Source organism: Acinetobacter sp. V89_4, from assembly GCF_029967875.1.
In the GTDB taxonomy this organism is placed as follows: domain Bacteria; phylum Pseudomonadota; class Gammaproteobacteria; order Pseudomonadales; family Moraxellaceae; genus Acinetobacter; species Acinetobacter oleivorans.
The window spans coordinates 288,358-401,605 of record NZ_JASCAI010000001.1; the positions used below are offsets into that span (position 1 = coordinate 288,358).

Consider the following 113,248-nt stretch of genomic DNA (forward strand, 5'->3'; position numbering starts at 1 on the left):
GATGTCAATATCAAAAATATCACTGATTTCTTCAGCTAAAGCACTTTGTTCTTGCTGAGCGAGATTCATCATTTGATCTGGATCATCTAATAAAATTAAACTCATCGATTCAATCTGATATTTGTGAATACGAACCGCAGCCCAAGCAGACATTAAGCCTATGGTTAAGATTTTTACAATCCAGTTTGAAGCTACAATCCATGCAAAATGCCATTGATTACAGTCTGTTTTAAATTGACTGTTTCCAACTGTAGTATTGTTCCATGTCGTAATAAAAAGACGTGCAGCAATTAATGGATAAATAAATAATCCAATAAATGCATATACTATAAATATTCCGAAGATTAAGGCGTTCGGTGAGAACCCAGCAATTGTTCCGATAAGTGCAAAGTAAATGATTGAAAAAATAGCAATTATACCAATTGCAATAAAAACTGGTATATAAACTGCAGCCATATAGGCAGACCATTTCGCGTTTAATTTAAAATTTAATTGTCCAGCATATAAGTTGTTAAGATAATATTTTTTATATAGCCAAATAGCTACAGGTGTAAAGATTCCTAAAGTGAAAATATATACCAATATACTCAAAAGAAAGACTTTATAAGATTCTTTTATCGTTCCACCAAAATAAAAACGTGTGTTGCCGAACTTACTATTTCTTGCCGTAAAACGCAAAGTAGCGCGAATTAGCCAAGGTACTGCTGTATATAGTGCAACTAGTCCAACCACAGTCGCAATTATTGAATACTGTGATGAAATTGCAAATACTGCGTAAATTCCTAATGCAATTAAACGTCCAATCAAAATCTTGGTTGGAATGCCAGTAAAATCAAAGCGGCGTTCAAAAAATTCAGTATTGCCATAGAAATAGCGTAAGCGACGAACTTTAGCCCATGGTGCATATAAGCTTAAAGTAATAATAGTCAAAAGAATATTAACGATCCAGATTCCAAAATATTCTGAAGCTTTACCATGAAACTTAAAATGATAAATTCCTGATTGAGAAATTGGTGGTGACGTAATATTTTGATCCTCATTCAAATCTTGAGGAGATGAGGGTAAAGCTTGTTCTTGCATTTTATTCTCTTTATTGAAACTAAATGATCTTGATTGAAAGTAATAGATAATTAGAAAACTATTGAGAATATTATATATTTTTTATAAATTGAAAGAAATAGAATGAAAAGCAAACAACTATTTTTACCATTATATTCTTATTGAGTTGTTCTGAGTAAAAGCTTATCGCGTGAAGCATGCTTATCCGGTTTGAAGTGATATCGGTCCTTTATTGTGGTTTTAGGTTTTAAATTTAGTAGTAAATCTAATTTAAACTAAAATTTTTCTGAATCATTCATTTCATGCTATTCACTCTACTTAGTAGAATATACCTGATACAAACGGTCTTTCATAAATAGGCTATTAAAAAAAATTCTTAGCAAAAATTTATTGATTCCAATAAGTATTAAATGTTTCTTTAATGCCAATGTCATCCTCTATGTACTTATCAGGAGATATCTTTAATCCAACACCACTTAAATATATTACCGCTTTCCAAAGAAGCTCCTCTTTAATCGGAGGATCAAAAATTAAGTCTCGGTTATCCAGTGCATTCATTCTTATTCTTGCCCATTCTTCAGCATCCTCTCGGCTGATTTTATGATTTAATAGATCATTGAATACTTTTTGTACATCTAATAAAGATATTTTCATTTTATCATTTACCATTTTTTATATTCTAATTTTACCTGTTGAAACTAATATCTCTATATAAATTTCAATTTCGTTATAAATCCCAAATTAACAATAAATTTTAATTATTTATCCTTACTTTTTAATGGTCTATTTTAAAGCAAATGTCGTTTAGTGTGCTTGACTGCCAAAGGGTAGAGCACTATCCTTTGCCTGCTGGCCACATTGCCAGTCGGTTGTCGCAGACCGGGAAAACAAAGTCGATATGCAAAACTCTTGTTTTGTGTGTCGGGAACTCGTTCGCCCCCTTTTTCTCTACGGTAGGGCGGAAGGGGGACACCTTCGGGTGTGCTGGTTCCTTTGTTTCCAGTCTGCGAACCCCCTTTCGTTCTGCCACCATAATTTTAATGTTTTGGCAGAACTCCCAATAAAAAGGAGTTGGCTTTGCACATTCATTATTTCTTGGCAGCCTTTGCCAAAAGCTATAACGACACAACTTAAACTTTTAGAGCAGTTTGAAAGTCACTAGGCTTTTCGGACTTTAAATCTTTATCACTTAAAACTTAATCAACAATAAAACTTGAGATGTGCCAAGCACAGTCTTTATGGGCTTTACTATGCCTTTTTTCTCCCAAAAAGGCAGCGGCATTTTTATCTCATTTATATACAACAAGAATTTATTTTATAACGGTAAAACTATGCCACATTCAGATCTCCCATCTCGTGCTTTAAGTGTGCTTCACACTTCCAGATATCTGTTTAACAACTATGGCTTTCACAATGTCGGGGTTGACCGAATTATTGAGTCAGCAAAAGTTCCCAAAGCCACTTTTTATAATTACTTTCACTCAAAAGAAAGGCTAATTGAAATGAGCCTGACTTTCCAAAAAGATGGTCTTAAACAAGAAGTGCTTTCAATCATTCATGTTCAAAAAGACTTAACGCTGCTTGAGAAGCTTCGCAAAATTTACTTTTTACATGCCGATTTAGAAGGGCTTTATCATTTGCCATTTAAAGCTATTTTTGAGATTGCAAAAACACATCCCAAGGCATATCAGGTAGTCGTTGATTATCGAAACTGGTTCATTAATGAAATCTATAATTTGCTTTTAGCAACCCATGCAAATGCTTCAAAACCTGATGCCCATATGTTCTTGTTTGTGATTGATGGGGCAATGGTTCAGCTTTTAGATCCAAACAAGCCAGATGAAAGAGAGAAGTTGTTGGATTATTTTTTAAACTGTTTGCCTAGTATGAATGAATAACTTATATGGCAAAATGAATAGATTACTTGGATTAAGGATATTACCTATAAATCTTAAGCACAATATTAAAAGCCGAAGTTAAATTTTATTTAAATTTCTTAAGTTATTGATTTGTTGTGTGTTAACAGGTTGAAAGATTATAGAATTATATATGTTTATAGTGTTATTTAATCTTATAGTTAGTGAAAATATACAATCTCAATGATTTATTTTATGAGTTTTAATAACTATAATTTAAAAAATTTATTTAATAGCAATGATATCATTATGTCAAAATTAGAAGTAAAGGCTGAAAACCATAAAATTTTTGTTTTTAAAAAAATATTTGAGTTTGATTCAGCAAAGCAACAAGCTGAAAAGAAGAAGGTTAATGCTTTTGGAATGTTAGCAAAATTTAATTTTTTAAAACGTCCTACGGAAGAAACAGTACACTTAAAAAATCATATATTACGTTATGAACCATTTTGGTTTGTCTCAAGCGAACGTAACCTTAATTACGATTGTGTTGTGACTTATTCTATTCCTGTACATAATCCACATGCGAAGCAAATTCAGGTTTATGAAGACCCTGAACAAAAAAATTATCCTGTTACACGCCAGCAGGATAAAGGAAAAGTAGAATTACAAATGAAGGAAGTCTGTAGCCGAAAAATAGAGTTTTCAAATTATTTTGATGGTCTACAGCGTGAACTCAAATCATCTCATTTAGCTGAATATATTAAAAAATTTGAACTTTCCGAAGTAGATAAAGTCGAATTTGAGAATGTACTTCAACCATTACTTTCTCTTGATTCTATTACTAGCATTGTCAGATCGGAACTACAAAATCAAAAAGTTCATGCGACTAATATTATTGAAGATTCAGAGGAAATAACCCAACTGTACCTATATTTTCGTCCAGTTTATGCATTTGAATATATTTGGTCTAATGCAGATAAAATTGGTGTTATTGAAGTTGATGGGCTTACTGGAGAAGTTATTGAACAAGGAAGTTGGTTCCGGAATACTTTTGATCAAGCTTTTACTAAAGAAAATTTAGTAGAACTTTCGGCGGAGTTAGCTAGTACGGTTGTTCCTGGTGGAGGTACTTTGGTAAAAGTCGCTTCCAAGGCTATTCCTCTTTAATATAGTTTATAGCCGTCCGATTCTTCTAGCCAAACTTATAGTTTGGCTTTCTATTTTTAGAATTTAACTTCGATTTATTGGGATTCATCTAAATCGCGTTCGCGGCATGATAATTCATAGTAATTACCTTTGGGTAATAAAGTGATTTTAAATCCATAGTAAGTTCTATCTTGTTCTATAGGAGAGATTTTGCATTGATTGGTTTTTGCAAATTGTTTAATCAATTTCAAATTAGAGGTTTGTTTAAATACTGCTCCCCAACCTTCACTAACACAGCAGCCCACATATTCAGACATGTATTCATCTGAGATTAATACAACATTTTGCCCCATAAATTGATAAGGCTTTTTCAGTTTGTATATATCATTATAATCAGCTCTTGAAATATTTGCTTTTTTTGCTATAAAGCCTTGTTTTTTTAGTATTTCAAACTTTAAAAAGTCATTAGTGCCAGTGCCAAGTCCACGGTAAATTGAACTATTGTCTTCAGCAAAACTATATGAGCTAAGAATACTTACTAAACTTAAAAATAATATTTTTTTCATTTTAACTTTCAGATGTTATATGAGGTAGCAATTTTTTCATGTCCTCTTGATAATGTAAAGTAAGTTACTGTTTTTGAGTGCTTCTCTTCACTAAAGTTAGTTGTAAATATTTTGTTGTTAAAATTTAAGGTCAGTTTTAGATTTAAATAAAGCAAGTGAGAAGATACTAATATAAACAAAACATGAAATACCTTAAATTGAGACAGACTTGTCATTCTGTTAGACTTGTTTAATTAATAATAAGGTTTGCATCATAATGTTGAACAATATCTTTAGTATTTTGGAAAAAATAGGATTTGGCGCTCAAAAACGTGCGATTAGTATCCAGTTTTCAAATACTGAGCTTAATTCACAGATTATGTTGCAACGTATTGATGGTTATCATGGTATTAATGATGGACTATCGGCAGAGCTTATTTGCTTATCTACAAATCCATATATTGAATTAAAACAGTTTATTGGATGTCAGGTTGCAGTTGATCAAGTAACAGATTCAGGTCAGCTTTTTAGAACTACAGGTATTGTCACTGGTGCTAGCCAAGGTCAAAGCGATGGTGCTTTTAGTTTATATCGCTTGACTATGCAGGACGCTACTAGCTTATGGCATAAACGACGTAACAGTCGTGTGTTTATGAATAAAAGCGTTGTGGATATTATCGAAGTCATCTTTAAGGAATGGCAGAATAAAAGTCCGTTATTTGCGTCAAGTTTACAGTTAGATACGAGTGGTTTAACTAAAACGTATGATGTACGTCCATTTTCTATGCAGTCGAATGAAAGTGATTATGCATATTTAACTCGAATAATGCGTGAAGAATCGATTAATTGGCTTGTGGATGAGGCGAGTTATCTTGTAGCAAGTAATAGCCAGAGCATTGAGGCACAAAAACTACGTTTAATTGATGATAATGGTCAGTTTCAATCGCTCGAACGCAGATCCATTCGTTATCACCGTTCAAATGCGACTGAACAATATGACAGCATCACTAGTTTTATTGCTCAGCGACAGTTACAACCAACTGCTATCCATGTACAACGTTGGCAAGCTGATAGTCTAAGTCAAGAAGATGCTAGTGGTTCAGTGGTCAGCTCACATCAACACAGTGCTCAGCGAGAAAATGAAAGCTTAAGTTTAGAACAGGCGTGGAATATATCTCCTGCTTGGATAAGCGATCTTAAAGGAGAGGATCAAGCCACCGCTTCAAGTAATTCTCAGTTAGAAAAACTGAATATGCACTTAAACCAATATCAGGCATTACAAGCCAAGTATTTTACTGCGCATAGTAGTGTACGAGATACTCAAGTCGGTTATTGGTTCCAATTGATTGACTATCCAGAGTTAGAAAAAAATCATAGTCAGCAAGATAGGGAGTTTTTGATCCTTAATAAGTACTTTTATAATCAAAATAACCTACCTAAAGATATTCAAGACCAAGTAGAGAAACTATTGACCTTAAGTCACTGGCAAAACAGTAAAGACAGTGAACAAGAGCGTCAGGCCAATGAATTTGTAGTTGTTCGTAGAAATATTAACGTTGTCCCTGAATATGATCCATTGAAGCATCGCCCTGTTGCCTATGTCCAACGTGCCAAGGTAGTCAGTGATGGTGAAGAAATTCATGTGGATGAATGGGGGCGAATAAAAGTCAGATTCCTATTTACGCGTACAGATGACCATGCCCATGATGGTGGTGCGGGGGCTAATAATAGTGATACAGATTCGGCTTGGGTAGACGTCCTCACTCCTTGGGCTGGTGAAGGTTACGGAGCACGTTTTTTACCTCGTAAAGATGAAATCGTAGTAATTGATTTCTTTGATGGCAACATTGATCGACCATTTGTAACGGGACGCATCCATGAGGCGCAGCGTTCTCCAACGAAGTTCGATATTAAAGGACAATTACCTGACACAAAAAAACTGAGTGGTATTCGTTCGAAAGAAGTCGGAGGTATGGGCTATAACCAACTTCGCTTTGACGACACAACTGGCCAAATTAGTGCTCAGCTACATAGTAGTCATGGTACTACACAGCTTAACTTGGGAAATTTAAGTTATCCTAAAGAAACTGCGACGAGTGAGGGGCGTGGTGAAGGATTTGAATTAAGAACAGATCGTGCAGGTGCAATTCGAAGTAAAGGATTGTATATCTCAACATTTGTTCAGAGTAATGCAACGGATATACATTTAGAGGCAAAAGAAGCGGTTCAAAACTTCACGGAAAGTTTAGAAAGTATGAAAGCTTTATCTGAGTATGCCGTGAAACAGAAAGCAGAAGCTGCTGACATGCTTGAAAATATTGATCAGTATATTAAAACGATTGAATCTCAGTGGTCTGACCTAAAAGCGACTAAAGAAGCTTTGATGTTACTTGCCTCTCCAGATAGTATTTCTTTAGTTTCTGGAAAGAATATACATATTAATGCTCTGGATAGCGTAACAGTTGGCAGTGGGCAATCCATTAATGTCAGTACTGATGAACATCTAATTTTAAATGCTAAGAAAAAAGTAAGCCTGTTTGCAGGTGAGGAAGATTTAAAAATTTATGCAGCAAAAGGGAAGTTTGATCTGCAATCGCAAGATAATGTATTAGATGTTTCTGCAAGACTCGATGTAAAAATAACATCCTCTGAAGGTAAAGTAGAAATCCATAGTCCAACGGAAATTGTATTTAAAGCAAAAGATAGTGCTCTAAAAATTAATGGTGATGGCGTCACGGTCATTACACCAAATAAGTTTACTGCGAAAGCAGGTCAACATCTCTTTACAACAGGTGCAAGTGAAAGCCCAACGCTTCCGATCTTTCCAAATAATATTTGTTGGGAATGTCTTGCTCGACGCGCAGCACAACGTGGAGCTTTCATCAATAAAGGAGATGGAATGTAAATGATAGATAATCAAAGTCTCCAGTACTTATTTAAAACGTTTGAAAGATATCCGCTTGATCAAATTGGATTAAATATTTATGCAATCGCTGATGCAGCCCAAGATAAAAAGTTTTTAAAGGTTTTAGAGCATTTACGTCAAAAATGTCTACTTAAAGAAGCTAGTGGTGAAAAAGCTAAAGAGATTTCTCCACATTTAATTCAGCTACCTAAAAATTTTACATCACTTGAATGGGAGTGGATTGAAAGTAATATTGCTGGCACACCCAAAATGACAATTATTATTACGCCTTTAACTTTTGATTATCTATATAAGCACTTAAGAAATTTTTTAGATGTTGAATTTGACGGTGGTCTAGAAATGATGTTGGCATTTTGGGATCCCGCTATCTTAGCGACATTAGTTGGGCACAAAGCTGATAAAACTTTATATGTACAAGGCCCTGTATTTAATCCTCAGCAAATTGAAGCTTTACTAAAACCTATTCAAAGCTGGTGGTATTGGGATCGATTAAGCAATCTGCAAAGTATATTTGGATTAAATGAGCGTGTTGAAGTACTGCCATCAATCGAAAAGCCTTTACATTTCACGGTGGAACAAGAAGAAATGATGGTCGAGGCTACTTTTCCTGACAATCTAATTTATTACCTTAAACTCAATAACTCATTTTTGGTTGATAAAATTGATGATGAGTCATTATATGAATTTGTAATTGAAAGCATCCCTGAAGCAAGAGATCACTATTTATCTGGTACTCGCGATATTTTAAATTTTATCTGCCTAAAATTGATGTACGGAGTCCAGTTTGAGTCAGATGATAACCTACAGCATTTGTTAAATAATTTGAAAGATAGAAAGCTAACAATGGATCAGATTATGAATAGTTTGATGTCTAAAGCTGGGTAATCAATTTTTTTAATTATGATTAATATGGCTTTAGTGAGAGTAAGTCAATATGAATTTAAAATGGAGAGAAATAATGAAATATAAAATGCTATTTATTTTACTTGTTATACCAGTAATTTTAACAGGTTGTAATTGGATGTATGGACAAATTTAAGTGATGGGAGTGAGCTTATGAATATTCATTTGTATATTTGTAGCCTGTTTATACATTAGAAACTACCACATCTAATAATTGAGTAAGTTCAGCTATAAAAGGTCCAAGATAGCAAGGAGAAATGAGGAAATACCATGAGTCTTAAAAAGTTTTTACTCTTACCAATAAGTTTAGCATTTAGTGCTGCAGGTTGTGCTGGTATTGGCCCAAACGCAACATATTATATGGGCACCACATCATTCAACTATGATCCAACTTATTCTGATTATATGTTGAAATTGAATGGTCAGGAAATTGGAGGCGGTTTTGGAGGTGCTATGTCGACTAACTCAATTAAAACTGGTGCTCAAGTCATTACATGGAAAGATGCAAAAACTGGTGAACCTCACTCTGCAAAAAATCAAGTGATTATTACTAAAGAGCAATTAAAAGGTATGAAATATTTAGCTGCACATTTATATCCAGATGATACGGTAGAAATTACGACATCTAATAATTGGCCTGAACCAACTGAAAAAGGTATTAAATGGTTAAATCAACTAAAAAATAATAAAAAGTGAGATTAGTTCATGTTTAAAAAAACAATTATAAAACGGACTATAGAAACAAATAGTGATGTTTCTAATACTCCTCCATCTGCAAAACAGGATTGTTCAGATGTAGTCCATATTTCAGTTTTTTTTGACGGTACCGGTAACAATAAAGATGCTGATGAGGAGCAAAAGAAATGGTCGAATCCTGCCCGATTATGGCGGAATGCCAGAGCTCTTATTGATGATCATAAGAAAGAAGGAAAAGATAGCTCAAATTATGCGATCTATGTATCAGGTGTAGGAACGCGTTTTAATGGTCAGTTAAATATTTTCCAACGAGCACTTGCTATGATCCAAGATCATAGTGGTTTGGGACTTGGTGTAGGATCAGGCGGTACTCGGCGGCTCGATTATGGAGAAGATCAACTTAATGATGCATTAAAACAAGTCATGATTCTGAATGCGAAAAAAGCAGAAATAGATACAAGTAAATATGCAAACGAAAAAAAGGTTTATAGTTTTGCTGAAGTAGAGAAAAGTTTAAGTCAACATCGTCTCATCAAAAAAATTAATATTTCCACTTTTGGCTTTTCTCGGGGCGCTGCTTTAGCACGTGCTTTTAGCAATCAGTTTATGTGGCAATGCGAATCTGATTGTAATGGTTTAACTTATGGTACTGGAAAATATCCTATCGAATTTAAATTTATGGGGATATTCGATACTGTCGCCTCTTTTGGCTTACCTGCGACTAACTTAAATAATAATTTAACTTTTGAAGGCCGTGATATGGTCATTGATGAACGGGTCAAAATGTGTGTTCATCATATTGCAGGAAATGAACAGCGTTTTGCCTTTCCTGTTGATTTAATACATAAAGAAAATGGTGAAATTTCGAATCCTAACTGGAAGGAAATTGTTTACCCAGGTATGCATTCGGATGTTGGGGGAGGTTATACTCCGGGAAGTCAAAATGTAAATGATAACTATGCTCGTATTCCACTGAAGGATATGTTGGAGGAAGCGGTAAATGCAGGTGTGCGAATGTTTGACTATAATCAATTAAAAGAAAAATATGGGGTTCTATTTGCTGAGCAATTTGAAATACAGGATAAAACCCTACATTTATATAATGCTGTGAAAGCAGAAATGCAGTCTAGCGGTAAAATTCAAGATCAAATTATTGCCACAATGAAAGTCTATTATGCAGCTTACGGGGCTTTAGCTGAAAAGAAAATTCTCTCTGTAAGTCAGCAAGCGCGTAACGACAATAAAATTCGTGAGTATATTCCGATAGGTCCATCAGATATGGCAACCGAAATTAGTCGTTTAGAAAAATTGCAAAATCTCACTGCTCCAAATACAACAGGGGGAATTAATATTTTTAGATTATTATCACCTGTTTCGAAAGCTTATGAGTTTTACTTGGGTATTGATGATTGGGAGTTTGCAAGCTGGAGAAAAGGAGCAAGCCCAGAAATTATGGACTTTTATCAGAATTATATACATGACTCCAAATATGGTTTTATTAGTAATGCGGAACCATTTAGTTACTTCCGACAAAGAACAGTTTACGAATCCCGTCGTAGTGGAAAAGGGAAAGAGGTAGATCAAAAAGTCTCTGAAGATAAAGCTGTATGCAGTGTAGGTAGTCAAGATGTTAAGCAAGAACAGCTTTTTGATGAATACCAAAAAGCCCAGCAGGACTTTAAAGCAGCCAGTTAACTCAATAAGAGTCAGATTGCAGTCGAAAACTTTCTCATCCTTGAAAAATTAAGGCTTATATTTGTAGAGTCTTGATGATGTTTATGGTGGTAGGAGAGCTAGAGCAACTAGTTCTCCTACTTAATTGGTTTTACTTCTTTTGCTTAAAGCGATATTTACATTTTAGACAGCGATAATCCTGAAAAATATTTTTATCGATCATTACGCCTGCTTTTTTACCAAAAATATTGCCAACCACACCGCCAGTAATACCTGCGCTAATTGCACCGACAAAAGTCCCTACAGTTCCGCCAACAATCACACCTAAAGGGCCAGCAATCGTACCAATCGCTGCACCAACAGAAGCTCCAGTTGCAGCACCACCTACAGTGCCTGCCGTTGTACCAGCAGCTGTCAGTAAAACACCGCCAGTTGTTCTAAGTAATTTGTCATGGTCACGTGCTTCAATTTCTGTAGAACCACACTTAGGACATTGCAGAGCTTTTTCCATAAAATTTCCTGTCTTTCATCATTGAGTGACACAGTTGACGGCGCTAAATCAGTACAGTGGGTAAAGAGCCTGTCTTGCGATGGAGTATCTTTTGCCTATTGAGTGATCGTAACGATAACTGGTCTGCTTTGATTTTAGCTGAACATTGACACAAATATTTATAGATCATGTAAACACTTGTACTTTAATAATTATCTCATTAAATACCGATGTTTAGAATGACTAAGGCTTACATATCAATGTGTCTAGCAGCGAAAAATTTAATAATGATGAATAAAATGTGAATGGTTTTTTTGAGTAGATTTTTTGAAGTTATTTAAGAGGACAAGCTATTTAATGATAAAAGGCTTATCCTGTTTGAATAAGCCTTTTTTGAAGATTAGAGTGATTTTTTCCAACTCAAAAATTTATATAATCCAAACATGAATGCAATCCAAATAGGAATTAAAATAACTGATTTTTCAAAGCCTTGAGTCCACATGATATATAAAATCATGCCAATAAAAATCAAAACGATATAGTTACTTAAAGGTGAAAATAGTGCAGGGAATTTGACAACTTTACCTTCAAGTTTCATGGCACGTTTAAACTTCAAATGAGTAAAGCTAATGATTGCCCAGTTTAAAACTAAAGCTGCTACAGCCATGTACATGAGATAGCTTAAAGCTTCTTCTGGGATAAAATAGTTCAGTAACACGCAACCAAAAATCAGAATAGAAGAGAAAATAACAGCAGGTGTAGGAACCCCTTGTTTGCTGACTTTTGTAAAAACTTTAGATGCGTGGCCTTGTACTGCTAAGCCGTACAACATGCGACTGTTTGCGTACATACCGCTGTTATAAACAGACAGTGCAGCCGTTAAAATAATAAAGTTAAGCAAATGCGCTGCCCAGCCAATCCCAAGCTGACTAAAAATCATCACAAATGGACTTTTATCTAAACCACCAAGGTCAAGCTGATTCCACGGAATGAGCGACATGATGATGGCAAGCGAAGCTACATAGAAAACCAAGATTCGAAAGATGACTTGGTTAATGGCTTGTGGAATGCTTTTTTCTGGATTTTCGGCTTCAGCAGCAGTCATCCCAATCAGTTCAATACCGCCAAAAGCAAACATTAAGAAGGCAAGCATATAAAACAGGCCAGAGAATCCATGCGGGAAAAATCCGCCATGCTGCCATAGGTTTGAAAAGGTAGCGATAGAATCGCTACCTGCGGTGAGCAATAAATATAAGCCAAACACGATCATGGCAATGACTGCCGCGACTTTAATAATGGCTAACCAAAACTCAGATTCACCGTAAAATTTAACGTTGCCTAAGTTCAAACATGTAACCAAAACAAAGAAAAATAAGGCTGATATCCAAGCAGGAATATGAGGCCACCAGTAATGCACATATTTAGCAACTGCTGTCAGCTCGGTCATTGCGACCAGAATGTAAACCACCCAATAGTTCCAGCCCGATAAAAAACCAGGGAATCTTCCCCAGTATTTTTGTGCAAAGTAACTAAAGGAACCGACCACAGGTTCTTCTACGATCATTTCACCCATTTGGCGCATAATTAAAAATGCGACCAAACCGACAATGGCATAACCTAAAATAATAGAAGGGCCAGCAGACTGGATGACTTGTGCAGAGCCTAAAAATAAACCTGTCCCGACAGCACCACCCATAGCGATTAGCTGGATGTGGCGATTTTTAAGTCCGCGTTTTAATTGGGAAGATGAGTTGCTCAAAATATATGCGCTGAATAAAAAAGCTGATGCTATTGTAATGGATTGCGCATCATTAGCCTAATCAGAAAAATGGTGATGAATTGCAAATATAGGAAACTACGAATATTTGAAATGATTAAAGACAATTATTAGATATACAAATAAAATAGAAGTTGATGAGTGAAAAGACAAAGTTCTACTTAAGTCTTTTAAGAGAGTAACGGTGTAAAAATGAGTGTTAAAACTGAATATACTTTTATCTATGAAGTTTGGTGAGATAGTGTATTTCTAAAAGTATTAACAAGAGAAATTTATATTTCGTAAAAGAATAAAGTTGAATAAGGGAATAAAGGTTGTAGAAAATTAATTATAAAGAACTATATAAATATTAACACCTTATAAATTCTGATTGTACCAAACTCATAATTGGTGAAATTTTGGGTATTATATTCCTTTTATTTGGTATTTTTATATTGGGGCTGCTCCTTTTGAATCAGATAAGTGGGCAATAGATTTATTTGGTATTAATATGTCATTGTATTATTTATATCCTGTTTCTATAGGTGTGTTGGGACTATTTTATTTATTTGGAAAATTTTTTAAGTATTATCGTTATACTATTTTTAGATTCTATTTCAGAAAAGATTATTTGATATTGAAAGTTTGTGGGATAAAAACTGTTAAATTTAATAAGTTTAATATTATTGCTGATCAATATTGTATTGGTCACTGGAATGGTTTTAAAAAGGAGTATTTTAATTGTATAGGTATTGCTAGTGACAGAAAAGTATATCTCATTCCAGTAGCTGACGGTAAGCAAGATGAGCTTATAGAAGTATTAATGAATCATGTGGATAAACAAGTTGAACCCTAAATAAACCTATTCCTATTTAACTAAGCCTAATTAATACCTAAAAAGGATCCGTACAAAGCTATACGAATCCTTTTTTGAAAATTAGTGGTTCTATAAATTAGAAAGACACCATTTTGCCCGGGTTAATCATTGCGCCGATGCCATACATACTTTTTGCGAGTGGAATAACAACGGGAGCAAGGGTACGACCAAACATAATATTTTGATGGTCAATTTTAGATAACATTTCAAAGTCATTAGATTGCCCAATAAAGTCATTTGCAATCGCTTTACCAATGCGTACCGTCTGTGCAACGCCGTGACCACTCCAGCCGTGAACAGCATAAATCGGGAATTTATTGCCAAACTTACGGCTATCGACTGCACCATTTACAGTTAAATCAGTCGTTCCACTCCAGACAAAATCCATCTCTAGATTTTTAATTTGAGGGAAAACCGTATGAATTCGATGTTCTAGATAATTTAAAGTTTTCTCTGGTCCCCAACATGTTCCTGTGCCTTGGCCACCAAACAGTAAACGGTTGTTAAACACAGGACGGTAGTAATCAATTTGGAACTGAGTGTCATAAACGGGATGCCCAAATGGCAAAAGCTCTTTTGTATCAAGCTCTAGTGGGGCAGTCGTCGCAACATAGGTATAAAACGGAATAGTAGTATTGCTTTGCTCTGATAAAAGTTTAAATGAAGCATGGTGTACTGCTAACACCACAGACTTTTTAGCTTTTACGACAGCATTTGCTGTTTGAACATAAATACCATCTGCTTTTTCTTCTATTGAAATGACTTCTGTTTCTTCATAAACAGTACCGCCATTTTGGCAAAAGCCATAAATTAAGCCACGGTTTAAAGCTAAAGGATGAATTTGTCCCCCTAACTCATCAATTAAACCACCTGTATAGTAGTCCGACTTAATATAGTCCATGAGTTCGTGTTTACCTACAATGCGCGTATGGTCTTCACCTAAATATTTTCGGGCATCGGCGCCTTGTGTTAAACCAACTAAATGTCCTTCATGAACAGCGGCAGTAATGTGACCGTATTTTCGATCAAAGTTAAGTTGGTATTTTTCTGAGATGTCATCAATAAGTTGCATGGCTTCTGTAGAAGTAAAATGCCAGAGTTTTTTTGCATCTTCGTAGCTTAAGCGATCGGCCATTTCTTGAGCTTCCCAGCGAGCTAAACCAGGGGTAAGTTGTCCGCCATTTCTGCCGGAAGCTGCACTACCAATGCGATTTTTTTCTAATAAGACCGTATCTATGCCTTGTTCAGCTAAATGTAATGCACTTGATGAACCTAATAAACCACCGCCAATAACCACCACATCGCATTCAATATCAGCTTGTAAACTGTCAAATGTATGCCAATCAGAAAGCGAGCTTTCATAGTAGTTTGCTGGGTTATCTACCGATGTGCCTTCTACAGTGGTTGAGTCAAATTTTGCATGTTTTGGATTTAACCAGCTCCACTCTTTGCCCACTTGTAGAGATTTACTTGGTTTATATTGCACGTCTTTTAAAAGTTGAGGTTTAGAAATAATATTCATGACGAAGTTCCTTAAAAATTAATAAGCATTACTAATCGCAATACTTTGTTTTTTAATCGTTTTATAGATAAATAAAAGAATGCCTAACGATAACCAGAAACATCCGAAAGTGAGTGAAGATGAATCAAGGTTAAGCCACAGGCAAATAATGCTGATGACGGATAAAAGCGGTAAAAAGAGGTTTAGAAATTTATTTTTAAACCCTGAGCGCTGTTTATCTTTAATATAAAATTTCATAAAAACTGAGAAATTTACGGCTGTAAAAGCGACTAGCGCACCAAAGCTGATCAGGCTTACGACTTGTGCTAAATCTAGAAAAACCGCGGACATTGAAATAAGACCAACAAATAAAACCGAAAAAAATGGTGTACCTAAGGAGATGTGAATTGTCCCAAAATACTTTTTAGGGAAAATATTATCGGTGCCCATTATATACAGTAAACGCGAAGCGCTGGCATGAGAGGCAAGACCAGAGGCGACAGTGTTCATAATTTGTCCGCATAAGAATACGGATTGGAAGAATGCACCACCGACATAAAGCACAATTTCAGGTAGTGCTTCAGTAGGGTGCTGAAAGCGTAGATTATTTGGAAAATAAAGCTGAATAAACCAAGCGGCTGTAAAGAAAATAAGTCCGCCAGCGAGAGTTGTTAACATGACTGCTCGGGGAATATTTTTGGTGGGTTGTTTGGTTTCATTTGAGAGCGTGGTAACAGCATCAAAGCCTAAAAATGAAAAGCACAAAACTGAGGCACCCGCAACGAGTGGTAGTATAGATTGGTGCTCATGCCAGAGTGGGGCTAATGTAAGCACATGCTCATAACCTTGAGTAGAGCCAATACCCTGAATCACTAAATAAACAAAAATGACCATGAGAATGATGGGTGCAAATACAAACACGAGACTTAAATTAGCGAGTAACCGAATGCGGAAACAATTCACTAAAGTGACTAGACCTGCCGACACAAACACCCAAAACCAATAAGGCAAACTTGGAATAAGGGCTGTGAGATAAATTGCAGCTAGCAAAACATTAATGAGGGGTAATAACAGATAGTCGAGTAGGGAACACCAACCGACAAAAAAGCCACTTTTAGGACCTAAACTTTCAGCGGTATAGCTATAGGCCGAGCCTGATTTTTCTGAATTTTTGCTGAATCTTGCATAGCTCCAAGCGGTGAGTAACATGGCGCCAAGTGCGAGTAAATATGCGAGTGGCACATGTCCATTGGTAATGCCAGAGACAATACCGAAAGTATCAAACACCGTCATGGGAGTCATGTAGGCAATACCGATAATTGTGACTTGCCAAAGAGACAGTTTTTTTAAGGAAGACGTTTTATTTTCCATGTCATTTCAACCTCAAATTTCGTTGTTTTGCTTTTCATCCGGAAAAGCGATGCTATTTTTGAGCCAAAACTTCCCCTAGACCTGAATAAACACGTCTGTTTGAAGAAAGTTTGTACAAAAGCTAAGGGCTATTTCGCCTTGGTGATGCCCTAAAGCAAAGTCAAATATTTATATTTTTTGACTTCACTCTAGATCACGACCAGTTGAAAAGATTGACACGGTCGTGACAGAACCTGCTGTGGGCTTTGGCCTTTAAATAATGTGCCTGTTCTGATGGTGATGTCATTTGAAGTAATCACACGAGAGGAATCGTTGATCACGATTGCTTTTTGTTTGATATTTTTAAGTTTCGGCATCAGTAGTTTTTCGAGTGCTGAAACTAAAATGTCGGTGGCAATTACACCGATAAATTGATCACGAATCATGACCGGATGGGCAAGGGTGATGGTATATGCACCATTGCAGATATAGTCGACATATGGTCCATGGATGCACGGACTTTTATTTTGAGCAGGTTTATGGAACCATTCAAAAGAGCGAAAATCTAAAAAGCGCTGAGCATTTTGATAGTTTTCAAGTTTGGCTTGTTGTAACTGATCTTCTTTTTTATACCACCATTCGAGTGTCCAATAATCTTGTTCTTCTTGTGTTGCTGGGCTATAACTTGCAAAGCCGATACCTTGACTGTAATGGCTTTCCTGTAAGGCCTTTTTAATTTCCTTTTGCAAAGCTGAACGTTCTGAACCTGAAAGCTTAATGTCTTTTGTTTTTTCAGGTTCATGTTTGGATAGTATTTTGCTCGCTTTAGCTGCCAGTTTTTCTGTAATGGCTGTCGTTTCCTCAACCACCGTCTTTAACAAATTTTGAAGCTCTTCTATATCTAAATGTTGGGTCATTCCTATAACTCCTAAAATTCCGTATTTCTCACTCGATATTTGATAAGCGCTCTGTTTTATTATTTTTATTCGATAGATAACTTATATCGAAGCATTTGATCCGTTAGCATCGAAATAATTTTTCGTGCTTGAATAACAGCATCATCTTCATTGGCTTGAACAAAAGATGATAATAGTTGGTGGTATTGAGCGACGACCAGTTGATGAAATTGATCATCTTGGTAAAGCACAGCAATGAGCGGCGCCCATTCGGCTTGTATAGTCAACTCTTGATTTGCTAGACGAGCTGATTGAGCAAAAGAGGTGAGTGTTAACAAGCAACGTAAATCAAGTTGGGCACGTGTGTCTGCTTCAACGGCCTGTTCAAATTGTTCAATCAGCTCTTTGATTTTGTTCAGTTCATATTCAGTGGTTCTTTGTGCTGCCAAATATGCACCATGGCTTAAAATTGCACTATGAAACTCGCCTAAATCAGCTAGATATTCATTTGAAGCTTGACGTAGAGGATGCTTGTTTAAGAGTAAATCGGAAGGTAACTCACAAACAAAGCTTCCGCCGTTTCGTCCGCGTCGTGTATCAATCAGACCCTTTACGCGTAAAGTATTTAAAGCTTCACGAACGGTAATGGGTGACACTCCCATTAAGCGAGCTAGATCCGCCTCGTTAGGAAGTTGTTCATTGCTTTTGAGCAATCCAGAGATAATTGCATTTTCCAAGCGTTCAACAACTTGTTCCGAGCGAGTTGCCTGAGCGATAGGTGCAAAAATTATCGTATATGCTGACATGGCGAATTCTCTAAAAGCTAAGTCAGTGACTTAGCTTAATGAAACGGATAAATGATTAAAACACGCCATATTGATGGACGGCCTGTTCATCTTCAGGCACGGCTGGTATTGCATCCCAAAGTTCAACAATTTTGCCATTATCTACACGCCATAATTCAAAATAGGCATGTCGATTTCCGGCAATACTTCCTTCGGAATGTGTCAATACAAATTGACCATCAGCAATGGAGCGATGAGTTTTGGAGTATACCAAACCTTGTCCTTCATTACGGATATTGTTCAAAAAATCAATCACTGCCTTAACACCATCGCCAATGTCTGGGCTATGTTGAATGAACTGATCGTCGTGGGTGTATTCTTTAAATGCCTCGTAATTGCCATCAATTAATGACTTCTTAAAGAAAGAGGTCACAATCTCACGATTTTTCTCCGAATCATGGTGAGTCACGATTTCAGTTGGACCATCTAATTGGGTTCTACCACTCACATTTGGCGCTGCTTCAGTGACTAGCCCATCCCAATGTTCCACAATTTTGCCATCTTTCACTCGGTAAATATCAAAACCAACTAATGGGTTTTCATCTAATCCTTGAAAGCGGCCATGAATTGCAACCAAGTCACCATCTGCCAATACACGCACAGCTTCGTGTTGCATGTCAGGACAGTCTTCTACCAATTGGCGAAGGCCCGAAATGCCATTTGCAACGAGTGGTGAGTGCTCTATAAAGTCTTCAGAAAAATAACGATCCAGAGCAGTGGTGTCGTGCAAATTAAATAGCTCGTGATGGGCTTTAGTCACCAAGTCTTTCATTTCTTGTTTATTCATTTTGATCTCCTTTCAAAGTTCATTTTTATTATTCGTTTGAACTCATCACATGTTTAACGCGGGTATATTCTTCAAAACCGTAGCCAGATAAATCTTTACCATAACCTGACTTTTTGAAACCGCCGTGTGGCATTTCTGCGGTTAAAGGAATATGAGTGTTAATCCAAACTGTACCGAAATCGAGTTCACGTGACAGACGAGTTGCGCGGGCGTGATCTTTGGTCCAAACACTTGAAGCTAGGCCATATTCAACATCGTTGGCTTTTTCAATCGCATCATTTTCATCTGTAAATTTTTGAACGGTAATCACTGGTCCAAAAATTTCATTTTGAATGGCTTCATCGTGTTGTTTTAAACCACTAATAACAGTTGGTTCAAAATAGAAGCCTGGACGGTCTGCCTGTTTTCCGCCTGTTTCAACTTTGGCGTGAGCAGGTAAGTTGTCAATAAAGGCTTTAACATTCTTTAATTGATTAGAATTGTTGAGTGGACCATAAAGCGCATCTTGATCATCGGGTTCACCAAAACGGGTATTCTTTGCAGCTTCAACGAGTTTGCCTAAAAACTCATCATGAACAGCTTCAGACACAATCACACGTGTTGCCGCAGTACAGTCTTGGCCTGCGTTGAAATAGCCTGTTAAAGCAATCATTTCAACGGCTTTATCGATGTCGGCATCTTCAAAAACCACGACAGGTGCTTTACCACCAAGCTCAAGGTGAGCTTTTGCTAAATTTGCAGCGGCAGAAGCTGCAACCTGTAATCCAGCACGAACCGAACCTGTAATAGAAACAAGTGCTGGTGTTTTATGGGATACAACTTTTGAACCGACCTGCGCTTGGCCTAACACTACGTTAAATGCGCCTTTAGGGAAAAATGGTGCAGCAATTTCTGCCAGTAAAAGCGTACTTTCAGGAGTTGTATCACTTGGTTTAAGTACCACTGTGTTACCCGCAGCCAAAGCAGGAGCAATTTTCCAAACAGCCATCATGAGTGGATAGTTCCAAGGTGTAACTTGCCCAACTACACCGACAGGTTCGCGGCGAATAGAAGAGGTTAAACCTTCTAAATATTCACCTGAAGCAGTGCCATTGAGTAGGCGAGCAGCACCTGCAAAGAAACGAACCTGATCTGCTGATGCACCCACTTCTTCAGATGCAATTAAGTGTTTTAACTGACCCGTATTACGACTTTGTGCCTCAATTAAACGATCAGCATTTGCTTCAATAGCATCTGCCAAATTCAATAATGCTTTTTGACGAGTTGAAGGTGTGCTGCGTCCCCAAATTTTGAATGCTTCTTTTGCAGCAGCATAAGCTGCATCAACTTCGGCCTCGGTTGCATTCGGTGATTGTGCATAAACTTCACCAGTCACTGGGCTTACCAAGTCGAAATAATCATTTCCTTTGCTAGCAACATATTCGCCGTTAATAAAGTGTTGTAGTTGAGTTTTAGCCATTTTTTGTACCTTGTCCTTAGGTTTTAACATATAACATATAATACTATATGTATTATGTTTTAAATTTTCTGTCAAATGCTTTGATGAGGGGAGTGAGTGGAAAAAGTTGGAATTTACTTCAGATTGGATTTTAAGTTTTTGATTTGATTATTTAAAAAAAATTAAAAATTTGTGAAGATTTTTAGGAGAGGTTGATTATCGTCGTAGTTCAGTAGATTTGAGGAAAGATAAGAGCAGAATTTTTCTCATCGAGAGCAGCTTGATGAGCCAGACCTTGTGCTTAGCTCATCAATTTCGAGTTCTTATTTGTTGAAATTAAAGTGAATGATTAGGTCTTATGACTAGCAAGAAGAATGCTAGTTTCACTGTTATAAATACCTGAAATATTCCTGATTCTCTCTAAAACTTTGTCGAAGTTTTCTAAGGTGTCAGAGCGTAGCTCGACCAAAATATCCCATTTGCCATTGGTTTTATGCAAACATTCAACGGCACTTTCTAGGCGTAGTTCTTTAATCACAGATTGCGCTTTGGTCCCTTCAACCATAATGCTCATCCATGCACGGATGACGTTGCGTTCAGCATTGGGTTTAAACCGTACTGTATATCCAGTAATGATGCCCGAAGACTCCAAATATTCGATTCTCTTTTTTACCGTTGCTCTTGAAACGTGAACTTTTTCGGCTAACTCGGTAACAGACATCCGTGCGTTATCTTTAAGTAAACCTAAAATAATTTGATCAATGTTATCCATATTGTAATTGTCAATTATCAAATTGGTAAAAAATAATTCATTTTTTACTGAATTACAAATTTTGTGAATCAATTTGATTTTGAATAATAGGGTCATCAGCTAACCCTCATAATTTTAATTTAATGGACTAGATAAAATGAATAATTTTGCAGTTTCACGTAGTGACTTTAACGAGTGGATGGTTCCAGTTTTTGCACCGGCAAATTTCATTCCGGTACATGGCGAAGGTTCACGTATTTGGGATCAAGAAAATAAAGAATATATTGATTTTGCAGGCGGGATTGCAGTAAACGCATTAGGTCATGCGCATCGAGTGGCAGTAAATGCTTTAACAGAACAAGCAACAAAACTTTGGCATGTAGGTAACGGTTATACCAATGAACCCGTTCTACGCCTTGCAAAACAACTCACCGATAATACATTTGCAGACAAGGTTTTCTTCTGTAATTCAGGTGCTGAAGCGAACGAAGCTGCTTTAAAACTGGCTCGTAAAGTTGGTCTAGACAGCGGCGTTGCTGGCAAAAGTGGCATTGTGGCATTTAATAATGCTTTCCATGGCCGTACCTTATTTACCGTTTCAGCGGGTGGTCAACCTAAATATTCACAAGACTTTGCACCACTTCCAAACGGTATCAACCATGTTGCCTTTAATGATTTAGAAGCTGCAAAAGCGGTGATTAATGAGCAAACATGTGCAGTCATTGTTGAACCGATCCAAGGTGAAGGCGGCGTTATTCCTGCGGACATCGAATTTTTAAAAGGTTTACGTGCACTGTGTGATGAGTTTGGTGCCTTACTGATTTTTGATGAAGTACAAACTGGTGTAGGCCGTACAGGCGCACTGTATGCCTACATGAACTCTGGCGTTATTCCAGATGTGTTAACGACTGCAAAAGCGTTAGGCGGTGGTTTCCCTGTGGGTGCAATGCTAACAATTGATAAATTTGCTCCACATTTTTCAGTGGGTACACATGGTACGACTTATGGCGGTAACCCGTTAGCAAGTGCGGTTGCAGGTGCAGTATTTGAATTTATTAATACGCCTGAAGTGCTTGAAGGTGTGAAAGAACGTCATGATTACTATAAAAACGCTTTAAATCAATTAAATGAAAAATATGAAATCTTTGAAACGATTCGTGGTGAAGGGTTACTGATAGGTTGCGCGTTAAAAGAAGAGTTTGCTGGTAAAGCAAAAGACATTAATAACCTTGCAGGTGAAGAAGGTTTACTGAGTCTTATTGCAGGTCCGAATGTTGTACGTTTTACACCTTCTTTAATTATTCCATTTGCTGATATTGATGAAGGTCTAAAACGCTTTGAACGTGCGCTTGCTCGCTTTGTAGAAATTCAAAAGGATGTACAAGCAGCATGATGATTATCCGTTACATCGAACCTAAAGATGTTAATGACCTTTACCTGTTGGCGCAAAAAGCGGGTTTTGGTTTGACATCTTTGCAGCCCAATATGGAAAAACTTGCTGCTCGTATTGAGCGGGCGTGTAAGACAGTCGCAGGCGAACTTCCAAAGGCAGATCAGGTTTACTTATTTGTTCTAGAAGATACTGAACTCAATAAAGTTGTCGGCGTTTGCGGAATTGAAGTTGCACTTGGTTTAAAAGAGCCTTGGTACAACTTTCATGTAGGAACCCAAGTTCATGCATCTGAACCCTTAAGTGTTTATAACGCTTTACCTACTTTATATTTGAGTAATGACCATACTAACTGTAGTGAGCTTTGTACTTTATTTTTAGATCCTGACTATCGCTTAAATAAAAATGGCAAATTTTTATCTAAAGTTCGCTTCTTGTTTCTGTCAGCATTTCGCCAATATTTTGAAGAAACGATTGTTGCTGAAATGCGTGGATACTCTGATGCAAATGGACAATCACCATTTTGGAATGCGGTAGGTCATAAGTTTTTTAATATTGAATTTACCAAAGCCGATTATTTGAGTGGAGTCGGGCAAAAGGCTTTTATTGCTGAGCTAATGCCAAGACATCCACTCTATGTCGATATGTTACCTGATGATGCGAAAGCCGCGATTGGCATTGTTCACCCAAATACTCGACCAGCCTACAACCTCTTGCTTGAAGAGGGACTACGCTATAAAGGCTATGTCGATATTTTTGATGGTGGGGCGACATTGCAGGCCGATATCGAAAATTTACGGGCAATTAAAGAAAGTCAGTCTGTAGCGATCCAAATTGAACAACCTGAAAATATTGCGGTAGGTGATGACGCTTATATTGTGGCCAATGATGACTATGAAAATTATCGCTCGATTCTTGTCTATAGCAAACCGCATCAAAATATATTGCAGTTAACAAAAGAACAAGCAAAACAATTGAATGTTGAAAATGGCTCTTTAGTTCGGGTGCTAAGTGTTCAAGTTAAACAAGTTTCGAGTCCAGAAGTGGTCAATAAACTCAAAGCGACTGAAGATTTTCGAATGGCTGTTAATTAAACAGAAATTACTATACATTTCACCAAATTTAAGAAGGAATACTATATTATCGCTAGCGCAAGATGGGTATATGGATAAATACAATCTTGCTCACTGAGCTGGAATTAATTAGCCTGTTTTTCTATATAAAGAGTAAGTAAATAAAATATTTAATTAATTTATATATTTTAATTGTTTATTGAAATTATATTGAGAAAAGCAGGCTAATATAATAATGAAGGAAAGGATTGATGATTAATTTTTATTGTTATAGGTAATAGCTTTTAAAAAGGAATTTATAAGGTTTTAAGTGGTTTAATAATATTTTTAACATGATTTAATGGACTAAATTAATAATCATATAGTTTATTTATTATTAAAGCATTTACGACGGTTGCTATAAATTGGAGTAAATATTACATGAGTAAGAATAACGGAAAGCAGTTCCTGGAAGGAGATCTTCTTGGTAGTCAACATATGACTGAACAAGAAGAAGAGAAATTGCAGCGCTCATTAACCAATCGTCATATTCAGATGATCGCAATTGGTGGTGCAATTGGTACTGGATTATTTATGGGTTCCGGGAAAACATTAAGTGTTTCGGGTACTTCAATTGTTTTAACCTATTTAATCATTGGTTTCTTCTTTTTCTTCGTGATGCGGGCAATGGGTGAATTGTTGCTTGCGAACACTAATTTTAAAACATTCGCCGATTTTGCAACAGCTTATCTTGGTCCGTGGGCAGGGTTTTTCCTTGGTTGGTCCTACTGGTGTAACTGGATTATTACTGCGATTGCAGACGTGATTGTGATCGGAGGGTACATGCAGTTTTGGTATCCTGATTTACCCGTTTGGATTCCTGCATTTACTTCATTGGCCGTCTTAACCATACTCAACTTTGTGGCTGTGCGATTGTTCGGTGAACTTGAGTTTTGGTTCTCACTCATCAAAATTACTGCAATTATTCTGTTTATTTTGGCTGGTATTTATTTAATTAGTACCGGATTTACTTCACCAAATGGGGTTAAGGCCTCAATGAGCCATTTGTTTGAAACACAATCCATGTTTCCTTATGGTGTAACAGGTTTCTTAGCTGGTTTCCAAATTGCCATATTTGCGTTTGTTGGTATTGAGCTGGTTGGTACAACAGCTGCTGAAACCAAAGACCCGCATACCTCACTTCCAAAAGCAATTAACTCTATTCCTTTACGTATTTTATTATTTTATGTGGGCGCATTGGTTTGTATTATTGCGGTCACATCTTGGGCTAAGGTTTCACCAGAAAAAAGCCCATTTGTAGAAATGTTTACATTGGTAGGGTTACCAATTGCGGCAGGTTTAATCAACTTTGTTGTTGCGACTTCGGCGCTATCTTCTGCAAATAGTGGAATATTTGCGACCAGTCGTATGTTATATGGCTTAGCATTAGACAACGATGCGCCTAAAAGCTTTAGTAAGCTGTCTAAAAGAAAGGTTCCAATTAGAGGCCTCGTATTTTCAATGGCCTGTGTAACGCTTGGAACATCCATTTTGTTTATTGTTCCAAATGTTATGACGGCATTTACGATTATTTCAGCACTTACTTCAATTTTATGTATTTTTACATTCATGCTGATTGTGCTTTCGTATATTTATTATCGTAAGAAAAGTCCTGAATTACATATCCAGTCAAAATATAAAATGCCAGGTGGTTTATTCATGGCATGGATGACGATGTTGTTTTTAGTCTTCACTATTGTAATTTTAGCTTTAGATCATGATACGCTGATTGCTTTAGAGTTTTCACCAGTATGGTTTATAGGTTTATTTGTTGCCTATAAATATAAAAAGAAAAAGATGTTGCAGCTTGATATTTTAAAAGCACAAAAGGTTGATTATATTTAAGTCGAGTATAGTTATTTTTATATTAAAGCTAGGTGAGTGCCTAGCTTTTTTTATTCTCTTAAATATTGAGATATATATTGTGTTTATGTAAAATAGTGTGACTATACGTACAATTCTGTATATGAGATGTTAACTAGAAATTTTATAACTACTTCCCTTATTCTTTTTGCGGGTTTTCATCAATATGTCTATGCGATTGAAGATGTTTCTTTACCGAGTCAGGTGCTTCAAGATCAGCGTTTAAAAGAGCTTAACCAACAAATACAAGACCAGCTTGCTCAGCAAACTCCTTACCAAAACACCAAGCCATTACAGGATTTTAAGCATCTGGTTGTTGAAGAGAGTCCATGTATAACGGTTAAAAAAATTAGTCTTATTCCTTTAAATGACCAGTCAGAGTCTGAACTACAGCAATTTAACTTTGTGGTTAAGGCTATAAAAAAACACCCACAGAATGTTTTGGGTAAATGTATTGGAACCCAAAGTTTACATAACATCGTGAACTATGCCCAAAACGAACTTTTAAAAAAGGGTTTTATTACCAGTCAAATTGTCGTGAGTCCGCAAGACTTAAATCAGGGTAATTTAAACCTGAGTGTGCAAATCGGCCGCCTGAATAAAATCATAATTCAGGAAGGTAAAATTTCTTCATTACAACTTAAGACAGGCTTGCCATTTAAAGCAGGTGACATTGTAAATCTAAAAAGGCTCGATCAGGGGTTGGAAAATCTCAAACGTGTCTATGCGGTAGATATGCAAATTGCGCCTGCAAGTGCTCAAGATAAAGAATTAACGGGCTATAGCGATTTAATACTCAAACTTCAGCCACTACAAAAAGTTAATTTCAATTTAAGTGTAGATGATTCGGGTAATCAGGATACTGGTACCTATATGGGAAACATCGGGTTAGGCGTCAATAACCCGTTTCATTTAAATGATATTTTATCGTTAAACGTGAGTCACTCATTAGATGACTTTCATGAAGACTTAAACCGAAGTTATTTTGTTAGTTATCAATTACCTGTTGGTTATTATGATTTAGGTCTTAGCTACAATGACTATCAATATAAGCAAACAGTCTTAGGTGCGAATGGTCCACTGCTTTATCATGGTAACAGCCAACAAGCCAACCTGAATTTGTCTCGTGTGATTAGCCGTAGCGGGCAGCATAAAACTAGTCTGTATGGAAAACTTTATCATAAGGAAAGCCAAAGTTTTATTGATGATGTTGAGATTAATGTCTTACACCGTAGGACTTCAGGCTGGAATTTAGGGTTTCAGCATCGTCAATATTTAGGAAATGCAATATTAGACGGCAGCATCGATTACCGTCGTGGGATGGGAGTAGGTGCCCGAACTGCACCAGAAGAAAATATTACCAATATTGAGGGAAAACATCTTCCTGTTGAAGGTTACTCCCGTGCGCCACTTTTAAGTGCCGATTTACGTTTTAGCACACCATTCCTTTTGCTCGAAAAACCGGCTCAATATCGCCTTAACTGGCGTGGACAATATGCACCGAAAATTCTAGTACCGAATGACCGCTTTTATATTGGTGGTCGCTATAGCGTGCGTGGTTTTGATGGTGAGCTCATGCTTTCTGGCGATAACGGGCAGTATGTACAGCAAGAAATCAGCTTGAATACACCAATTCCAAATACCCAGTTTTACATGGCGGTCGATCAAGGCTGGGTCAATGGGCGCAATAGCATACCCGGTCAGCGTTATTTACTCGGCAGTGTTTTAGGGCTACGCACCTATCAAGATAGTTTTTATCTGGATGCCTTTACAGGTCGGGGGCTAATTGCACCTGACAGCATAAAAAAAGACTGGGTTACCGGTTTTAGTATCAACCTTTCTTATTAATTTACTTTAGAAAAGACTTAATTCATGAACAAGAATAGTTATCGCATTATTTATAGCAAAGCACGTCAAATGTTTGTGGTGGTGGCCGAAAATGTACGAAGCCAAACCAAGGCATCAGGCCAAAGTGAAGCAAGTAGCCAGAGCAATATTAATAACACTGAATCTCAGGCATTTCACCAACTCTGGCAAGTGAAAGCATTGGTTGCCAGTATAAGTTTGTGGATGCCTTTAGCACCTGTCTATGCGGGTATTGTGGCGGATAGTGCAGCAAATGCTGCGAATAGAGCAGTGATTGGTGCTGGTAAGAACTCGGCTGGTACAGTCGTTCCTGTCGTCAATATTCAAACTCCCAAAAATGGGATATCCCATAATATTTATAAACAGTTTGATGTACTGGCTGAAGGTGCCGTCCTGAATAACAGCCGCCAAGGGGCTACGACACAAACAGTAGGAAACGTTGCAGCCAACCCGTTTTTAGCTACAGGTGAAGCACGAGTTATTTTAAATGAAGTCAATTCATCAGCCGCTTCACGCTTTGAAGGGAACTTGGAAGTTGCAGGGCAAATGGCAGATGTGATTATTGCCAACCCGTCTGGTATTAGTATTAAAGGTGGCGGCTTTATTAATGCCAACAAGGCAATTTTCACCACAGGTAAACCTCAGTTAAATGCTGATGGCAGTATCAAGCAGTTTACGGTTGACCAAGGAAAAATTACGGTCTCAGCAAACCCGAATTCTAAATTTGGCTTAGGGGGAAATAATAACGATGCAAATTATGTAGACCTCTATGCGCGTGCATTAGAACTCAGTGCTGAACTACGTGCTAAAAATGATATTCAGGTCATTGCCGGGGCGAATAATGTCAGTGCAGACCTACAGGATGTTACTGCTAAAACAGGTACTGGAACCGCACCGACATTGGCGGTAGATGTTAAAGCGCTGGGTGGGATGTATGCCAATAATATTTACTTGATGGGAACTGAAAAAGGTTTGGGCGTGACTAACGCAGGGACAATTCAGGCAGTAAACAATCTGGTGATTACCAGTGCCGGAAAAATTGAGCACAGTGGCACAATCAGTTCGACCAGTAAAACTCAAGGTTTAGTGAACATACAAACAACGGGTACTGGTGCAGCGGGTGATATTAATAATAGTGGAACAATCTCTGGTAAGGGGATAATTAATTTAGATTCAGCTAATGATTTAAATATTACTGCAAAAGAAGTTAAAATTGATGAGGGTAATAATACGGCATTAATTTTAGCTGCAAATGGAAATATTAACTTAAAAAATGAAATACAATTAAAAAATTCAGCGGTAGATGGTGGAATTTACTTAAATGCTAATAATGTTAATTTAGAAGGTAATGCAACAGTTGATGGGAAAGCTGATGTTAATATTGTAGGTAAGGAAAGTATTTTAATTAAAAAAAACAACAATATTAAATCAGGGAAAAGTATAAGTATATTAGGTAGTGGTTTAAGTTTAGAGGGAAGTGAATTGACCTCTGGTCAAAATATTAATCTTCAAAATGGTAGTGTAAATAAAAAATTATTAATTAGTGATTCTATTGTTAAAGCAGAAGGAGATTATAATTTTTATAGTCATGGAGATCTATCTATTAATAAAATTGATTTTTCACAAAGTAAAGATAATTTGAAAAAACAAAATATTAAAGTTGGATCAGGTGGAAGTTTGGAATTAGGTGAAAATTTTACCTTTAACTCAAAAGGAGGTGCCAATTTTGAATCAAAAGGTAATATTAATCTTGGAGAAGGTCTTAAGTTAAATTTGGATGGTGATGTTGGTATTATTTCAACTGGTGGTGATGTTAAGGCAAATACGCTAAATTTAACATCAAATCTAGGAGGGATTTATTTAAAATCTAATGGAAATATTAAAATTGATTCAAAGGTAATGGAAAAAAAAATTTTGGATTCAAAAGGAGTGGATATAGGGTTATTTAATGAGGAGGTGAGTGAAAATCATATTAATACTTATAGGGATTTAAATATTTATTCTAACCATGATGTTTATTTAAATGGAGTTGATTTTAAGTCAAGTTTTGGTGGTATTTTTGTTGGGGGAGAAAATATAGATGTTGATGTTTATAGGTATTATAATGTTTATGAATATTATGGTGGTGGGTATAGTGGTGGGTATGGTGCAGGGGGAGGTAACCGTAAATTAAGTAATAATATAAATAAATTTGAGGCTAATAATATATTAATGCTTTCTGGAAATACGTTGAAAGTAAGTGCTGGTAATTATAATACAAAAAATAATATAAATTTATTTTCTAATGGTAGTGTTTATTTTAATGCAGGTAAAATAAACTCTGGTGGACATGTAAACATTCAAGCTAAAGATAAGTTGATTGTTAAAAGTGGTTATAGCTGGATAGGATTTGATGATAGCTATATATCTGGATTTAATGGCTTTAAATCTGAGGGTTTAATTTCACTTTTGGGTAATAATGTTGAGCTTAATGGGCTTTTAAAAGTTCAAGGAGGGGCTATTTTAATAAATGCACTAAAGGGATATGATGAAAAACAAATAGATTTATATTTAATTTCAAGTAAAACTAGTTTTATGGATGGAGATAATGTATTGAAAAAATACAATGGAACTATTGACATCCAATCTAAAGATAACTTGAATTTTGGTTTGAATTATATTAAGGCTTATGGTGATATAAATTTATATTCAAGTGGTGGTTTAGTGCTCAACAAGAGGCATGATTATGATCTGGATGAGGGGAAGAATAATAAAGAAATTGTTTCTGAAAATGGAGCTATTAATCTTTCAGCAGACTATATTGATTTAAATGCGGCAAGGTTAAAGTCAAAAAATGGAATTTCAATCTTGGCTAATAAGGGAGATATTAGTCTTAATTCTAAAAATGAAAGTGTAAGTGATTTTAATATAAAGGCTATGGAGAAATTTACTGAGAGTTATGGTGATCCCTATAGTGAATTTGAGTTATTTAAAAAAAATAATCCAGAATATGAAAAAAAACTGAATAACTTAAGAGGTTATATCTATTCGACTAAACATGCATTCTCAGGTAAAGGAGCTGGGCAAAAGCGTATTGATTATGCTAATAATGAAATTAATAATGCAGAAAAAGAAATAATTAATCTTAATAATGTATATGGTGTGACAAATCTTTACAATAGATATAACCTTTTATTTTCTGAATATGCAGTTATTTTAGGTAAAAAAAGATTTAATTATTATTTTGAAGATTTTAAACAAGTTAATGAGATTATAGATTATTCTGGTTTAAATTTTTCAGGATATCTACATAGAGGGGTTGATTTACAATCCGATGGAAATATTAATTTAATTTCAAATAATGGTATAATTATAAACTCTGCAAAAGTAAACACGCTTGGTGATTTTACTGTATACGCTAAAGGTAAATTAGATAAGAAAAAAACAGCTGAGTTAGTGGAAAACCAGTTAGATTCTTCGATTGTATTTGCAAATGTAAAAGATCAATATGAACTTGGTAAAGAAAATGAAAATTATTATCAAAAAATAGATATTACTAAGCCAAATAATATTAATGCGAAAAATATTAATTTAATTGCTAATGATCAAAGTGGGTTAAATTTAATACTACAAGGCACAGATATTAAGGCAGCTGATACAGTTAATATTGTTGGAAGTGGAAATATAGATTTTCGCCATAATGTGGATAATATCTATACAAAGACTCAACAAACTACAACAAAAGAATCGATATGGGGATTAAAAAAATCTACTAGAACCGAAACGAGTATACTAGAGGGAGTTATTGGTAAAAGTGATGTACTGAAAGCAAATAAAATAAATATTGAGTCTCTGGGAGGGAATATATCATTATATGGTACACAAATTCAGGCGCCTAAAGATCAGGTGAAATTAAAAGCAGCTAAAGATATTTATATGGTCACTTTTCAAGATCAGATAAATGAAGTAAGTACTATTAAAAAAGATGCTGGGTTTTTAGGAGTTGAATATAGAGATTCAAATTCTGTTGGTTCAAAGATTGTTAATAATCAAATACCCACTGTAATAACAGGGCATTATATTGCTTCTTCATCTGGTGGAAGCACATATTTAGAAGGTACACAGTTTAACTTTACTGAAGGAGTTTCAATTAAGGTGGGTGATGGTCCTAATCCTTCTCCCGATGCAAAATTGGTTATTACTTCAGCTAAGGGCTTATATTCGAATATTCAGGATAATAGTAAAAAGAATACTTTCTGGCAAAGTATGGAAAGTAAGGGTACAGTTGAAGAACTTGCGAATTTACCTAAATTTAATGGTCCAGTTAATAATATTAAAATTGAAGGAAGTTTATCTGTACAGGTTCCTATTAAACAAGGAGAAAACTCAGAAGTTGTCGATATTATTAATACTTTATCAAAAGAAAAAGGATATGAGTATTTAAAGACTTTAATTGATAATAAAGATAAAAATGTAAACTGGATGGCTGTTGAATTAACGAAAAAAAATTGGGACTATAAGCAGCAAGGCTTAACACCAGCCGGTGCTGCAATATTAACTATTATTGTAACCGCTTTAACAGCTGGTGCAGGATCTTCTGCCGCAGGAGCACTTGGTTTCTCAACCACTGGAGTGGCTGCCTCAATGGCTCAAGCTGCAATTACTTCACTTTCTACTCAGGCAAGTATCAGCTTAATCAATAATGGAGGAAATGTTGCTGCCACGTTAAAAGAATTGGGTAGTGACCAATCAATACGTAATTTAGTTGCTTCTATTGCTACAGCGGGCGCGTTAAAAAGTATATCTGTACAATTTAACTTACCGGAAACTAGTACCGCATTTAATGACCGTTTATATGTAGCATTTGTTAATAGTACTAGCTCATCTATTATTAATTCCGCAATCAATGGGGGTAGCCTGAGTGATAATCTTGAAGCATCACTTTTAGCGGGTCTTAGTAATAGCTTACAGGCTGAATTTGCTCAGAATATTGGATTAAGTTTAGATATAAAAGACCCTACAGTTATAGATTCTCTGTTACATAAGATTGCTCATATTGCATCAGGTTGCTTAACTGGAGCTATTCAAAAACAATGCGAAGCTGGAGCAATTGGTGCTGGTGTTGGTGAGATTGTTGCAGGAATGATAGAGCAACCAAATAAAGATGCAACTGCAGAGGAAATAAATAAATATCAAGAAAAAGTCATTAACACTTCTAAATTAATATCAGGCAGTTTAGCTAGTTTAGCTGGTTATGACGCAGGTTATGCTGCATCATCAGCTTCTTTAGCAGTCAGTAATAATTACTTAACTTCAAAAAATTATAGAGATTTAAAAACAAATTATGATGGCTGTATTAAAGGTGGGGGAAGTGTGGGTAAATGTAGTGGTGCAATGATAGCTGCTGCAGAAACTATTAGTAAAACAAATGACACACGTCTAAGAGCTGACTGTGCAAATGCTACAAGCAATGCCTGCATTAATGGCATAAAAGATCTTTTTGAAGGTGAACGAACTCGAAATGAACTAAATAAAGTAAATAAAATTTTTTATAATTCTGAGTATAGTAAATTTAATAGTTGGCCTAAATTTAATAGCCTTTCAAAAGCAGATGCCAATATCCGTGATCTTGGTAGTTTATATTCAACTTTCGAAAAAATAGATTTTTGGCAAAAAACAAATTGTAATAGTATTTCAACCGCAGCCTGCCAAACTAAATATAAACAATATTTAGATGCAAATGAGGCTACTCGTGTTCAAATAGCGGGAGGCTTGGATAGAGTCAAATCAATGCCAGTGATTGGAAATACAGTGACTGTTGGTGACGCGGTCATTACTTTAATCACAGGCACAAGCTTGAGTACGAATGATCCAAGCCGTTTAGTTGCTCTGGCTGAAATCGCTTCTGTTGGTATTACACGTTATATTCCACAAGTTGGACCTGTTGTTCATGTTGCACAACCTAAATATGCTGGACAGCGTTATACATCTAAATTACTCAATGATAATAAAGATCAATCGCTTAATCCAGACTCTATCAGAAATGCAATAGCAAATAATCCAGCTTGGCTAAAAAGTAAGGTTAAATCAGATGCAATATCAATAGCTATTGCAAAGGTTCAAACTGCACAAGGGATTCAGAATATAATAGCTGTTAGTGGAACATCTTGGAATGGAAATGCTCCTACGAATATATCGGTTAATGGAGTTAAATATCAAGTTATTACACAGGATTCGCGTAGTGTTGCTGCTATACAAATAGGATTTAATAATAGTGGAAATCCGAAAACAAATTATAACCATGCAGAAATGAAACTTTTTAGTTATATTAAAGATAATTACTCTGCTACCCCAACTAAAGTTACAATGACTGTTCAAAATACTGCTAATACACAGGAAAATCCAGCTGGATTATGCCATGCTTGTGTATTCTCAAGTTCTAGTGGATTTACAAAAGATATGCCTTTAGTAAATTTAACATTATTTCATGGATCTACTAAAAAATAGTTTTTTAGTTTTTTTATAATTGTAGGTATCATATTATGGTTGATTTTGTACAAGAATTATCGAGCTGTAGAGCTAATTATACAAAAATTCCTTTTTTCCCTGAGAAAGTACAAGGTTATTCGGAAAGTGAAATAGGAGAAATTTCAAGAAGGTATAACTTAAATATTCATGGACAATTTAAAGATTTTTTATTGCAAATGGGGAAATGTTCAGGAGGGTTGCTTTGGGGAAGTAATTTTCCTATGTATAGTTCATCTTGGTCTATTAAAGATTTCGAATTATTCCAAGTTAATGAAAAAGCTGATCAAGATTATATGTCTTGTCCTGGAGCAAAAGATCCTATTGAAGAAAAAATATTTTATTTGCACTCTGAGAATGATTTAACTTTATTTTATTATTTATTTACTAGTCAGGAAGATGATTATGTTTGGGGGTATTATGAAGATGAGGACAGAAAAGTTGAAAAAACAGAGAGTACCTTATTAGACCAATTAAGATACTATGTTTCGATGACTACAGAAATTGGAAAATATATTGATTTTAATATGGATGAAGATGAAATTAAAAAAAATATAATAGGGCGTTTGTTGTAAAAAATAGTGACTATTTTTTTAATTATGTCCCATTTTGTTAATTACTATAATAGGAACAGTATAGCTATTATTCATACTAGATCTTGGTTCTAAAAAAATTGAATTAGTTTATAAGTAATGGGTTTGCTCGCCATAACTCTATTCCATCAATCAATTCTTTGATTATATAAAAAAGCCTCATAACGAGGCTTTTCTATACTCTTTATTTAATATTGGGATCGCCTTTTTTCAAGAAAAAGCGAATCGCTAGTTTTTGTAGGAATGTTCCATAAGGAGGGTGGAAAAGCTGAGTCGGGAAAAACCGATGGCGTATAAATACAGTTTTTGCATGTGACAGTTCACGGAAACCTTCTTCGCCATGATATGACCCCATACCTGAGTTGCCGATACCACCGAAAGGAGCATCATGGTTAACTACATGCCAGCCCCAATCATTGATGGTCACACCGCCCGAATGAGTTTCACGTAAAATACGATCACGTTCTACCGAGCTATGTGTAAAGCAATAAAGTGCTAAAGGTCGCTCGTCCGATTTCACATAGGTAATCGCATCATCTAAAGAATCATAAGCCATCACAGGTAAAATAGGACCAAAGAGTTCTTCTTTCATAATCCGCATGTCTGACGTGCAATTCAGCACAATTTGTACAGGCATTCTACGGCCTTGTTGGTCGAAGCTATAAGTGTCACAAGGAATAACGCGTGCACCTTTTTCTTGTGCATCGATCAAAATATCTTGAATACGTTTTAAATGACGGTCATTTACAATCGATGTGTAATTCTCATTGGTTGTAATGTTTTGACCAAACATTTTTATAAAGCTAGATTTTGCTGCATCCACAAACTCATCAATACTTTCTTTTGGAACCAACGCATAGTCAGGTGCTACACAGATTTGACCACTATTTGTTGCTTTACCATGCGTAATACGTTTTGCAGCGTCAGCAAGCGGGTAGTTGCGGCTTACAATAGCTGGTGATTTACCCCCTAACTCTAGTGTAACAGGCGTTAGATTTTCAGCAGCAGCTCGCATGACGACTTTGCCAATCGCAGGAGAGCCAGTAAATACAATATGGTTAAATGGCAAAGAGGTAAATCTTGCTGGGTCTGTAATTTCTTCACCAAACACGGCTACTTCATCTTCGTTAAAGACTTCGGCAAGCATGCGTCGAAGCATCGCATTGGTATTCGGGGTAATTTCAGGCAGCTTAATCATGACTCGATTGCCCGCAGCCAAAGCAGCAATTAGTGGGCCAAGTGCTAAATAAACGGGGAAGTTCCAAGGAACAATCACACCAACCACGCCTTTAGGTTGGTATTGCACACTTAAACGGTTCGATAAAAATAAAAGCTCGGTACGGCGTTTACTTGGACGCATCCAGCGGCGTAAATGATGAATCGCATGATCGGCTTCTAACACAGAGCCAAGCAAATCGAGTAATTTGGATTCATCAAGTGATCTTGAGCTAAAATCAGCATTAATCGCAGCAGCCAAAGCATCTTGATAACGAATAATTTGTTTTTTGAGTTGATGTAGCTTTGTGCGGCGTGCCTCAAGACTCGGGTAGGGATCTGCCTCAAAATTGGCACGTTGTTTGGAAAAAATAAGTTCCATATATTCAGTGGCAGAGCCGCTATGTTCTTTTAAGGTGGACTGTTCCATTATTATTCCTTCCATACTTTTGCTTATCATACTTTATGCTTGAAGCGTCGTATGGTCGATGTTAAATTGAGACAACAAGAGGTAGTTTAGTGCCATTATGCACGTCACTCTAGGGATGGTGTGAGTTAAATGCCTAAAAATCTTTATAAAAATGCAAATAGTGTTATTGAAGGAAATTATGATAATACATCCTTAGGTTCGAATACATATTTGCTAGGTTTGACCAGTTTATTCGATGAAATGGGTTCGCAAGGCCATTCAATATCAGAAGTTCTGTCTGGTACAAATATTTCGCTAGATACGATGAATCAAACCTCTTTATATATTTCTCAAGTCCAAAAAATTCAGTTATTTCAAAATATTCAAAAACTATCTCACGATCCCTTAATTGGTTTGCGTGCAGGGCAAAAGCAGCGGCTGTCAGATTTTGGGGTGTATGGTTACGCACTTTACTCTTCGCGTAATTTTAGACAAGCGGTAGAGCTTGGCATTCGACACATTAAGCTTGCAGGGCCTATTTTAAAGAAATCTTTTTATATTCGAGATGATGTTGCGATTTTTGAAGGGCAGGATATTATTGCACTTGGTAAGCTTTTGCCTTTGGTGTGCGAGTTTTGGTTTAGCTCTATGCAAACCTTAATTGAACGGGTGCTTGAAGGCCCATTTCAAGCCAAGAAGCTTTTGTTGCCCTATCCAGCGCCTGACTATGCAGAAGAATATGAAAAAGTGTTTCATTGCCCAGTTCAGTTTAATGCTGGGGTAATGCAATGGCACTTTGATTTAAAGTGGCTCGATGTACCTTGCCCAAATGCCAACCCGATTACTGCGGACATGTGTAAGTCCTTTTGTGAACGGATGCTTGGTGCAACTGAACTTGAAGAGCCTGAGTTGGTGAAAACGATTCGTTTAATATTATTGGATGGAACAGAACTTTTCCCATCAGCTCAAGAAATGGCTGAACGGTTACATATGTCAAAGCGTACCTTACATCGGCGTTTGGCAAGTTTTAGTCTGACTTATCAGGAGTTATTAGATGAAACTCGGCGCCGTCTTGCGGATGAATATTTGCGAGAAACAACTTTAACCGTAGACGAAATTGCTGAAAGAATTGGCTTTTCAGATACCTCTAATTTTAGAAAAGCCTATCGTCACTGGACAGGCATTTCACCAAATGAGTATCGAATACAGTACCTAAATTAGATTAAGGTTTGTTTGTTATTTAAAGCGAGAGAGTAACTTTTTCTGCAAAAATGGATTACAGAGCAAAATGGCAAATAAAATAATAAATATGCCGATAATGCTGAATAGATCCGGTAATTCATGCCAAAAAACAAATCCCCAAATTCCTGCAAAAATAATAGCAATGTAGTTCATGGGACCAATTTGGCCTGCTGGCGCTAAGCTGTAGGCATAAGACATAAATAGTTGGCTAATATTAGCTAAAAGTCCCGCAGCAATGAGCAGTACTAATTCATGCCAAGTGAAAATACGCCAATGCCAGAACATCGGAATAGAGGAAATTAAACTACCAAAAATACAGAAATAAAAAACAATACGTTCAGGCGGTTCTGTACTGGTTAAAGCTCTTACTGTTACAAAAGCCATCGCTGATAAAAAACATGCACCCAAGCCAATAAAAGACAGGGCGTTAAATAGACCTTGGTCGGGTTTAGCAACAAATAAAACCCCAACGAGTCCAATCACAGCGGCAAAAATCATCGATTTGGTAATTTTTTCTTTTAAGAAAAGCCATGCAATCAGTGGAATAAAGATAGGGGACGAATAACTAAAAACCATAGCATTTGATAGTTTTAAGTTCGCAATCGCATAGAAAAAGCCATACATGGCAGCAAGACCGACTAGACTTCGCCACGTGTGCATCCAGAGTTTATCGGTTTTAACGAAGTCTAAGCCCTGCTTTAAAAGCATAGGAATAAAAATAAATAAACCTACTGCATTTCTAAAAAATACGACGGTAGCATTGTCTACCGTTTGTGAAGCAAAACGAATGCACACTCCCATAATGGAAAATAATAATGCCGATGTCATAAGACAAAGCAGTGCTTTTCCAAGTTGAGTTGAGGGGAGATTTGGAGCAGTCTGATTTTGCATAGAGAAATGAGTTTTTAGTTTTCGGTGTTATCTTAGCAGTGATGCAGGCATTGAATGAAATATCATTTGATAATGATTCAATAGTGATATTTATTAAAATAAAAAAAGAGAGCCTGGGTCAGCTCTCTTTTTATCTTATTAGATGTTATTTACAACTAAAGTTTTCAGCTTTTTCGCTATCACCTTGACCATTGTAACGGGCAATCAGTGGGTAAGGGCAAAGTGGGCGGGTGCGGTCTGGTGCCCAATCTTGTGGAAGCTCAGTATTTACCTGATCACTTGGGTTACCTGCGCCGCGTGCGGTCGCAATGATTTTTTCAGGTGATTGACCATATTCAACCCAGTTAACTAAAGCAGTCAATGCATCAAATTGGTCGGTCGCAATCCCATCACGGGTATGGTTCATGCCCGGAACTCTAAAGAAACGTGCAAATTCAGGTGCTGTACCTTTTGCATCATTTTTATAGTGTTGGAGTAGTTGATCGTACCAATTTTGGGTGTCATCCACAGAGAAAACACCATCGGCTGTGCCTTGTACCACAATCATTTTTCCACCGTGATTACGGAGTTTATCTAGATTAAGTTCATCGGGTGGCATCATGAATGACATCGAACTTTCTGTGTACACATTATTGGTTGCCGAGAGTTTTGGATAGTCGGTATCGAAGTTAAAATTAAAGGCAAATTGTCTAGAGTTTCGAGTCACGGTTGGGTCAGGTGGGACTTGAAAAAGAATGCCTACTGCAACTGGGTCACGCGCTGTTCCCACCGAAGATTCGAATTTCCAGCTTGCCCAGTTGCTTCCCACTAAGCCAGGATCGAAAGGCTGGGTTGCATAGAGGGCTTGCCCAGCAGAAGTTACAGGACCGCGGTAAATATTGGCTAATACATCAATTTGTTGGGTACTTAGGCATGTACCATCTCTTGTGCTTGAGCAAACGGGTACATCTTTGTGAATATCAAAAGCAGTACGGCAAGCTTCGACATCTTGCACCAAGCCATCTGCAACACCGTCTAAAGCATCGCATCGATCTAAAATCGCTTTTGCTAATACTTTACGCTCTGAAAGAGTAAGTGCGGTGCTTAGATCATTTTCATCTGTTGCGACACGGCGAAGCTGTTGTGCTGTGTAGAGTTGAGCCGCGGCTGCACGAGGTAGGTGAAAACCTGGTGTACTTGCTAAAATTCCATCATATTGGTCGCCCAAACGGGTTGCAGCAATCATGGCATGACGCCCACCGTTAGATGTGCCGCCTGCATAGGAGCGGTCTGGCAATTTACCATATGCGGCTTTAATTAGGTTTTTTGCCATAGGCGTGAGTTTGGTAATCGCACCGTAGCCATAGTTGATTCTGGCTTGAGGGTCTAAACCAAACATTGGATTTTGTGAAGCATTATGTCCAGCATCGGAGGAAATAACCGCAAAACCATCATGTAGAGCATTGGTGAGTGGTCCACCGCTACCAACCTGACCTGTTGCAGGGACTAAATTACCATCGGTTCCACCATTGCCTTGATAGAGAAAACGGCCATTCCAGTCTATTGGTAAGCGCATTTCAAAACCAATTTGATAGGTTTGTCCATCGACAGGGCTTATGCGTTGATCCATATAACCTTTAACCAAACAATGAGCGCCAATCGGTTTATTGGCGACAGTCAAGGTGCCTGCCTCTTGAAGAGTGGAGGAGCTAATGACCGTATTGTTGTATTGAAATCCGAGTAAGTCCGTACAGCTTCCTGTCATTTTTAAACCCACAGCAGGAGATAACTGCGGTGGTTTGGTTGTTGAGGGAACCGTTGTGTCATCATTATCACTTCCACAGCCTGCCAAAGCACCAAGCATGGCAAGCACTAAAGCGGAGTGGGTCAAAATTCGTTTATTGTTGGTGTAATTCATTATTCATATCCTTATTGAATGAATGGTCGCAATTAATCTAAAACCAGAAAATTAGCTGTGCTTCGTGCAATCATTTTGTTGTTTTGCCAAGCTTCACTTTCGAGATTCAGTACAGTTTTGCCTTGTTTAATGAATCGGCATTTCGTAATGACTTCTCCCACAACACAGGGCCTCAAAAAATCCATCGTTAAGTTAATGGTGGTAGCGGGTTTATGGTCATTGGCGAGAAAGGCAAAAAGTCCCATCACATCGTCAAGCATGGCGCAGATCATGCCGCCTTCAACGGTGCCGCGTGGATTGGTAAAGCTTTCTAGCGCCGTGTAGTGGATGGTGAGTTCAGTGTTCTTGTCATTCCAATGGATATTATGTCCACCCAAATGGTGATGAATGGGGGGTAAGTGTTCTAAATTTTTTTGATCCATAGTTAAGGGTCCATCCTTTTTGTTGGTGTTATAAAAATTATTATTTCAGGGTATAGGCATCATAAATAACCGCTTTGCCCAAACGCATTGCACTACCTACCGCAACGGTCTGGTTAAGCCATGAGTATTTAGGTGAGCTGGTTTCAAACTGCATGGTAATTTTGAAATAGTAATTTTTCGGGTCGACATCTTTACCTTGAGCAAGCTGTTTTAGTGTTTCTGCCGAGCCATGTCGGTAACCTTTGGTTTGAAGATAAATGAGTGCACCGTCATCGGTTTCTAACAAATATCGTGTATCAATAATGGCCAGCCCTTTACTGTCGACGATTTGCCAATCTGCGCCATTATTTAAAATGCGGCCCTTAAGTGATTTCCCTTCAAATGTCCCACCTGTAATGGGAATAATTCGGCGTTTACCTGCGTCACTGGTTGTGCCTAATTCCCAAACAGGCGCATTTAAATCAACACTGAATTTTGCTAAAGGTTCAAGCTGAATAGGTGGCGGGCTATATTGTGTTTCGGCATGAGTCAGGCTAATGAGACAAATTCCGCAGAGTAGCGTTACAACTTTCTTCATGATGAATTTTCCGAAATAAAAAGAGGTTCTATGTGTGACAGAACCTCTTGTTTTGAATTATTTAAATTTCCATGTGTAGTCGATGTTGATGCGGGTTTCGTTGACAGGTTTGATGTTGGCTGTAGAGAGCATGTTGTTGTCATAAATGGCATAGCGCGCGCGTAGCCCTAGATTTTTTAACCAGCCACTTTGAATGGTGTAGCCTAAATCAAAGTCTGTTTCGCGTTCTTTTAAATTGTTTCCGCCTAAGTTAGGTGCATAAATATTGTGACCTGTGGTGTAACGAGTCATAAAACGTAAACCCGGTACATAATCTTTAAAGTCATATTCATAACGGAAGCTATAGGCTTTTTCTTTTGGGTTTAAAAACTCACCTGGCCATGTGTCAATGAGAAGCCCAGTTTCACCTCCAGTCAAATAAGGAAATGCGGTGTCGCCGTGATGTTGGAAGGTTCCAAAAATAAATTTATGGTTTTGATGTTTGAGTTCGAAATGCGCATGATAAAGGTCATTATCGACTAAGCCTGCTTTTGCTTGTCCATCATCTCGGCTGCGGTAGTAACGTAATTGAGAGCTAAGATTGGTGGTGTCATTAATTTTATGTTGGTGTAAGGCACCCACCATGGTTTGGTTATAAAGATCATCGACATCCATATAAAAAGCGGTGAGCTTGAGTGCGGGATTAAACTGATAGTTTCCACCTAAATAATAGAGTCCATCCGTTTCAGCACTTTTAAAGCGTCCATTTACGCCTGAAATTTTAATTTTTTCATAGTTGGTCGAATCACGATGATTCACTTTATCGAGGTAGGCTGCCTGTAAATCAAAATCTTTAATATCTTTACTGGTCAGTGAAATTCCTCGATAGGTTTGAGGAAGCAAACGAGCAGGTGAAGCTACTAAAACTGGGTTCATCGGCATTAGCGTACCAATACGTAGCTCAGTCTGGCTCATTTTCGCTTTTGCTGTGACCCCAATTTCCCCATAAGAGTCAGCAGGTTCATTGGTACGCGTGTCTCTAGGTAAGTTTCCTGTACCGCCATGCTCTGCGTCGGCATCGAGTTTAAAACCCGCCGTTGCAAGTACATCCAGTCCAAAACCAACAGTCCCTTCGGTATAACCTGAATTGGCTTTAAGAATAAAACCTTGTGTCCAGTCCTTGGCAGCAGGGTAAGCAGATTGCTCTCGATAGTCGCGGTCAAAATAGAAATTTCGTGTGGTGAGTTCTACTGAACTGTTGTCAATAAAATTGCCAGCCCACACTGAACCAGAGAGCATGAGGGTAGAGTACATCCATAATTTCGACATAGCATTTCTTCCTGAAATAACATTTTTTTGTTTTAAACAAGACATAGTTGTTGTGTCTGTCTTGTTTGGTTTTAAATCGAATTATTTTCCGAGCAGTTCTCGGGCCACGATTTCTTTCATAATTTCATTGGTTCCCCCATAAATTTTTTGTACCCGTGCATCCACAAAAAAGCGTGAAATCGGGTATTCCTGCATGTAACCGTAGCCACCAAAAAGCTGAAGTAATTGATCAATCACTTCACATTGGACATCGGTAATAAAGTACTTCAGTGCGGCAACTTGAGTGACGCTTAACAGGTGTTGTTGATACAGCGCTGCACATTGATCTACAAAGGCTTGTGCGGCTTTTGCTTTGATTTGAGCGTTTGCGAGCACAAAGCGTGTGTTTTGCATTCGACTTAACGGTTGTCCGAAAGCTTTACGTTCCAAAACATAGTCTTTAGTAATTTCAATGGCGCCTAAAATTGACCCCAATGCCATCATTGAAATGCTTAAACGTTCGCGAGGTAACTCTTGCATTAAATAAGCAAAGCCTTGTCCTTCTTTACCTAAACGCTGAGTTGTAGGTACATAAACATCATCAAAAAATAGTTCGGCTGTATCTTGAGCATGTAGCCCGATTTTTTGTAATGAACGGCCTTTTTTAACGCCATCTAAAGCGGCATCGACTAGTAAAATCGAAATGCCTTTTGCTTTAGCTTGAGGATCAGTTTTCGCTACTAAAACGATCAGGTCTGCATGCAAGCCATTTGAAATAAACGTTTTTGAACCATTCACACGATATTGGTCATTTTCTAAAATTGCCTGAGTGCGTATAGCCTGTAAGTCTGAACCAGCATTGGCCTCTGTCATGGCAATTGCAGTGACGACTTCACCTGTCACCATTTTCGGCAACCAATAACGTTTTTGCTCTTCGGATCCAATATTTTGCAGGTAAGGAGAGACCAACTCATTTTGCCCGCCAATGGCAACCGCTAAAGATGCAAAACCAGCTTGAGCAGTTTCTTGAACCAACATGAGTGAGTAGTGCACAGGAGCGCCATAGCCGCCATATTCTTCGGGTACATCGACGCACAAAAAGCCATTCTCCCCAAGACGAAGCCATAGATCACGTGGGATAAGGCCATCGTGTTCCCACTGTTCATAATACGGGGCAACCTGTTCTTTTAAGAACCTGCGATAGCTATCCCGAAATAGTTCAAATTCTGTATCATGTGGCATGTTGAACCTTTTTTAGGCAAAAGTGAGGCTGTAGCTCAAACCGAAATTTGAGCTTTCTTTTCTATTTCAATTACTTATTGCTTTAAGGTGGGCACCCGAATAATCAGCGGGTTATCAGTCTGCTTTTGATAAAGTTCATCAATTAAAGCTGCACGACGCTTGGTAATACTGCTTTGATTGAGGTTGCCTTTATCGGTCACTTCGCCTGCATCGAGTTGAGGTGGTTCGATCATTAAATAAAGCATTGAGACTGTATTTGAGCTGCCAGTCGCATCTTTATTAAAGGTCGTTAAAAATTGGCGGAACCATTGCTGGACTTTAGGATGTTGTAGTATCTCTGTTGCAGAATGTTCACCAAGCTTAAGACCTGCATATTGAGCACACGCTTCTAATTTTGGAAAAATCAGAAAACCAACAGCATTCAGGTTTGAACCTGTAATACAAACATCTTGAATGAGTAAATTACCTTGAATGAGCACTTTGTTGCGTAATGTGCCAACATTCACAAAAGTGCCTGTATTGAGTTTAAAGTCTTCAGCAATTCGTCCATCGTACATCAGTCCTTTGGTTGGATCATTGATGTCGACTAAACGAACGGCATCGCCTGTATGGAAAAAGCCTTCATCATCGAAAATAGTACTTTGTTGGTCTGCCTTTAAACGCCAATAGCCTTTCATGACATGTTTGCCACGAACACAAAACTCAAGTTTGTCACCGCATGGAACCAACTTGATTTCGCATCCGGGAGCAGGGTATCCAATAAAGCCAGCCATCACACGTGGGCCAGTGGTAAAAGCGCAAGATGGGGCAGTTTCAGTCATGCCCAATCCGCTCATAATGCGAATTTTTTCTCCGCAATGTTGCTGAGCAATTTTATCGAGTCTGTTCCAGCCCGCTTCTGAAAGTGCTGCACCTGCAAAGAATAAAATTTTAACTTTGGCAAAAAAGCGGTCTCTTAATTCTTCATCTTTTTCTAAAGCTTCGGTGAGTTCTTCCCAACCTTTTGGCACATTTAAATAAACTGTTGGAGAAATTTCTTTGAGATTACGAATGGTTTCGTCAAATTTTCCTGCAACGGGTTTGCCATCATCAATGTAAATCGTACCGCCGTTATAGAGTGCGATGCCGACATTGTGACTGCCGCCAAATGTGTGGTGCCAAGACAGCCAGTCGAGTAGGACAGGCGGCGTTTCTTCAAACTCAGGGAAAGTCTGCAATAGCATTTGCTGATTAACACACAACATTAAATGTGTGGTCGGTACAGCTTTAGGCAATTTAGTTGAACCTGATGTAAATAAGAATTTGGCAATCTGGTTTTCATCAAGGGTTTGGTAAAATTCTTGAACATTTGAAACTGGTGTATCTAACAGCGACTGAAATGATGTGCAAATCTGATCGCCCACAATTCCTTTATTGGTCACCACTTCAATATCAGGTGTAATACATGCTTGAATGGCTTTAGCAAAGGCTTGTCCATCGCTGGCATAGACCATGCCTGGGGTAAGTACTTCAAACACATGTTTGAGTTTGCCAAAGTCTTGAGAAATAAGAGAGTAGGCAGGGGAAATAGCAGAGAAAGGCACACCCGCCAGCATGGCACCCATAGAGAGTGTTAAATGTTCGAGATCATTACCACTTAAAATGATGAGTGGTCGTTCTTGGCTTAAATTACGGTCATGCAAAGCCTGAGCAATGTGCCATGCACGTTGTAAAACTTCTGCATAACTCAGTTTGACCCATTCACCTTGAGCATTGCGTTTTGCTACAAAAATATGGTCTGGTTTGGTTTGTGCAAAATGAATTAACCGATCTGTCAGTTTTTGTGGATACGGTTTTAATTGCTCTTTTGGGCTGATATAGAGCGTGTCATCTTTATGGTGATAATGAATATCATGTTGCCCTAATTTTACGAACCGTTCGCGGTCTTGTGATTGAGTGGCATTCATTTGCATTTCTTTCACTCCATGGAAAGCGCCTCACTGCGCTTTATTTTTTGCATCATGCAATTTTTATTTAATATGTTGTTGTCCGCATTACCCTGACTAAATCGGGTAATGACGTGATTGTGTTTGAATGGTAATCCAGCGTAGTTCGGTAAATTCTGCAACAGAGACTTTACTACCAAAACGTCCGTAACCACTCGATTTTGTTCCACCAAATGGCATTTGAGCTTCGTCATGTACGGTTGCGCCGTTAATGTGACAAATACCCGAATCAATTTGTTGAGCCACTTCCAGTGCTTGCGAAATATTTTGACTAAACACTGCCGAAGAAAGGCCGAACTCGCTGTCATTTGCCAGTGCTATGCCTTCTTCAATGCTTGAAAAGCGTTGAACTGTGCATACAGGTCCAAATGATTCTTCGCGGTAAAGCAGCATGTCAGGTTTAATATTGAGTACCAGCGTCGGTTGCATGGTGGTGTCTTCAATATGAATACCTAAAGGTAAGTCAGCACCTTTGTTTTGAGCATCTTCCAGCAAATGCTGAATACGCTTTGCAGCACGTCGACTTTCTAAAACACCGAGTACATTGTCTTTTGAGGTTGGATTACCTGCCCGAATAGAGCGGGTTTTTTCAATCAGTTTTTCAATAAATTGGTCGGCAATATTGTCTTGAACCAAAACACGTTCGGTCGACATACAGATTTGACCCTGATTAAAGAACGCTCCAAAAGCGACTGCATTTACGGCTTCATTAATGTCAGCTTCATTTAAAACCACGACAGGGGCCTTACCACCCAATTCAAGTAAAACAGGTTTTAAATATTTAGCAGCAGTCTCTGCAATAATTTTCCCGACTTTGGTTGAACCCGTAAAATTAATGCGTTTAACGGCTGGATGAGACACTAAGCGCTCCACGATTTGTGGTGCATCTTCAGCGGCATGCGTAATTACATTCACCACACCTTCGCCAAGACCTGCTTCATGTAACACTTCACCAATGAGACGATGTGTTGCTGGGCAGGCTTCCGATGCTTTTAACACTACCGTGTTACCACAAGCCAAAGGCATGGCAAGCGCACGTGTTGCCAAAATGACAGGGGCGTTCCAAGGTGCAATCCCTACAATCACACCGCAAGGAACTCGTACACCCATCGCAAGATTGCCAGGCACATCTGACGGAATGAGGCTTCCGTCAATTTGTGTGGTCATTGCGGCTGCCTCACGTAACATGTTGGCAGCAAGATGAACGTTAAACCCATACCATGTTGCAGTTGAACCTGTTTCTTGCATTCCAGTTTCAATGAATTGCTCGGTCTTTTGGTCCATTAAATCGGCTGCTTTTAACAAACGTAAACGGCGTTCGGTAGGCGAGAGTTTCGACCATACTTTAAAAGCTTGTTGTGCCGAATCGATTGCATGATCAACATCTTCTAATGTTGCAGCAGCAGCTTTAGTTGCCACTGATCCATCAATAGGACTGATACGCTCAAAAGTTGCCTGATTTGATGCATCAACAGATTGACCGTGAATAAGTAACTGTACATTTTGCATGGGTTGTGTCCTTACATTGCCATTAGAGAATCAAAAGTTAACCAGTACGTTTATAGCTCTGTAAACCCGGTTTAATTGATTTTTCATCTAAAAATTGTTTCAAACCTTCTTGGCGACCATTTTCTGTATCGCGGTGGATACATTGATCAAGTTTGGCGTATAAGTAGTCTTCGTTTTGATCCCAAGTCAGTTCACGACAACGCTTAAATCCATTTTTAGCGGTACGAAGAACCACAGGGTTTTTCTCAAGTAGACAGTTTGCAAGCTCAGTCACTTCTGCTTTTAATTGTTCAAGCGGTACGCTTTTATTTACAAGGCCCATAGTTTCAGCTTCTTTACCACTAAAGGTTTTACCCGTCATGATGTAGTACAAAGAGGCACGGTGACCAACAGTGTCTGCCATTGCTTTGCTTACAAGGTTACCCGGTGGGATACCCCAGTTAATTTCAGATAAACCGAAAGTTGCTTCATCTGCTGCAATTGCGAGGTCACAAGCCACTAAAGGTGAGAAACCGCCTCCAAAGCACCAGCCGTTGACCATAGCAATCGTTGGTTTTGAATACATGCGAAGAAGTTGCCACTGCCAACGGCATGAGTCACGGCGAATACGTTCTTGATAAATTTCTGGCTGAGTATCGACTTCACGGAAATATTCCTTTAAGTCCATGCCTGCTGTCCAAGAATCGCCTGCACCTGTCAACACAAGCACACGTGCATTTTGATCAAGTTCTATCGCTTCAAGTACATCAATCATTTCACGGTTGAGTGTTGGGCTCATGGCATTTTTCTTTTCTGGGCGGTTTAGTGTTACCCATGCAATTCCATCTTCAACTTTAACATCTACTGTTTCCCAGCGGTTTTCATAACTCATCTTCATACTCCTTGAATGATTTTTAGCTGTTCTGGGATTTAATTTAATATCAGTTAAACTTACATTCAAGTCTTTTTTATAAAATTTCATAAATATTTTATAATTCATTGTATTTTAAATATTAATTAATTTTATTGTTGATTTAATATAAAAATATGTTGATTTTTTAGTAAGTTTAACTGATATTTTTGGTGTGTTTAAACAATAATACACAAAGGGCTAAATGGAACGACTAGTCAATAAGGGATAACACAATGGAAAAGATATTAGGACAGTCTGCAAGGGCAAAAATCACGTTGCTATTATGCTTTGCAATAGCAATTTTTGAAGGTTTTGATCTTCAGTCAATGGGGGTAGCCGCTCCAAGAATGCGGGCTGAGTTTATGTTGGACAATGGACAGATGGCGTGGGCATTTAGTGCTGCAATTTTAGGAACACTACCAGGTGCCATATTGGGTGGTAGGTTTGCTGATATTGTCGGGCGTAAGAAAATTCTGATTTTTAGTATTTTACTTTTTGGAATTATGTCTTTGCTAACGGCTTATGCTGCTAACTTTAGTTTGCTGTTACTCATTCGTTTTTGTACTGGTTTAGGAATGGGTGGGGCACTTCCGATGATGATTACACTGGCATCTGAAGCTGTACCTGATAAATACAAAGGGACCGCAGTGAGCATTATGTATAGCGGCATTCCTTTTGGCGGATTACTCACTTCTGTGGTTGCTATGTCGTTGGCAGGCGATGCAGAGTGGCGTCATATTTTCTATATTGGTGGTATCGCGCCAATTTTACTCATTCCACTGATTATGCGCTTTTTACCCGAGTCAAATGATTATCTACAACGTAAAAGTCAAGCGCAAAAAACAACGCCATTCTTGGAAGTTTTATTTGCAAAAGAACGTCGTATGTCGACGATTCAGCTTTGGGTAAGTTTTTTCTGTACGCTCGTTGTACTGTATTTCTTGTTGAACTGGTTGCCGTTGCTAATGGGCGCGCAAGGCTTATCGAAACTTCAGGCAAACTATGTACAGATGGGCTACAACGTTGGTGGAATTTTAGGTTCAATCCTGATGGGTGTATTGCTTGATAAATTACGCATGAGCTTTGTAATTAAACTAATTTATCTCGGCATTTTATTTTCGCTTTGTTGTTTAGCAATATCCCCAACCGTTGCTTTACTTGCACTTTCGGCAGTAGGTTGTGGTTTATTCATTGTGGGCGGACAATCGGCGTTGTACGGTTTGGCTGCCATGTATTATCCAACCGAAATGCGTGGAACAGGTGTAGGTTCAGCGGTTGCGATCGGGCGTATTGGTTCTTTTGCAGGACCTTTAATGGCTGGTTTTTTACTCTCGCTTGGACAAAGCTCGACCATTGTGATTGGTTCAAGTATTCCAGTGATTTTAATTGCAGCGATCTCTGCATTACTTCTTGTCAAAAAACCTAAACAGCCTGTACATTTAGTACAAAGCTCAGGTGCTCGCTAAGTTTTAACGAAAGTATGGGGGTAGTGCCTCATACTTTCACTACAGATTTTCTTATGATGATTGAAAGGTTATGGTACGTTCGAATTCAGTTCAAAAAAAAGTAGAAGATGAGTCTAAGTTAAGTTACATGATTGCTCGTGTTGACCGAATTATTAGTAAACATTTAACAGAACATTTAAAAGAGCTTGAGATTACCTTGCCGCAATTTACTGCGCTTTCTGTTTTAGCTTCAAAAAGTAATGTATCCAATGCTAAGCTCGCTGAGCGGTCTTTCATTAAGCCGCAATCGGCCAACAAAATTTTGCAAGATTTACTGGTCAATGGCTGGATTGAGAAAAAACCAGATCCAACACATGGCCGCCGTATTTTAATTACCCTGACTGAAAGCGGTATTGAAAAGCTAAATAAATGTAATGAAGTGGTTTTAAAAGTCGAAGAAAAAATGCTTGAAGGCATTGATATTAACTTGGCTTATTTAATCCGTAATAATCTCGATATTATGGTCAATAATCTTAAAAACCTTTGATGAAAGGTAGTTTGTAAATTAATTTATTAAAAACTACAGAAATGCTTAAGCACTGATTCACACAGAAAATTTATTTCATTTTGCAAATGAACTTGCTAGCATCGAAGTGACGTTTTTGGTGATGTGTGGCAGCGAATGTCTTCAGGACAACAAGTTTTACTTAAACTAAGAAAAATGATTATTTCAGGGGAACTTGAAGGCGGTGCCAGAATTGCCGAAATTCCGACTGCCGAGTTACTTGGTGTTTCAAGGCAGCCTGTTCGTATTGCCTTTCGCTTGCTCGAGCAAGAAGGCCTCCTCATTAAAAACCCAACTCGTGGTTACACGGTTCGTGAAATTTCAGAACAACTTGTTCATGATGCGCTTGAAGTGCGTGGTGTGCTCGAAGGGTTGGCTGCGAAAACTTTGGCAGAACAAGGCTTAAGCGAAGAGCAGAAAAAGACGCTGCAACATTGCATTCAAGAAACTGAAAAACTATTTAATGATAAAGACGAGTTTGGCGATGCTGAACTAGAACGTTATCACCATTTTAACGTCATCTTTCATGACACGATTATTGAGGGCGCACAAAACGTTGCCCTCATACAAGCCTTAGCGAAAAACAATCAATTACCAATGGCTTCTGCCCAAGCCATTACCTATGACCAGAACCAAGCTTTGTCAGAATATCGCCGTTTGCACTATGCACATTTGCAGCATTGTTCGATTTTCGATGCGTTGGTACATCGTCAGGCAGGGCGTGCTGAGACTTTAATGCGTGAGCACAGTAGCGTGGTGATTTTGGGTGAAACGCTAAGAAATGTTCTCAGCGCTTAAGGTGAAATGTTCCTTTATTTCTGAATAAAGGAACTCAAGAATTAAAGCTCAATCACAAGATTTTTAGTTTTTGCACGAGAACAGCAGGGTGTAAATTGGTCGTTCAAAGCATGTTCCTCATCGGTCATAAACATATCTCGATGATCAGGCGTGCCTTCTACTACGCGGGTAATACAGGTCCCGCAAATACCTTGTTCACACGAAACAGGAATATCAAAACCATTTGCAATTAATGCCTCAGTAGCAGTCTGCTCTGGTAATACTTCAATTCGACGGCCCGTACCTTTAACTTCAATGGTAAAAGCTTCATCGTTGGACTTATCTATCTTTTGAGCGACAAAATGCTCTTGATGTAACTGTTCGCTATGCCAATCTGTTTGTTCAGCCGAGCTCATGACAAACTGCATAAACCCTGTTGGTCCACATACATATAAGTGTTTATCAGGTGAAGCTTGGCCTAAAACCTCTGCCATATTACATTCGGTATCTGGCTGATCTTGAATATGAAAATGAACTTGGTCACCAAAGTGCTCGGTTAAGTTGCCATAGAAAGCAATCATTTCATGACTACGAACAAAGTAGTGCAATTCGAAAGGAATATTGGCCGACTTAAGTCGATACGCCATCGATAAAATAGGGGTAATACCAATACCACCTGCAAATAAAACTGCCTGTTTTGTCTGAGGGTGAATCTCAAATAAATTACGTGGTTCACCAATCTTTAAATGATCGCCTTCACGATATTCAGTGTGGATGCAACGTGAACCACCGCGTGAATTGGCATCATGTAAAACACCAATCACATAGCGATGCTTTTCAGTGCAGCAGTTTGAAAGTGAATATTGGCGGGTGAGACCGTTTTTAAGATGCACATCAATATGTGCACCTGCCTCAAAATTCGGTAGCGCTGTGCCATTTGCCGCGACCAACTCAAAAGCACGAATGGTTGGGGTGAGCTGGTGAATTTTCTGAATAATAACGTCCATGTTTATACTCCTTTAAATAATCCGAATGTTTGGGAACTTCTGAGCGGACGTTTCAGGAGGTGTTTTATTTTCTTCGGCAAGTAGTCGCTCAATCACCTTACGAGACTGTACACCGCCTGCGTCGATGTTGAGCATGAGTAACTTGCGATGTGGATTGTTTAAAATATTTTGCTGCTGTTGCTCAAGCATTTCTAAATCTTCAGTAAAGATTTTGCCTTGGCCTTCACGAATTTGATCGGTGAGTTCAGCATTGTCAGGTTGGAAGTTACGTGCCATTCCCCAGAAATACCAGTGCGAGGTTTCGGTTTCTGGCGTAATAAAATCGACCACGATTGAGGAAACTTTTTTGTCTTTTGGTGCGTGATAACCACCATGTCCAGCATGCGCTACACCTACTTCAATGTGGACATTACTTGGCGCAAAGAAGTGGCAACGTTGCCAACGGTCAACAGGTACATTATCCGCCAAGTGATTACCGCGAAGCGCCATTTGCCAAAATGGAGGTGCAATCACATTTTCCATGTAGCGTTCGGTAATGACATGATCACCATCAACTTTAGTGACTGGTAATGATTCATCAATTTCTTTTTGCCCAATACTGCTTGAGTGAACATAGGTTTCGTGGGTTAAATCCATTAGGTTGTCGATCATTAGGCGATAGTCGCACTGAATGTGAAACAAGCCTCCGCCATAGCTCCATTCAGGATGATCTGCCCATTCTAAAGTTGGCAGTTTTGCTTCATCTGCTAAAGCTTTCTCGCCTGGCCATATCCAAATAAAACCGAACTTTTCGACAACTGCATATGCTTTGTTGCAAGGGAAACCGTTTACACGTTGAGCTGGCATTGAGACGGTCTTTCCGTCACAGCCCATAACTAAGCCATGATAGCCACACACAAGGTTGCCATCTTCTACATAGCCAAGTGAAAGCGGGGCACCGCGATGGGGACAAAAATCTTCAACGGCTGCAACTTGATTTTCTTTGCCACGGTAAAAAACAATTTTTTCACCACAGATGGTGCGACCTAATGGTTTGTCTTGGATTTCTTCTGGACGGCAGGCAACATACCAAGCATTTTTAATAAACATTGTGACGACTCCTTATCACTTATTGGATCCAATTTATAATAAATAAAAATATTGGTCAATTGATAAGCAGTATATTTTTTAAAAAATATTGATCTTTAGGTTTGGTTTTTTGTAGATTTTTAATTGCTATTAAAGACTTTTGTATTTACTTTGAATTTTAGAGGCTAAATTTTCATTCATCTTAATTTGGATCCATAATGGCCGTGGTTAAGCCATTATGGAGAGTGAGAGTTAGAAATTAACCGTGTAGTGAAGCATCATGCGCTGTTCATCTAGACTTTTGCCATGTTTGGTATCGTAATTAATATTTAAGAACAGAAACTTAAGATTTTTAATCCAAGCATTTAGGTCGTACTGAATCAACACATCACTTTCTTGCTCAAAATCATTTTGATTCATGGTTTGAAATGAATCGCCATAAATATATTTATAGGTCACTTTTAGACCCTTGATATAGTCTTTAAAGTCATACGAGGCAACGAAATGATACGACTTTTCATCTGCTTTGGTAAACGCACCTAAGGTCCAGTTCACCATATGGGGGATGGGCATATTGTCGAGTTTTGGAATACCATCTTTGCCAAAGTTTTCTTGATAGCCAATTCCAGTTGTAAAGTTGCCATGTTTGATAAAATGCATAGCGCCTACGGATGTATTGTCATATTCTCCAAGTTTTGATTTGCCGACATCATCGTGGCGAAACACACGTAATTTTGTAGTGTGCTGTTTTGTCCATTGATAATCAAAAGCAAAGTAACTTTGATTGATGAGATCTGTTAAATAACCATTATAAAATTTCCAATGATATTGAGGCGTTTTCCCATCCCACTGGAAAAAGTAAAGCCCATCAGATTCATGTTTTGAGATGGCAAGTTTGTGGTAGTCCTCCTCATTTTTTGGCGAATAACGGTTAATCAAACCTAGCTCGAAATTTTGTTGTGGTGTCTTATATTTTAATTCCAAGCCTTTATAGTTCACCCGTAATTGATGTGTATCCACTTGTGGTGTAAGTGGTGAATCGGGAGTGATTTCACCTACATTCATGCGAAAGTTTTGATATTCAACTCCAGCACCTAATCCATATTTAACTTGGTCTTGCGCTTGTTTCTTGGTGTTAGGGTCAAAGGGTATGACCATATCATTGGTGTGTTGGTCGTTACTTAGGCGATAAGCATATTGGATGCTTGGATTGAGGTGTAGTTGAACCTCATTAAGTTTGGTTGACCAGTCGCCACGATAAATTAAGCCTTGGCTCAAGCTATGAGTATCGGGGCTAATGCCATTTTCATATTGTCTGTCGAAGTTAAATGTTTTGAGTGTGAGTGTATTTTGAAAATTAACATCTGCTTCACTATGAGCTAAACAGCAGGCAAGGGGTATCCCTGAGAAGAAAATCCCATAAATAAAAATATGCTTCATTTTTAAATCCGTTTAAAAGCGTTTTACTGTTCTAAATCCGACATGGCTAGTTGCAAGGTCGAGTTCCTGTGGATGCCTCGCGGCAGCACGATAACGCGCGCAATAGTTGGTAGCGCATAAATAAGACCCACCTTTAATCGTGTATTGCAAAATCTGTTCGTGACTTTGCCGATATTTCGATGGATCTCCCATATGATGATCTCTTGGTCCTGTGTAGGGTGTTTGCGTCCATTCCCATACATTGCCAATCAAGTCGTATAAGCCAAATGGGTTTTTACTAAAACAACCAACAGGGGCAACATCCTTAAAACCATCTTCCTGAATGTTTTTATAAGGAAATTCGCCTTGCCAGAAATTGGCTACAATATGGCCTTCGTGGGTCGGGCCAATATCGGAATTTTGTTGAAAACCTTTGGCTGCATATTCCCACTCAAGCTCAGTCGGTAAGTCATGACCTAGCCAGTTCGCATAAGCATAGGCATCATTCCATGTCACCATGCGAACAGGCTCATGAGGCGCAGGTTGTTTAGGGTTGTTTGGGCCCCATGGATGTTTCCAATTGGCCCCTTTTTCAAACTTCCACCACTGTAATTCTTCAACTGGATGATCTGGCTGTACAAACATAGCTGCGCCGCCTTGCTTCTCTGCATCGGTGACATAACCCGTTTGTTTAACAAACTCTTGAAATTGAGCGTTGGTGACTTCAGTTGCATCAATTAAAAAAGCGGGAACTGAAGTTGCCTGTAAGTTTAATGGGCGTTCATCTTCATAACCTTGTGTGGTGCCTAAAACAATTTTTCCTTGCGAAAGCTTGACCATGCCTGCTTCTTTATTGTTAGGCCATCCCGAAGGAAGGCCTGAATAGGAAGAACATTTAGCTTTAGTGCCTAGGTCGGGCAAAGGATTTTGTTCTAGTCGAGGTGTAGTTTTTTGGCATGCACAAAGTAAGAGGAAAGATGAAAGAATTATGATTTGTTTCATCTGGTTTTCTCTACTTTTTGTTGTATTGCTCAAAATCCACAACGCCGTTTTCATCGGCATATCTTAAATATTTGTCATTTAAGACTTTGACTATTTCAGGATGTTCTGCATAAACATTATGTTGCTCATTAAAATCTGTTTTTAAATTGTAGAGTTCCCAGCCATGACTCTTAAATTTAGAAGGTGAGTTTTCAACAAGTTTCCATTCGTCAGTTTTAGCGTAGCGGCTGCCATGTAGTTCTTTAAAGTCATAATAATTAACAGGACGAATACGGGCAGTATTATCTTTAAACGCAGGGATCAGACTAAAACCAGATGGTTTAATTTTGGTGCTTGAAGTTGGATAAACCTGATTATTTTGAATACCAGCTAGCTCCATCACAGTTGGGAATATATCTCTGACTGTCGCAAAGTTATTGTTAATTCCATGTTGTTTAGAAACTTGCACAGGTGATTTAACAATGAATGGAACTCGAACTCCACCTTCTGAGGCGGCTGATTTCCAGTAAGTGAATGGCGTACTGCTGACTTCGGCCCATCGTGGTCCCATATAAACATATGAGCTGGCGTTGCCTATATTTTCATAGCGATTGTCGGCATCACCCATTGGGAAATTATGATCACCACCCTCAGCGCCGTTATCTGACATAAACACAATCAAAGTATTGTCATATAAATGATGCTTTTTAAGATATTGAATGACATCACCCACGCGGTCGTCTAACTGGGTAACCATGCCCGCATAAACTTCCATTTTGCGCGCTTCGTATTTGCGCTCTTGTGGTGTAAGTTCATTCCAGCTTTTGGTGCCTAAAGCTTGATTGCCACGTTCGACTGGGTATTCTGCATTTGCAGGAATTAATCCTAGTTGCTTTTGTCTCTCAAAGCGTTGCTTACGAATTGCATCGTAGCCTTGATCGTATTTACCTTTATATAAGTCTCTGTAATGAGCGGGTGCCTGTATCGGCCAATGTGGAGCGGTATAGGCTAAGTAAGCAAAAAATGGTTTTTGCGCTTTATTTTTGTCTAAGTACTCAAACGCTTTTTGTGTAAAAAAGTCGGTCGAGTAGTAGTTGTCAGGTAAAGTGGTCTTTTGACCATTTTCAGTGTATTGGGTGTTGCGCGGATAGTTTTTAGGTTGGTCTTTAAAGTGTAAATCGAAGCCATTGAGTAGAGCAAAAGATTGATCAAAACCACGAGCTTTAGGGTTTTGGTCGGGAGCATAGCCTAAGTGCCATTTACCGACCATGAAAGTGTAATAATCTTTAGTCTTTAAAATCTCTGCGAGTGTATACGCATTTTGAGTTAAGTGACCTGAATATCCATCAATTTTGAGTAGTGCGCGCGGACTATCGGCGCCAACCAATTTTTCTTGTCGTTTTGACGTTTCATACATGGCACCTAAACCTACCAAGTGGTTATCTGCACCTGTCATAAGCTGTGCACGAGTAGGTGAACACATTGATGAAGCATGAAAATTAAAAAGCATTTTTCCTTGCTTTAACAAACTATCAATATGAGGAGTTTTAATTTCGCCACCATAAGCACCAATATCTGAAAATCCAAGATCATCGGCCAAAATAATCATGATATTAGGTGGTTGTTGATTTTTTGGAGGTGCTGCTTGCGTTGTGTAAAACAATTGGCTGGCAAAAAAAAGTCCCAATGTAAGCTGGCTTACTCTTTTGAGTTTCATAACAACAATCCTTTGATGTTTTAAAAATGCATCTTGCATTTCCTGGAAATAAACTGAGCTTTTTTTGGCTAAAAAATGCTCCGGAATCGATCATAATAGATTTTTTAATATGGATCCATAAAAATATTCAAGCATCCTAATTTTATGTTTTTAATAATTTTATACTTATATAATTTATGTGTTTATATACTTTTTAATAATCCGTTTATAATTTTAGTTGATTTTTTGGATCCAAATATTCAGTATAGAAAAAGAGCAGGATGCTCAAAAAACAAATATTCCTCTAGGTCATTATGGATACGGATGTGCATAACCACCCAATCGCTCATATCAGCAATGTCGTGTGTATGTCTTATCCAAGGGAGATACACAAATGGAAAGAGACGTTCTAAGTGAGATCAATCAAAACAACATGAGCCGTTACCAATGGTTCGTCATTTTGATCTGTATTTGTCTAAATATTATTGATGGCTTTGACGTGATGGTAATGGCATTTACCGCTCCATCTGTTTCGGCAGAATGGTCACTTTCAGGCGCACAAATTGGTTTGTTACTCAGTTCAGGTCTTTTTGGAATGGCTGCCGGTTCAATTTTTCTTGCACCTTTAGCCGATAAAATCGGTCGACGTTTACTCATCTTAGTTTGTCTTGTTATTGCAGGTCTTAGCATGCTGGGCTGTGCTTTTGTACAAAGCCACGGCATGTTAGCCGCACTTCGGTTTATTACTGGAATTGGGGTGGGTGGCATCCTTGCGAGTAGTAATGTATTGGCGAGTGAATATGCCAATGCTCGCTGGCGCAGTCTTGCTGTGAGCTTAATGTCTACCGGTTATGGAATTGGCGCGACACTGGGCGGGGTACTATCACTGGCATTGATTGAGCACTTAGGTTGGCGCTCAATCTTTTTAGCAGGTGGGATTACAACCATTGGAATGCTGCTAATTAGCGCATGGTTATTACCAGAATCTTTAGATTACTTACTCGCGAAGCGACCAAAACAGGCACTAGAACGAATTAATGCAACTGTAAGTCGTATGGGACTAAACGAATTACCAGTTATGCCGCGTTATGAAAAAATCAGCACGCAAAATGGCAGTGAACTGGGCAAATTATTTGCTGGACAACTTGGATTTCAAACGTTTTGTTTGTGGTTTGCATTCTTTTTGGTGATGTTTGGCTTTTACTTTGTGATGAGCTGGACACCAAAAATTCTTATTTCAATGGGGATGTCGCCACACCAAGGTGTAAGTACTGGCATTTTAATTAGTATTGGCGGGATTTTCGGGGCAGCCATTATTGGTTTATTAGCATCACGCATGAAAATTTTCTATGCCTTAAGTCTATTTTTAGGGCTAACCTCGGCATGTGTTTTCCTATTTGTCGCAGTCTCCGCTCAAGTCAGTGTTGCACTCATGGTTGGGTTATTACTTGGCACACTCATCAATGGCTGTGTAGCAGGTTTATATTCTATTTCTCCAACAATTTACGATGCTGAAATTCGTAGTCGCGGCGTGGGCTATGCAATTGGTTTTGGACGAATTGGGGCAATTTTATCGCCAACGGTCGCAGGCATTTTTCTGGATAAAGGTATAGCACCCGCAACACTGTATGCCTATTACGGTGTGGTCTTTATTTTGGCTATTTTCCTGATTTTAAGTTTGGGCAATGCTTTTTACCGCAGTCAAAAAGAGCAAAACTACTCTCTTAAAACAGCACCTTAATCCATTAAAAATTAAATAGTTGAGATAAAAAATGAAAAAGACACCATTATGGGTGGGGGTATGCTTGTGCCCATTATTTAGTCAAGTTGTGCATGCTGAGTTTATTGCAGACAGTAAAGCTGAGCTGACACTGCGTAATTTTTACTTTGACCGAGACTATAAAAAAGACCCATATCCCTATACAGCAGCCAGAGATTGGGCGCAGGGTTTAATTTTTAAAGGACAGTCTGGTTATACTGAAGGTGCGGTTGGGTTCGGTGTTGATGTACTGGCAATGGCAGGTTTTAACCTGATGGGAAGCCGTGCTGATGACTATACGCGTAGTGGCTTATTACCAGTGAATACCGATAACTCACGTGATGATTATTATGGAAAAATCGGCATTACAGGGAAGGCTAAATTTAGAAAAAATGAGCTTTTTGTGGGGGATCTGGTTCCACAATTACCGACCATATTTTCATCGCCAGCGCGTTTGTTCCCTCAGACTTATCGCGGTATCCGCTTTGTTTCAAATGAAATTCCAAACCTTCAACTCGAATGGTTTTATGTCGACGAAGTGCGTCAACGTGACTCAATCCGTTATACCGATGTTGGAACAGACAATATCAACCATCGTTTTGACAAAGCGGCAACTACTGATTCTTTTTATACATTAGGTGGAAGCTATCAGTTAAAGGATTATCGTCTACGGGCTTATCATGCTGAACTGAAAGACATTTACCAACAACAGTTTTTAGGTTTTAACGGCAAACAACCTTTAAATGATCAGCTTAATTTTTTAAGCGACGTGCGTTTTTTTAATAGCGAAGAAACTGGAAGCAAAAAAATTGGAGAAGTTGATAACCGACATATTAGTGGCTTATTTGGTTTGAACTATCAAAACCATACAGTTTCTTTGGGCTACATGCAGTCGTTTGGCTCGACTGGTCTGCCATTTTTGTCGGGAACTGAAAGTCCAGTCGTGCTTGATTTTATGAGTTCGGACTACTCAAATAAAGACGAAAAAGTCTATTCGATTCGTTATGAATATGACTTTAAAAATGCGCGGGTAGGTGATGTTTCATTAAACGGACTGCGTTTTATGACTCGCTATGCAAAAGGTGAAGACATTGATTTATTGCAATATGGCGATCAGCGTTTTAAAGAGGAGTCGATGGAATTTGATTTGGGCTATAAAATTCCTGAAGGTAAGCTAAAAGGATTGGGAATGCGAGCCCGTTTTTCTCACTACCGCAACGATATGCCAAGTAATATGACATTTCATTCGACAAATGAAACGCGGTTAAATGTCGATTACACCTTTAAATTTTAATGTTCAATATTTATTAAATTAAAGACAAGTTAAAACATTGTGAGCAGCAATGTTTTAACTTTAGTTATCAACTGCACAAAATCCCTCTATAATACCGCCAATCTTATTAAAGCCAATTGAGTCTCTCATTAAACACATGGCTTTAATCTCTCATTTTTTTAAGTCAATTTCTTCGCTGTGATTCGGCTTATTTTTCAATATTTAGAATTTTATGTGTCTGTGCTGACACATAAAAATATTTAGGTGCCAGCATGGAAATCAAGGTTAATTATCTCGACAATCTTCGACAGGAAGCTAAGTTCGATGACTTTACGGTAATTGCCGATCAACCAATTCGCTACAAGGGTGACGGTTCGGCACCGGGCCCATTTGACTATTTTTTAGCATCGTCAGCATTGTGTGCAGCGTACTTTGTAAAAGTGTATTGTGCAGCTCGAGATATCCCAACCGATAATATTCGTTTATCGCAAAATAATATTGTTGATCCTGAAAACCGCTATAAGCAAACCTTTAAAATTCAAATTGAATTACCAGCCGATATTTCAGAGAAAGATCGCCAAGGGATTTTACGTTCGATTGACCGTTGTACTGTTAAAAAAGTCATTCAGACTGGTCCCGAATTTATTATTGAAGAAGTGGAAAGCATCGATGCAGATGCGCAAGCATTGTTATTGCCAAGCTTAACTTCAGAAAGTCATACCTATATTCAAGGTAAAGACCTGCCATTAGAAGAAACGATTGCCAATATGTCTGCTATTTTGGCAAATTTGGGCATGAAGATCGAAATCGCGTCTTGGCGTAATATCGTGCCAAATGTATGGTCGTTACACATTCGTGATGCACAGTCTCCGATGTGTTTTACCAATGGTAAAGGTGCAACTAAAGAAAGTGCTTTAGCGTCTGCATTAGGCGAGTTTATTGAGCGTTTAAACTGTAACTTCTTCTATAACGACCAGTTCTGGGGTGAAGAAATTGCCAATGCTGAATTTGTGCATTATCCAGATGAAAAATGGTTTAAACCGGGTCCAAATGGCGAATTACCTAAAGAAATCTTAGATGAATACTGTCTGGAGATTTACAACCCAGATGATGAGCTACTGGGCACACATTTATATGACACCAACTCAGGTAACGTAGAGCGTGGCATTTGCTCGTTACCTTTTGTACGTCAGTCTGACGATGAAGTTGTATATTTCCCATCCAATTTAATTGAAAACTTGTACTTAAGTAATGGTATGAGTGCGGGCAACACTTTGGCAGAAGCCCAAGTTCAATGCTTGTCAGAAATTTTTGAACGTGCTGTAAAACGTGAAATTTTAGAAGGTGAAATTGCACTTCCGGATGTTCCTGAAGAAGTATTAGCAAAATACCCAAGTATTGTTGCTGGTATTAAAGGCTTAGAAGAGCAAGGTTTCCCTGTATTAGTTAAAGATGCATCGTTAGGCGGTCAGTTCCCTGTAATGTGTGTGACTTTAATGAACCCGCGCACGGGTGGTGTGTTTGCATCTTTCGGTGCGCATCCAAGTTTTGAAGTTGCGTTAGAACGTAGTCTGACTGAATTACTTCAAGGCCGTAGTTTTGAAGGCTTAAATGATTTACCACAACCGACTTTCCAAAGTAATGCGGTCACTGAACCAAACAACTTTGTTGAGCACTTTATTGACTCGAGCGGTTTGGTTTCTTGGCGCTTCTTTAGTTCTAAATCTGACTATGACTTTGTTGAATGGGATTTTTCTGGCGAAGGCGAAGAGTCGAATGCAGAAGAAGCTGCAACATTGTTCGGCATTCTCGAAGAGATGGGCAAAGAAGTATATATGGCAGTGTACGAGCACTTAGGTGCGACTGCTTGCCGTATTTTAGTACCAGATTATTCGGAAATTTATCTCGTTGAAGATTTGATTTGGGACAACACCAATAAAGCACTTTCATTCCGTGAAGATATTTTAAATCTGCATCGTTTAGATGATGAACAGCTTGAGGCATTGGTTGAGCGTTTAGAAGAATGCGAGTTAGACGATTACACAGAAATCACCACACTCATTGGCATCGAGTTTGATGACAATACAGTTTGGGGACAGCTCACAATCTTAGAGTTGAAATTGCTGATTTATGTTGCTTTACAACAGTTTGAAGAAGCAAAAGAGCTTGTCGAAACTTACTTGCAATATAACACCAACACCGTTGAGCGCGGATTGTTCTATCAGTGCATGAACGTGGTGCTTGAAGTGATGCTAGATGAAGAACTAGAGCTTGAAGACTATCTGACTAACTTCCGTCGTATGTTTGGTGATACACGAATGGATGCGGTATTAGGTTCTGTCGATGGTAGCGTTCGTTTCTATGGTTTAACACCAACAAGCATGAAACTAGAAGGACTTGATCGCCATTTACGTCTGATCGAGAGCTATAAAAAATTGCATGCAGCTCGTGCTAAAGCCGTGGCGATGTAATTTAAAAAGCGAAATAAAAAAAGCCTATTTTTAAATAGGCTTTTTTTTATAAAACAACTTGCTGGTTTAAGCAGAAGCTTTGGTGATCTCTATGGTTTCTGCATCTACTGTATCATCTTGCTGTTCATCCAAAGTATGTTTAGCCGGAATATACGACATTGCGCGTTCTGCTAGAGCTGTAATGGTAAGACTTGGGTTAACGCCCAAATTTGCACCTAACATTGAACCATCTACAACATATAAGTTTTTATAGTTAAAGACACGGTTTTGTCCATCCACTACGCCGCGTTCTGCACTTGAAGCGATTGCACAACCACCCATACAGTGGGCTGTAAAAGGCACGTTAAACAAAATTTCGGTAATAGTCGTCATGGGGTGCCCATTAAACATTTTGGCAACTTTTTCGGTAAAAGCATTGGCCTGTGGAATATACACAGGTAGCTTTTTACCTTCGCTCGATAACACCTTACCAAAAGGCCAGAACCAATTACGTTTCAAGCGCATGTTAATTGAGGCATCAGCTGTTTGCATCACCAAGAAAATTAAGGTTTGACGTGCAAAACTTACAGGGTTACTCATGCGAAGGAAAATAAATGGATGGCAAATGAGTGCCCATAACCAAAAGAAAATACGCGTCCAACCTGGTTTGCCTTTAGCCATGTAAGTACACATAAGGCCCATGGCATCTGAACCAGTTTGGTAACGAGTCGCTTCAATGTGAGTGTCATGGTCAAGGTAAATACTTGAACCAATGGCAACACCTTTACTCATGTCGACATCTTTACCAAAAAAACGAACGCCTAAAATCGACTCGGCATTGGTACGTACCCGATTGCCCAAATCATCAGAAATATTTGGCAGAGAACCAGACTGTTTTAAACGGAACAGCATCTCTTGGGTACCCAAAGACGATGCCGAAAAAATCACATTTCGAACACGCCATGTACGGCGTTGTTTATTAAACCATGAGCTTGAACATTCAGTCGTAACTTCATAGCCATCGCTGCCATCGGCTTTACCATTGAGTGGTTTAACATCAACGACTTTGGTTTCTTCGTAAACCTTGGCGCCATTTTTTTCGGCAAAGTACAAATAGTTTTTATCTAAGGTATTTTTTGCGTTGTGTTTACAACCCGTCATACAGCCGCCACATGCCGTACAAGTTCCGCGGTCTGGACCTTCACCGTTAAAGTACGGGTCAGGGTAGGTCTTGCCGCCTTGTTCACCTTCGGGTGGAAAAAACGTTGCAACGCGCGTCGGCTTAAATGTATGCCCAACACCAACTGCATCGCCCATTTTTTTTAGCATGTGGTCGGCAGGACCGAAAATTTTATTATCCGTCACCCCAAGCATACGTTCTGCTTCAGCATAGTGCTGTGGCATTTCTTTTTTCCAGTCCGCTGCATCTGCCCATGTGCCTTCATCCCAAATATGTTCAGGTGGAACAAGTAAGGTATTGGCATAGGTGATTGAGCCACCGCCTACAGCATTACCGCAAATAATGGTGACATGGCGAAAAAAACGCATATTGAAATAACCGAAAAGTTTCATGCCCGGGCGCCAAATCCAACGACGGGTATTCCAGTTATTTTTAGCAAAATCTTTAGCTTCCCAGCGTCGCCCCATTTCCATTACAGCAACTGAGTAGCCCTTTTCGGTTAGACGGCAGGCAGAAACACTACCACCAAAGCCTGAACCAATAATGAGGTAATCATAGTCATAATTGTTTGTTGTCATGCCGAGGGCTCCTCTCTGGCGATATTTTTATATTGACTGTGTATGTTTATCAATGAATTGCCCAATGCGCTCAATCGAGTCATTAGATTCTTTTAGTATACCCGCGTGGAACTGAAAAACATGCCCGACTCGGTCATAAACCTTCAAGTTCGTCGGAATACCATACTTTTCGGTTTGTTTAGCAAGGCGTTTTGCATCGTCTAATAAGACTTCTTCTGTACCTACATGAATCAAAATAGGCGGTATTCCAGTTAAGTCTGAATAGAGTGGGGAACAGGTTGGATCGGTTGCCGATTTTTGTCCGCAATAGTTTTTTGCACACCAAGCTAACCAGTTTTCAGAGAGCATCGCATCTTGAGCAGCATGAGTTTTCATCGTGCTTCCAGAGAGGCTTAAGTCAACCCAAGGTGAAAGTAAAACTAATGCCCCTGGTAACGGTAACCCTGCATTTCGTATTGCAATTGCAGTACTTAAACTCAGTCCGCCACCAGCTGAGTCACCCGCAATCACGAGTTTTTTCGGGTCTTGTCCTTGAGCAAGTAAAGCTTTATAAACTGCAATGATATCTTCAATAGCAGCAGGGTTTGTGTGCTCTGGGGCTAGGCGATATTCAGGTAACCAGACTTTTGCTTGAGCTGCATGTCCAATTTGAGCAGCAAGCTTAGTGTGACTTTTTGAGCTACCCACCACATAGCCACCGCCATGTAAATACAAGATACCAAGCCCTGATTGAGTTGTTTTGGGCTGAATATGAACTGTCGGTACTTGAGCAATTGTTTGCTTTTTTGTTTTATAGCCACGTGGCCCAAGCACAATTGCACTGGCTGCATCACTACAAAAACGTTGTAGCTTTAGTGGTGTTTTAGGGGATAAAGCTGGACGTAGCGTGGTACGAATAGTCCATGCAAGAAGCTGCTTCATAATAAGGACTCATAATAAGCATTTAATGTCAGTCAGCATCTCTTAAAATGAAGAGTATGCTGACCACTATTTTTATTTTGCTGATTTGTTGAGTAGGCGAGTTTGCAAGGCAGTCGCAGTTGCAAAAATCTTTTGGTAACCCTGCGGAAGAATACGTTGAATCACATCAACGGCTTTCGCATCGGCTCCAATGAGTAAGCGGCGCCGGTCTTTACGAACAGCTTCTAAAATTTGTTGAGCTGCCTCATCCGCAGGGGTGCGAAGTAATTTATCGAAAGCATCCTGACTTTTTAAAGGATCCATTCCTAAAGACTGGACGCTATTATTCATACGCGCAGCTTTGGCAATATTGGTACGGATACCACCCGGATGCACACAGGTCGCACTCACTCCAGCATTTTGTAGATCGAGTTCTTGGCGTAGGGATTCAGTGAAGCCACGAACGGCAAATTTACTAGCGTTATAAGCACTTTGAGTTGGTTGAGCTGTTAAGCCAAACATACTGGAAATATTAATAATATGCCCGTCACCACTTTGTTTTAAGTAAGGTAAAAACTCTTTGGTACCATAGACCACGCCCCAAAAATTAATACCAATCAGCCATTCAAGATCTTCATAGCTCACACCTTCAGCCGTACTACCTATTGCGACACCAGCATTATTAAAAATCAGGTTAACTTGGCCATGTTCATCTACAACTGCCTTTGCCCAAGTTGCAACTTCATCACGCTTAGCCACATCGACTTTTTGTGTAGTTACTTTGACTGAATAAGGCGTTAACAGCTCGACTGTTTTAGCTAATCCAGCTTCACTAATATCGGAAAGTGCCAGATGGCAACCTTGTTTTGCGAGTGCTATAGCAATTGCTTGTCCAATACCAGAGCCAGCACCTGTCACAGCTGCGACTTTATTTTTAAAAGACTTCATAAAATTCTCCGTTTTTTTTTCTCATTTCCTATGGTGAAGCTTGTTTAAGAAATAGCCGAAACCTGAGTGTAGTTTTCAACATCGAAGCAACGTGTACGTTGACGATATTCAAGAGTAAAACCCGGCCAGTTATTGGTATTCTTGCCATCAGCAGTTTGATACCAACTCGTACAACCTTGCGCCCAGACAGTTTTTTTCATTTTTTCTTGAATGCTTTGATTAAACTCATGTTGAACTTCTGCACGAACATTGGTGAACAGAAGTTTGTTTTGTAGGGTTGTTTGAATGGCATCTAAAATATAATTCACCTGACTTTCAATCATATAAACAATTGAGTTGTGCCCAAGATTGGTGTTTGGACCATAAAGCATAAAGAAGTTTGGAAAGCCGCTCACAGTTAAACCGAGATAAGCTTCTGCACCATCTTTCCATGTGTCTTTTAAGGTACGACCATCAAGACCTGTGATCTGCATTGGTGCCATAAACTCCGTTGCGGCAAAGCCTGTACCATAAATAATGGTATCGATTTCACGCAGATTTCCTTCCGTATCTAAAATACCGTTTTCAGTAATTTCTTGAATGCCAGTATTAATGACATCGACATGAGGTTGAGTCAGCGTTTCATACCAGTGGTTAGAGATTAAAATACGTTTACAACCAATTGGATAATCCGGCATTAAACGGTGGCGTAATTTCCCATCTTTAACGACTTTACGAATGTGGCGCTGGAATAAATATTCCACCAAAGGCATTTCATTGAGTGAGGTTGTAAAGGCCAGTAAACGAATTTCATGGTGTCCATATTGCAAGGCACGGTCCAGACTTTGCAAGATCGGCAGTTTACGGAAAGCTTTTTTCTCTAAGGGTTGGTAAACCCGATCTGGTTTAGGAATAACATACGGTGCCGAGCGTTGATAAACGTCTAGATGTGTTACTTGTTTTGCAATTTCAGGTACGAACTGAATTGCGCTTGCACCTGTACCAATCACAGCAACACGTTTGCCAGTTAAGTCATAATCATGATCCCAACGTGCTGAGTGAAATGCCTTGCCTTTAAAGTTTTCAATGCCTTTAAGTTTTGGATAGGCAGGGCGGTTGAGTTGGCCTACCGCGCCTACTAAGAATTCAGCTTCGAACTGTTCACCAGAAGTACTTTGAATGTGCCATACACCTTGCAAAGCATCAAATTCAGCACTGGCTATTTCAGTATTAAATTGAACATGTGGGCGAAGGTCATATTTATCGGCGCAGTGGCGTAAATATTGATAAATCTCTTGAGATGTCCCGTAGCGATTTTTCCAACCAAGTTCTTGCTCAAAAGAAAAGGAATACAGATGAGAAGGCACATCACAGGCAGCGCCCGGATACGTATTGTCACGCCAAACACCACCAACATCGGCAGCTTTTTCAAATAGGGTAAATTGTTCAAAACCTGCTTGTTTGAGACGAATGGCAAGTCCTAGACCACCAAAGCCAGTGCCAATAATGGCGATGCGTACATTTTTATTTGAATTAGTCGACGAATTAAACATAGGCTGCTCTAAATCCTTAAAAACAGTGGGCGAAAGAATCGCAATTTCCTGTATGCAGAATAGACGTTTATTAACTTGATTTAGAGGATGGATGAGGACAAAATATTGTGATTCGAGGACATTTTGGGAAGTACAGTGACGTACGCTTGGGCATTTGAACGCAGCATACATAGTGTCCGACTCATGGCTGATTTTGCAGTAGAAGCAGGAGCTTCTTATCAGACCATTTTAGATGGAACAGGATTGAGTCAACAGCAGTTGCTTGACCCGAATATGGTGGTGTCAGGGCAACAGGAATTACAGCTCATTCATAATCTGGTTGCACAGTTTCCAGACCGACCAGTGTTGGGCTTAGAAGTAGGTACACGCTATCATTTCACAACATTTGGGCCATTAGGTATGGCGCTGATGAGTAGTGCCAGCATTCGTGAAGCGCTTGATTTAGCTCTCACTTATTTTTCACTTACTTTTGCGTTTACCCATTTTTTAGTTTCAGATACTGATGCAGGAACACGTGTCGATATTGAAGAGGAAGGAATTCCATCTTTGGTTAGGCAATTTATTATTGAACGCGATGCTGCCGCTCTTATTACGGTGCAACGCGACCTCGTACAAGATAACTTTTGCCAATATTTGGCTTTTTCTTTTGAACCTACAGATCATTTAGAGGCTTATGAAAAATTATTTGGGGTCATGCCTGAATTTGGTTCTAGCAAAAGTTTTGTTCTGCTTGATGCACAGAAAATTAATCAAAAGCTGCAAATGGCAAATGAGCTGGTGCTATATACGGCAGAAGAACAATGTCGACAAATTTTAGATAAGCGTCAAACCCAAAAGAAATTTATTAATTTAGTACAACAGCAATTGATGACTGTGCGAGGTGAAATGCCTTCTATGGAAATCGTAGCTGAACGTTTGCATTTAAATATTCGTACTTTACGCCGTCACTTGGCATCTGAAGGAATGACTTTTATTCAAATACGTGAAGAAGTAAGACAAGTTTTAGCTGAGCAATATTTGGCATTACCAAAAGCTTCGGTTGAGCAGATTGCCGAGTGGTTAGGCTATGCAGAACCTGCCAGTTTTATTCATGCCTATAAAAGATGGCATGGGAAAACACCTCATGCCATGCGGCTTAACAACCAATAACCAAGGTATCTTTATTTCTTTAAACGTAAATGCAATAACCGCGTTGCTGAGGTGTGGCGAATTTCATCGATTCGTGCATTAAAATATCGTTCAGTAATGGCTTCCCCTGAAAGATCTTCGACCACTTCAAATCCCATCTGCTCCACTGCATGATGTAAATCTATTGGTTTAAATTGACCTAATAAAGGTTCTTTCAGCAAATGGGTAAACTGTGCAACGCCCATACTTCCAAGTCGCTCAATACCATTTAATTCCTGAAAATCGGTTGAATAGTCGAGTACCACTTCACTACCGTTTGCAGCAAATTCTGCAATACTTTTTAAAGTTTCCAAGGTGGTTTGCGGGTTTAAATAGTGCGTTGTGCCTAACCAAGAAAAAAATGCAGGAGCAGATGAATCATAGGCACTTCTGGTCAGGGCTTCCGAAATAGACTCTTTTTCAAAGTTAATCGCGACAAACTCAACGGTAGTAGGAATATTTCCTAACTTTTTTAGCTTAGTCTGTTTGGCAGTTTGAGTATCAGGGTGATCGACTTCAAAAATTTTCAAAGTAGGGTAATGGTGTGATTCACGTAGTGCAAAAGAGTCTAGGCCAGCACCCACTAAAACATATTGTTGAGTATTTTGTTGAACTGCCTGATCAAGTAAATCTTCGGCATAACGAGAGCGTCCGACTACTTGCCCAGTAAGTAGACCTAAAGTGCGGTTTAAAATCGAAGAATTCATGACTTTAACAATAAGTGGGCTAGAGAGCAGTTTTTTCCAGCCTTTACTGGTTAGTTCAAAAGCATAAGGGTCTGAAAATACAGGGTTCTTTGTATTTTTAAAATGATTGGCCCGTAATGCAGCGGCAGCTTCGGCGGTACGACTTGATTGACCTTCTTTCATCTTTATCCTGTTTTTTTATTTCTTGAAGATATTCAACGAAGAAGGCAGTGTATTTCATGAAAACCTAAAATACACTGCCTCTTTCTTACAACGGATTTGATCGAAATTACAAATTAGTGAGTTTTCATCGTTTGATACGTCACTTCATAATCTTTCAAATCTACTTTTTTCAAACGTTGTTTAAGTTTTTTCAATGACCAAGGCCATGCAGCAAAGTTACGCCCGTTGGCATCAAGGTAGTAACTCTTACAGCCGCCGCTATTAAATACCGTTGTTTGTAAGTGCTTTTGCACTAAATCATTATGCTTTTTAATCACATCAGATTTAACATTTAATTTGCTAATTCCTTTGTTTTTAATTTTCAATAAGCCATCTACGATATAGTCGAGCTGCGCTTCTGCCAAACCAATGAAAGAGTCATAGACCAGTACGTTAGGCCCTAAAACTAAAAATGCATTGGGTACATTTTCAATGTTAGTCCCCAAGTAAGCCTCTGGTGAACTACTTTTCCATATGTCTTGTAAACATTGACCTTTTTCATTGTGGACACGTTTACCAATGGGTGGATGAGATACTTCAAAGCCTGTACCCCAAATAATCACATCCACTTCGTGGCGTTCACCATTGGCAGCAACCACCGTATTGCCTTCAACCTTCACTAAGCCATGAGGGATCAGGGTCGTGTTTGGTGCTTGTAGTGCTGGATAATAATTGTTAGCGAATAAAATACGTTTACAACCAATGTCAAAGTTTGGCGTTACGTTTTTACGTAGTACAGGGTCATTAATTTGCAATTTAAGTAATTGCTTACCCAATACATTGACTGGTTTGAGCGCAAGAGGGTTACGTAAACCAAAGTTAATTGCATTCAGCGTTAGCGCTACACTTTTACGCCAGCTCGCCTGAATAGCCGGATATTTGGCAATGACTGATTTACTAAACTCGCCCAAGTCTGTATCTGGTTTTGGTAATACCCAAGGTGCTGTACGCTGGAATACAAAAAGCTCTTTCGCTTTTGGTTGAATTTGTGGCACAAACTGAATAGCAGATGCACCAGTACCAATCACGGCAATGCGTTTACCAGTTAAATCATAATCATGGTTCCATTTAGCTGAATGGAACATCTCGCCTTTAAATGTGTCTAAGCCTTCAAGACGTGGAATTTGAGCTTCGGTAATTGGACCTGTAGCAAAAATAACGGTTTTAGACAAATATTGACCAGTACTGGTATCAAGCACCCACACATGACGTGAGTCATCCCACGCTGCGTTGAGCAGTTCGCTATTAAACTCGATTTTAGACGTAACATTAAACTCGTTACTCACATCTTCCAGATAACTTAAGATTTCTGGTTGGCGTGCAAATAGATGGCTCCATTTTGCACTTGGTGCAAATGAATAAGAGTAAAGAGCAGAAGGTACATCACAACCACAACCCGGGTAGGTATTTTCACGCCATGTTCCACCAACACGGCCAGCTTTTTCAATAATCTTATAATTGGTATAACCAACTTGATCTAGGCGAATAGCAGCGGCGATCCCTGAAATACCAGCACCCACAATAAAAGTATCGAAAATATGGTTTGGTGATTTGACAGCTTTTTTTGCTGAAGCATTTGTTTTCATTTGAGCAGTCATATGTGTACTACCTATAAATTTCTTATTTAAATAATTTGTACGAGGTGCCAAGGAACTTGTTATACAAGCTTGGAGATGCACGTTTCATGAGCCAGAATAACTTCGCATCAATTTGAGGAATGGTATACAACTCATCCTGATCAAGGCGATTAAGCGTTAATCTTGCGACATCATCACTTGTCGTGAAGGCATAGTTCATCAGCGCATGGTCTGCTAGCTTTGAATAGCGTCCTGGAATTCGACCATTTTTAATGATATTGGTTGGAACCAGCGTCGGGCAGAGTACATTCACTTTAATATTAAACTTATGCAGTTCAGCTGAAAGCGTTTCTGAAAGCGCACGCACACCCGCTTTAGTCACGTTATAAGCGGTCATTTCTGGTGCAGCAGTGTAAGATGCAGCAGATGCCACATTAATAATTGCACCGTAACCTAGCTTTTTAAACTTTGGAACAAATGCATGACAACCATGAATAACACCCCAAAGGTTAATATTCATGACCCAGTTCCAGTCTTCTAGGCTTAGCTCGTCAAACTTGCCACCCAAACCCACACCAGCATTATTAATAACAAGAGTTACAGGGTGTCCAAGTAAGATTTCAGCAGTTTCAGCTAGATGATTAACCTGTTCAGCATTACCCACATCACAACGCATAGCAAAAGCTTTAGCGCCTTCTTGTTCAAGAAGTTTTACTGTTTCTTCAGCAGCTTCGAGATTAATATCTGCACACACTACGCTGCCACCACGTTTTGCAAGTTCAAGTGCAAAACTTCGACCAATCCCACTGCCTGCACCCGTCACTACGGCATAAGCTTTTTGGCTTGGTTTAACTTTCTTTTTGCCAAATAAAATCATGATTCATCCATAAATAGCTTGAAGAGATACCAGCTATCTTTTCGATAGCTGGAAATACAGGACGATTAAGACATGCGTACTGGTGGGGTAAATTCTTTAACAAAGTAAGGTGCAATCGCACCGCCTTCGTTCAGTAATTTTTGTTTGTAATACTCAAGATATTCAGTTGTATCGTGATCATTTGGATGAAAGTCTGGACGTAAGTAGTCAAGAATTTGACCAATCGTACTGCCAAAAACACCATCTTTTGGACCAAAAATTAAGCCTACACCACGACGAGCATCTTTCCAGAATTTTAAGGTCAGCATCTCTTGCGGTTTTCTTAACACAGGAACAAATAACGTTGTCGCAGGGATTAAGCCTAAAATCGTAAATAGCGCAAGGAAGAAACCAGATGCGCGCAGTGGATAGCTGCCATTTAAGATTTGATAAACATCGTAGGCAATGTCTTTATGTTCAGATTCTTCAAGCATATGCCACATCCACAACGCACGGCTTTTTGCATCATCTGAATAATAGAAATTCTTTTCATGCTTCATCATGTATTCAGCAAGTACCGCAGTAAAATGCTCAATACCTGCCATCATTGACAATTTTAGTGGTTGTGGAAATTTCAAAAATACATATTTAAAGAAGTTCGAACCAAGAAAACGATATAGCGCAACAGGATATTCAGCATCTTGAAGGGCATCGTTATATTCATTATGCAATTTAGAATGAATTGCTTCTTGTCCAATCAGTGAGGTAACACGTTGCTTTAAAACTGGGTCTTTAATAAATTCGCGGTGATGGCGAGCGGTTTCAATAACCAGATCTTCACCATAGGTTAAAAACACCGAAAGTGTGGCAAAAAACAAAGTAGCAAATTGATTGTCCATATAAAATCTGACATCAATTTCCTTTCCATCAAAACCAATATTTAAATGTCGGATTGGAATTGAGCTTTTGCTAGAAAAATCCGGTAACTCAATTTCACGCTGAAATTTAAGTTTGTTGAATGATTTTTTAACTGCGGTCGAGATCATGGCGACACCCTGAGGCAAAGTAGTGGTGCATTTTGATGAAAATCAATAAACTCAATGATCAACAAAGCACTGTAAAATTCCATTTTCAAAAGCAGATGATTCTCTGCATTGACTACGGTGTTGTTGCTCCGTTATTTGTTTGATTATTTGGCTGAATAACGGAAAGAAGAGGAAAGATAGACAAACTATTTAGTGACTCTTCTTTAATTTTTTCATATTAATCTGACTTTATGTTCGGATTCAATTCGGGTAAATTTTTAAAAATATGAAAGTATTTTATAGACCCGTTCTACAATAAAAAATTTAGATTTAATGGTTTTATATAATTGAAAAATAATAAATTAATTTAAATTTTAGCTATTGCGGCGGTCACTTAAAAATACAGTTTTACTCATAGCTTGGGTCATGTTTTTCCCATTTCTTTTTACTAAGTTTGACAACTATTCGGATTTTGTTTTTATATTTCTTCTGAGTCAAATTACATGCTAATCTGACTTTATGTTCGGATTATTGATTAGATCGTATGACTACGCGTAAACCTCGTCAAACTCGAGCCAAAGTCACTGTCGACACGATTATTGAAGCAGGTTTTATTGCAGTGGCACTTCACGGACCAAGTGGCACTACAACACGCCATATTGCAGAGATTGCAGGGGTGAGTGTCGGGTCTTTATACGAATATTTTAAAAATAAAGAAGAAATTTATGATGCGATGAATCACTTTTTTGTTCGGGAAATTCTGGACATGATTACAGAGCTTACACCGACGATTTTACAGTTGGATTTAGAGCCTGTCATCGAAATGATTTTTTATACTTTTAGTGATTTATTAAAGAAAAATAACGACCGCTATTTGACTGTTTTGCGTTATGCAGGGGAGTTACAGTACGACAAATACATCCCAAAAATTGAACAGGCTTTAATGGAAGTGATTATGAAATATATGATGCACAATCCTAAATACCTAAAAATCAATAATTTGCCTGTAATTACCTACATTTGTATCAATAGCGGAATTTTTAATGTCGCACGGCATCTTATTTTGCCAAACCCTTATATTAGTTTTGATGAAATGGTGCAGGGGCTAACCACGATGATTATGAGCTATATCAATACAGAGATGGCACGTTCAGAAGAACATTGAGCTGAGTTAGAATTTTATAAGTCCGATCAACAATAAAAAAGCCCTCGCATAAATTTTATGCGAGGGCTTAGTTACATTATGGCATGGTTGGAACTTCTTCAGGACGCATATCGAAAATCAAAATTTCGGCGTTATCACCATTGGTAAACGATAAACTTCCGCCTTCACGAATACGTGCAGCATCGCCAGTGTTAAATGTTTTACCATTTACATCAACACGACCTTTGGCAACGTGTAGGTAAACATATCGATCCTCAGGAATCACAAATTCAGCAGTTTCTTCACCGTCAAAAAGACCTGAGTAAATATTAGTGTCTTGTTTGATCGATAAAGTTTTCTCGCCACCTTTTGGTGAGATGATCAAATGCAATTTACCGCGTTTGTCTGCTTCATCAATATGAACTTGTTGATAGCCCGGATCTGTATTCACTTCATTTGGAACAACCCAAATTTGTAAAAAATGAACGCCTTCTTGAGCTGAATGGTTAAATTCACTATGAGCAACGCCACGACCTGCACTCATGAGCTGAATGTCACCCGGCACAATCACAGAACCTGTACCCATTGAGTCTTTATGCTCTAAAGCACCTTCAAGCACATAGGAAATAATTTCCATATTGCGGTGAGGGTGAGTACCAAAGCCTTTAGATGGAGCAACGTTATCATCATTAATTACAAGTAGATCAGAAAAACCAACTTGTTTAGGATCCCAATAGTTAGCGAATGAAAAGCTATGTTTTGATTGTAACCAACCATGATGTGCTGCACCACGCTCGTGAGATAAACGCATATCAAACATGATGTATTCTCCTGATTTAATTTTCTATCTGAGCGTAGTTTATCGTAGCGTTTATCGTAATAAAGCACTGAAAATGGAAAGCTTGGTGCGATTTTTAGAACGATTAAATGAAAATTATTTTTTGACTAAGAAAAAGGGCTCGTTTGGTTAAAATTGAAATTTTACTTTTAAAGCTAAAGATGAAAATCGAGAAATAGGGAGATCGCCAAACACTTTTAAATAGAACAATTGAAAGAAAAATGAATCTTTTTATCCTATTTAATTGGTAGAAAATTTAGAGATATTTCATGCTATATACACATTAGTCTACTCTGTGTATTTAAATGAACTTAATAATGGGAATGAATAAAAAGCTAATATTAAAAATAATTAAACCTAAACTATTTGGAAATAAAGTTACTTTTCAATGGAAATGTTTTGTATTTAACAATGATTGTAATGGTGAAATTAAAATCACCTTTCTTTTCAATAGTTTGAGTGAGAGTGTGTTATTGTAAATAAATGTGAAAATATTCACAAAGCTATAATTTTTTGTTAAGATCATTAACATTAAAAACATAGAGATAATAATAATGATCAATAAAGTATTAATAGTGTTGTGCGTGGGTATCGTCTTTGTATTGGGATATTGGGCCTATTTAGATACTCAAAATAAAAGACATCAAGAGCTAATGCGGATCATTCAAGAAGCAGAACAAAATTTACAAAGTATCGAACGCAATCCTAATCATGCTCACCACAGCAATTTGGCTTCTTATAATTTGCAAGGATATATAAGTGAGAAAAGAATTATTTTCTAAAAATATTGAATGATAAATTTCTGAATTTTACTTTGTCATTGGTCATATCTTTTCATAAATTTTGATCATGTTTCTGTTGAATCTGTTAAACTTATTTAACGTATAGTAAAAAAGCTGCATAGGGGTTATGCAGCTTTTTTGTGTTTCAAGAGGGCTGTGGCTATTTCCTATGTACGAACTAGAAACCAAATGAGTGGCATATTTGTTGCTTCATAAGTTTGAGATTCTTGTTTATAGGGCTGAACAGAAAAACAATATTGTTCAGCGACCTACATAGAAGTAAATATTCCACAGTTCAGATTTTGCATAGAGGCTACTTATGGCGGCGCCCAATTCTTCGGCAGGCTGGTTAGAGCGTTTATTTAAGTTAAGCGACAATAAAACCACTTTCCGAACTGAAGTTCTTGCTGGTGTAACTACATTCCTAACGATGTGTTACATCATTATTGTCAATCCACTCATTTTATCTGAAACCGGCATGGATCATGGTGCCGTATTCGTTGCGACCTGTTTGGCAGCAGCAATCGGATGTTTAGTAATGGGGATCATTGCAAATTATCCAATCGCACTGGCCCCTGGTATGGGTTTAAACGCTTACTTTACCTACTCGGTTTGTATGGGGATGGGCGTGCCATGGCAAACAGCTTTAGCGGCTGTTTTTGTTTCAGGCCTTGTTTTTCTTGCAATTAGCTTCTTTAAAATTCGTGAAGCGATTGTCAATGCGATTCCGATGTCACTTAAGTTTGCAATCGGTGGGGGTATTGGTTTATTCCTAGCACTGATTGCTCTAAAAAATGCTGGAATTATTGTTGATAACCAAGCGACATTGGTTGGTTTAGGTGATATCAAACAGCCGACAGTATTATTAGCACTATTCGGATTTTTAATGATTGTAGTTTTACACCAGTTGAAGATTCGCGGTGCGATCATTATTAGTATTTTAGTCGTTACAGGCATTGCTACTGCTTTAGGTCTAAACGAATTTAAAGGTGTAGTGGGTCAAATCCCTTCAATTGCACCAACGTTCATGCAAATGGACTTTAAAGGTCTATTTACAGCAAGTATGGTCGGCGTCATCTTTGTATTCTTTATTGTCGATTTATTTGACAGTACGGGTACTTTGGTTGGTGTTTCACACCGTGCCGGTCTTTTAAAAGACGGTAAATTACCTCGTTTGAAGAAAGCATTATTCGCAGACTCTACTGCAATTGTTGCTGGTGCTGCATTAGGTACATCTTCAACTACGCCATATATTGAATCAGCATCAGGCGTAGCAGCAGGTGGACGTACGGGTTTAACTGCTGTTGTGGTTGCTGTCTTATTTATCTGCTGTTTATTTTTAGCACCTCTTGCTCAATCTGTACCAGGTTTTGCAACAGCGCCAGCTTTATTGTTTATTGGTGTGTTGATGATTCAAGGTATCACTCATATTGATTGGGATGATATTACTGAAGCTGTTCCAGCCTTTTTAACTATTGTATTTATGCCATTTACCTATTCAATTGCTGATGGTATTGCAATGGGCTTTATTAGCTATGCATTAGTTAAATTATTCACGGGTAAGGCAAAAACTGTACCGTATATGGTATGGATTATTGCTGCGCTTTGGGTATTTAAATTTATCGCGTTTGGCGGTTAATATGATTTTTTATAATTTTCTTCTTGAGCTATCTTAGTCATAGTTTCTAATAAGAAGAAAGTTATAGAAGGGTGTGATTTTGACCACACCCTTTTTTCTTTAGATGTGGAGTTAATATGAATCAAGTCGAGCTGATTCGCGCCTTACCAAAAGCCGAATTGCATGTACATATTGAAGGGACTTTTGAACCTGAATTAATGTTTGCAATTGCCCAGCGCAATCAGATTCAGATTCCTTACAAATCTGTTGAAGAAGTAAAGCAAGCTTATAACTTTCATAATCTTCAATCATTCTTAGATATTTACTATGCTGGTGCGAATGTTCTTGTACATGAACAAGACTTTTATGATTTAGCATGGGCTTATTTTGAGAAATGTGCCGAAGATCATGTTGTTCATACAGAAATGTTCTTCGACCCGCAAACTCACACTGACCGTGGTGTTGCGTTCTCAACAGTGATTGGTGGTTTAAAGCGTGCGTGTGCAGATGCCAAAGCTAAGTTTGGTATCAGCTCTCAACTGATTATGTGTTTCTTACGTCATTTAAGTGAAGAAGCTGCATTTGAAACACTTGAACAAGCTTTACCATTTAAACAAGACATTATTGCAGTCGGCCTCGATTCAAGTGAAGTAGGGCATCCGCCAGCTAAATTTGAACGTGTTTTTGCTAAGGCTCGTGAAGAGGGTTTCTTGATCGTTGCTCACGCTGGTGAAGAAGGTCCACCTGAATATGTGTGGGAAGCTTTAGATCTACTTAAAGTGAACCGTATTGATCATGGTGTACGTTCTGAAGAAGACGAACAATTAATGGCGCGTTTAATTAACGAAAAAATGCCTTTAACTGTTTGTCCTTTAAGTAACTTAAAGCTATGTGTTGTTAAGGATATGAAAGATCATAATATCCGTCGTCTATTGCAAAAAGGCGTACACGTAACGGTTAACTCAGATGATCCTTCATATTTCGGTGGATATATGAATGATAATTTCTTTGCTATCCAACAAGCTTTAGACTTAAACAATGATGAGTTGAAGCAACTCGCAATTAACTCTTTTGAAGCCTCTTTCATTTCAGATGAAGAAAAACAAAAGTGGATTGCAGAAATCCAAAAAATTTAAATAAAAAAACCGCCTATCTCAGGCGGTTTTTTTATACATACGTTTTATTTAGGTTGTTTGGTCATACTATTTAAAATATTGTCTTTATCAACAAAGTGATGTTTTAAAGCTGCTAGTACATGCCCAACAATCAGCAAGCCTGCAAACCAAGAAATATAAATATGTAAAGGTTTAACGATAGCTAAAAGCTCATCATTTTTTTGAACTAAACGTGGAATATCAAATAAATATAAAACTGGAGCCGGATGGTCTGCACTCCAGCTAAATAGACATCCAGTGATAGGTAAAGCCACCAAAATCACATAAAGTAATAGATGACCAATGTGAGCCAGAGTTTTCATCATTGGAGACATGCTGTCAGGTAATTTTGGAGCTGGATGTGTATAGCGCCATAAAATCCGGATAATCACTAAAAAGATAATGGTGGTCGCAATATTTTTGTGCAGCGTAATGACATCACCTTTAATGGTACTCGTATCATAACTTAAAAAATTTCCACTATAGAAACCAATAGCCCATGCTGCGATGAAAATGATTGCCATCACCCAATGCAGGATTTGTGCGGTACGGGTGTAATACTGAGATGAAACAGCAGGCATAAAAAACCTATTTTTTTGTCGTTTTGATTTTCAATTTTATGAGAAAGCACTGATTTTGAGAAATGTTTTAAATGTAACAGAGCGTGCTAAAAACAGAACGTTTAAGGAAAAATGCATTTGATGAGCTGAGTTTTGCTGGGGAAAAAAGATTGCATAAATGCATCAAATTATTTGTTTCTTCTAAAGTCGAGTTTAGGCACAATACGCGCTGCCAACGTTCAATCAAAGGAAAAAATGATGAAAAAATTGATGCTCGCTCTAGCGCCAGTTGTTTTAGCTTTAACAGCGTGTGCAACGACTACAGGTACGGGTACAGGCGCTACTTCTGCACAAACAACAACTCAGCAGCTGGGTGTGGCTGCATTAAAAGTTGCTGTAAATGCGAAATGTATTACAGAGATTAATAATGTTGCCGCTTGGAAAACAGCAACAAAGCTTATGACTGCTGAGCAACGTGATAGCATTCAAACTAATGTTTGTGGTTGTGTGAGCGAAAAGGCACCAAATAGTGTAACGGCGGTAGAATTGGCAGCGGCTGCATTTGATGTAAATGCACGTGCTACAATTGTAAACCAAGTGGTTTCAAAAACTGTAAATGAGTGTGTGGCAGAAGCTTTACAAAAGTAATTAATGATTTTTGTATTAAAGAAGGCTGATTACTATTGATCAGCCTCTTTTGTTTAAAGGTGAAGAGTAAATGTTTATTGCTGGTGTAGATGAGGCGGGACGTGGCCCATTAGTAGGTTCCGTTGTGGCAGCGGCTGTTATTTTAGATCCGAATAATCCAATTGAGGGATTAAATGATTCTAAAAAATTAACTGAAAAGAAACGTGAAAAGTTGTTTATTGAAATACAAGAAAAAGCCTTAGCTTGGTCAATTGCAGAAGCAACGCACGCTGAAATTGATGAATTAAATATTTTACAAGCGACTTTTTTGGCCATGCAACGTGCAGTTGATGGTTTAAAAGCTCAACCACAAAAAGTGATTATAGATGGGAATCAAATTCCAAAAGGAATCATTATTCCTTGTGAAGCTATTGTTGGGGGAGATGCGAGTCATCCTGAGATCAGTGCTGCGAGTATTTTGGCAAAGGTTACACGTGACCGACAAATGGCAGAATTAGATCAGCAATATCCATTATTTGGTTTTGCCAAACATAAAGGATATCCAACTAAAGCGCATTTTGAAGCGATTGCAGCGCATGGGGTAATTGATCAGCACCGCCGCAGCTATGCTCCTGTTAAACGTGCTCTAGGCTTATAAATACAAAGTCCTAAAAAATTTAAAGCGACTAGAAAGTCGCTTTAATTAGGGAGAGAATAACTTCATATTAACGATTGAAGTTTTTCTGTGCATAATTATCATCTTCAAAAGAAACTTGATAATCTTGATCAAGATGTTGAAGGTGTTCATGCATTGCACGTTCATGTTGAATACGTTGATAAATTTCTTCGCGATGAACAGAAACCTCTTTTGGTGCATTCACACCAATACGAACCTGGTTTCCTTTGACGCCAAGCACAGTAACACTGACTTGATCCCCAATCATTAATGTTTCCCCGACACGGCGGGTCAGAATCAGCATGTTTATCTCCTTGCTAAACGCTTAAAACTGCAATATTGGTACCCAAATAAAAGCTCAACCTCAGTTTTCAGTCAGATTCTAACAGAAATATGAGAACAAAGTCATATTTTGATAATCACTGCCAAAAAACTTTCCGTTTAATATAACAGAGCCGCTATAAAAAAAACTATAGCGGCTCTGTGTTTTCTTTGATTATTGTCGGACAAGTAAACATTTTTTAATGAATTATTGACCGTTTGGTAAAATTAAGCGCGGGCGCTGCTTTCACCATGTTCACGATCTAAACCAAAAGCGGTATGTAGACAACGAACAGCAAGTTCAAGATATTTCTCGTCAATAATGACAGAAACTTTAATTTCAGAAGTTGAAATCATAAGAATGTTGATGCCTTCGTCAGCTAGGGCAGTGAACATCTTGCTCGCTACGCCTGCATGTGAACGCATACCAACACCTACGATAGACACTTTAACGATGTCATCACGTGTTGAAACTTCACGTGCACCAATATTTTTGGCAGTTTCGTTCAAGATTTTTTCAGCTTTCGCTAAATCAACACGGTTTACAGTGAAAGTGAAATCTGTTGTGCCATCTTCTTCAACATTTTGCACTATCATGTCGACTTCAATATTGGCATCACTTACTGGTGATAAAATTTTAGAAGCGATACCTGGTTCATCAGGTACACCTAAAATCGTTAATTTTGCTTCGTCACGGTTAAAAGCAATACCTGCAATGATTGGCTGTTCCATAGTATCTTCCGCCTCAGTCGTAATGAGTGTACCTACATTTTCTTTAAATTCTTCGTCAAACGCGCCGTCGTTATCATTATCAAAACTTGATAATACACGTAAAGGAACTTGATATTTCCCAGCAAATTCTACTGAGCGAATTTGTAAAACTTTTGAACCTAATGAAGCCATTTCTAGCATTTCTTCAAAAGAAATACGGTCGATTTTTTTAGCTTTAGGAGCAACACGCGGGTCAGTGGTGTAAACGCCATCTACATCAGTGTAAATTTGGCATTCATCTGCTTTTAGGGCAGCAGCAAGAGCAACACCAGAAGTATCTGAACCACCGCGGCCTAGTGTTGTGATATTTCCATTAGCGTCAAAGCCCTGGAAACCTGCAACAACAATAACACGGCCTGCATCTAGGTCATTGGTCATGACATCTGTATCAATAGACTCAATACGCGCCTTGGTAAATGCACTGTCAGTTTTAATACCGACTTGACGTCCGGTATAGGATTTAGCTTCCACACCAATCGAATTAAGTGCCATAGCTAACATGGAAATCGTCACCTGTTCACCGGTTGAAACCATTTGGTCTAACTCGCGTGGGTCAGGTGTTTCGGTAATGGCTTTAGCGAGAGCAAGTAAGCGGTTTGTTTCACCACTCATTGCAGATACGACCACAACAACCTTGTGACCGTGATCATGCCAACGCTTAACACGACGAGCAACATTTAAAATGCGCTCGGGGGTACCCATAGAAGTACCGCCATATTTTTGAACGATTAATGCCATAGTTTTTCCATATAAGCCATGACCCTGAGAGGCTTTTCAGGGTCAGTTACACAAAAAGTGAAGTCTTATTTTTGTTCAAGCCATGCAGGTAATGCAGCAATAACTTGTCCAAACTTCTCGTTAAGTGGCGCGCCACCTTGTGCTAAGTCAGGTTTACCACCACCTTTACCACCTAACTCGGTTGCTAGATGCTTGATGATGTCACCTGCTTTTAGATTTGCAGTGTATTGTGATGCAACTGAAGCAAGTAGGCTAACTTTGTCACCCTCTACGCCAGCTAACACAATAACTGCATTCTCTAATTTTGATTTAACACTGTCGTGCAAGTTGCGAAGTGATTTCGCATCTACACCTTGAACAGTGGTAATAAGCGTTTGACGACCAGAAATCGTTTGTACCTGATCAATCAATTCTGACGCTTGGAAGTTTGCCAATTTCTGATTGAGCTGTTCAATCTGCTTTTGTAATGCAGAAACAAGTTCTACATTAGCCTGTACACGCTCAACAGTTTGGTCTTTCTGTGCTTTTAATAAGCTATTAATGTGCTGGATATCAGCATCAGTTTTTTGTACTACATCTAAAGCTTTAGTACCCGTAACTGCTTCAATACGACGTACACCAGCAGCTACACCGCCTTCAGAAGTGATTTTAAATAAACCAATATCACCTGTACGCTTAACGTGAATACCACCACAAAGTTCAATTGAGAAGTTTTTCTCATCAATCACTGAACCCATAGCGAGAACACGAACTTCGTTACCGTATTTTTCACCAAATAACATCATGGCACCTTTGGCTTTTGCCGCTTCTATGTCAAGAAGTTCAGTGGTTACAGCTGTATTTGCAATAATTTCTGCATTAACTAAACGCTCAACCTGTTGTAACTGTTCAAAAGTTACAGGTTGGTCGTTAGCAAAGTCAAAACGTAAGATATCACTTGCAACTAAAGAACCTTTTTGTTGTACATGTGAACCTAAGATTTGACGTAGAGCAGCATGTAATAGGTGGGTTGCCGAGTGGTTGCGCGCAGTAGCTTCACGAATATCTGCTTTAACAATCGCTTCAACGTTTTGATCAGCTTTAAGGTTACCAACGGTCACAATACCTTGATGAACAAAGGCACCGCCTGATTTCTTAGTATCTTGAACTTCAAAAATACCAGTTTCGTTTTTGAAGATACCTGTGTCACCAATCTGACCACCACTTTCTGCATAGAAAGGAGTCTGGTTTAAAACGATAAGTGCTTCGTCGCCTTCAGAAACTTCATCAACTTGTACGCCATCTTTATAGATCGCTACAATTTGGCCTTGACCAGTGGTGTTGATGTAACCATCAAACTGGGTTTCGCCTTCAACTTGTACAATGCTGTTATAGTCAATAGCGAATTTACCAGCATCACGAGCACGTTGACGCTGAGCAGCCATTTCTACTTCAAAACCAGCTTCGTCAATAATAAAGTCACGTTCACGTGCAATATCAGCAGTTAAGTCTGTTGGGAAGCCGTAAGTGTCGTAAAGTTTGAAGACTGTCGCACCCGGAATAGTTTTGTCTTTTAATTGAGCAAGTTCACCTTCAAGTAGTTTTAAACCTTGCTCAAGTGTTTTAGCAAACTGTTCTTCTTCGCGAACTAAAGTTGCTTCAATCACATCTTTACGAGCTGCGAGCTCAGGATAAGCCTCACCCATAACTTCGATTAAAGGTTGCAACATTTTGTAGAAGAATGTACCAGTTGCACCAAGCTTATTACCGTGACGCACAGCGCGGCGGATAATACGGCGTAGTACATAACCGCGACCTTCATTGCTTGGGTTAACACCATCAGCAATTAAGAAGCAGCATGAACGCGCATGGTCTGCAACAACACGTAAAGAAGGCTGACCTTCGTCTTCAATACCAATAATGTTTGCAGCAGCTTTTAATAAATGTTGGAACAGGTCAATGTCGTAGTTTGAATTAACATGTTGCAATACAGCAGAAATACGCTCTAAGCCCATACCTGTATCAACAGATGGAGCAGGGAGAGGGTGAAGCACGCCATCAGCAGTACGGTTGAACTGCATGAAAACGTTGTTCCAGATTTCAATAAAACGGTCGCCATCTTCTTCAGGTGTGCCTGGTAAACCACCCCAAATGTGATCACCATGGTCAAAGAAAATTTCAGAACATGGACCACATGGACCGGTGTCACCCATTGCCCAGAAGTTATCAGATGCGTATTTTTCGCCTTTATTATCACCAATACGGATAATACGTTCAGGTGCTAAACCAATTTCTTTATTCCAGATGTCATAAGCTTCATCATCGGTGTGATAAACGGTCGCATATAAACGATCTTTAGGGAGAGCTAACCATTCATCGCTAGTCAAAAATTCCCAAGCGAATTTAAGTGCATCACGTTTGAAATAATCACCAAATGAGAAATTACCTAACATTTCAAAGAATGTATGGTGACGAGCAGTGTAACCAACGTTGTCTAAGTCATTGTGTTTACCACCAGCACGTACACATTTTTGTGATGTAGTTGCACGTACATAGTCACGTTTTTCAAGACCTAAGAAGCAGTCTTTAAACTGGTTCATCCCAGCATTTGTAAATAATAAAGTTGGGTCGTTGGCAGGAACAAGAGAACTCGACGCGACACGTGTATGCCCTTGCGTCTCAAAGTAGCGCAAAAATGCTTCACGAATTTCAGCAGATGTCATTAAACGAGTACTCACAACCAAGTCACTCCATATTTTCGAATTTGGCTAAATGTATCAATGCCTGTTTGTTTTATGCAAAACCTTAGCATGTGATACGGGGCTTATTTTTTAAAAACGCTAAATTGTAGCGGAAAAACCCCACCGAACCAACGATTTTAAAAGGAATATCTTACAAAACTGTGATTTGGCTAAAAATCTATATTCAATTGGGCGTGACGTGCTTTACTATATGCCTTCTTTAGCCTGTAGTTTTGTAGATAAGGATAGGTCATGCAACGTATCGCCATTAATGGGTTTGGCCGAATTGGACGTAATGTTTTACGTGCTTGGTTTGAGAGCTCAAAACAATTTCAATTTGAAATCGTGGCGATTAACGACATAGCAGATGTGCAAACATTAGTGCATTTATTTAAATATGATTCCACACATGGCCGCTTCAATGGGAATGTGGAAATATTCATTGAAAATGAAAAAGTTTTTTTGAATATTCAGTCAAATCAACGAACGCTAAAAGTTGAGGTTTTAAAGCAGGAACAACCTGAACTTTTACCATGGTCTAGTTTAGATATTGATGTTGTACTTGAGTGTACAGGACTGTTCCGTTCTCACGCTGATGCAACGCGTCATCTACAAGCAGGGGCGAAGCGGGTGATTATTGGGGCAGCACCTTTTGACCATGTCGATGCAGCCATTGTTTATGGTGTGAACCATCATGAAGTGAAAGTGACTGATCAGATCATATCAAGCGTTTCATGTACTACGCAGGCTTTGGTTCCATTGGTAAAAATCATTGATGATGCTTTTGGTATTGAAACAGCGCTTATGACTGAAATTCATGCAGTAACGGCAGACCAATCTGTACTCGATCACGCACATCGTGATTTGCGCCGCGCTAGAGCTTCAGGGCAAAATATTATTCCGACCACGTCTAGTGCACTCGGTGCATTAAAACGTGTTATGCCTAAAATGGAAGACCGTATAGATGGTTATTCAATTCGGGTACCTACTATTAATGTAGCTGCAATTGATTTAACTTTTATCGCGCAATCTCCAATTACTGTGCATCATATTAATGAATTGCTAATTAAAGCATCTCAAACAGACTATGCAGAAATTATGGCAGTGACTGATGAGCCTTTAGTTTCAAGCGATTTTAACCATTCACCTTATTCACTTATCGTTGATTTAACTCAGACTATGGTCGTTGGGCATCAAGCTAAAGTATTTGCTTGGTACGATAATGAATGGGGCTATGCAAATCGATTATTAGATTTGTGTGATTCTTTTTAAATTTAAAATAACTTAAGAAAGCTATTCAACAGTCAAGGTCGGTTAATTGCAAACAGGGCGATAGTTCAGATATTGGCCCATTCTTTGGTCGAAGAACTTTTGTCTATGATATAAACGAAGCAGAGTAAGATATTGAATATTATTATTAATTGTTTAAATCTTCTTTTTGACTTTAGAGTTTATTAAGAAAGATTTATGCAAATTGTCAGGTGCATGGCAGAAAGTATCATGCTACACTAAGAGAAATCGGGTGTGTTCCCGATTTTTTTATGTGGGGTCGTTCCACGTTGATCAGATTTTAGGCTTGAAATATGACCATTTCAGAGACATGGTTGCTGCCTGACGGGGTAGCAGATGTATTGCCGGAACAGGCACAAGTCATTGAAAAACTTCGCCGTGAAGCTTTAGATTTCCTCGCGGTGCGGGGTTATCAATTGGTATATACACCATTTATCGAATACATCGAATCGTTGTCTTCATTATCAGAATCAAATCAAGACTTGGATTTAGTAACTTTTAAGGTTATTGATCAGCTCTCAGGCCGTTTACTCGGTGTTCGTGCTGATATGACGCCGCAAGTTGCACGTATTGATGCACATGTAAGACCAGTTGAAGGTGTTGCACGTTACTGTTATTCAGGGACTGTATTACATACTAAACCACAAAATTTCAATGCTACACGTGCACCTTTGCAATTAGGTGCAGAGTTATATGGCCACGATAGTATCGAAGCTGATGTCGAAATGGTCGATGTTATGCTGGGATTGATTGAGAACATCTATACCTTACAAGGCGCGCATTTAGATTTAGGCCATGTAGGTTTGTTCCGCAGTCTAGTGAAGTATGCTGGCCTGTCAAAAAATGAAGAACATGAACTGTCTGATCTTTATCAAAGAAAAGCATTGCCAGAGTTAGCAGAGTTTACTCAAAGCCTTAACATGGGTTCTGATTTCTATGCGCTTGGTCGTTATTCTAGTGATTTAGAAGCATTGCAGACGAATTTAAGTGCCAATATTTTGCAAGATGCTGAATTTAAGTCAGCATTAGATGCATTAAAGACGACGCTTGAGCAAATAAAAGGTCGTTGGCCAAATCTCAATATCGGTATTGATGTTGTAGAGCTACGTAGTTATCACTATCACACTGGCTTAATGTATGCGGTCTATGCACCAAACCGTGCTGCGCCGTTAGCGCAGGGTGGCCGTTACGATGGTATTGGTGAGCACTTTGGTCGTGCACGTCCTGCTACTGGCTTCAGTTGCGATTTATATGCCTTAGGTGCAAATCAGTTCGCCGAAATAGAAACTGTTGTTGCTCCAAAAGGCTCAGAACAAGATTTACTCTCAGCAATTTCGAATGCACGCGCTCAAGGTTTACGTGTCGTTCAATTGTTAGGTAATGATGATTTAAGTTCTATTCCATACGCGACCCATCAACTCGTGGCGCAAAATGGTCAATGGAATATTGAAAAGATTTAAACGCCAACGGTAAGTTTTTACTGGTGGTTTCCAATTTTAACAGCATGATGTAATGAGGCTATTATGGGCAAAAATGTTGTGGTACTTGGTACCCAATGGGGCGACGAAGGTAAAGGTAAAATCGTCGACCTGCTCACAGATCAGGCGGCTGCGGTAGTACGTTATCAAGGCGGACATAACGCAGGTCATACTCTTGTCGTAGGTGGTAAAAAGACTGTATTGCACCTCATTCCATCAGGCATTTTACGTGAAAACGTATTGTGCTTAATTGGTAATGGTGTAGTACTTTCACCAGCCGCGTTAATTGAAGAAATGGGAATTTTGGAAGCAGAAGGTGTTCCTGTTAAAGAACGTCTACGTATTTCTCCAAACTGTCCACTCATTTTGCCTAACCACATTGCACTTGATCAGGCACGTGAGAAGAAACGTGGTAATGCTAAAATCGGTACTACAGGTCGTGGTATTGGTCCTGCTTACGAAGATAAAGTGGCTCGCCGTGCAGTGCGTGTTGCTGACCTTGTTCGTGGTGGCGCAGCATTAGAAGAAAAACTGTCTGAAATGCTTGAGTTACATAACTTCCAGTTAACTCAGTTCTACGGTGTAGAAGCTGTTAAATTTGAAGATGTATTGGCTCTTTGCAACGAATGGCGCGAAGTGCTTGCTCCATTAGTGATTGACGTGACTAAAGTGTTACATGACTACCGCAAAGAAGGTAAGCCTGTAATGTTTGAAGGCGCTCAAGGTTCACTTTTAGACATCGACCACGGTACTTATCCATACGTTACAAGTTCAAATACAACTGCTGGTGGCGTAAGCTCTGGTTCAGGTATGGGACCTTTACATCTTGATTATGTATTAGGTATTACTAAAGCTTATACAACACGTGTAGGTGCTGGCCCATTCCCAACTGAATTGGTTTACGATGCAGCTGCTGATGCTGGTGACCCAGTGGGTAAACACCTTGGTACAGTTGGTCATGAATTTGGTGCTTCTACTGGTCGTCAACGTCGTTGTGGTTGGTTTGATGCTGAAATCCTTCGCCGTTCTGTAGATGTAAACTCACTTTCTGGTATTTGCTTAACTAAACTAGACGTTCTAGATGGTTTAGAAGAAGTAAAAATCTGTGTGGGCTATGAAAATACAGACTCAGGTTGTGTAGGTTCTTCTGATGCGGTTTCTTTTGAATGCTTGAAACCAATTTATGAAACTATGCCAGGTTGGAGCGAATCGACTGTTGGTTTAACCAGTATCGATCAATTACCAGCAAATGCTTTAGCTTATGTGAAGCGTATTGAACAATTAATCGAATGTCCGATTGATATCGTTTCAACTGGTCCAGACCGTGCAGAAACAATTGTTTTACGTCATCCATTCTCTGCTTAATTAGCAAAGATTAAAAAGGCCTCCTAAAAGGGGGCTTTTTTATACCCGACTAAAGTGCAGTTTTCGTTTTATTCGATTCAGATTAAAACGTTAGATAGATAAGGAATGATGGGCTCAGGATGAAGCTACAACCAACTATTTCGAAAACAATTTTTTATTCTTTTTTATTCGCTATTGGTGGTTCACCGACACTGGCGATGTTAGTTATTTATGGTCAAGAATATCATGAAGATTTCTTCATGACCGCGTTTATGAGTTTGTCGGTATTGTTCGCATGTGTGTTAATTCCTGTGGTGCTCATACAAAATAGTTATTTACTCTGGAAAAGAGAAAGTCCTAATCTTGAAGAGAAAGTTAAGTTTTTAAGTTATGTTTATCTTGGCTTAAATATAATATGTCTAATTTTCTGGATTTATTTGATGACTTTATCGGCTTGATCGTTACATAAATACTATGATCATGAAGAAATGAGACATTCAAAGTGTAAGCGGTATTTCTTATAATAAGTGCAAAAGAATAAACAGCTTTTTCTCGATTTAGGTGATCCATGTTATGAATAAAAAACTCTTTTTAAGCTTGTGTGCGGCAAGTGTGATGACCATTTCTGGCTGTGCAACAGTAGCGGACATGGCGGGTGCAGATACTGCAACCTTAAATGCCCAATCTGCTCAAGGTTTTAATAAGATGGTGCAGGAAGCACGTGGCAAAGGAACTTTGGATACAAGTTCAAGTACCTATAGCCGTATTAATGCTGTTTTTAACCGTTTAAAACCTTATGCGAACCAGATGAACCAGACTGGTCAGCCTTTTAGCTGGCAGTTGGCAGTACTGAAATCAGATACGATTAATGCTTATGTAGCACCAGGTGGTAAAGTGGTGTTCTATACAGGCATTGTAAATAAATTGAACCTGACAGATGCTGAAATTGCAGCTGTTATGGGACATGAAATGACTCACGCCTTAGAAGAGCACGCAAAAAGTAAAATCGGTGCTCAGGCTCTAACTGATTTAGCTCTTGGTATTGGTTTAAGCTATGCTGGCAATAATGTTGGCCAACTTGGTACTGCTGCGGCTCAGCTAGGTTCACAAGTGGGTGTAGGCTTACCATATTCTCGTAGTTTGGAAAGTCGTGCTGACCAAGGTGGCTTAATGCTAATGGCACGTGCAGGTTATAATCCAAATGCAGCGATTACACTTTGGGAAAAAATGAATAAGCTTGAAGGTGGTGGTGGTTCATCATTCTTATCTACTCACCCATCTAACTCTCAGCGTATTAGCGATATGCGTCAAAACTTGCCTGCAGCAATGGCTATTTATAATGGCCGTAAATAAGATATAAATTTTTTATAGATAAAGAAAACGGATGCTTAAGCATCCGTTTTTTTATTTAAGGAGCAGGGTTGGGCTGTTGGACATGAATGGCTTCAATGCCTTGTAAGACTTCAGCAGGTAGTTCAATTTCAAATGCCTGAATATTTTCTTTAAGTTGGTCTAGATTAGTGGCACCAATAATTGTGCTGGTCACAAAGAATTGTTGTTTAATAAAAGCTAATGCCATTTGAGTTAAGCTTAACCCATGTTTCTCAGCTAGCTGTGCATATTGTTCAGTTGCCCACTCACTTTGAGGGTTACTATAGCGGCTAAAACGTGGAAATAATGTGACACGAGCATTCGCGGGACGAGCGCCATTTCTAAACTTGCCAGAGAGATAGCCAAACGCAAGAGGAGAGTAAGCGAGTAAACCAACATCTTCATATTTAGCAATTTCAGACATACCTATTTCATACGTACGGTTGAGAAGGCTATATGGATTTTGAACACTTACAAATTTACTTACACCTAACTTTTCAGCCAAATGTAAAAATTTCATAGTGCCCCACGGCGTTTCATTCGATAAGCCAATATAGCGAATGCGTCCTCGGTTAATCTCTTCTTGTAGAGCAAGTAATGTTTCTTCTAGAGGGGTGGTATCGTAATCATTTTGTGCTTGCTGGTTGCCATAAGCTAGCGTACCGAAAAAGTTGGTATGACGTTCAGGCCAATGTAGTTGATAGAGATCGATATAGTCGGTTTGGAGACGTTTCAGGGAGCCATCTAGGGCTTTAGCAATATGATCGTTGTTGAAGCGCGTATGGCCTTCTCTGATGTGAGTTCCTCCAAAGCCTGGCCCTGCAATTTTAGAGGCAAGAAAGACTTTGTCACGTTGACCATTTTGGGCAAACCAATTGCCAATAATCGTTTCAGTTGCACCATAGGTTTCAGGTTTTGGCGGAACCGAATACATCTCTGCCGTATCCCAAAAATATAAACCGTGTGCCAGAGCATAATTGAGTTGTTCAAATGCTTCTTGCTGAGAGTTTTGCTCACCAAATGTCATGGTGCCTAAACAAATTTCTGGAAGCTTGAGGCCTGTGCGACTAAGTGGGTTAAATTGCATACAGCGGAATCCTTGGGAATTTTGAGTTAGCCTAACGGAGAATATGTATTCAACTTAAATCATAAAATTAGAATAGTTTGTAAGTTTTGTGTATTAACTCATTGTTGCATATAAAAAAAGCAAACCGAAGTTTGCTTTTTATTAAAAACTTAATAAATATTATTCTTCATCATCATAGTCTTCATCAGAAACAGGTGCTTCTTCTAATGAAACATCAAAAATAAGAATAGCTTTACCATCTGTCTGGATCATGCCTTGATCTTCTAAGGTCTTAAGTACACGGCCAACCATCTCACGTGAACATCCCACAATACGGCCAATTTCTTGACGCGTAATACGAATTTGACGACCGTTTGGCAAAATCATTGCTTCTGGTTGTGAAGATAAGTCGATTAAACAACGTGCAATACGTCCAGACACATCAATAAACGCAAGATCTGTCATTTTACGAGTTGTATTTTTTAGACGACGAACAAGTTGTGCAAAAACAGCATAACTTAAGTCCGGATATTGTTTGCTAAGTTCGTGGAAGTTGTCATAAGAAATTTCTGCAATTTCACAGACATCACGAGTACGAACTTCAGCTGTACGTTGAGGGTTCGGTTCGAAAAGCCCCATTTCCCCAAAGAAGTCGCCCGGATTCAAATACGCAACGACAATTTCACGTTCGTCATCTTCACGTAAAATAATTGAAACTGAGCCTTTTAAAATTAAGTATAAAGATTTTGACTCTGTTCCGGCATCAACAATTGTGGTTCGTTTTGGATATCTGTTGATGTGAGCACGTTTTAACAATGCTTTAACGGATTCAGGTAGTTGCCCCGGAGATAAAGCATCTGTGCTGAGTTGTGAAAAATTTGAAGTCATGCTTAATATGTTCCGAATAGGGTAAACAATTCACACAAGCCCGAGATGAGCTATTACACAGAAGAGATGAAATTCCTTATCAACTCATTTTATGTTAGTGTACAAAACAAGGGTCTGTTGACATTTCACAGATGGTTGCGACATAAGACAATTCTTTTAGACGTTACCAAGCAAGAGCTATGAAATTTAGCCATTCTAAATAAATAGATCTTAACAACGGAACGTACAAAATAACATGGTCTTGCGCTGTGCCTGCGCTGCTTAAATGGCAACTCAGATTATGGCTGAAATTTCACAAACTATATAACAAAACTGGACAAAGGATTGCCATTGTCTGGGTTTTGCGTCTTATTTGGATTAATTTTTAGCTCTAACGCAATCCATAGATGAAATGTCAACAGACCCTGCTTAAATTTATAATTTTTTTTAGGTAGTTGCAATGCAAACAAGTGTACATTGGCTAGAGAATGTTGCTTTTGAAGCGAAATCGGATAGTGGGCATAGTGTCATTATGGATGGCTCACCTGAGTATGGTGGTGAAAACCGTGGTCCACGTCCTATGGAATTGCTATTAATGGGACTTGGTGGGTGTGCTTCGTTTGATATTGTGACCATTTTAAAGAAATCTCGTCAAGATGTGACGAATGTTGTATGTGATTTAAAAGCTGAGCGTGCTGACACAATTCCGGCTGTTTTTACTAAAATCCACTTACACTTTGTGGTAACGGGTAAAGCTGTTAAAGAAAAACAGGTTGCAAAAGCGGTTGAATTGTCTGCCGAAAAATATTGTTCAGCGAGTAAAATGCTTTCCGATGGTGGTGTAGAAATTACCCATGACTTTGAAATTATTGAAGCGGAATAAGACAGTTTTTTGATAGCTAAAAATTAAAAGAAGCTGACATTAGAGTTGGCTTTTTTATTGTCAAAAATAACTAAAAAATAAGAGGAGAGATGAAATGAATATTCGTACTGCTAAATGGGAAGATACTCAAGCAATATGCGATTTACTTAAACAGATGGGCTACCCACAGCCACTCACTCTTATCCAAGAAAAATTTGAAATACTACATAATGACGCTAAATCACAAATTTTGGTTGCTGAAGAAAAGGGCAAGATTTGTGGTTTTTTATCTCTTTATTTTATTCCGCAAATTGCCTTAGAGGGCGACTTTGCCAAAATATGCTATCTGTGCGTTGATGAGAATATGCGTAGTAAAGGTGTAGGGCACTTACTCGTACAAGAAGCTGAGCAACAAGCCAAGCGCCGTGGTTGTGATCGAATGGAACTTCATTCTGGAGTGCAAAGACCTTTGGCACATCAATTTTACCTAAGAGAAGGTTATATCGAAGCGCCAAAGTATTTCCGTAAAGCTTTAAATTAACGAGCTGTATTTAGAAAAAGCTGCGGATCTACCCGAGCATTATTAAGGCTCATGCCCCAATGCAGATGAGGGCCTGTCACACGTCCAGTTTTGCCCACTAAACCAAGTGTTTCTCCTTGGCGGATATGTTGGCCTTTCTCTACTTTAATTGCGCTTAAATGGCAGAACATGCTGACTAGGCCTTGGCCATGATCAATCAACACGGTTTGACCATTAAAAAAATAAGATCCGGTTTGGATAACGACACCATCTGCTGGTGCAACAACTTTTTGTCCCACTGGCGCAGGGATATCTAAACCTGAGTGGGGAGCACGCTCTTCACCATTAAAAAAACGCTTTCTTCCAAAAGAGTTAGAAAACTTCCCTGAAGTCGGGCGTATAAATGCTGGTAAGGTTTGCCATGAACTCTTCGTAAATGAGCTATACACATCATTTTGTTCTTTAGCTTCTTGAGCATAACGGTCTAACTGGCTTTGGTTCGGGTTCACATAATCTTGGTTAGTGACTTTAATCCGTTGCTCCGCATAAGGATAGGACTTAATTTCTATTTGAATAGGGGTTTTATTTGTGTCGAGTTGTACATTGCCAAGTGGGGTAGATAAGGGTATACCCACAACAGCATAACGCTGCTGACCTTCGTGACTAATTAAAACTGGCTTTTGTTGAAAAGTGACCTGAGTAATATCAGCGGTTAATGGGACAACTGCGATGCCACCGGGTCTTCTTGAGTCTTGTGGAAGTTGAGCGACTGCCAGTGCTGAAGTAAAAAGACAAGTTGTTGTTAATAGAATGTGTTTAAAGTGCATTTTTCATTTCAAAACGAGTAGTAAACTAACAAGATAAACTAAAGCTTAATCAATAAATTCTCAATGAAGAGTTTGTGAAAACTGTAGTATGAATAAGCATGAAGCTAAATATTCAAGTATTTTAATAAAATGTAGCTGAACTGTACTTGAAATATATACAAAACAATCCCATATTATAATGGAGTTTTACTCATTGTTATTTTAATAACATTATGAAAAATATATAAAAATTTATTTGAAATCCGAAGAAATGTTCCCATCTATTAGACAAGTACAAATTTGTTGTGAGGAATAACAAGAATGCGTTTTGAAAAATTTACAAACCGCTTGCAGCAAGCCCTTTCAGATGCTCAATCTTTAGCGATGGGTAAAGACCATACCGCAATCGCGGGTATTCATATTTTGAGTACCCTTTTAGAAGAGCCATCAAATATTAGTTTGTTGCAACAAGCAGGTGCACGGTTACCTGAACTTAAACAAAAGCTTGAGCAAGCTATAAAAGATGCTCCGACCATTGCAAATCCGACTGGGGATGTCAATTTAAACCCTGAAGCTGTTAAAGCGCTTAATCTTGCAGATAGATATGCACAAAAAGCGGGTGATGAATTTTTGTCAACTGACTGGGTGCTATTAGGCTTAGCAGAAACAGGCGAAACTAAAAATATTTTAAGTGCCGTAGGTGTAACTCCCGACAGTCTACGTAAAGTAATTGAACATATTCGAGGTAGTGACAAAGTCATGAGTAATAATCACGAAGATCAACGTGACTCACTTAATAAATATACGATTGATTTAACTGAGCGTGCCTTATCTGGAAAACTTGATCCGGTGATTGGGCGTGATGATGAGATTCGCCGTACCATTCAAGTCTTGTCGCGTCGTACAAAAAACAACCCTGTTCTTATTGGTGAACCAGGTGTAGGTAAAACCGCTATTGTTGAAGGTTTGGCTCAGCGTATTGTCAATGGTGAAGTACCAGAAGGCTTAAAAAGCAAACGTGTTTTATCTTTAGATTTAGGTTCATTACTTGCTGGTGCTAAATATCGTGGTGAGTTTGAAGAACGTCTAAAAGCTGTTTTAAAAGATTTGGCAAAACATGAAGGCGAAATCATCCTGTTTATTGATGAGCTACATACGCTTGTAGGCGCAGGTAAAGGCGATGGCGCTATGGATGCAGGTAATATGTTAAAACCTGCATTGGCTCGTGGTGAATTGCGCTGTGTGGGTGCAACAACTTTAGATGAATACCGCCAATATATTGAAAAAGATGCAGCTTTAGAGCGTCGTTTCCAAAAAGTGTTGGTTGATGAACCAAGTGTTGAAGATACCATTGCGATTTTACGTGGTCTAAAAGAGAAATATGCCACTCACCATGGTGTGCAAATTTTAGACTCAGCGATTATTGCAGCGGCAAAAATGTCTCATCGCTATATTACAGATCGTCAATTACCAGACAAAGCAATTGACTTGATTGATGAAGCCGCTTCTCGTATTAAGATGGAAATTGACTCTAAACCTGAAGCACTTGATAAACTTGATCGCCGTTTAATCCAGTTGAAAATGCAATTGGAAGCTGTGAAAAAAGATGAAGATGTCGGCAGTAAAGCTGAAGTTAATCATCTTGAAAAACAGATTGCTGAAGTCGAGAAAGAATACAACGATCTTGAAGAAATCTGGAAATCTGAGAAGACTCTTGTTGAAGGTACTAAACAGGCTCAGGTTGAACTTGATAAAGCGCGTATTGCTTTTGAGAAAGCTCAGCGTGAAGGCGATTTGGCTGAAGCAGCGCGTTTACAGTATGGCGTAATTCCAGAGCTACAAAAACAACTAGAGCAAGATGAAGTTGCTGAAGAAAACGAAGAGCCAAAACTTATTCGTACTAAAGTGACTGAAAATGAAATTGCCGAAGTTGTGAGTGCTGCAACAGGAATTCCGGTTGCTAAAATGATGCAAGGCGAGCGTGAAAAACTCCTTAATATGGAAGAGTTTTTACATGACCGTGTTGTAGGTCAAGATGAAGCTGTTGTAGCCGTTTCGAATGCCGTACGTCGTTCACGTGCTGGCTTGTCTGACCCGAATCGTCCTAGCGGATCATTCTTGTTCTTGGGTCCAACAGGTGTTGGTAAAACAGAATTAACCAAAGCATTGGCTAATTTCTTGTTTGACAGTGATGATGCCATGATTCGTATCGACATGAGTGAATTTATGGAGAAACATTCGGTTAGCCGTTTGGTTGGTGCGCCTCCAGGATATGTGGGTTATGAAGAAGGCGGTGTTTTAACCGAAGCTGTTCGCCGTAAACCATATAGTGTGGTGTTGTTTGATGAGGTTGAAAAAGCGCATCCAGATGTATTCAATATCTTGCTACAAGTATTGGATGACGGTCGCTTAACAGACTCACAAGGTCGAGTAGTAGACTTTAAAAACACTGTGATTGTGATGACCTCGAACTTAGGTTCACAAGATGTACGTGAGCTAGGTGAGGGTGCAACAGACGATGAAGTGCGTACCATTGTAATGAATGCGGTAAGTCAGCATTTCCGTCCGGAATTTATTAACCGGATTGATGAGCTTGTGATTTTCCATTCACTCAAAAAAGCACAGATTCGAGGCATTGCCGATATTCAGTTGGATCGCTTACGTTCACGTCTGGTTGACCGTGATATGAGTTTAACTGTAGATGACACTGCTTTTGATTTATTGATTGATGCTGGTTTCGATCCTGTTTATGGCGCGCGTCCATTAAAACGTGCGATTCAACAACAGATTGAAAACACATTAGCGCAAAAAATCTTGTCGGGTGATTTTGTCGCAGGTGATACCATTTTAGTGAAAGGTGAAAATGGTCATTTAGTCTTCGATAAAATGAAACTCAGCTAATCTTGTTCTGCTAAAACCGAAAAGAGAATATGGAAACATATTCTCTTTTTTTATGGCGAAGCTATTTGGGTTTTTGATGTGAGTAAAGCAATTAGGGTATCTGAAACTTTCTGAGTTAATGTCTTTAACTTTTGTTCGGGATGGCCAGATAAAAAATAATGGTAATGATAAATACGTTCTTGATAAGAAATGCAGATAAAAAAGGTACCTACAGGTTTTTCTGAGGTTTCACTTCCCCCAGATTTTAATAGTCCAGTACAACTTACAATAATATCGGCTTTTGGAAATAAAGTTTGTCCAAGCTTGCACATTTCCTCTGTAACTTGTGGCGACTCAGCTCTGTAAGTCTCTATTAACTTGGGATTAATATTTAAAATGCTAATTTTAATGCTGGGGTCATAACTCACTAAACCACCGAGTAAAATGTCTGCACCGCTATTTTTATGAATAGAAAATTGACTGGTTAAATAACCGGAACTGGCACTTTCAATAAAGGCAATTTTGAGTTGAAGATTTTCTAATAGTTGGCAGCAGTGCTGAAGCATTATTTCACCTCGAATGGTGTTTATTTATAAATAAAATCAATTTACAGATAAATTATAAAATTACAGTAAGTGATTTAAGGGAGTCATTCAAGTCTGGGATAAAAATCTATAAAACTACTTGAATATTCACAAAATGCCTGTGAAAAAAATCAGGTTTTAAAATGTTCAATGTTAATTGTCGGGAAGTTTATTTATAACATTGCGACATGCGTAAAAAATTGTTAATTTTGTTCGATATAACGAACAATAACAATTTTAGGATGAATGAAATGAACAATAAGCAAGGGTATATACTGGGAATTTTGAGCGGTGTATCTGTATTATTATCAAACACATGGGCAGCACAACCTATGTCGGAAAGTGCGCTTGCCACTCAAACAGGGGCGATAAACGCATCTTTACCCGTAATTATTGCTAAAGCTCAGGATGATGCTAAAAAACCTGCGATAGAACAAAAACAAGTACAGCAGGCGTTAGGAGATAACTATTTACAGCAAGTTCGATGGGATGCACTTAGAACCAGCGTACTTTCTCCATATCAAGAACAAAAACAGAATCATGTTGTTGATAGTAAAGAAAAGAAGAAATTAGAAATGATTGCGTTACCGGAAAGAGCAGATCGTTTTACTAAATATGATTTTGAGTCAAAAAATGTTCATGGTGAGGTTATTATTACCGTGAAGTAATAATAACCTCTAGTCTCATTAATACTGATCTAAACCAGGGTGCTGAATTTTCCATGCACGGTGGATTTTTTGATTACGTTTAAAATCAAGGCCGATAGTTTCAGAAGTGATTTCTTCAACCTGAAAAATAGCTTCGATCTCTTCGTCCATTTCAAAACCACGATAGTTATTCGAGAAGTACAGCGTGCCTTCACTGTGTAAACGGTTCATTGCACGTTTAATAAGTGAGATGTGGTCACGTTGTACATCGAATGTACCATAGAATTTTTTCGAGTTTGAGAATGTCGGCGGGTCAATAAAAATAAGATCGTATTGTTCATGACCTTCTTTTAACCACTCAAAACAGTCGCTTGCAAAGAACATGTGTTGTTCATCTGCATGATCTACAGTTAAGCCATTTAAAACGAAGTTTTCTTTTGACCAGTTCAAGTAAGTGTTAGATAAATCAACACTTGTTGTACTTGCAGCACCGCCAAGAGCAGCATGTAAGCTTGCAGTAGACGTGTAACTATATAAGTTCAAGAAGTGTTTACCACGTGCTTCTTGAGCAATACGTAAACGCATTTGACGGTGGTCAAGGAATAAACCTGTGTCTAGGTAATCTGTCAGGTTAACTAAAATTTTAGCTTTACCTTCTTGCACGATAAAACGTTTTGAAGCTGTACTTTGTTTCGTATATTGAGTTGTACCAGTTTGGCGTGCACGTGTCTTAATAAAGATGGCATCACGGTTTAAGCCAGTAACAGCACGAATTGCAGCAAGCGCTAAATTAAAACGTTTTTTAGCTTTTTCTGGATCAATTGTTTTTGGTGGTGCATATTCCTGAACGTGTAAACGGTCACCATATAAGTCAACAGCGACATTAAAGTCAGGTAAGTCTGCATCATACAAACGTAAGCAATAAACATTTTCTTTCGTTGCCCATTTTTTCAAGGCAGTCATATTTTTTTGCAAACGATTAGCGAAGTCTTGAGCTTCTTCCATTTCAATAGGTTGAGCTTGCCAAGTTGCTAAAAATGGTTGAGTTACTTTTTCAGGTTTGATTACACCAAAACGAATATAAATTGGTAATTTACCATTCATTAAGCGTAAGGTTTCAGGCGCTTCAAATGCTAGAACATCAGATTGTTCAATTTGAGCTGCAATAACTGCTGCATATTGATTTGGAAAATGTTTTTGTAAAAGCGCTGATAAACCTAAGTATAGAGAACGGTTTGATGCTTTTTCACCTAAACGTTCACCATAAGGCGGGTTAGTCACAATAAATGCAGTTTTGCCTTCAGCAGCAAAATCTGGCCAGTCCGCTAAAGTACGCTCTTCGATTTGAATCTGACCTAATAAATTTTCAAAGCCTGCCGCAATAATATTTTCACGGGTTGCTTTAATTGCTTCCCAATCTGCATCGTAGGCATAAAATTTAGGTAAAGGTAATTGAAGTGCTTTTTCGTGACGTTCTGCTGCTTCTGCTTTAAGTGAAAGCCAAAGTTCACGGTCATGACCATGCCAGCCATTAAATCCAAAACGACGAACAAGTCCCGGTGCACGGTCAGTTAAAATCATTAATGCTTCAATGATGAATGTGCCTGAACCACACATTGGGTCAAGTACAATCTCTGGATTACGCTGTTTGAGCTGAGCTTTTTGTAAAATTGCCGCAGCAAGGTTTTCTTTAATTGGCGCATCGGTCATGTAACGGCGGTAACCACGCTTATGGAGCGAATCACCTGATAAATCTAGACAGTAAGTATGTTCAGTCTTACCTGCCAAAGCATAGATCGTAATTTCTGGTTGTTTGGTATCAATGCTAGGACGGCGACCTACAGCTTCCATAAATGAATCAACGACACCATCTTTTACACGCAGTGTCGCAAATTGCGAATTGACCATGATTTCACGTTCTGCATGCAAGCGAATTGCAAAGGTACTTTGTGGTGCAAAAACAAGTGACCAGTCAAAGCTCATTGCACCTTCGTAGAGTTCTTCTGCCACATCACGTGCATCGTGCGTAAAATCAAGTTCATAAGTATGAATAGGAAGTAAAACACGAGAAGCGAGACGCGACCACATACAAATGCGGTAAGCTTGTTCAAGCGTTCCTTCAATGATTAAACGTCCTGCTTTACGTTCTGTCACTTTGGTGCCAAGTTGTTCTATTTCTTCTTGTAAGAGGGGTTCTAAACCATCAGCACAAGTAATCCAATAGTGGTTTAAACGTAAAGAGGTATTCATAAACTCGATTGACCAAAACATATAAATATTAACGATGCAAAGTTTAACTTATTTTGATGTCTAAAGGTTTTTAAATTATTGCAACCTTTCATTTAGCAACCAATAATCTGATTTTTAAAGAGTAATACCTTGTAATTGGTATGTATTTTGCTAGACCAAGATAATTGATGGTTATTTATTTAACAGACAAAGTCGATTTTTAACCATTTTTATAATTTTAATGGATGGGGACGTTATAAATGAAAGACATGATGGGGAATGGTTTTATTACGAATGCGGATGCTTTCTCAGTGGCTACACAAATATATGTACGTATGCGTCGGGTCACGGGGCGGGTAATAGATGCAATGTATGTGATTCAAAATAAAGATTATGCAAAATATGTAATTACAGTGGCGTTAGAAACAGAGGATGATGAATTAAAACGATGTGTTGAGCGATTAAGATCGTTAGTTGACACACTGCCAGAACCTCCTCAAAAAGAAACGCTCGCTGTTGCTAAGGTCGATGAAGAGCCAGAAATAACAGCCGAAGACATTTATCGAGCACAAGTTCCACATCATTATATTGGTGCTTTAAGGTAATCTCGAATAAGACCTTAAATTTTGGTCAATTTAGGGTCTTATTCTGTAAAGTTCTTCTGCGAAAAGAGCGGAATTCAGCTACACTATGCACGTTTTCGCGATTCGACCCATAGGAATCCATTATGCATATTGCAGCGTTGCATCAGCCGAGCCAGGTTCAGCTCAATCAGGACGGAAATTTAAAACATTTTTTAACAATTGAGGGACTTTCAAAAGAAAACCTCACGAAGATTTTAGATACCGCACAAAGCTTTTTAGATGATAATAATAATTTAATTAACCGTCCGCTCTTAGAGGGATTGACGGTTATGAATCTTTTCTTTGAAAATTCCACCCGTACTCGTACTACTTTTGAAGCAGCAGCAAAACGCTTGTCTGCCAATGTATTGAATATTGATATTGCACGTTCAAGTACTTCAAAAGGTGAAACGCTACGAGATACGCTTTGGAACCTTGAAGCAATGGCTGCCGATATTTTTGTTGTCCGCCATTCATCTTCTGGCGCTGCACATTTCATTGCTAAAGATGTATGTCCAAAGGTCGCGATTATTAATGCTGGAGATGGACGTCATGCTCATCCAACGCAAGCGATGCTTGATATGCTTACTATTCGCCGTGAAACAAAGAAACCTTTTGAAGAGTTGAGTGTTGCCATTATTGGAGACATCAAACACTCTCGTGTAGCGCGTTCGGATGTGGCTGCATTACAAACATTAGGATGTAAAGATATTCGTGTGATTGCGCCGAATACATTATTGCCAGTGGGCTTTTCAGAATATGGCGAACACGTTCGTTTGTTCAATAACATGGATGCTGGGATTGCGGATTGTGATGTGATTATTGCTCTACGTATTCAAAATGAGCGTATTGACTCTCCGGCATTATCTTCACAGTCTGAATTCTACAGAATGTATGGATTAAACAAAGAGCGTCTTGGTTTAGCTAAACCGGACTGTATCGTGATGCATCCGGGACCAATGAATCGTGGTGTAGAAATTGACTCAAGTGTTGCGGATGGGGACCAATCAGTTATTTTGAAACAAGTAACCAACGGTATTGCTGTTCGTATGGCTGTGTTGGCACTGTCAATGCAAGGCCAGCTCCAAGAGCAAGGTTTAATTGAAGCGATTACGTTGTAAGGAATGGATCACATGAGTATTGTAAAAATTGAAAATGTACGTGTGTTAGACCCAATCCAAAAAACAGACAACGTACAAACTGTATATATTCAAAATGGCAAGTTGGTTACTCCAGTAGAACAAGTTGAACAAACCATCGATGGTCAAGGCAAATGGTTAATGCCAACCATGGTTGATTTGTGCGCGCGTTTGCGTGAACCTGGTCAACAGCAACACGGTACACTTAAATCTGAAGGGAAGGCAGCACGTGCTAATGGTATTTTGCATGTGATTACTCCACCCGATTCAAAGCCAATTGTGCAAGATAATGGTGCGCTTATTCATGGCCTGATTGAAAAGGCATGGCTTGATGGCGGCATTCATATGCATATTATCGGTGCTCAAACCCAAGGTCTAAATGGTAAACAACCTGCAAATATGGCCGGTCTTAAAAAGGGTGGTTGTACTGCTGTTTCAAATGCTAACGCTGCTTTTGAAAATGATGATGTGGTTATTCGTACTTTGGAATATGCAGCGGGTCTTGGCTTAACGGTTGTGTTCTATGCCGAAGAACCACAAATTGCTAAAGATGGATGTACACACGAAGGCTTTATTGCTTCTCGCCAAGGTCTGCCAATGATTCCGGCGCTTGCTGAAACTGTAGCGATTGCAAAATATTTGCTTATGATTGAAGCAACTGGCGTAAAAGCTCACTTTGGTTTGTTGTCTTGTGGTGCATCGGTTGAATTAATTCGTGCGGCAAAAGCAAAAGGCTTACCTGTGACTGCTGATGTTGCAATGCACCAGTTACATTTAACTGAACACTTAATCGACGGTTTCAATTCACTTGCACACGTTCGCCCACCATTGCGTTCTGAGCAAGATAAAGAACTTTTACGTCAAGGATTAAAAGAAGGCGTAATTGATGCAATTTGTACGCACCATGAACCTTTAAGCAGTTCGGCAAAAATGGCGCCATTTGCTGAAACTCAGCCAGGTATTACCGCTTTTGATACTTATGTATCTTTAGGTGTCCAACTCATTAATGAGGGTTTATTTGAACCTTTAGAATGGGTTGCTAAAGTTACTAGTGTTCCAGCACAGGTTGCGAATATGACCTCGCGTTGGGAAGATGAAGCTGGATGGGTATTGGTTGATCCTGCTTTAAGCTGGACAGTAAGCAAAGATACTATTTTATCGCAAGGAAAAAATACCCCATTGTTGGGTCAAACCTTGACGGGTAAAGTACTTCAAACTTTTGCTGACTGATAAAGTGCTTAGTTAAAGTAAATTTAAAATATGAACAGGTAGATCAATATGATCTACCTGTTTTGTAAATACTAGATGGAAAATTGTATATAAATTATATAAAAAACAACAAAAGATTGAAGGAAGATTAGAATAAAAAACTATCAGCAAAGAGAAGTATTTGAATAATCAAAAATTGCTGGTTACGACGTATAAGATTCGGGAGAATAACCAATGTCGATAAACCCTATAGAATTGCTTAAAGAAAAAGTATCTTCAATATTATTAGATGAACAGGATGGATACCTAGGCGAAAAATCGAATGCTTTATCTAAGTTTTATCCAATTTTACTTTCATTATTAGCTGCTAAACCTGATCTTATCGGACAATTGAAAAATAGTTTGGCTCCTTCCTTATCAGACCTTTTTTCTCATAATGACCAAATCAAAAATACTGTACTTACCCATTTAAGTGGTACAGCACCAAATAATGAAATTGAAAGCACGCTCAACAGTGCGATTAAACCCAGCCTTAATGCAATTTCAGATGTTGCTGGAAATGATCAGCAAAGTATTGTGAATTACTTGCGCCAGCATGCAGATACTATTCGTTCATATTTACCAGCATGGGCAGTGGGTCTATTAGCTCCGCTAGGACTTGGTGCAGGTTTATCTTCTGTCACACCATCAACAGCACCTCCGCTTGCAGCAGCAACTGAAAATACAGGTAAGTCTCGTGGGTTCTTACCGATTATCGCCCTCATTATTCTGGGTCTTATCATTGCTTGGTTATGGCGTTCTTGTCAGCATAAAGAAGCTGTACCAGCCCCAGAACCGACGGCAGCCAGCGGTGTTGAAGCTGCTGCTGCACCAGCTAGCTTAACTTTAAGTACCGATGATAAAGGTACAGTGAGTGAGTGTCAGGCTGGAATTGGCGATCAAAGCTTCTTGGCAACGCTACAAACTAACGTTAAAAAGGTTTTTTCGACAACTCAAGATTGTAAGGTGGATACAAGCCAAACTTATGCAGCTTCATTTACCGACAAAGATGCGCTTGCAGGTGTGTTAGGTGCGTTAAAAGGTGTGCCAAATGCATCTTTAGAATGGGTGGGCGACAAAATTACTTTGAAAGCAGGTGATGCGGCAGCATTAGAAGCTTTAACTGCAAAAGTAAAAGCATTGGTGCCACATACTGAGGTGGTCGGTACAGCACCTGTAACAACTGAGCAATCTGTAAGCAATAGCTTAACTGCTTCGCAAACTGCTCTAGGATCAATTGACCCGAACAATGTCGATGTAAATGCTTTAGTGAAAGCACTTAACTTACAAATTATTAATTTTGCGAGTGGTTCAAGTGACATACCTGCTGATAACAAAGCCATTCTTGACCAAGCTGCAACACTTTTAAATAAAGTGTCTAGCGTCAAATTAAATGTGGGTGGTCATACTGACTCAACTGGTAACGCTGCTGCAAATAAAGCTTTGTCTCAACGCCGTGCTCAAGCAGTTGTAGATTATTTAAAATCTAAAGGTGTGGATGCTTCTAAATTAGTTGCAGAAGGCCATGGTTCTGATCAGCCAGTTGCAGAAAACACAACAGAAGAAGGTCGCTTTAAAAACCGTCGTATCGAGTTTTCAGTAGCCCAATAATCGACTGATTTATGAAAAATTAGTTATTTTAATTTGAAAAAAGCTTCTCATTTTGAGAAGCTTTTTTTTGTTGAGACAAATAATGTTGGATTGATATGAAAGTTAGTTTGGTGGGAAGTGGGCGAGTTGCCTTTCATTTGGCAAAGGCTTTATTGGGCCAAGGTCATAACATCGTACAGGTCTATGCGCGTGATTTTGATAAAACCCAAAAATTTGCAGAGAAAATTCAAGCAAAAGCATGCCAGTCTCTTCAAGAATTTCAACCGTCCGATCTTATCATTCTAGCGGTTTCAGATAGTGCAATTGCAAAGCTTATAAAACAAGTTCATGAATTCTTTCCTTACACACTTATTGTTCATACCTCGGGCAGTACTGATATTGAAGTCATCAGTCATGTACATGAAAAAGCAGGGGTGTTTTATCCATTACAAACATTTAGTTTAGAAAGAGATGTTGATTGGTCTGCAACGCCGTTATTTGTTGAAGCAATAACAGATGTCGATCAGGAGCTACTCTTAGATTTAGCAAATAGCCTAAGTAATCGAGTATATCAATACACCTCAAAACAACGTTTAACTTTACACTTAGCGGCTGTATTCGCTTGTAACTTTAGTAATTATTGCTTTGATATGGCAAAACAGATTGTAGATAAAGAGCAGGTGGACTTTAGCTTGCTCTATCCTTTAATTTTGGAAACAGCTAAAAAAGCCACTGAAAATGATCCGAAACAAATGCAAACTGGGCCTGCGGTAAGGGGAGATCACAATATCTTGACAATGCATCAAGACTTATTGGCTCAAGCAAATCAAGATGATTTAAAACAGGTTTATCAACTTTTAAGTGATGGCATCGTAAAACGCCATCACTCGGACTAAAAGTGATTTAAAATTAAGGTTCGCCGTTATTTCCCCATTTTAAGAAACCAGCACGTTGATTTAAACGTTCAAAATATTGGTCGACATGCTTAAGCGTTGGATGGTCAAAAGGAGTGGCCTTCCAGCGCTGTACAGATAGACCAATTGGAATATCGGCTAAGCTAAATTGTGAGCCTGCAACATAGGCCTGAGTTTTTGCGAGTTGTTGATCAAGAATCTGCATATGATGATTCCAGTCATCAATACCTTGTTGTAATAAGTTTGGATCTTGATGATCTGGAGAATGTCTAAGTAGAGACATAATCGTATAAGTCCAACTGTTATTCAGCTCGATCGCTTGCCAATCAATCCATTGGTCAACAAAGAATCTTTCTTTCGCTTGAGTAGGGTAAAGTTGATGCTTTTTATCATAAGCATTTGCCAGATAACGGATAATACTGTTGGATTGCCAAAGGACTAAATCGCCATCTAAAACTACAGGAATTTGCCCATTTGGGTTTAATTGTAAATATTCAGGTGATTGAGCAGAGCGAAAGCCTCGTCCCCAGTCTTCTCTTTCATATTCAAGATTTAGTTCTTCACACAACCATAAGACTTTGCGAACATTAATGGAGTTATCGCGCCCTAAAATTTTTAACATAGTGTTTTCTGACTTTTCGTGAGTTTAAGAAATTAGTTAATGAAGCGTTCATTTTTATATTTTTAACATGATTTATGAATATTAATAAGTCTAGAGAATAGCTAAAGTGATATTTAAAGAAAATTATATTGCTTGAGAGCTTTCTATTTTAGGGGGTGAATAAAGGAAGATAAAAATATACCTCAAGAAGGGGAATGTTAGTACTTGGAAACAAAATGAGTATCCTTTTTTAGCAGGTAATAAAAAAACCGCACTTCGGCGGTTTTTTGAATTTTGGTTTATCTACATTGGTTTTCTGGTTTGTGTAATTGCTCACGCAGCCATTCAGAATCCTCCTGTAGATTTTCTTTAGTATATCCCATTGTTCTAACCTCTTCTGAGGCTGATTCATATTCTTTAAATCTACTTAAGATAAAGTCAAAAAGTTCAATATTTTCTTTCCATCCTTTGCAATCGAGAGCTTTGAGTTTATTCGACCTAACAAGATCTTCTTGCTCAGTTTTTGCTTCTGTGGAAATGATTTGATTTCTGTCCGATTGAGTTTGAATGTATCGTTCCATTAACTTGTAATATTTAAGTTCAAAGTCTTCTTGATTTGAGGCAAAGCAGCCACTTGAGACAATTACGCAAATTAGAAATGCGAAAAGCTTCATTGTTATTTTCTGTCTAGTTAAAATGATGGTTATTATTATATTTATATATTTAATAATTCAAAGGTTATTTTCATTTAAATCTTTATGCTCAGCTAATTTTTAATTCAGCTTATTCACTAGATTGGTTTTAAAATAAAAAAGGCCTAGTTTATTACTAAGCCTTTTTTATTATTTACTTAATCTTTTTAAAGATAAAGTCATTAATCTTATGACCTGACTCAATACCACGGCGTTCGAACTTAGTCACTGGGCGCCAGTCTGGACGAGGGTAGCTGTTGCCTTTACCTGCCAAGTTTTCAAGGTCTGGACGGTTGTCTAATACATCTAGCATCCATTCAGCATACGGTTCCCAATCTGTTGCAGCGTGGAACGTACCGCCAAGCTCAAGTTTTTGTTCAACCAATGGCATACGCTCATGAGCAACAAAACGGCGTTTGAAATGACGTTTCTTTTGCCACGGGTCTGGGAAGTAAAGTTGTACACAGTTAATGCTGTTGTCTGGCATTTCACGTAGAACCTGAATCGCATCTGCATCAAGTACACGTAAGTTTTTAACTTCTGCTATACCTGCTTCATATAGGCATTGAGCAATACCAGGTACATGGACTTCAATACCCACATAGTTGCGTTCAGGGTTCGCTTTTGCCATAAGAACTAACGAACGACCCATACCAAAACCGATTTCAACAGTTAATGGACGCTCTGGGTGTTCGAAGTGTTGACGTAAGTCGCCAACAGGATATTCCAAAATTAAATCGCGATGTTGTTCTAATGCCGTGCGTTGAGACGTATTAAGTGGTGCTGAACGACGCATAAACGTCACAATTTCACGGTGTTCAGGCAAATTGTCTAAGTCTGCAATTTGCGTTTCTAACTGATCGATCGACATAACCTTGGCAATATTGAAATTCAAATGCGGTATTTTAAGTCTTCATGTGATCAAGTCAAATGTTTCGGTGTTTTTCTTCATGTAGATGTCATGATCAATATTTACTCTAAGAGACTAATTAAAACTCATATGAACACTTTTACTCATGAAAACTTTTCAATTAAGAACACTTTCGGTCTTTTTAAGTGCATTAGGTGCATTTTCATATAGCTCAGTTGCTCAAGCGCAGCTCATGTTTAGCCAATATGTGGATGGCAGCAGCAATAAAAAAGGCTTGGAAATTTATAATCCAGATGGCGCTACGGTTAATTTAGCCGATTATGAGATTCAACAATTTAATAATGGTGGTACAGCAAAGACTGTGGCTTTTCGTTTACAAGGCACGCTCGCGAGTAAGCAGAAGTTTTTAGTGGGGCGCTCAGAGTTACAAACTGAGCTTGGAAGTAAAGTTAATCAGGTGGCTGCTTTATCTTTTAATGGAGATGATGCGGTTGTACTTGTTTATAAAGGTACGCCTGTAGACCGTTTTGGCCGTATTGGTGAACGCCCAGCAGCGGGATGGGGGACAGCAGTTTCAAGCTTGGGAAATAGTTTTAAGCGTATTGAAACTGAGAACCCAGCTTTAAGTGTTGATGCAACCGCAGCATTTGATTTGGACCATTCATGGTCGGCTTGGACAAACCGAAATGACTTTTCAAATTTATCGGGTTCTACAACTCAGCCTCCTGTTGAAACAGTAAGTTGCTCAAGCTCAGATACAGCCATTGCTGACTTGGCGGCGGCAACTCAAGACCAGACTTATACTGTGCGTGGTGTGATTACAGCTGACTATCGTTATGCCAATGGTTTCTCTGGTTTTTATGTTCAAACGCCAGATACAAAAGCACGTGCAAATGTCAGTAATGCTATTTTTGTTTATATTCCAAATAGTAGTGCGGTAAAAGGTGGACAAGTTGGCGATGAAGTTATTTTACGTGGTCGTTTAACGTCTTATCAAAATCAGCTACAGATAGATCAATTACAACAAGATATTCAAACCTGTAATAGCAATATGGCAAATCAGGTTCAGCCGATTAGTCTCGAACTTCCGTTTGCTAGTTTAACGGATGGCTCAGTTAATTCACCGCAGCGTTATCAAGGTATGTTGGTCAAATTACCTCAGACTTTAACGGTGAGTGAGAACTATAATTATGGTCGTTATGGCGAACTATCGCTAAGTTTAGGGCGTTTATATATTCCAACCAATTTATATCCAGCGTTATCTCCTGAAGCCAAAGCTTTAGCTCAGAAAAATTTATTATCGAAAATTATTTTTGATGATGGCTATAACAATCAAAACCGTACACCTTGGTTACCAAGCAATTTTAGCGCTGCTAATACGCTACGTTCGGGTTATCAACTTAAAAATGCTGAAGGTATTTTAGAATATCGTTTTAATGGTTGGCGTGTGCAACCAGTGCTTGGACGTAATCAGCCTGAAGTTATTACTCAAACAAACTCGCGTCAAAGCGTCCTTACTAAAAATGCTAATCACATTCGTGTAGCTTCATTTAACGTTTTGAACTATGACAATGGTGCAACGGGTTTCCCAACAGAGCGTGGTGCGACAACACAAGCTGAGTTTGATAAACAGCATCGTAAAATTGTGAGTGCATTAAAAGCGATTGATGCCGATGTTTACGGTTTAATGGAAATAGCGAACAATGGTTATGGGCCTAACAGTGCAATTGCCAATTTGACCAAAGCTTTAGGTAGCGATTGGAAATATGTAGTTCCTGAAAATCTAGATCGTTTAGGTGGTGATGCGATCGCAGTTGCTATTATCTATAACAGCAAGCGTGTTAAGCCTTTAAATAAACCTGTTGTGCTTGATTTAGGCGACAAGAACCGAACAACTTTGGCGCAAAGTTTCCAAGCGGTTCGTGGGAATAAAACATTTACTGTTATTCCAAACCACTTGAAATCGAAAAGCTGTAGTGGGGTCGATGCTAGCTCTACTGACGCAGACCAAAAAGATGGTCAAGGCTGTTGGAACCCAACTCGTGTGAAAGCCGTTGATCAAATTGTGCAATGGCTCGCGAAAAATCCAACTCAAGTGCAAAAGCAAAATGCTTTACTTGTAGGGGATATGAATAGTTACGCAAAAGAAGAACCTATTTTGTCATTTGAAAAAGCGAACTATAAAGTTTTACTTAATGACGCTAAGGTCGGTCAGGGTACTCAGGCATATAGCTATGTGTATGGCGTTGTGAGTGATGCCAACGGCAATGGCGGAGCAGGTAACTTAGACCATGCAATTGCTGATGCAGCTTTATATCCAAAAGTGGTTCGAACCTTTGCATGGCATATCAATGCAGATGAGCCAACGGTTCTAGATTACAACGAAGAATATAAAACGGATGAGCAAAAGGCATTGTTTTATGGGGAAGATGCTTATCGTTCTTCGGATCATGACCCCGTAATTGTCGATCTAGATTTAAATGGAAAAGACTCAAGTCATCCTGACGATGATAAGAAAAATGGAATTTTTGATTTCTTAACTGAATTAGTGAATTGGCTTAGCCAGCTTTTTAAGCGTAATTAACGGAAAAATTGCGTGACGCAAATGTGTTTTATCATATTTTAAACAATCGTCACGCAAGACAACTTGCAAGGAATGACTTTTTGAAGAATATTAGATGGTGTAAGTATTTTATAAGTTTACGCTTTTTTACAATTAAAGAATTGTGCAAACCTTGCAGGTTTTCTAGAAGCAATTTAAAACGTTAATATGAGATAACAAGGATCAGATATGAAATTATATTATTCGCCAGGCGCATGTTCTTTAGCTGCACATATTATTTTAAATGAAATTAATGTTGATTTTGACTTAGAACGGGTAAATTTAAAAACTCATAAAACAGAAAAAGGCGCAGATTATTACGAGATTAACCCAAAAGGATATGTACCAGCTTTAGAAATTAATCCGGGTTTAATGTTAACTGAAAACGTTGCTATTTTACCGTTCCTTGCTCAGCATGATCCTAAACAAGACTTAATTCCTCCATCAGGGATGGGCCGTGCGAAAGTATTGGAATGGTTGGGATATTTGAACTCTGAATTACATGATGCATATGCAGTCTTCTTTGGGGCGCCGTTAACGACTGATGAAAAAAACAAAGCTTATGCAGAAATTGATCGCCTTTTAAAATATATCGATAACTATTTGGCTGAGTCTGATTATGATTATTTGGTAAATGATAATTTCGGCCCAGCAGATGCTTATCTATTTGTTTTAACAAACTGGTCAAACTCAATTGAGCATGATTTAACGCCATATAAACATATTATTGCTCTACGTAATAAGGTAGCAGAACGTCAATCTGTACAAATTGCGATGCGTGATGAAGGTCTAATTTCTTAATCAGTTTTTTAGACTTTAATATAAAAAAAGCCCCTGTATGAACAGGGGCTTTTTTTATATTAAAGATGATTAGTGTTGAGCATCTTTTTTCACATCAGCAGCAGTATTTTCAACAGCTTGGGCAGCATCAGCAGTTGCCTTACGAGCAGTTGCTTCAGTTTTTGCAGCAGCTTCAGCGGTTGCATCAGCAGCATGGTCAGTTGCAGCATCGATTTTTGCAGTAGCATTATCAGTTGCAGTAGCAATATCGCTTGCAGCTTTGTCACCAGCAGATTTGATATCTGCAGTTGCTTGTTGAGCAGCATTTTCTAAGTGTTCACCCGTTGTCGCACCTGTTTCTGGAGCTTTATCTTTATTACATCCAACAAGGGCAACGGTCGCAGCAAGACCTAAAGCAACAAGTAATTTATTCATTGTGTTTTTCCTTCTAATTCATGGCATCCAAATATGGATGTATAAAATATAAACATAAACTAACTGATTAATAAAGATCGAAAATTGTTAAAGAGTTGTAACTCTAATATTAAAAAAGCCTAGCATTTTGTAATGCTGGGCTTGCGTTAAATCATACTGGTTTGACTAAATATTACTGCCCAGAACGGATGATGTAATCAAACGCAGAGAGTGATGCTTTAGCACCTTCACCTGTGGCAATAATGATTTGCTTGTAAGGCACAGTCGTACAGTCACCCGCAGCAAATACACCTTTGACATTGGTTTCATTGCGGTCATTCACAATGATCTCGCCACGGTTGGTTAACTCAACTTCAC

The 113,248-nt window shown here is 38.6% G+C and carries 93 protein-coding genes and 1 pseudogene (1 of these 94 cut by a window edge); 44 read left to right on the forward strand and 50 right to left on the reverse strand.

What is annotated here, in order from left to right:
• Together QLG01_RS01420 and QLG01_RS01425 are read right to left on the reverse strand one after the other, a co-directional pair.
• Nucleotides 1-1,080: the 5' portion of a YjgN family protein gene (locus tag QLG01_RS01420; protein ID WP_282495663.1), read on the reverse strand. It extends 9 nt beyond the left edge of the window; 1,080 of the gene's 1,089 nt are visible here — the first part of the coding sequence; it begins with the start codon at nucleotides 1,078-1,080; its stop codon lies off the left edge, out of view.
• Between the two features lie 366 nt (nucleotides 1,081-1,446).
• Nucleotides 1,447-1,713: a hypothetical protein gene (locus QLG01_RS01425; RefSeq protein WP_282495664.1), complete on the reverse strand. Its 267-nt coding sequence runs from the start codon at nucleotides 1,711-1,713 to the stop codon at nucleotides 1,447-1,449.
• 677 nt (nucleotides 1,714-2,390) lie between these two features.
• On the opposite strand from QLG01_RS01425, the gene QLG01_RS01430 reads away from it, so the two are divergent.
• Together QLG01_RS01430 and QLG01_RS01435 are read left to right on the forward strand one after the other, a co-directional pair.
• On the forward strand, nucleotides 2,391-2,957 hold the full coding sequence (locus tag QLG01_RS01430; RefSeq protein ID WP_282495665.1) for a TetR/AcrR family transcriptional regulator: 567 nt from the start codon (nucleotides 2,391-2,393) through the stop codon (nucleotides 2,955-2,957).
• Between the two features lie 201 nt (nucleotides 2,958-3,158).
• Nucleotides 3,159-4,082: a hypothetical protein gene (locus tag QLG01_RS01435; RefSeq protein ID WP_005303516.1), complete on the forward strand. Its 924-nt coding sequence runs from the start codon at nucleotides 3,159-3,161 to the stop codon at nucleotides 4,080-4,082.
• A 74-nt stretch (nucleotides 4,083-4,156) separates the two neighbouring features.
• Here QLG01_RS01435 and QLG01_RS01440 read toward each other — a convergent pair whose 3' ends face one another.
• Nucleotides 4,157-4,627, reverse strand: coding sequence for a hypothetical protein (locus QLG01_RS01440; RefSeq protein WP_013198565.1), 471 nt, complete (start codon nucleotides 4,625-4,627; stop codon nucleotides 4,157-4,159).
• A 256-nt stretch (nucleotides 4,628-4,883) separates the two neighbouring features.
• Here QLG01_RS01440 and QLG01_RS01445 point away from each other — a divergent pair, with 256 nt between their 5' ends.
• The 4 genes from QLG01_RS01445 (at nucleotide 4,884) to QLG01_RS01460 (ending at nucleotide 10,826) form a co-directional block, all read left to right on the forward strand.
• A complete protein-coding gene (locus QLG01_RS01445) occupies nucleotides 4,884-7,511 on the forward strand; it encodes a type VI secretion system Vgr family protein (protein WP_282495666.1) in 2,628 nt (875 codons plus the stop codon).
• Entirely contained in the window at nucleotides 7,512-8,417 is a 906-nt protein-coding gene (locus QLG01_RS01450; RefSeq protein WP_005303530.1) for a DUF4123 domain-containing protein, read from the forward strand.
• Between the two features lie 288 nt (nucleotides 8,418-8,705).
• Nucleotides 8,706-9,131 (forward strand): hypothetical protein, encoded by a 426-nt coding sequence (locus QLG01_RS01455; protein ID WP_005303536.1) that lies wholly within the window; start codon nucleotides 8,706-8,708, stop codon nucleotides 9,129-9,131.
• Nucleotides 9,132-9,140: 9 nt separating this feature from the next.
• Nucleotides 9,141-10,826: a DUF2235 domain-containing protein gene (locus QLG01_RS01460; RefSeq protein ID WP_282495667.1), complete on the forward strand. Its 1,686-nt coding sequence runs from the start codon at nucleotides 9,141-9,143 to the stop codon at nucleotides 10,824-10,826.
• Between the two features lie 130 nt (nucleotides 10,827-10,956).
• Here the strand turns inward: QLG01_RS01460 and QLG01_RS01465 are convergent, their stop codons facing one another.
• Nucleotides 10,957-11,316: a hypothetical protein gene (locus QLG01_RS01465; RefSeq protein WP_005303542.1), complete on the reverse strand. Its 360-nt coding sequence runs from the start codon at nucleotides 11,314-11,316 to the stop codon at nucleotides 10,957-10,959.
• A 379-nt stretch (nucleotides 11,317-11,695) separates the two neighbouring features.
• Complete coding sequence (locus QLG01_RS01470; RefSeq protein WP_282495668.1) at nucleotides 11,696-13,054, reverse strand: amino acid permease; 1,359 nt, start codon at nucleotides 13,052-13,054, stop codon at nucleotides 11,696-11,698.
• Nucleotides 13,055-13,562: 508 nt separating this feature from the next.
• Between QLG01_RS01470 and QLG01_RS01475 the strand changes: the two genes are divergently transcribed.
• The gene (locus tag QLG01_RS01475; protein WP_282495669.1) at nucleotides 13,563-13,907 is read left to right on the forward strand and encodes a hypothetical protein; all 345 of its coding nucleotides are present in this window, start codon (nucleotides 13,563-13,565) and stop codon (nucleotides 13,905-13,907) included.
• Nucleotides 13,908-14,004: 97 nt separating this feature from the next.
• Here QLG01_RS01475 and QLG01_RS01480 read toward each other — a convergent pair whose 3' ends face one another.
• The 7 genes from QLG01_RS01480 to QLG01_RS01510 all read right to left on the reverse strand — a co-directional run bounded on the left by QLG01_RS01480 (nucleotide 14,005) and on the right by QLG01_RS01510 (nucleotide 21,517).
• Entirely contained in the window at nucleotides 14,005-15,450 is a 1,446-nt protein-coding gene (locus tag QLG01_RS01480) for an FAD-dependent oxidoreductase (RefSeq protein WP_282495670.1), read from the reverse strand.
• A gap of 18 nt (nucleotides 15,451-15,468) precedes the next feature.
• On the reverse strand, nucleotides 15,469-16,800 hold the full coding sequence (locus QLG01_RS01485; protein WP_107881162.1) for an APC family permease: 1,332 nt from the start codon (nucleotides 16,798-16,800) through the stop codon (nucleotides 15,469-15,471).
• 188 nt (nucleotides 16,801-16,988) lie between these two features.
• Entirely contained in the window at nucleotides 16,989-17,696 is a 708-nt protein-coding gene (locus QLG01_RS01490; protein ID WP_192455814.1) for a cache domain-containing protein, read from the reverse strand.
• Nucleotides 17,697-17,761: 65 nt separating this feature from the next.
• Nucleotides 17,762-18,481 carry a GntR family transcriptional regulator gene (locus tag QLG01_RS01495; RefSeq protein ID WP_005303556.1) on the reverse strand — a complete coding sequence of 240 codons (720 nt, stop codon included), beginning with the start codon at nucleotides 18,479-18,481 and terminating at the stop codon, nucleotides 17,762-17,764.
• A 55-nt stretch (nucleotides 18,482-18,536) separates the two neighbouring features.
• Entirely contained in the window at nucleotides 18,537-19,307 is a 771-nt protein-coding gene (locus QLG01_RS01500) for a nuclear transport factor 2 family protein (protein ID WP_199987057.1), read from the reverse strand.
• 28 nt (nucleotides 19,308-19,335) lie between these two features.
• Nucleotides 19,336-20,766 carry a gamma-aminobutyraldehyde dehydrogenase gene (locus QLG01_RS01505; protein ID WP_282495671.1) on the reverse strand — a complete coding sequence of 477 codons (1,431 nt, stop codon included), beginning with the start codon at nucleotides 20,764-20,766 and terminating at the stop codon, nucleotides 19,336-19,338.
• Between the two features lie 328 nt (nucleotides 20,767-21,094).
• Entirely contained in the window at nucleotides 21,095-21,517 is a 423-nt protein-coding gene (locus QLG01_RS01510) for an Lrp/AsnC family transcriptional regulator (protein WP_002120489.1), read from the reverse strand.
• A 136-nt stretch (nucleotides 21,518-21,653) separates the two neighbouring features.
• On the opposite strand from QLG01_RS01510, the gene QLG01_RS01515 reads away from it, so the two are divergent.
• The 6 genes from QLG01_RS01515 to QLG01_RS01540 all read left to right on the forward strand — a co-directional run bounded on the left by QLG01_RS01515 (nucleotide 21,654) and on the right by QLG01_RS01540 (nucleotide 34,806).
• The gene (locus tag QLG01_RS01515; RefSeq protein WP_282495672.1) at nucleotides 21,654-22,889 is read left to right on the forward strand and encodes an aspartate aminotransferase family protein; all 1,236 of its coding nucleotides are present in this window, start codon (nucleotides 21,654-21,656) and stop codon (nucleotides 22,887-22,889) included.
• Nucleotides 22,886-23,980 (forward strand): arginine N-succinyltransferase, encoded by a 1,095-nt coding sequence (gene astA / locus QLG01_RS01520; RefSeq protein WP_192455810.1) that lies wholly within the window; start codon nucleotides 22,886-22,888, stop codon nucleotides 23,978-23,980. The genes QLG01_RS01515 and astA overlap by 4 nt, the downstream gene beginning before the upstream one ends.
• A gap of 399 nt (nucleotides 23,981-24,379) precedes the next feature.
• A complete protein-coding gene (locus QLG01_RS01525; protein WP_205668932.1) occupies nucleotides 24,380-25,843 on the forward strand; it encodes an amino acid permease in 1,464 nt (487 codons plus the stop codon).
• A 126-nt stretch (nucleotides 25,844-25,969) separates the two neighbouring features.
• On the forward strand, nucleotides 25,970-27,709 hold the full coding sequence (locus QLG01_RS01530; protein ID WP_282495673.1) for a ShlB/FhaC/HecB family hemolysin secretion/activation protein: 1,740 nt from the start codon (nucleotides 25,970-25,972) through the stop codon (nucleotides 27,707-27,709).
• A gap of 24 nt (nucleotides 27,710-27,733) precedes the next feature.
• A complete protein-coding gene (locus QLG01_RS01535; RefSeq protein WP_282495674.1) occupies nucleotides 27,734-34,213 on the forward strand; it encodes a DUF637 domain-containing protein in 6,480 nt (2,159 codons plus the stop codon).
• A gap of 35 nt (nucleotides 34,214-34,248) precedes the next feature.
• Complete coding sequence (locus tag QLG01_RS01540) at nucleotides 34,249-34,806, forward strand: SMI1/KNR4 family protein (RefSeq protein WP_282495675.1); 558 nt, start codon at nucleotides 34,249-34,251, stop codon at nucleotides 34,804-34,806.
• A gap of 202 nt (nucleotides 34,807-35,008) precedes the next feature.
• Here the strand turns inward: QLG01_RS01540 and QLG01_RS01545 are convergent, their stop codons facing one another.
• Nucleotides 35,009-36,469, reverse strand: a complete 1,461-nt coding sequence (locus tag QLG01_RS01545; protein WP_151768392.1) for a coniferyl aldehyde dehydrogenase — start codon at nucleotides 36,467-36,469, stop codon at nucleotides 35,009-35,011.
• 129 nt (nucleotides 36,470-36,598) lie between these two features.
• On the opposite strand from QLG01_RS01545, the gene QLG01_RS01550 reads away from it, so the two are divergent.
• The gene (locus QLG01_RS01550; protein WP_282495676.1) at nucleotides 36,599-37,669 is read left to right on the forward strand and encodes an AraC family transcriptional regulator; all 1,071 of its coding nucleotides are present in this window, start codon (nucleotides 36,599-36,601) and stop codon (nucleotides 37,667-37,669) included.
• Nucleotides 37,670-37,684: 15 nt separating this feature from the next.
• On the opposite strand, the gene QLG01_RS01555 is transcribed toward QLG01_RS01550, so the two are convergent.
• From QLG01_RS01555 to QLG01_RS01595, 9 genes are all read right to left on the reverse strand, one after another.
• Nucleotides 37,685-38,581 carry a DMT family transporter gene (locus tag QLG01_RS01555; protein ID WP_282495677.1) on the reverse strand — a complete coding sequence of 299 codons (897 nt, stop codon included), beginning with the start codon at nucleotides 38,579-38,581 and terminating at the stop codon, nucleotides 37,685-37,687.
• Nucleotides 38,582-38,726: 145 nt separating this feature from the next.
• The gene (locus tag QLG01_RS01560) at nucleotides 38,727-40,478 is read right to left on the reverse strand and encodes a tannase/feruloyl esterase family alpha/beta hydrolase (RefSeq protein ID WP_282495678.1); all 1,752 of its coding nucleotides are present in this window, start codon (nucleotides 40,476-40,478) and stop codon (nucleotides 38,727-38,729) included.
• A 32-nt stretch (nucleotides 40,479-40,510) separates the two neighbouring features.
• The gene (locus QLG01_RS01565; RefSeq protein ID WP_282495679.1) at nucleotides 40,511-40,900 is read right to left on the reverse strand and encodes a PaaI family thioesterase; all 390 of its coding nucleotides are present in this window, start codon (nucleotides 40,898-40,900) and stop codon (nucleotides 40,511-40,513) included.
• A gap of 40 nt (nucleotides 40,901-40,940) precedes the next feature.
• The gene (locus QLG01_RS01570) at nucleotides 40,941-41,477 is read right to left on the reverse strand and encodes a DUF3237 domain-containing protein (RefSeq protein WP_065087103.1); all 537 of its coding nucleotides are present in this window, start codon (nucleotides 41,475-41,477) and stop codon (nucleotides 40,941-40,943) included.
• A gap of 57 nt (nucleotides 41,478-41,534) precedes the next feature.
• Nucleotides 41,535-42,785, reverse strand: a complete 1,251-nt coding sequence (locus tag QLG01_RS01575; RefSeq protein WP_282495680.1) for an OprD family porin — start codon at nucleotides 42,783-42,785, stop codon at nucleotides 41,535-41,537.
• Between the two features lie 81 nt (nucleotides 42,786-42,866).
• On the reverse strand, nucleotides 42,867-44,006 hold the full coding sequence (locus tag QLG01_RS01580; RefSeq protein WP_282495681.1) for an acyl-CoA dehydrogenase family protein: 1,140 nt from the start codon (nucleotides 44,004-44,006) through the stop codon (nucleotides 42,867-42,869).
• A 74-nt stretch (nucleotides 44,007-44,080) separates the two neighbouring features.
• Nucleotides 44,081-45,967, reverse strand: a complete 1,887-nt coding sequence (locus QLG01_RS01585; RefSeq protein WP_282495682.1) for a feruloyl-CoA synthase — start codon at nucleotides 45,965-45,967, stop codon at nucleotides 44,081-44,083.
• An 81-nt stretch (nucleotides 45,968-46,048) separates the two neighbouring features.
• The gene (locus QLG01_RS01590) at nucleotides 46,049-47,500 is read right to left on the reverse strand and encodes an aldehyde dehydrogenase (RefSeq protein WP_282495683.1); all 1,452 of its coding nucleotides are present in this window, start codon (nucleotides 47,498-47,500) and stop codon (nucleotides 46,049-46,051) included.
• A gap of 37 nt (nucleotides 47,501-47,537) precedes the next feature.
• Nucleotides 47,538-48,377, reverse strand: a complete 840-nt coding sequence (locus QLG01_RS01595; RefSeq protein WP_171056853.1) for a p-hydroxycinnamoyl CoA hydratase/lyase — start codon at nucleotides 48,375-48,377, stop codon at nucleotides 47,538-47,540.
• Between the two features lie 248 nt (nucleotides 48,378-48,625).
• Between QLG01_RS01595 and mhpT the strand changes: the two genes are divergently transcribed.
• From mhpT to QLG01_RS01610, 3 genes are all read left to right on the forward strand, one after another.
• Nucleotides 48,626-49,858, forward strand: a complete 1,233-nt coding sequence (gene mhpT, locus QLG01_RS01600) for a 3-(3-hydroxy-phenyl)propionate transporter MhpT (protein WP_282495684.1) — start codon at nucleotides 48,626-48,628, stop codon at nucleotides 49,856-49,858.
• A gap of 70 nt (nucleotides 49,859-49,928) precedes the next feature.
• Complete coding sequence (locus QLG01_RS01605) at nucleotides 49,929-50,384, forward strand: MarR family transcriptional regulator (RefSeq protein ID WP_282495685.1); 456 nt, start codon at nucleotides 49,929-49,931, stop codon at nucleotides 50,382-50,384.
• A 123-nt stretch (nucleotides 50,385-50,507) separates the two neighbouring features.
• Complete coding sequence (locus tag QLG01_RS01610; protein ID WP_077162611.1) at nucleotides 50,508-51,200, forward strand: GntR family transcriptional regulator; 693 nt, start codon at nucleotides 50,508-50,510, stop codon at nucleotides 51,198-51,200.
• Nucleotides 51,201-51,241: 41 nt separating this feature from the next.
• On the opposite strand, the gene QLG01_RS01615 is transcribed toward QLG01_RS01610, so the two are convergent.
• The 5 genes from QLG01_RS01615 to QLG01_RS01635 form a co-directional block, all read right to left on the reverse strand.
• Nucleotides 51,242-52,186 (reverse strand): PDR/VanB family oxidoreductase, encoded by a 945-nt coding sequence (locus QLG01_RS01615; protein WP_282495686.1) that lies wholly within the window; start codon nucleotides 52,184-52,186, stop codon nucleotides 51,242-51,244.
• Nucleotides 52,187-52,198: 12 nt separating this feature from the next.
• Entirely contained in the window at nucleotides 52,199-53,275 is a 1,077-nt protein-coding gene (locus QLG01_RS01620; RefSeq protein WP_282495687.1) for an aromatic ring-hydroxylating dioxygenase subunit alpha, read from the reverse strand.
• Nucleotides 53,276-53,506: 231 nt separating this feature from the next.
• Entirely contained in the window at nucleotides 53,507-54,694 is a 1,188-nt protein-coding gene (locus QLG01_RS01625; protein ID WP_282495688.1) for an OprD family outer membrane porin, read from the reverse strand.
• Nucleotides 54,695-54,706: 12 nt separating this feature from the next.
• Nucleotides 54,707-55,660, reverse strand: a complete 954-nt coding sequence (locus tag QLG01_RS01630; protein WP_282495711.1) for a formylglycine-generating enzyme family protein — start codon at nucleotides 55,658-55,660, stop codon at nucleotides 54,707-54,709.
• Nucleotides 55,661-55,685: 25 nt separating this feature from the next.
• A complete protein-coding gene (locus QLG01_RS01635) occupies nucleotides 55,686-57,371 on the reverse strand; it encodes an arylsulfatase (protein ID WP_282495689.1) in 1,686 nt (561 codons plus the stop codon).
• A 373-nt stretch (nucleotides 57,372-57,744) separates the two neighbouring features.
• Here QLG01_RS01635 and QLG01_RS01640 point away from each other — a divergent pair, with 373 nt between their 5' ends.
• The 3 genes from QLG01_RS01640 to QLG01_RS01650 all read left to right on the forward strand — a co-directional run bounded on the left by QLG01_RS01640 (nucleotide 57,745) and on the right by QLG01_RS01650 (nucleotide 62,853).
• Nucleotides 57,745-59,091, forward strand: a complete 1,347-nt coding sequence (locus QLG01_RS01640) for an MFS transporter (RefSeq protein ID WP_199988215.1) — start codon at nucleotides 57,745-57,747, stop codon at nucleotides 59,089-59,091.
• Between the two features lie 31 nt (nucleotides 59,092-59,122).
• The gene (locus QLG01_RS01645; protein WP_282495690.1) at nucleotides 59,123-60,403 is read left to right on the forward strand and encodes an OprD family outer membrane porin; all 1,281 of its coding nucleotides are present in this window, start codon (nucleotides 59,123-59,125) and stop codon (nucleotides 60,401-60,403) included.
• Nucleotides 60,404-60,654: 251 nt separating this feature from the next.
• Complete coding sequence (locus tag QLG01_RS01650; RefSeq protein ID WP_262448734.1) at nucleotides 60,655-62,853, forward strand: OsmC domain/YcaO domain-containing protein; 2,199 nt, start codon at nucleotides 60,655-60,657, stop codon at nucleotides 62,851-62,853.
• 66 nt (nucleotides 62,854-62,919) lie between these two features.
• Here the strand turns inward: QLG01_RS01650 and QLG01_RS01655 are convergent, their stop codons facing one another.
• The 4 genes from QLG01_RS01655 to QLG01_RS01670 all read right to left on the reverse strand — a co-directional run bounded on the left by QLG01_RS01655 (nucleotide 62,920) and on the right by QLG01_RS01670 (nucleotide 67,970).
• The gene (locus QLG01_RS01655; protein WP_282495691.1) at nucleotides 62,920-64,590 is read right to left on the reverse strand and encodes a GMC family oxidoreductase; all 1,671 of its coding nucleotides are present in this window, start codon (nucleotides 64,588-64,590) and stop codon (nucleotides 62,920-62,922) included.
• Between the two features lie 27 nt (nucleotides 64,591-64,617).
• Nucleotides 64,618-65,511 (reverse strand): alpha/beta hydrolase, encoded by an 894-nt coding sequence (locus QLG01_RS01660; RefSeq protein ID WP_282495692.1) that lies wholly within the window; start codon nucleotides 65,509-65,511, stop codon nucleotides 64,618-64,620.
• A gap of 72 nt (nucleotides 65,512-65,583) precedes the next feature.
• Nucleotides 65,584-66,438: an SDR family oxidoreductase gene (locus tag QLG01_RS01665; protein WP_013198516.1), complete on the reverse strand. Its 855-nt coding sequence runs from the start codon at nucleotides 66,436-66,438 to the stop codon at nucleotides 65,584-65,586.
• A 44-nt stretch (nucleotides 66,439-66,482) separates the two neighbouring features.
• Nucleotides 66,483-67,970, reverse strand: a complete 1,488-nt coding sequence (locus QLG01_RS01670; RefSeq protein WP_282495693.1) for an NAD(P)/FAD-dependent oxidoreductase — start codon at nucleotides 67,968-67,970, stop codon at nucleotides 66,483-66,485.
• Nucleotides 67,971-68,105: 135 nt separating this feature from the next.
• Between QLG01_RS01670 and QLG01_RS01675 the strand changes: the two genes are divergently transcribed.
• Entirely contained in the window at nucleotides 68,106-69,119 is a 1,014-nt protein-coding gene (locus tag QLG01_RS01675; RefSeq protein ID WP_282495694.1) for an AraC family transcriptional regulator, read from the forward strand.
• 11 nt (nucleotides 69,120-69,130) lie between these two features.
• Here QLG01_RS01675 and QLG01_RS01680 read toward each other — a convergent pair whose 3' ends face one another.
• The 4 genes from QLG01_RS01680 to QLG01_RS01695 form a co-directional block, all read right to left on the reverse strand.
• Nucleotides 69,131-70,006 carry a class I SAM-dependent methyltransferase gene (locus tag QLG01_RS01680; protein ID WP_282495695.1) on the reverse strand — a complete coding sequence of 292 codons (876 nt, stop codon included), beginning with the start codon at nucleotides 70,004-70,006 and terminating at the stop codon, nucleotides 69,131-69,133.
• Between the two features lie 113 nt (nucleotides 70,007-70,119).
• Complete coding sequence (locus tag QLG01_RS01685; RefSeq protein WP_282495696.1) at nucleotides 70,120-71,643, reverse strand: NAD(P)/FAD-dependent oxidoreductase; 1,524 nt, start codon at nucleotides 71,641-71,643, stop codon at nucleotides 70,120-70,122.
• Nucleotides 71,644-71,665: 22 nt separating this feature from the next.
• On the reverse strand, nucleotides 71,666-72,499 hold the full coding sequence (locus QLG01_RS01690; RefSeq protein ID WP_005299298.1) for an SDR family NAD(P)-dependent oxidoreductase: 834 nt from the start codon (nucleotides 72,497-72,499) through the stop codon (nucleotides 71,666-71,668).
• A gap of 65 nt (nucleotides 72,500-72,564) precedes the next feature.
• Entirely contained in the window at nucleotides 72,565-73,524 is a 960-nt protein-coding gene (locus QLG01_RS01695) for a metal-dependent hydrolase (RefSeq protein WP_005299295.1), read from the reverse strand.
• Nucleotides 73,525-74,047: 523 nt separating this feature from the next.
• On the opposite strand from QLG01_RS01695, the gene QLG01_RS01700 reads away from it, so the two are divergent.
• Nucleotides 74,048-74,668, forward strand: coding sequence for a TetR/AcrR family transcriptional regulator (locus QLG01_RS01700; RefSeq protein WP_199942452.1), 621 nt, complete (start codon nucleotides 74,048-74,050; stop codon nucleotides 74,666-74,668).
• 76 nt (nucleotides 74,669-74,744) lie between these two features.
• Here the strand turns inward: QLG01_RS01700 and QLG01_RS01705 are convergent, their stop codons facing one another.
• On the reverse strand, nucleotides 74,745-75,467 hold the full coding sequence (locus tag QLG01_RS01705) for a pirin family protein (RefSeq protein ID WP_282495697.1): 723 nt from the start codon (nucleotides 75,465-75,467) through the stop codon (nucleotides 74,745-74,747).
• Nucleotides 75,468-76,039: 572 nt separating this feature from the next.
• Here QLG01_RS01705 and QLG01_RS01710 point away from each other — a divergent pair.
• The 3 genes from QLG01_RS01710 to QLG01_RS01720 all read left to right on the forward strand — a co-directional run bounded on the left by QLG01_RS01710 (nucleotide 76,040) and on the right by QLG01_RS01720 (nucleotide 79,021).
• Entirely contained in the window at nucleotides 76,040-76,267 is a 228-nt protein-coding gene (locus QLG01_RS01710; RefSeq protein WP_013198505.1) for a hypothetical protein, read from the forward strand.
• A gap of 319 nt (nucleotides 76,268-76,586) precedes the next feature.
• The gene (locus QLG01_RS01715) at nucleotides 76,587-77,906 is read left to right on the forward strand and encodes an NCS2 family permease (RefSeq protein WP_005299287.1); all 1,320 of its coding nucleotides are present in this window, start codon (nucleotides 76,587-76,589) and stop codon (nucleotides 77,904-77,906) included.
• A gap of 116 nt (nucleotides 77,907-78,022) precedes the next feature.
• A complete protein-coding gene (locus QLG01_RS01720; RefSeq protein WP_013198504.1) occupies nucleotides 78,023-79,021 on the forward strand; it encodes an adenosine deaminase in 999 nt (332 codons plus the stop codon).
• A 44-nt stretch (nucleotides 79,022-79,065) separates the two neighbouring features.
• On the opposite strand, the gene QLG01_RS01725 is transcribed toward QLG01_RS01720, so the two are convergent.
• The gene (locus tag QLG01_RS01725) at nucleotides 79,066-79,620 is read right to left on the reverse strand and encodes a cytochrome b (RefSeq protein WP_107882470.1); all 555 of its coding nucleotides are present in this window, start codon (nucleotides 79,618-79,620) and stop codon (nucleotides 79,066-79,068) included.
• Between the two features lie 237 nt (nucleotides 79,621-79,857).
• On the opposite strand from QLG01_RS01725, the gene QLG01_RS01730 reads away from it, so the two are divergent.
• Together QLG01_RS01730 and rnhB are read left to right on the forward strand one after the other, a co-directional pair.
• Nucleotides 79,858-80,247 carry a hypothetical protein gene (locus tag QLG01_RS01730; protein WP_004793775.1) on the forward strand — a complete coding sequence of 130 codons (390 nt, stop codon included), beginning with the start codon at nucleotides 79,858-79,860 and terminating at the stop codon, nucleotides 80,245-80,247.
• 70 nt (nucleotides 80,248-80,317) lie between these two features.
• Nucleotides 80,318-80,884: a ribonuclease HII gene (gene rnhB / locus QLG01_RS01735; protein WP_282495698.1), complete on the forward strand. Its 567-nt coding sequence runs from the start codon at nucleotides 80,318-80,320 to the stop codon at nucleotides 80,882-80,884.
• A gap of 67 nt (nucleotides 80,885-80,951) precedes the next feature.
• Here the strand turns inward: rnhB and csrA are convergent, their stop codons facing one another.
• From csrA to alaS, 3 genes are all read right to left on the reverse strand, one after another.
• Complete coding sequence (csrA, locus tag QLG01_RS01740) at nucleotides 80,952-81,206, reverse strand: carbon storage regulator CsrA (protein WP_004793773.1); 255 nt, start codon at nucleotides 81,204-81,206, stop codon at nucleotides 80,952-80,954.
• Nucleotides 81,207-81,451: 245 nt separating this feature from the next.
• On the reverse strand, nucleotides 81,452-82,732 hold the full coding sequence (locus QLG01_RS01745; RefSeq protein WP_004793772.1) for an aspartate kinase: 1,281 nt from the start codon (nucleotides 82,730-82,732) through the stop codon (nucleotides 81,452-81,454).
• 65 nt (nucleotides 82,733-82,797) lie between these two features.
• A complete protein-coding gene (gene alaS, locus QLG01_RS01750) occupies nucleotides 82,798-85,434 on the reverse strand; it encodes an alanine--tRNA ligase (protein ID WP_151767732.1) in 2,637 nt (878 codons plus the stop codon).
• Nucleotides 85,435-85,704: 270 nt separating this feature from the next.
• Between alaS and gap the strand changes: the two genes are divergently transcribed.
• The 5 genes from gap to QLG01_RS01775 all read left to right on the forward strand — a co-directional run bounded on the left by gap (nucleotide 85,705) and on the right by QLG01_RS01775 (nucleotide 90,917).
• Nucleotides 85,705-86,724, forward strand: coding sequence for a type I glyceraldehyde-3-phosphate dehydrogenase (gene gap, locus QLG01_RS01755; RefSeq protein WP_107882475.1), 1,020 nt, complete (start codon nucleotides 85,705-85,707; stop codon nucleotides 86,722-86,724).
• Between the two features lie 311 nt (nucleotides 86,725-87,035).
• Nucleotides 87,036-88,202 (forward strand): ATP phosphoribosyltransferase regulatory subunit, encoded by a 1,167-nt coding sequence (locus QLG01_RS01760; RefSeq protein WP_003652693.1) that lies wholly within the window; start codon nucleotides 87,036-87,038, stop codon nucleotides 88,200-88,202.
• Between the two features lie 63 nt (nucleotides 88,203-88,265).
• Entirely contained in the window at nucleotides 88,266-89,585 is a 1,320-nt protein-coding gene (locus tag QLG01_RS01765) for an adenylosuccinate synthase (RefSeq protein WP_013198499.1), read from the forward strand.
• A gap of 119 nt (nucleotides 89,586-89,704) precedes the next feature.
• Nucleotides 89,705-90,022 carry a hypothetical protein gene (locus QLG01_RS01770; protein WP_013198498.1) on the forward strand — a complete coding sequence of 106 codons (318 nt, stop codon included), beginning with the start codon at nucleotides 89,705-89,707 and terminating at the stop codon, nucleotides 90,020-90,022.
• A 115-nt stretch (nucleotides 90,023-90,137) separates the two neighbouring features.
• The gene (locus QLG01_RS01775) at nucleotides 90,138-90,917 is read left to right on the forward strand and encodes a M48 family metallopeptidase (protein WP_013198497.1); all 780 of its coding nucleotides are present in this window, start codon (nucleotides 90,138-90,140) and stop codon (nucleotides 90,915-90,917) included.
• A gap of 55 nt (nucleotides 90,918-90,972) precedes the next feature.
• On the opposite strand, the gene QLG01_RS01780 is transcribed toward QLG01_RS01775, so the two are convergent.
• Complete coding sequence (locus QLG01_RS01780) at nucleotides 90,973-92,022, reverse strand: NADP(H)-dependent aldo-keto reductase (protein ID WP_151767709.1); 1,050 nt, start codon at nucleotides 92,020-92,022, stop codon at nucleotides 90,973-90,975.
• Between the two features lie 159 nt (nucleotides 92,023-92,181).
• A complete protein-coding gene (gene crp / locus QLG01_RS01785) occupies nucleotides 92,182-92,889 on the reverse strand; it encodes a cAMP-activated global transcriptional regulator CRP (protein WP_004793675.1) in 708 nt (235 codons plus the stop codon).
• A 241-nt stretch (nucleotides 92,890-93,130) separates the two neighbouring features.
• Here crp and QLG01_RS01790 point away from each other — a divergent pair.
• The 3 genes and pseudogenes from QLG01_RS01790 to QLG01_RS01800 all read left to right on the forward strand — a co-directional run.
• Nucleotides 93,131-93,193, forward strand: a pseudogene (locus tag QLG01_RS01790) (hypothetical protein); the annotation flags it as partial.
• 135 nt (nucleotides 93,194-93,328) lie between these two features.
• Nucleotides 93,329-93,751 (forward strand): OsmC family protein, encoded by a 423-nt coding sequence (locus QLG01_RS01795; RefSeq protein ID WP_005299036.1) that lies wholly within the window; start codon nucleotides 93,329-93,331, stop codon nucleotides 93,749-93,751.
• A 94-nt stretch (nucleotides 93,752-93,845) separates the two neighbouring features.
• A complete protein-coding gene (locus tag QLG01_RS01800; RefSeq protein WP_282495699.1) occupies nucleotides 93,846-94,271 on the forward strand; it encodes a GNAT family N-acetyltransferase in 426 nt (141 codons plus the stop codon).
• On the opposite strand, the gene QLG01_RS01805 is transcribed toward QLG01_RS01800, so the two are convergent.
• Complete coding sequence (locus QLG01_RS01805; protein ID WP_198306759.1) at nucleotides 94,268-95,077, reverse strand: peptidoglycan DD-metalloendopeptidase family protein; 810 nt, start codon at nucleotides 95,075-95,077, stop codon at nucleotides 94,268-94,270. The genes QLG01_RS01800 and QLG01_RS01805 overlap by 4 nt on opposite strands.
• Before the next feature lie 300 nt (nucleotides 95,078-95,377).
• On the opposite strand from QLG01_RS01805, the gene clpB reads away from it, so the two are divergent.
• The gene (clpB, locus tag QLG01_RS01810) at nucleotides 95,378-97,957 is read left to right on the forward strand and encodes an ATP-dependent chaperone ClpB (protein WP_013198493.1); all 2,580 of its coding nucleotides are present in this window, start codon (nucleotides 95,378-95,380) and stop codon (nucleotides 97,955-97,957) included.
• A gap of 50 nt (nucleotides 97,958-98,007) precedes the next feature.
• Here the strand turns inward: clpB and QLG01_RS01815 are convergent, their stop codons facing one another.
• Entirely contained in the window at nucleotides 98,008-98,502 is a 495-nt protein-coding gene (locus tag QLG01_RS01815) for a CinA family protein (RefSeq protein WP_282495700.1), read from the reverse strand.
• 269 nt (nucleotides 98,503-98,771) lie between these two features.
• On the opposite strand from QLG01_RS01815, the gene QLG01_RS01820 reads away from it, so the two are divergent.
• On the forward strand, nucleotides 98,772-99,188 hold the full coding sequence (locus QLG01_RS01820; RefSeq protein WP_013198491.1) for a hypothetical protein: 417 nt from the start codon (nucleotides 98,772-98,774) through the stop codon (nucleotides 99,186-99,188).
• Nucleotides 99,189-99,206: 18 nt separating this feature from the next.
• Here the strand turns inward: QLG01_RS01820 and rlmKL are convergent, their stop codons facing one another.
• Entirely contained in the window at nucleotides 99,207-101,417 is a 2,211-nt protein-coding gene (gene rlmKL, locus QLG01_RS01825) for a bifunctional 23S rRNA (guanine(2069)-N(7))-methyltransferase RlmK/23S rRNA (guanine(2445)-N(2))-methyltransferase RlmL (RefSeq protein WP_034596304.1), read from the reverse strand.
• A 239-nt stretch (nucleotides 101,418-101,656) separates the two neighbouring features.
• Between rlmKL and QLG01_RS01830 the strand changes: the two genes are divergently transcribed.
• The 5 genes from QLG01_RS01830 to QLG01_RS01850 all read left to right on the forward strand — a co-directional run bounded on the left by QLG01_RS01830 (nucleotide 101,657) and on the right by QLG01_RS01850 (nucleotide 106,892).
• Complete coding sequence (locus tag QLG01_RS01830) at nucleotides 101,657-102,001, forward strand: hypothetical protein (RefSeq protein ID WP_151768661.1); 345 nt, start codon at nucleotides 101,657-101,659, stop codon at nucleotides 101,999-102,001.
• 122 nt (nucleotides 102,002-102,123) lie between these two features.
• Complete coding sequence (locus QLG01_RS01835; protein WP_003652674.1) at nucleotides 102,124-103,140, forward strand: aspartate carbamoyltransferase catalytic subunit; 1,017 nt, start codon at nucleotides 102,124-102,126, stop codon at nucleotides 103,138-103,140.
• A 12-nt stretch (nucleotides 103,141-103,152) separates the two neighbouring features.
• On the forward strand, nucleotides 103,153-104,388 hold the full coding sequence (locus QLG01_RS01840; protein WP_282495701.1) for a dihydroorotase: 1,236 nt from the start codon (nucleotides 103,153-103,155) through the stop codon (nucleotides 104,386-104,388).
• 213 nt (nucleotides 104,389-104,601) lie between these two features.
• Nucleotides 104,602-106,017, forward strand: coding sequence for an OmpA family protein (locus tag QLG01_RS01845; RefSeq protein ID WP_282495702.1), 1,416 nt, complete (start codon nucleotides 104,602-104,604; stop codon nucleotides 106,015-106,017).
• 95 nt (nucleotides 106,018-106,112) lie between these two features.
• Nucleotides 106,113-106,892 (forward strand): F420-dependent NADP oxidoreductase, encoded by a 780-nt coding sequence (locus tag QLG01_RS01850; protein WP_282495703.1) that lies wholly within the window; start codon nucleotides 106,113-106,115, stop codon nucleotides 106,890-106,892.
• Nucleotides 106,893-106,905: 13 nt separating this feature from the next.
• Here the strand turns inward: QLG01_RS01850 and QLG01_RS01855 are convergent, their stop codons facing one another.
• The 3 genes from QLG01_RS01855 to trmB form a co-directional block, all read right to left on the reverse strand.
• A complete protein-coding gene (locus tag QLG01_RS01855; RefSeq protein ID WP_192836391.1) occupies nucleotides 106,906-107,532 on the reverse strand; it encodes a glutathione S-transferase in 627 nt (208 codons plus the stop codon).
• A 278-nt stretch (nucleotides 107,533-107,810) separates the two neighbouring features.
• A complete protein-coding gene (locus tag QLG01_RS01860) occupies nucleotides 107,811-108,185 on the reverse strand; it encodes a hypothetical protein (RefSeq protein WP_282495704.1) in 375 nt (124 codons plus the stop codon).
• Nucleotides 108,186-108,357: 172 nt separating this feature from the next.
• A complete protein-coding gene (gene trmB / locus QLG01_RS01865; RefSeq protein ID WP_004642023.1) occupies nucleotides 108,358-109,074 on the reverse strand; it encodes a tRNA (guanosine(46)-N7)-methyltransferase TrmB in 717 nt (238 codons plus the stop codon).
• A gap of 145 nt (nucleotides 109,075-109,219) precedes the next feature.
• Here trmB and QLG01_RS01870 point away from each other — a divergent pair, with 145 nt between their 5' ends.
• Both QLG01_RS01870 and QLG01_RS01875 read left to right on the forward strand, forming a co-directional pair.
• Nucleotides 109,220-111,658 carry an ExeM/NucH family extracellular endonuclease gene (locus tag QLG01_RS01870; protein WP_005303577.1) on the forward strand — a complete coding sequence of 813 codons (2,439 nt, stop codon included), beginning with the start codon at nucleotides 109,220-109,222 and terminating at the stop codon, nucleotides 111,656-111,658.
• A 207-nt stretch (nucleotides 111,659-111,865) separates the two neighbouring features.
• Nucleotides 111,866-112,477: a glutathione binding-like protein gene (locus QLG01_RS01875; protein ID WP_005303579.1), complete on the forward strand. Its 612-nt coding sequence runs from the start codon at nucleotides 111,866-111,868 to the stop codon at nucleotides 112,475-112,477.
• Nucleotides 112,478-112,546: 69 nt separating this feature from the next.
• Here the strand turns inward: QLG01_RS01875 and QLG01_RS01880 are convergent, their stop codons facing one another.
• Together QLG01_RS01880 and QLG01_RS01885 are read right to left on the reverse strand one after the other, a co-directional pair.
• Nucleotides 112,547-112,891 (reverse strand): hypothetical protein, encoded by a 345-nt coding sequence (locus QLG01_RS01880; RefSeq protein ID WP_005303582.1) that lies wholly within the window; start codon nucleotides 112,889-112,891, stop codon nucleotides 112,547-112,549.
• Nucleotides 112,892-113,063: 172 nt separating this feature from the next.
• Nucleotides 113,064-113,248 (reverse strand): FAD-dependent oxidoreductase (locus tag QLG01_RS01885; protein WP_044861087.1); only part of this gene is annotated, 185 nt, incomplete at its 5' end.

Coding starts and splice junctions, on each gene's coding strand:
- QLG01_RS01500 (WP_199987057.1), bottom strand. CDS start 19,307: ATGAATAAACAAGAAATGAAAGACTTGGTGACTAAAGCCCATCACGAG.
- QLG01_RS01845 (WP_282495702.1), top strand. CDS start 104,602: ATGTCGATAAACCCTATAGAATTGCTTAAAGAAAAAGTATCTTCAATA.
- QLG01_RS01830 (WP_151768661.1), top strand. CDS start 101,657: ATGAAAGACATGATGGGGAATGGTTTTATTACGAATGCGGATGCTTTC.
- QLG01_RS01760 (WP_003652693.1), top strand. CDS start 87,036: ATGACCATTTCAGAGACATGGTTGCTGCCTGACGGGGTAGCAGATGTA.
- QLG01_RS01590 (WP_282495683.1), bottom strand. CDS start 47,500: ATGCAAAATGTACAGTTACTTATTCACGGTCAATCTGTTGATGCATCA.
- QLG01_RS01595 (WP_171056853.1), bottom strand. CDS start 48,377: ATGAAGATGAGTTATGAAAACCGCTGGGAAACAGTAGATGTTAAAGTT.
- QLG01_RS01880 (WP_005303582.1), bottom strand. CDS start 112,891: ATGAATAAATTACTTGTTGCTTTAGGTCTTGCTGCGACCGTTGCCCTT.
- QLG01_RS01645 (WP_282495690.1), top strand. CDS start 59,123: ATGAAAAAGACACCATTATGGGTGGGGGTATGCTTGTGCCCATTATTT.
- QLG01_RS01685 (WP_282495696.1), bottom strand. CDS start 71,643: ATGACTGCTCAAATGAAAACAAATGCTTCAGCAAAAAAAGCTGTCAAA.
- QLG01_RS01615 (WP_282495686.1), bottom strand. CDS start 52,186: ATGGACGTTATTATTCAGAAAATTCACCAGCTCACCCCAACCATTCGT.
- gap (WP_107882475.1), top strand. CDS start 85,705: ATGCAACGTATCGCCATTAATGGGTTTGGCCGAATTGGACGTAATGTT.
- QLG01_RS01745 (WP_004793772.1), bottom strand. CDS start 82,732: ATGGCATTAATCGTTCAAAAATATGGCGGTACTTCTATGGGTACCCCC.
- QLG01_RS01435 (WP_005303516.1), top strand. CDS start 3,159: ATGATTTATTTTATGAGTTTTAATAACTATAATTTAAAAAATTTATTT.
- QLG01_RS01700 (WP_199942452.1), top strand. CDS start 74,048: ATGACTACGCGTAAACCTCGTCAAACTCGAGCCAAAGTCACTGTCGAC.
- QLG01_RS01555 (WP_282495677.1), bottom strand. CDS start 38,581: ATGCAAAATCAGACTGCTCCAAATCTCCCCTCAACTCAACTTGGAAAA.
- QLG01_RS01780 (WP_151767709.1), bottom strand. CDS start 92,022: ATGCAATTTAACCCACTTAGTCGCACAGGCCTCAAGCTTCCAGAAATT.
- QLG01_RS01560 (WP_282495678.1), bottom strand. CDS start 40,478: ATGAATTACACCAACAATAAACGAATTTTGACCCACTCCGCTTTAGTG.
- QLG01_RS01455 (WP_005303536.1), top strand. CDS start 8,706: ATGAGTCTTAAAAAGTTTTTACTCTTACCAATAAGTTTAGCATTTAGT.
- mhpT (WP_282495684.1), top strand. CDS start 48,626: ATGGAAAAGATATTAGGACAGTCTGCAAGGGCAAAAATCACGTTGCTA.
- QLG01_RS01720 (WP_013198504.1), top strand. CDS start 78,023: ATGAATCAAGTCGAGCTGATTCGCGCCTTACCAAAAGCCGAATTGCAT.
- rlmKL (WP_034596304.1), bottom strand. CDS start 101,417: ATGAATACCTCTTTACGTTTAAACCACTATTGGATTACTTGTGCTGAT.
- QLG01_RS01695 (WP_005299295.1), bottom strand. CDS start 73,524: ATGATCTCGACCGCAGTTAAAAAATCATTCAACAAACTTAAATTTCAG.
- QLG01_RS01490 (WP_192455814.1), bottom strand. CDS start 17,696: ATGACCCAACATTTAGATATAGAAGAGCTTCAAAATTTGTTAAAGACG.
- trmB (WP_004642023.1), bottom strand. CDS start 109,074: ATGTCGATCGATCAGTTAGAAACGCAAATTGCAGACTTAGACAATTTG.
- QLG01_RS01715 (WP_005299287.1), top strand. CDS start 76,587: ATGGCGGCGCCCAATTCTTCGGCAGGCTGGTTAGAGCGTTTATTTAAG.
- QLG01_RS01665 (WP_013198516.1), bottom strand. CDS start 66,438: ATGAAGTCTTTTAAAAATAAAGTCGCAGCTGTGACAGGTGCTGGCTCT.
- QLG01_RS01680 (WP_282495695.1), bottom strand. CDS start 70,006: ATGAAAGAAGGTCAATCAAGTCGTACCGCCGAAGCTGCCGCTGCATTA.
- QLG01_RS01710 (WP_013198505.1), top strand. CDS start 76,040: ATGATCAATAAAGTATTAATAGTGTTGTGCGTGGGTATCGTCTTTGTA.
- QLG01_RS01805 (WP_198306759.1), bottom strand. CDS start 95,077: ATGCACTTTAAACACATTCTATTAACAACAACTTGTCTTTTTACTTCA.
- QLG01_RS01765 (WP_013198499.1), top strand. CDS start 88,266: ATGGGCAAAAATGTTGTGGTACTTGGTACCCAATGGGGCGACGAAGGT.
- clpB (WP_013198493.1), top strand. CDS start 95,378: ATGCGTTTTGAAAAATTTACAAACCGCTTGCAGCAAGCCCTTTCAGAT.
- QLG01_RS01870 (WP_005303577.1), top strand. CDS start 109,220: ATGAAAACTTTTCAATTAAGAACACTTTCGGTCTTTTTAAGTGCATTA.
- QLG01_RS01815 (WP_282495700.1), bottom strand. CDS start 98,502: ATGCTTCAGCACTGCTGCCAACTATTAGAAAATCTTCAACTCAAAATT.
- csrA (WP_004793773.1), bottom strand. CDS start 81,206: ATGCTGATTCTGACCCGCCGTGTCGGGGAAACATTAATGATTGGGGAT.
- QLG01_RS01640 (WP_199988215.1), top strand. CDS start 57,745: ATGGAAAGAGACGTTCTAAGTGAGATCAATCAAAACAACATGAGCCGT.
- QLG01_RS01570 (WP_065087103.1), bottom strand. CDS start 41,477: ATGAAGAAAGTTGTAACGCTACTCTGCGGAATTTGTCTCATTAGCCTG.
- QLG01_RS01575 (WP_282495680.1), bottom strand. CDS start 42,785: ATGTCGAAATTATGGATGTACTCTACCCTCATGCTCTCTGGTTCAGTG.
- QLG01_RS01835 (WP_003652674.1), top strand. CDS start 102,124: ATGCATATTGCAGCGTTGCATCAGCCGAGCCAGGTTCAGCTCAATCAG.
- QLG01_RS01550 (WP_282495676.1), top strand. CDS start 36,599: ATGCCTAAAAATCTTTATAAAAATGCAAATAGTGTTATTGAAGGAAAT.
- QLG01_RS01650 (WP_262448734.1), top strand. CDS start 60,655: ATGGAAATCAAGGTTAATTATCTCGACAATCTTCGACAGGAAGCTAAG.
- alaS (WP_151767732.1), bottom strand. CDS start 85,434: ATGACATCTGCTGAAATTCGTGAAGCATTTTTGCGCTACTTTGAGACG.
- QLG01_RS01540 (WP_282495675.1), top strand. CDS start 34,249: ATGGTTGATTTTGTACAAGAATTATCGAGCTGTAGAGCTAATTATACA.
- QLG01_RS01440 (WP_013198565.1), bottom strand. CDS start 4,627: ATGAAAAAAATATTATTTTTAAGTTTAGTAAGTATTCTTAGCTCATAT.
- QLG01_RS01655 (WP_282495691.1), bottom strand. CDS start 64,590: ATGACAACAAACAATTATGACTATGATTACCTCATTATTGGTTCAGGC.
- QLG01_RS01855 (WP_192836391.1), bottom strand. CDS start 107,532: ATGTTAAAAATTTTAGGGCGCGATAACTCCATTAATGTTCGCAAAGTC.
- crp (WP_004793675.1), bottom strand. CDS start 92,889: ATGACTTCAAATTTTTCACAACTCAGCACAGATGCTTTATCTCCGGGG.
- QLG01_RS01465 (WP_005303542.1), bottom strand. CDS start 11,316: ATGGAAAAAGCTCTGCAATGTCCTAAGTGTGGTTCTACAGAAATTGAA.
- QLG01_RS01875 (WP_005303579.1), top strand. CDS start 111,866: ATGAAATTATATTATTCGCCAGGCGCATGTTCTTTAGCTGCACATATT.
- QLG01_RS01625 (WP_282495688.1), bottom strand. CDS start 54,694: ATGAAGCATATTTTTATTTATGGGATTTTCTTCTCAGGGATACCCCTT.
- QLG01_RS01690 (WP_005299298.1), bottom strand. CDS start 72,499: ATGATTTTATTTGGCAAAAAGAAAGTTAAACCAAGCCAAAAAGCTTAT.
- astA (WP_192455810.1), top strand. CDS start 22,886: ATGATGATTATCCGTTACATCGAACCTAAAGATGTTAATGACCTTTAC.
- QLG01_RS01860 (WP_282495704.1), bottom strand. CDS start 108,185: ATGAAGCTTTTCGCATTTCTAATTTGCGTAATTGTCTCAAGTGGCTGC.
- QLG01_RS01495 (WP_005303556.1), bottom strand. CDS start 18,481: ATGTCAGCATATACGATAATTTTTGCACCTATCGCTCAGGCAACTCGC.
- QLG01_RS01605 (WP_282495685.1), top strand. CDS start 49,929: ATGGTACGTTCGAATTCAGTTCAAAAAAAAGTAGAAGATGAGTCTAAG.
- QLG01_RS01730 (WP_004793775.1), top strand. CDS start 79,858: ATGAAAAAATTGATGCTCGCTCTAGCGCCAGTTGTTTTAGCTTTAACA.
- QLG01_RS01565 (WP_282495679.1), bottom strand. CDS start 40,900: ATGGATCAAAAAAATTTAGAACACTTACCCCCCATTCATCACCATTTG.
- QLG01_RS01445 (WP_282495666.1), top strand. CDS start 4,884: ATGTTGAACAATATCTTTAGTATTTTGGAAAAAATAGGATTTGGCGCT.
- QLG01_RS01515 (WP_282495672.1), top strand. CDS start 21,654: ATGAATAATTTTGCAGTTTCACGTAGTGACTTTAACGAGTGGATGGTT.
- QLG01_RS01660 (WP_282495692.1), bottom strand. CDS start 65,511: ATGAAGCAGCTTCTTGCATGGACTATTCGTACCACGCTACGTCCAGCT.
- QLG01_RS01580 (WP_282495681.1), bottom strand. CDS start 44,006: ATGCCACATGATACAGAATTTGAACTATTTCGGGATAGCTATCGCAGG.
- QLG01_RS01535 (WP_282495674.1), top strand. CDS start 27,734: ATGAACAAGAATAGTTATCGCATTATTTATAGCAAAGCACGTCAAATG.
- QLG01_RS01635 (WP_282495689.1), bottom strand. CDS start 57,371: ATGAAACTCAAAAGAGTAAGCCAGCTTACATTGGGACTTTTTTTTGCC.
- QLG01_RS01820 (WP_013198491.1), top strand. CDS start 98,772: ATGAACAATAAGCAAGGGTATATACTGGGAATTTTGAGCGGTGTATCT.
- QLG01_RS01795 (WP_005299036.1), top strand. CDS start 93,329: ATGCAAACAAGTGTACATTGGCTAGAGAATGTTGCTTTTGAAGCGAAA.
- QLG01_RS01505 (WP_282495671.1), bottom strand. CDS start 20,766: ATGGCTAAAACTCAACTACAACACTTTATTAACGGCGAATATGTTGCT.
- QLG01_RS01725 (WP_107882470.1), bottom strand. CDS start 79,620: ATGCCTGCTGTTTCATCTCAGTATTACACCCGTACCGCACAAATCCTG.
- QLG01_RS01775 (WP_013198497.1), top strand. CDS start 90,138: ATGAATAAAAAACTCTTTTTAAGCTTGTGTGCGGCAAGTGTGATGACC.
- QLG01_RS01430 (WP_282495665.1), top strand. CDS start 2,391: ATGCCACATTCAGATCTCCCATCTCGTGCTTTAAGTGTGCTTCACACT.
- QLG01_RS01450 (WP_005303530.1), top strand. CDS start 7,512: ATGATAGATAATCAAAGTCTCCAGTACTTATTTAAAACGTTTGAAAGA.
- QLG01_RS01530 (WP_282495673.1), top strand. CDS start 25,970: ATGTTAACTAGAAATTTTATAACTACTTCCCTTATTCTTTTTGCGGGT.
- QLG01_RS01460 (WP_282495667.1), top strand. CDS start 9,141: ATGTTTAAAAAAACAATTATAAAACGGACTATAGAAACAAATAGTGAT.
- QLG01_RS01705 (WP_282495697.1), bottom strand. CDS start 75,467: ATGTTTGATATGCGTTTATCTCACGAGCGTGGTGCAGCACATCATGGT.
- QLG01_RS01800 (WP_282495699.1), top strand. CDS start 93,846: ATGAATATTCGTACTGCTAAATGGGAAGATACTCAAGCAATATGCGAT.
- QLG01_RS01485 (WP_107881162.1), bottom strand. CDS start 16,800: ATGGAAAATAAAACGTCTTCCTTAAAAAAACTGTCTCTTTGGCAAGTC.
- QLG01_RS01475 (WP_282495669.1), top strand. CDS start 13,563: ATGTCATTGTATTATTTATATCCTGTTTCTATAGGTGTGTTGGGACTA.
- QLG01_RS01545 (WP_151768392.1), bottom strand. CDS start 36,469: ATGGAACAGTCCACCTTAAAAGAACATAGCGGCTCTGCCACTGAATAT.
- QLG01_RS01510 (WP_002120489.1), bottom strand. CDS start 21,517: ATGGATAACATTGATCAAATTATTTTAGGTTTACTTAAAGATAACGCA.
- rnhB (WP_282495698.1), top strand. CDS start 80,318: ATGTTTATTGCTGGTGTAGATGAGGCGGGACGTGGCCCATTAGTAGGT.
- QLG01_RS01840 (WP_282495701.1), top strand. CDS start 103,153: ATGAGTATTGTAAAAATTGAAAATGTACGTGTGTTAGACCCAATCCAA.
- QLG01_RS01425 (WP_282495664.1), bottom strand. CDS start 1,713: ATGAAAATATCTTTATTAGATGTACAAAAAGTATTCAATGATCTATTA.
- QLG01_RS01770 (WP_013198498.1), top strand. CDS start 89,705: ATGAAGCTACAACCAACTATTTCGAAAACAATTTTTTATTCTTTTTTA.
- QLG01_RS01850 (WP_282495703.1), top strand. CDS start 106,113: ATGAAAGTTAGTTTGGTGGGAAGTGGGCGAGTTGCCTTTCATTTGGCA.
- QLG01_RS01620 (WP_282495687.1), bottom strand. CDS start 53,275: ATGTTTATTAAAAATGCTTGGTATGTTGCCTGCCGTCCAGAAGAAATC.
- QLG01_RS01525 (WP_205668932.1), top strand. CDS start 24,380: ATGAGTAAGAATAACGGAAAGCAGTTCCTGGAAGGAGATCTTCTTGGT.
- QLG01_RS01480 (WP_282495670.1), bottom strand. CDS start 15,450: ATGAATATTATTTCTAAACCTCAACTTTTAAAAGACGTGCAATATAAA.
- QLG01_RS01670 (WP_282495693.1), bottom strand. CDS start 67,970: ATGTTTAATTCGTCGACTAATTCAAATAAAAATGTACGCATCGCCATT.